This is a genomic window from Streptomyces sp. NPDC090445 (assembly GCF_044769385.1).
Classification (GTDB): Bacteria; Actinomycetota; Actinomycetes; order Streptomycetales; family Streptomycetaceae; genus Streptomyces.
The window spans coordinates 567,699-680,597 of sequence record NZ_JBIVXV010000001.1; the positions used below are offsets into that span (position 1 = coordinate 567,699).

102 protein-coding genes, 1 tRNA gene, 1 pseudogene and 1 riboswitch (2 of these 105 running past the window's edge) are annotated in these 112,899 nt (G+C 73.5%); of the genes and pseudogenes, 54 read left to right on the forward strand and 50 right to left on the reverse strand.

Translation table 11 applies throughout. The features are described from left to right. The 4 genes from ACIQUT_RS02545 to ACIQUT_RS02560 all read right to left on the reverse strand — a co-directional run. Nucleotides 1-702, reverse strand: the 5' portion of a protein-coding gene (locus tag ACIQUT_RS02545) for an MAB_1171c family putative transporter (protein ID WP_403558384.1). 507 nt of this gene lie to the left of the window's left edge; 702 of the gene's 1,209 nt are visible here — the first part of the coding sequence; the start codon lies at nt 700-702; the stop codon falls past the left edge of the window. After that, nucleotides 699-2,192: an NAD(P)/FAD-dependent oxidoreductase gene (locus ACIQUT_RS02550; RefSeq protein ID WP_403558386.1), complete on the reverse strand. Its 1,494-nt coding sequence runs from the start codon at nt 2,190-2,192 to the stop codon at nt 699-701. Before ACIQUT_RS02550 ends, ACIQUT_RS02545 begins: the two co-directional genes overlap by 4 nt. A gap of 145 nt (nt 2,193-2,337) precedes the next feature. Next, the gene (locus tag ACIQUT_RS02555; protein ID WP_403558388.1) at nt 2,338-2,901 is read right to left on the reverse strand and encodes a toxin-antitoxin system, toxin component; all 564 of its coding nucleotides are present in this window, start codon (nt 2,899-2,901) and stop codon (nt 2,338-2,340) included. Next, on the reverse strand, nt 2,898-3,974 hold the full coding sequence (locus tag ACIQUT_RS02560) for a hypothetical protein (protein ID WP_403558390.1): 1,077 nt from the start codon (nt 3,972-3,974) through the stop codon (nt 2,898-2,900). The genes ACIQUT_RS02555 and ACIQUT_RS02560 overlap by 4 nt, the downstream gene beginning before the upstream one ends. A 305-nt stretch (nt 3,975-4,279) precedes the next feature. On the opposite strand from ACIQUT_RS02560, the gene ACIQUT_RS02565 reads away from it, so the two are divergent. Beyond that, nucleotides 4,280-4,726 carry a hypothetical protein gene (locus tag ACIQUT_RS02565; protein ID WP_403558392.1) on the forward strand — a complete coding sequence of 149 codons (447 nt, stop codon included), beginning with the start codon at nt 4,280-4,282 and terminating at the stop codon, nt 4,724-4,726. Here the strand turns inward: ACIQUT_RS02565 and ACIQUT_RS02570 are convergent. Next, nucleotides 4,712-5,518, reverse strand: coding sequence for a helix-turn-helix domain-containing protein (locus ACIQUT_RS02570; protein ID WP_403558394.1), 807 nt, complete (start codon nt 5,516-5,518; stop codon nt 4,712-4,714). The two genes, ACIQUT_RS02565 and ACIQUT_RS02570, sit on opposite strands and share 15 nt — an antisense overlap. 177 nt (nt 5,519-5,695) lie before the next feature. On the opposite strand from ACIQUT_RS02570, the gene ACIQUT_RS02575 reads away from it, so the two are divergent. Continuing rightward, nucleotides 5,696-5,998: a 4a-hydroxytetrahydrobiopterin dehydratase gene (locus tag ACIQUT_RS02575; protein ID WP_403558396.1), complete on the forward strand. Its 303-nt coding sequence runs from the start codon at nt 5,696-5,698 to the stop codon at nt 5,996-5,998. A 136-nt stretch (nt 5,999-6,134) separates the two neighbouring features. Here the strand turns inward: ACIQUT_RS02575 and ACIQUT_RS02580 are convergent, their stop codons facing one another. From ACIQUT_RS02580 to ACIQUT_RS02625, 10 genes are all read right to left on the reverse strand, one after another. Beyond that, on the reverse strand, nt 6,135-6,560 hold the full coding sequence (locus tag ACIQUT_RS02580; RefSeq protein WP_403558398.1) for an RICIN domain-containing protein: 426 nt from the start codon (nt 6,558-6,560) through the stop codon (nt 6,135-6,137). Between the two features lie 12 nt (nt 6,561-6,572). Continuing rightward, the gene (locus tag ACIQUT_RS02585) at nt 6,573-7,421 is read right to left on the reverse strand and encodes an aldo/keto reductase (protein WP_403558400.1); all 849 of its coding nucleotides are present in this window, start codon (nt 7,419-7,421) and stop codon (nt 6,573-6,575) included. Nucleotides 7,422-7,461: 40 nt separating this feature from the next. Beyond that, nucleotides 7,462-9,354, reverse strand: coding sequence for an AMP-dependent synthetase/ligase (locus ACIQUT_RS02590; protein ID WP_403558402.1), 1,893 nt, complete (start codon nt 9,352-9,354; stop codon nt 7,462-7,464). A 170-nt stretch (nt 9,355-9,524) separates the two neighbouring features. Next, on the reverse strand, nt 9,525-10,538 hold the full coding sequence (sbnA, locus tag ACIQUT_RS02595) for a 2,3-diaminopropionate biosynthesis protein SbnA (protein ID WP_403558404.1): 1,014 nt from the start codon (nt 10,536-10,538) through the stop codon (nt 9,525-9,527). A gap of 104 nt (nt 10,539-10,642) precedes the next feature. Then, entirely contained in the window at nt 10,643-11,716 is a 1,074-nt protein-coding gene (sbnB, locus tag ACIQUT_RS02600) for a 2,3-diaminopropionate biosynthesis protein SbnB (RefSeq protein ID WP_403558406.1), read from the reverse strand. After that, nucleotides 11,713-12,717 carry a TauD/TfdA family dioxygenase gene (locus ACIQUT_RS02605; protein WP_403558408.1) on the reverse strand — a complete coding sequence of 335 codons (1,005 nt, stop codon included), beginning with the start codon at nt 12,715-12,717 and terminating at the stop codon, nt 11,713-11,715. The genes sbnB and ACIQUT_RS02605 overlap by 4 nt, the downstream gene beginning before the upstream one ends. Before the next feature lie 35 nt (nt 12,718-12,752). Continuing rightward, a complete protein-coding gene (locus tag ACIQUT_RS02610) occupies nt 12,753-16,121 on the reverse strand; it encodes an amino acid adenylation domain-containing protein (RefSeq protein WP_403558410.1) in 3,369 nt (1,122 codons plus the stop codon). A gap of 11 nt (nt 16,122-16,132) precedes the next feature. Continuing rightward, on the reverse strand, nt 16,133-18,676 hold the full coding sequence (locus ACIQUT_RS02615) for a Pls/PosA family non-ribosomal peptide synthetase (protein ID WP_403558412.1): 2,544 nt from the start codon (nt 18,674-18,676) through the stop codon (nt 16,133-16,135). 332 nt (nt 18,677-19,008) lie between these two features. Next, nucleotides 19,009-19,096, reverse strand: a tRNA-Leu gene (locus tag ACIQUT_RS02620). Nucleotides 19,097-19,266: 170 nt separating this feature from the next. Then, nucleotides 19,267-20,208 (reverse strand): beta-ketoacyl-ACP synthase III, encoded by a 942-nt coding sequence (locus tag ACIQUT_RS02625; RefSeq protein ID WP_403558414.1) that lies wholly within the window; start codon nt 20,206-20,208, stop codon nt 19,267-19,269. 193 nt (nt 20,209-20,401) lie between these two features. On the opposite strand from ACIQUT_RS02625, the gene fdhD reads away from it, so the two are divergent. Further along, complete coding sequence (gene fdhD / locus ACIQUT_RS02630; RefSeq protein ID WP_403558416.1) at nt 20,402-21,280, forward strand: formate dehydrogenase accessory sulfurtransferase FdhD; 879 nt, start codon at nt 20,402-20,404, stop codon at nt 21,278-21,280. On the opposite strand, the gene ACIQUT_RS02635 is transcribed toward fdhD, so the two are convergent. Further along, complete coding sequence (locus ACIQUT_RS02635) at nt 21,277-21,747, reverse strand: (2Fe-2S) ferredoxin domain-containing protein (RefSeq protein WP_403559299.1); 471 nt, start codon at nt 21,745-21,747, stop codon at nt 21,277-21,279. The genes fdhD and ACIQUT_RS02635 overlap by 4 nt on opposite strands. Before the next feature lie 18 nt (nt 21,748-21,765). After that, nucleotides 21,766-22,863, reverse strand: a complete 1,098-nt coding sequence (locus tag ACIQUT_RS02640; protein WP_403558418.1) for a bile acid:sodium symporter family protein — start codon at nt 22,861-22,863, stop codon at nt 21,766-21,768. A 183-nt stretch (nt 22,864-23,046) separates the two neighbouring features. On the opposite strand from ACIQUT_RS02640, the gene ACIQUT_RS02645 reads away from it, so the two are divergent. Then, a complete protein-coding gene (locus tag ACIQUT_RS02645; protein WP_403558420.1) occupies nt 23,047-23,898 on the forward strand; it encodes a LysR family transcriptional regulator in 852 nt (283 codons plus the stop codon). Between the two features lie 631 nt (nt 23,899-24,529). On the opposite strand, the pseudogene ACIQUT_RS02650 reads toward ACIQUT_RS02645, so the two are convergent. Both ACIQUT_RS02650 and ACIQUT_RS02655 read right to left on the reverse strand, forming a co-directional pair. Further along, a pseudogene (locus tag ACIQUT_RS02650) lies at nt 24,530-25,228 on the reverse strand (IclR family transcriptional regulator C-terminal domain-containing protein); the annotation flags it as partial. A gap of 965 nt (nt 25,229-26,193) precedes the next feature. Next, nucleotides 26,194-26,715, reverse strand: a complete 522-nt coding sequence (locus ACIQUT_RS02655; RefSeq protein ID WP_403558422.1) for an RNA polymerase sigma factor — start codon at nt 26,713-26,715, stop codon at nt 26,194-26,196. A 632-nt stretch (nt 26,716-27,347) separates the two neighbouring features. Here ACIQUT_RS02655 and metG point away from each other — a divergent pair. Then, the gene (gene metG / locus ACIQUT_RS02660; protein ID WP_403558424.1) at nt 27,348-29,063 is read left to right on the forward strand and encodes a methionine--tRNA ligase; all 1,716 of its coding nucleotides are present in this window, start codon (nt 27,348-27,350) and stop codon (nt 29,061-29,063) included. Between the two features lie 144 nt (nt 29,064-29,207). Here the strand turns inward: metG and ACIQUT_RS02665 are convergent, their stop codons facing one another. Further along, nucleotides 29,208-30,560 (reverse strand): M20/M25/M40 family metallo-hydrolase, encoded by a 1,353-nt coding sequence (locus ACIQUT_RS02665; protein ID WP_403558425.1) that lies wholly within the window; start codon nt 30,558-30,560, stop codon nt 29,208-29,210. A 176-nt stretch (nt 30,561-30,736) separates the two neighbouring features. On the opposite strand from ACIQUT_RS02665, the gene ACIQUT_RS02670 reads away from it, so the two are divergent. The 3 genes from ACIQUT_RS02670 (at nt 30,737) to ACIQUT_RS02680 (ending at nt 32,778) form a co-directional block, all read left to right on the forward strand. Then, nucleotides 30,737-31,156, forward strand: a complete 420-nt coding sequence (locus ACIQUT_RS02670; RefSeq protein WP_403558427.1) for a DoxX family protein — start codon at nt 30,737-30,739, stop codon at nt 31,154-31,156. 110 nt (nt 31,157-31,266) lie between these two features. Beyond that, nucleotides 31,267-31,965 (forward strand): hypothetical protein, encoded by a 699-nt coding sequence (locus tag ACIQUT_RS02675; protein ID WP_403558429.1) that lies wholly within the window; start codon nt 31,267-31,269, stop codon nt 31,963-31,965. A gap of 33 nt (nt 31,966-31,998) precedes the next feature. After that, the gene (locus ACIQUT_RS02680) at nt 31,999-32,778 is read left to right on the forward strand and encodes a hypothetical protein (RefSeq protein WP_403558431.1); all 780 of its coding nucleotides are present in this window, start codon (nt 31,999-32,001) and stop codon (nt 32,776-32,778) included. Between the two features lie 54 nt (nt 32,779-32,832). On the opposite strand, the gene ACIQUT_RS02685 is transcribed toward ACIQUT_RS02680, so the two are convergent. The 3 genes from ACIQUT_RS02685 to ACIQUT_RS02695 form a co-directional block, all read right to left on the reverse strand. Further along, nucleotides 32,833-34,020, reverse strand: a complete 1,188-nt coding sequence (locus ACIQUT_RS02685; protein WP_403558433.1) for an MAB_1171c family putative transporter — start codon at nt 34,018-34,020, stop codon at nt 32,833-32,835. Beyond that, nucleotides 34,017-34,574 (reverse strand): toxin-antitoxin system, toxin component, encoded by a 558-nt coding sequence (locus ACIQUT_RS02690; protein ID WP_403558435.1) that lies wholly within the window; start codon nt 34,572-34,574, stop codon nt 34,017-34,019. The genes ACIQUT_RS02685 and ACIQUT_RS02690 overlap by 4 nt, the downstream gene beginning before the upstream one ends. Before the next feature lie 84 nt (nt 34,575-34,658). Further along, nucleotides 34,659-35,330 (reverse strand): helix-turn-helix domain-containing protein, encoded by a 672-nt coding sequence (locus ACIQUT_RS02695; protein ID WP_403558437.1) that lies wholly within the window; start codon nt 35,328-35,330, stop codon nt 34,659-34,661. A 218-nt stretch (nt 35,331-35,548) separates the two neighbouring features. Here ACIQUT_RS02695 and ACIQUT_RS02700 point away from each other — a divergent pair, with 218 nt between their 5' ends. The 3 genes from ACIQUT_RS02700 (at nt 35,549) to ACIQUT_RS02710 (ending at nt 38,958) form a co-directional block, all read left to right on the forward strand. Continuing rightward, nucleotides 35,549-36,538: a helix-turn-helix domain-containing protein gene (locus ACIQUT_RS02700; RefSeq protein ID WP_403558439.1), complete on the forward strand. Its 990-nt coding sequence runs from the start codon at nt 35,549-35,551 to the stop codon at nt 36,536-36,538. Between the two features lie 95 nt (nt 36,539-36,633). Then, nucleotides 36,634-38,046 (forward strand): 6-phospho-beta-glucosidase, encoded by a 1,413-nt coding sequence (locus ACIQUT_RS02705; RefSeq protein WP_403558441.1) that lies wholly within the window; start codon nt 36,634-36,636, stop codon nt 38,044-38,046. 177 nt (nt 38,047-38,223) lie between these two features. After that, complete coding sequence (locus ACIQUT_RS02710; protein WP_403558443.1) at nt 38,224-38,958, forward strand: hypothetical protein; 735 nt, start codon at nt 38,224-38,226, stop codon at nt 38,956-38,958. Between the two features lie 6 nt (nt 38,959-38,964). On the opposite strand, the gene ACIQUT_RS02715 is transcribed toward ACIQUT_RS02710, so the two are convergent. Then, nucleotides 38,965-39,609 (reverse strand): NUDIX hydrolase, encoded by a 645-nt coding sequence (locus ACIQUT_RS02715; protein ID WP_403558445.1) that lies wholly within the window; start codon nt 39,607-39,609, stop codon nt 38,965-38,967. 156 nt (nt 39,610-39,765) lie between these two features. Between ACIQUT_RS02715 and ACIQUT_RS02720 the strand changes: the two genes are divergently transcribed. After that, nucleotides 39,766-40,761, forward strand: a complete 996-nt coding sequence (locus tag ACIQUT_RS02720) for an NAD(P)/FAD-dependent oxidoreductase (protein WP_403558447.1) — start codon at nt 39,766-39,768, stop codon at nt 40,759-40,761. A gap of 157 nt (nt 40,762-40,918) precedes the next feature. Next, on the forward strand, nt 40,919-42,322 hold the full coding sequence (locus tag ACIQUT_RS02725; RefSeq protein WP_403558448.1) for an NAD(P)/FAD-dependent oxidoreductase: 1,404 nt from the start codon (nt 40,919-40,921) through the stop codon (nt 42,320-42,322). A gap of 40 nt (nt 42,323-42,362) precedes the next feature. Here ACIQUT_RS02725 and ACIQUT_RS02730 read toward each other — a convergent pair whose 3' ends face one another. Further along, nucleotides 42,363-43,439 carry an ATP-dependent DNA ligase gene (locus ACIQUT_RS02730; protein WP_403558450.1) on the reverse strand — a complete coding sequence of 359 codons (1,077 nt, stop codon included), beginning with the start codon at nt 43,437-43,439 and terminating at the stop codon, nt 42,363-42,365. Nucleotides 43,440-43,514: 75 nt separating this feature from the next. Here ACIQUT_RS02730 and ligD point away from each other — a divergent pair, with 75 nt between their 5' ends. Then, on the forward strand, nt 43,515-44,534 hold the full coding sequence (gene ligD / locus ACIQUT_RS02735) for a non-homologous end-joining DNA ligase (RefSeq protein WP_403558452.1): 1,020 nt from the start codon (nt 43,515-43,517) through the stop codon (nt 44,532-44,534). Nucleotides 44,535-44,566: 32 nt separating this feature from the next. Here the strand turns inward: ligD and ACIQUT_RS02740 are convergent, their stop codons facing one another. Next, entirely contained in the window at nt 44,567-45,229 is a 663-nt protein-coding gene (locus ACIQUT_RS02740; RefSeq protein WP_403558454.1) for a TetR/AcrR family transcriptional regulator, read from the reverse strand. Between the two features lie 110 nt (nt 45,230-45,339). Here ACIQUT_RS02740 and ACIQUT_RS02745 point away from each other — a divergent pair, with 110 nt between their 5' ends. Then, nucleotides 45,340-46,134 carry a VOC family protein gene (locus ACIQUT_RS02745; RefSeq protein WP_403558456.1) on the forward strand — a complete coding sequence of 265 codons (795 nt, stop codon included), beginning with the start codon at nt 45,340-45,342 and terminating at the stop codon, nt 46,132-46,134. 70 nt (nt 46,135-46,204) lie between these two features. Next, nucleotides 46,205-46,498 (forward strand): WhiB family transcriptional regulator, encoded by a 294-nt coding sequence (locus ACIQUT_RS02750; RefSeq protein WP_403559302.1) that lies wholly within the window; start codon nt 46,205-46,207, stop codon nt 46,496-46,498. Between the two features lie 103 nt (nt 46,499-46,601). Here ACIQUT_RS02750 and ACIQUT_RS02755 read toward each other — a convergent pair whose 3' ends face one another. The 4 genes from ACIQUT_RS02755 to ACIQUT_RS02770 form a co-directional block, all read right to left on the reverse strand. Continuing rightward, on the reverse strand, nt 46,602-47,573 hold the full coding sequence (locus ACIQUT_RS02755) for an acyl-ACP desaturase (RefSeq protein WP_403558458.1): 972 nt from the start codon (nt 47,571-47,573) through the stop codon (nt 46,602-46,604). A 409-nt stretch (nt 47,574-47,982) separates the two neighbouring features. Next, nucleotides 47,983-49,626, reverse strand: a complete 1,644-nt coding sequence (locus ACIQUT_RS02760; RefSeq protein ID WP_403558459.1) for an ABC-F family ATP-binding cassette domain-containing protein — start codon at nt 49,624-49,626, stop codon at nt 47,983-47,985. Between the two features lie 345 nt (nt 49,627-49,971). Beyond that, a complete protein-coding gene (locus ACIQUT_RS02765) occupies nt 49,972-50,388 on the reverse strand; it encodes an SsgA family sporulation/cell division regulator (RefSeq protein ID WP_403558460.1) in 417 nt (138 codons plus the stop codon). A gap of 178 nt (nt 50,389-50,566) precedes the next feature. Further along, nucleotides 50,567-51,052, reverse strand: a complete 486-nt coding sequence (locus ACIQUT_RS02770) for a (4Fe-4S)-binding protein (RefSeq protein WP_403558462.1) — start codon at nt 51,050-51,052, stop codon at nt 50,567-50,569. A gap of 74 nt (nt 51,053-51,126) precedes the next feature. Between ACIQUT_RS02770 and ACIQUT_RS02775 the strand changes: the two genes are divergently transcribed. Further along, the gene (locus tag ACIQUT_RS02775) at nt 51,127-52,287 is read left to right on the forward strand and encodes a WD40/YVTN/BNR-like repeat-containing protein (RefSeq protein ID WP_403558464.1); all 1,161 of its coding nucleotides are present in this window, start codon (nt 51,127-51,129) and stop codon (nt 52,285-52,287) included. Between the two features lie 30 nt (nt 52,288-52,317). On the opposite strand, the gene ACIQUT_RS02780 is transcribed toward ACIQUT_RS02775, so the two are convergent. Continuing rightward, a complete protein-coding gene (locus tag ACIQUT_RS02780; protein WP_403558466.1) occupies nt 52,318-52,803 on the reverse strand; it encodes a GNAT family N-acetyltransferase in 486 nt (161 codons plus the stop codon). A gap of 1,147 nt (nt 52,804-53,950) precedes the next feature. Continuing rightward, a complete protein-coding gene (locus tag ACIQUT_RS02785) occupies nt 53,951-54,250 on the reverse strand; it encodes a YciI family protein (RefSeq protein ID WP_403558468.1) in 300 nt (99 codons plus the stop codon). Between the two features lie 26 nt (nt 54,251-54,276). Here ACIQUT_RS02785 and ACIQUT_RS02790 point away from each other — a divergent pair, with 26 nt between their 5' ends. After that, nucleotides 54,277-54,954: an endonuclease V gene (locus ACIQUT_RS02790; protein ID WP_403558470.1), complete on the forward strand. Its 678-nt coding sequence runs from the start codon at nt 54,277-54,279 to the stop codon at nt 54,952-54,954. Nucleotides 54,955-55,009: 55 nt separating this feature from the next. On the opposite strand, the gene ACIQUT_RS02795 is transcribed toward ACIQUT_RS02790, so the two are convergent. Then, a complete protein-coding gene (locus ACIQUT_RS02795) occupies nt 55,010-56,224 on the reverse strand; it encodes a saccharopine dehydrogenase family protein (RefSeq protein WP_403558472.1) in 1,215 nt (404 codons plus the stop codon). 354 nt (nt 56,225-56,578) lie between these two features. On the opposite strand from ACIQUT_RS02795, the gene ACIQUT_RS02800 reads away from it, so the two are divergent. From ACIQUT_RS02800 to ACIQUT_RS02825, 6 genes are all read left to right on the forward strand, one after another. Then, entirely contained in the window at nt 56,579-56,983 is a 405-nt protein-coding gene (locus ACIQUT_RS02800; protein WP_403558473.1) for an MmcQ/YjbR family DNA-binding protein, read from the forward strand. Nucleotides 56,984-57,076: 93 nt separating this feature from the next. Continuing rightward, nucleotides 57,077-58,321 carry a CaiB/BaiF CoA transferase family protein gene (locus ACIQUT_RS02805; RefSeq protein ID WP_403558475.1) on the forward strand — a complete coding sequence of 415 codons (1,245 nt, stop codon included), beginning with the start codon at nt 57,077-57,079 and terminating at the stop codon, nt 58,319-58,321. Then, nucleotides 58,321-59,349, forward strand: a complete 1,029-nt coding sequence (locus tag ACIQUT_RS02810) for an LLM class F420-dependent oxidoreductase (RefSeq protein ID WP_403558476.1) — start codon at nt 58,321-58,323, stop codon at nt 59,347-59,349. The genes ACIQUT_RS02805 and ACIQUT_RS02810 overlap by 1 nt, the downstream gene beginning before the upstream one ends. Nucleotides 59,350-59,358: 9 nt before the next feature. Further along, nucleotides 59,359-60,501 carry an acyl-CoA dehydrogenase family protein gene (locus tag ACIQUT_RS02815; RefSeq protein ID WP_403558478.1) on the forward strand — a complete coding sequence of 381 codons (1,143 nt, stop codon included), beginning with the start codon at nt 59,359-59,361 and terminating at the stop codon, nt 60,499-60,501. 22 nt (nt 60,502-60,523) lie between these two features. After that, complete coding sequence (locus ACIQUT_RS02820) at nt 60,524-61,738, forward strand: acetyl-CoA C-acetyltransferase (RefSeq protein WP_403558480.1); 1,215 nt, start codon at nt 60,524-60,526, stop codon at nt 61,736-61,738. A 52-nt stretch (nt 61,739-61,790) separates the two neighbouring features. Next, nucleotides 61,791-63,962, forward strand: a complete 2,172-nt coding sequence (locus ACIQUT_RS02825) for a 3-hydroxyacyl-CoA dehydrogenase NAD-binding domain-containing protein (RefSeq protein ID WP_403558482.1) — start codon at nt 61,791-61,793, stop codon at nt 63,960-63,962. Nucleotides 63,963-64,069: 107 nt separating this feature from the next. On the opposite strand, the gene ACIQUT_RS02830 is transcribed toward ACIQUT_RS02825, so the two are convergent. Further along, entirely contained in the window at nt 64,070-64,723 is a 654-nt protein-coding gene (locus ACIQUT_RS02830) for a 1,4-alpha-glucan branching protein (RefSeq protein WP_403558484.1), read from the reverse strand. Between the two features lie 54 nt (nt 64,724-64,777). Continuing rightward, nucleotides 64,778-65,503, reverse strand: coding sequence for a MerR family transcriptional regulator (locus tag ACIQUT_RS02835; RefSeq protein WP_403558486.1), 726 nt, complete (start codon nt 65,501-65,503; stop codon nt 64,778-64,780). A 100-nt stretch (nt 65,504-65,603) separates the two neighbouring features. Between ACIQUT_RS02835 and ACIQUT_RS02840 the strand changes: the two genes are divergently transcribed. Continuing rightward, entirely contained in the window at nt 65,604-67,517 is a 1,914-nt protein-coding gene (locus tag ACIQUT_RS02840; protein WP_403558488.1) for an AMP-dependent synthetase/ligase, read from the forward strand. A gap of 412 nt (nt 67,518-67,929) precedes the next feature. On the opposite strand, the gene ACIQUT_RS02845 is transcribed toward ACIQUT_RS02840, so the two are convergent. The 8 genes from ACIQUT_RS02845 to ACIQUT_RS02880 form a co-directional block, all read right to left on the reverse strand. Next, a complete protein-coding gene (locus ACIQUT_RS02845; RefSeq protein WP_403558490.1) occupies nt 67,930-68,424 on the reverse strand; it encodes a glycine-rich domain-containing protein in 495 nt (164 codons plus the stop codon). A 185-nt stretch (nt 68,425-68,609) separates the two neighbouring features. Then, nucleotides 68,610-68,819 carry a hypothetical protein gene (locus ACIQUT_RS02850; protein ID WP_403558492.1) on the reverse strand — a complete coding sequence of 70 codons (210 nt, stop codon included), beginning with the start codon at nt 68,817-68,819 and terminating at the stop codon, nt 68,610-68,612. Continuing rightward, nucleotides 68,816-69,106: a hypothetical protein gene (locus tag ACIQUT_RS02855; RefSeq protein ID WP_403558493.1), complete on the reverse strand. Its 291-nt coding sequence runs from the start codon at nt 69,104-69,106 to the stop codon at nt 68,816-68,818. The genes ACIQUT_RS02850 and ACIQUT_RS02855 overlap by 4 nt, the downstream gene beginning before the upstream one ends. A gap of 96 nt (nt 69,107-69,202) precedes the next feature. Then, nucleotides 69,203-70,060, reverse strand: coding sequence for a transcriptional regulator (locus tag ACIQUT_RS02860; protein WP_403558495.1), 858 nt, complete (start codon nt 70,058-70,060; stop codon nt 69,203-69,205). Continuing rightward, the gene (locus tag ACIQUT_RS02865) at nt 70,057-70,320 is read right to left on the reverse strand and encodes a helix-turn-helix domain-containing protein (RefSeq protein WP_403558497.1); all 264 of its coding nucleotides are present in this window, start codon (nt 70,318-70,320) and stop codon (nt 70,057-70,059) included. The genes ACIQUT_RS02860 and ACIQUT_RS02865 overlap by 4 nt, the downstream gene beginning before the upstream one ends. A gap of 79 nt (nt 70,321-70,399) precedes the next feature. Beyond that, nucleotides 70,400-71,047, reverse strand: a complete 648-nt coding sequence (locus ACIQUT_RS02870; protein WP_403558498.1) for an HAD family hydrolase — start codon at nt 71,045-71,047, stop codon at nt 70,400-70,402. Nucleotides 71,048-71,242: 195 nt separating this feature from the next. Next, nucleotides 71,243-72,244, reverse strand: coding sequence for a sphingomyelin phosphodiesterase (gene sph, locus ACIQUT_RS02875; RefSeq protein ID WP_403558500.1), 1,002 nt, complete (start codon nt 72,242-72,244; stop codon nt 71,243-71,245). 98 nt (nt 72,245-72,342) lie between these two features. Beyond that, the gene (locus tag ACIQUT_RS02880; RefSeq protein ID WP_403558502.1) at nt 72,343-73,392 is read right to left on the reverse strand and encodes an aminoglycoside phosphotransferase family protein; all 1,050 of its coding nucleotides are present in this window, start codon (nt 73,390-73,392) and stop codon (nt 72,343-72,345) included. Nucleotides 73,393-73,521: 129 nt separating this feature from the next. On the opposite strand from ACIQUT_RS02880, the gene ACIQUT_RS02885 reads away from it, so the two are divergent. After that, on the forward strand, nt 73,522-74,430 hold the full coding sequence (locus ACIQUT_RS02885) for an oxygenase MpaB family protein (RefSeq protein WP_403558504.1): 909 nt from the start codon (nt 73,522-73,524) through the stop codon (nt 74,428-74,430). 31 nt (nt 74,431-74,461) lie between these two features. On the opposite strand, the gene ACIQUT_RS02890 is transcribed toward ACIQUT_RS02885, so the two are convergent. Together ACIQUT_RS02890 and ACIQUT_RS02895 are read right to left on the reverse strand one after the other, a co-directional pair. Further along, nucleotides 74,462-76,012 (reverse strand): M1 family metallopeptidase, encoded by a 1,551-nt coding sequence (locus ACIQUT_RS02890; RefSeq protein WP_403558506.1) that lies wholly within the window; start codon nt 76,010-76,012, stop codon nt 74,462-74,464. Between the two features lie 240 nt (nt 76,013-76,252). Continuing rightward, nucleotides 76,253-76,780: an alpha/beta fold hydrolase gene (locus ACIQUT_RS02895; RefSeq protein ID WP_403558508.1), complete on the reverse strand. Its 528-nt coding sequence runs from the start codon at nt 76,778-76,780 to the stop codon at nt 76,253-76,255. On the opposite strand from ACIQUT_RS02895, the gene ACIQUT_RS02900 reads away from it, so the two are divergent. The 6 genes from ACIQUT_RS02900 (at nt 76,766) to ACIQUT_RS02925 (ending at nt 83,220) form a co-directional block, all read left to right on the forward strand. After that, nucleotides 76,766-77,020 carry a hypothetical protein gene (locus ACIQUT_RS02900; RefSeq protein WP_403558509.1) on the forward strand — a complete coding sequence of 85 codons (255 nt, stop codon included), beginning with the start codon at nt 76,766-76,768 and terminating at the stop codon, nt 77,018-77,020. The genes ACIQUT_RS02895 and ACIQUT_RS02900 overlap by 15 nt on opposite strands. Nucleotides 77,021-77,040: 20 nt before the next feature. Then, nucleotides 77,041-77,907 carry a hypothetical protein gene (locus ACIQUT_RS02905; protein ID WP_403558511.1) on the forward strand — a complete coding sequence of 289 codons (867 nt, stop codon included), beginning with the start codon at nt 77,041-77,043 and terminating at the stop codon, nt 77,905-77,907. 83 nt (nt 77,908-77,990) lie between these two features. Next, entirely contained in the window at nt 77,991-80,462 is a 2,472-nt protein-coding gene (locus tag ACIQUT_RS02910) for a Tex family protein (RefSeq protein ID WP_403558513.1), read from the forward strand. Between the two features lie 279 nt (nt 80,463-80,741). After that, complete coding sequence (locus tag ACIQUT_RS02915) at nt 80,742-81,242, forward strand: hypothetical protein (RefSeq protein WP_403558515.1); 501 nt, start codon at nt 80,742-80,744, stop codon at nt 81,240-81,242. Further along, nucleotides 81,232-82,413: an MAB_1171c family putative transporter gene (locus ACIQUT_RS02920; protein ID WP_403558517.1), complete on the forward strand. Its 1,182-nt coding sequence runs from the start codon at nt 81,232-81,234 to the stop codon at nt 82,411-82,413. Before ACIQUT_RS02915 ends, ACIQUT_RS02920 begins: the two co-directional genes overlap by 11 nt. 33 nt (nt 82,414-82,446) lie before the next feature. Then, nucleotides 82,447-83,220 (forward strand): SDR family NAD(P)-dependent oxidoreductase, encoded by a 774-nt coding sequence (locus ACIQUT_RS02925; protein ID WP_403558518.1) that lies wholly within the window; start codon nt 82,447-82,449, stop codon nt 83,218-83,220. A 95-nt stretch (nt 83,221-83,315) separates the two neighbouring features. Here the strand turns inward: ACIQUT_RS02925 and ACIQUT_RS02930 are convergent, their stop codons facing one another. Then, entirely contained in the window at nt 83,316-84,953 is a 1,638-nt protein-coding gene (locus ACIQUT_RS02930) for an ABC-F family ATP-binding cassette domain-containing protein (RefSeq protein WP_403558520.1), read from the reverse strand. Nucleotides 84,954-85,066: 113 nt separating this feature from the next. On the opposite strand from ACIQUT_RS02930, the gene ACIQUT_RS02935 reads away from it, so the two are divergent. Beyond that, a complete protein-coding gene (locus tag ACIQUT_RS02935) occupies nt 85,067-86,026 on the forward strand; it encodes a GlxA family transcriptional regulator (protein WP_403558522.1) in 960 nt (319 codons plus the stop codon). A gap of 200 nt (nt 86,027-86,226) precedes the next feature. Further along, nucleotides 86,227-86,865 carry a DJ-1/PfpI family protein gene (locus tag ACIQUT_RS02940; protein WP_403558524.1) on the forward strand — a complete coding sequence of 213 codons (639 nt, stop codon included), beginning with the start codon at nt 86,227-86,229 and terminating at the stop codon, nt 86,863-86,865. Here the strand turns inward: ACIQUT_RS02940 and ACIQUT_RS02945 are convergent. Beyond that, nucleotides 86,849-87,613, reverse strand: a complete 765-nt coding sequence (locus ACIQUT_RS02945; RefSeq protein ID WP_403558526.1) for an enoyl-CoA hydratase/isomerase family protein — start codon at nt 87,611-87,613, stop codon at nt 86,849-86,851. The genes ACIQUT_RS02940 and ACIQUT_RS02945 overlap by 17 nt on opposite strands. A gap of 78 nt (nt 87,614-87,691) precedes the next feature. On the opposite strand from ACIQUT_RS02945, the gene ACIQUT_RS02950 reads away from it, so the two are divergent. Further along, nucleotides 87,692-88,414 carry an HdeD family acid-resistance protein gene (locus tag ACIQUT_RS02950; protein ID WP_403558527.1) on the forward strand — a complete coding sequence of 241 codons (723 nt, stop codon included), beginning with the start codon at nt 87,692-87,694 and terminating at the stop codon, nt 88,412-88,414. Between the two features lie 130 nt (nt 88,415-88,544). After that, entirely contained in the window at nt 88,545-89,066 is a 522-nt protein-coding gene (locus ACIQUT_RS02955) for an ATP-binding protein (RefSeq protein ID WP_403559305.1), read from the forward strand. Nucleotides 89,067-89,130: 64 nt separating this feature from the next. Here the strand turns inward: ACIQUT_RS02955 and idi are convergent, their stop codons facing one another. Next, on the reverse strand, nt 89,131-89,730 hold the full coding sequence (gene idi / locus ACIQUT_RS02960) for an isopentenyl-diphosphate Delta-isomerase (RefSeq protein ID WP_403558529.1): 600 nt from the start codon (nt 89,728-89,730) through the stop codon (nt 89,131-89,133). 153 nt (nt 89,731-89,883) lie between these two features. Continuing rightward, the gene (locus ACIQUT_RS02965) at nt 89,884-91,203 is read right to left on the reverse strand and encodes a GNAT family N-acetyltransferase (protein WP_403558531.1); all 1,320 of its coding nucleotides are present in this window, start codon (nt 91,201-91,203) and stop codon (nt 89,884-89,886) included. A gap of 410 nt (nt 91,204-91,613) precedes the next feature. Here ACIQUT_RS02965 and ACIQUT_RS02970 point away from each other — a divergent pair, with 410 nt between their 5' ends. The 15 genes from ACIQUT_RS02970 to ACIQUT_RS03040 all read left to right on the forward strand — a co-directional run bounded on the left by ACIQUT_RS02970 (nt 91,614) and on the right by ACIQUT_RS03040 (nt 108,900). After that, complete coding sequence (locus ACIQUT_RS02970) at nt 91,614-93,398, forward strand: DUF5941 domain-containing protein (protein WP_403559307.1); 1,785 nt, start codon at nt 91,614-91,616, stop codon at nt 93,396-93,398. After that, the gene (locus ACIQUT_RS02975) at nt 93,395-94,147 is read left to right on the forward strand and encodes a sugar phosphate nucleotidyltransferase (protein WP_403558533.1); all 753 of its coding nucleotides are present in this window, start codon (nt 93,395-93,397) and stop codon (nt 94,145-94,147) included. Before ACIQUT_RS02970 ends, ACIQUT_RS02975 begins: the two co-directional genes overlap by 4 nt. Further along, complete coding sequence (locus tag ACIQUT_RS02980) at nt 94,135-95,196, forward strand: iron-containing alcohol dehydrogenase family protein (RefSeq protein ID WP_403558535.1); 1,062 nt, start codon at nt 94,135-94,137, stop codon at nt 95,194-95,196. Before ACIQUT_RS02975 ends, ACIQUT_RS02980 begins: the two co-directional genes overlap by 13 nt. After that, entirely contained in the window at nt 95,174-95,953 is a 780-nt protein-coding gene (locus ACIQUT_RS02985) for a CDP-alcohol phosphatidyltransferase family protein (RefSeq protein ID WP_360622948.1), read from the forward strand. The genes ACIQUT_RS02980 and ACIQUT_RS02985 overlap by 23 nt, the downstream gene beginning before the upstream one ends. Then, nucleotides 95,950-96,834 carry a glycosyltransferase family 2 protein gene (locus tag ACIQUT_RS02990; protein WP_403558537.1) on the forward strand — a complete coding sequence of 295 codons (885 nt, stop codon included), beginning with the start codon at nt 95,950-95,952 and terminating at the stop codon, nt 96,832-96,834. Before ACIQUT_RS02985 ends, ACIQUT_RS02990 begins: the two co-directional genes overlap by 4 nt. Nucleotides 96,835-96,930: 96 nt before the next feature. Continuing rightward, nucleotides 96,931-97,860, forward strand: a complete 930-nt coding sequence (locus ACIQUT_RS02995; RefSeq protein ID WP_403558539.1) for an ABC transporter permease — start codon at nt 96,931-96,933, stop codon at nt 97,858-97,860. After that, nucleotides 97,853-98,635, forward strand: coding sequence for an ABC transporter ATP-binding protein (locus ACIQUT_RS03000; RefSeq protein WP_403558541.1), 783 nt, complete (start codon nt 97,853-97,855; stop codon nt 98,633-98,635). The genes ACIQUT_RS02995 and ACIQUT_RS03000 overlap by 8 nt, the downstream gene beginning before the upstream one ends. 436 nt (nt 98,636-99,071) lie before the next feature. Continuing rightward, the gene (hpnC, locus tag ACIQUT_RS03005) at nt 99,072-100,010 is read left to right on the forward strand and encodes a squalene synthase HpnC (protein WP_403558543.1); all 939 of its coding nucleotides are present in this window, start codon (nt 99,072-99,074) and stop codon (nt 100,008-100,010) included. Next, nucleotides 100,007-100,966 (forward strand): presqualene diphosphate synthase HpnD, encoded by a 960-nt coding sequence (hpnD, locus tag ACIQUT_RS03010; RefSeq protein ID WP_403558545.1) that lies wholly within the window; start codon nt 100,007-100,009, stop codon nt 100,964-100,966. The genes hpnC and hpnD overlap by 4 nt, the downstream gene beginning before the upstream one ends. Further along, nucleotides 100,963-102,348, forward strand: coding sequence for a hydroxysqualene dehydroxylase HpnE (gene hpnE / locus ACIQUT_RS03015; RefSeq protein WP_403558547.1), 1,386 nt, complete (start codon nt 100,963-100,965; stop codon nt 102,346-102,348). The genes hpnD and hpnE overlap by 4 nt, the downstream gene beginning before the upstream one ends. Before the next feature lie 50 nt (nt 102,349-102,398). Beyond that, on the forward strand, nt 102,399-103,502 hold the full coding sequence (locus ACIQUT_RS03020) for a polyprenyl synthetase family protein (RefSeq protein WP_403559310.1): 1,104 nt from the start codon (nt 102,399-102,401) through the stop codon (nt 103,500-103,502). Nucleotides 103,503-103,632: 130 nt separating this feature from the next. Further along, complete coding sequence (shc, locus tag ACIQUT_RS03025; protein WP_403558549.1) at nt 103,633-105,732, forward strand: squalene--hopene cyclase; 2,100 nt, start codon at nt 103,633-103,635, stop codon at nt 105,730-105,732. Further along, on the forward strand, nt 105,732-106,472 hold the full coding sequence (locus ACIQUT_RS03030; RefSeq protein ID WP_403558550.1) for a 1-hydroxy-2-methyl-2-butenyl 4-diphosphate reductase: 741 nt from the start codon (nt 105,732-105,734) through the stop codon (nt 106,470-106,472). Before shc ends, ACIQUT_RS03030 begins: the two co-directional genes overlap by 1 nt. A 5-nt stretch (nt 106,473-106,477) precedes the next feature. Next, nucleotides 106,478-107,509: an adenosyl-hopene transferase HpnH gene (hpnH, locus tag ACIQUT_RS03035; RefSeq protein ID WP_403558552.1), complete on the forward strand. Its 1,032-nt coding sequence runs from the start codon at nt 106,478-106,480 to the stop codon at nt 107,507-107,509. Next, nucleotides 107,506-108,900 carry an aspartate aminotransferase family protein gene (locus ACIQUT_RS03040; protein WP_403558554.1) on the forward strand — a complete coding sequence of 465 codons (1,395 nt, stop codon included), beginning with the start codon at nt 107,506-107,508 and terminating at the stop codon, nt 108,898-108,900. Before hpnH ends, ACIQUT_RS03040 begins: the two co-directional genes overlap by 4 nt. Before the next feature lie 62 nt (nt 108,901-108,962). On the opposite strand, the gene ACIQUT_RS03045 is transcribed toward ACIQUT_RS03040, so the two are convergent. Beyond that, nucleotides 108,963-109,781, reverse strand: coding sequence for a tyrosine-protein phosphatase (locus ACIQUT_RS03045; RefSeq protein ID WP_403558556.1), 819 nt, complete (start codon nt 109,779-109,781; stop codon nt 108,963-108,965). 312 nt (nt 109,782-110,093) lie between these two features. Further along, nucleotides 110,094-110,305: riboswitch (cyclic di-AMP (ydaO/yuaA leader) on the forward strand. 4 nt (nt 110,306-110,309) lie between these two features. On the opposite strand from ACIQUT_RS03045, the gene ACIQUT_RS03050 reads away from it, so the two are divergent. The 3 genes from ACIQUT_RS03050 to ACIQUT_RS03060 form a co-directional block, all read left to right on the forward strand. Beyond that, nucleotides 110,310-111,278, forward strand: a complete 969-nt coding sequence (locus ACIQUT_RS03050; protein ID WP_403558557.1) for a peptidoglycan DD-metalloendopeptidase family protein — start codon at nt 110,310-110,312, stop codon at nt 111,276-111,278. A 183-nt stretch (nt 111,279-111,461) separates the two neighbouring features. Further along, nucleotides 111,462-112,250, forward strand: a complete 789-nt coding sequence (locus ACIQUT_RS03055) for an SGNH/GDSL hydrolase family protein (RefSeq protein ID WP_403559313.1) — start codon at nt 111,462-111,464, stop codon at nt 112,248-112,250. A gap of 226 nt (nt 112,251-112,476) precedes the next feature. Continuing rightward, on the forward strand, nt 112,477-112,899 hold the 5' portion of the coding sequence (locus tag ACIQUT_RS03060; RefSeq protein WP_403558559.1) for an MBL fold metallo-hydrolase. The gene runs 780 nt beyond the window's last position; only the first 423 of its 1,203 coding nucleotides appear in the window; it begins with the start codon at nt 112,477-112,479; its stop codon lies off the right edge, out of view.

Here is a 112,899-nt window from a genome sequence, read left to right on the forward strand (position 1 = left end):
CCCCACCAGCAGGGCCGACGATGCCGCCAGCGGCGGCGCCGCGTACGTGGACAGCCCGTCCCAGTCGCGGCCGGCCCACCGGGCGCCCACGGCCGCCCACTTCGCCGCCAGGTAGCCCAGGTCGGCGACCCCGCCGAGCACGATCAGCGCCAGCCCGGTGCGCAGCGGCCGCAGCGAGGGGTCCGTCCGCAGCAGCCACTTCCAGCACAGGACGGTCAGCGCCGAGCTGCCCGCCATGTGCGCCAGCAGGTAGCAGGCGATCATCTCGCGCAGCCAGGGCGTGGTGGCGTAGTACGTGTCCAGGTCCCGCAGCCGCTCGACCGGCGCGTCCCCCATCACGAACAGGAAGACGATGAGCAGGGCGACGGCGCCGAACACCGCCGACGTGAGCCGGGTCGCCCGCCGCACCACCGCGGGCGGGCCGCCGCCCCAGTGCAGCACGAGGACGACGCACGATCCCGAGAACGCCGTGAGCACCGCGTACACCAGCGGCGCCGAGAAGTTGGTGATGCCGGTCAGCCGGTTCACCGCCGCGATCGTCGGCGGCGACGCCAGGAACATCACGAGGCAGCCGACGACCAGCAGGGTGCACACCGCCCGCATCAGCGGCTGGTCCCAGTTCCGGCGCAGGGTCGGCGCCTTGATCAGCAGCGCCAGGATCAGCACCGAACCCGGCACGTAGAGGATGAGCCCGTCGTTCATCGCGCCTGGCCGACGGGGCCCACCGGATCGACGGGGCCGCCCGGCCCGGGGCCGCCCGGCCCGGGGGCGGCCGCGGGTCCGGCCCGCCCGGCGACCGGGTCGAGGCCCGCGACGGCCCGCTCGGCCGCGGTCAGCGGCGGCGCCTTCAGCGCGCCCCGGCCCGAGGCGCGCAGCACCCGCCACACCACCGACGGGCGCAGCCAGTACGTGGGCGGGCTGCTCATCGTGATGACCTGGAGGAACGCGGCCGTCAGCGCCTCCCGGGTGGTCGCGCCCGTCATCAGCCGGCTGACGTACGCGTTCAGCAGGCCGACCCCGGCCCGCGGCCGCATCCCGGTGGCCCCGGGGTAGAGGATGTCCTGGGAGGTGGCCAGCTCCCAGGCGGTGGCCACCATAGGGGCGAGCGCCCGCTGCGCCTCGCGGCCGAACGAGGGGTGGGCGAGCCCCTTGGCGCGCAGCAGGGCCCGTACGGCCAGCAGGCCCTGGGCGGCGACGGTCATGCCCTGCCCGTACAGCGGGTTGAAGGTGGCCACCGAGTCCCCGACGGCGAAGAACCCGTCGGGCAGGCCGGCCTTCTCGAAGTAGACCCGCCGGTTGGCGGTTCCCTGGGTGACGGCGACGTCGGTGAGCGGCTTGCGGCCTTCGAGGAGCTCGCCGACGATCGGGTCCCGGATGCCCGTGGCGAACGGGATGAACCGGTCGGGGTCGCCGGTGGGCTGGCCGCCGCGGGTGCCCGACAGGGTGACCTGCCACCGGCCGTTCTCGATGGGCACGATCGTCGCGGTCTGCCCGGGCACGGGGACCCGCGGGTCGGACTGCACGTTGACGATGGGGAAGCCCATCTCGTGGGCCCCGGGCGGCGCCTCGAAGATGCGGGTCGCGTACACCAGCCCGGAGTCCACCTGCGCCTGCCTGATCCCGCCCACCCCGAGCTGCTGGAGCCAGGCCCGGGCGCGGGAGCCGCGCCCGCTCGCGTCCACGACGAGGTCGGCGGTGACCAGCAGCCCCTCCTGCCCGGGGGTGTCGACGCGGACGCCGGTGACGCGGGCCGCCGTCCCCTCCAGCGCCCGCACCCGGCTCTGCTGCAGGGTGGTGACACCGCTCAGGCCCGTCACGCGGGCGCGGACCACCGCGTCGAGCAGGTCGCGGCTGCACGAGATGTTGAACTGCTTCTCCCCGCAGCGCGGGATCCAGCCCTGTGCCGTCTTGGTGACCAGGTCGGTGGGCAGGCTCCGGCGGATGGCGCCCGCCGCGATCCACGCCTCCGTGATGCCCGGCAGGATCCTCTCGATGGCGCGCGCCCCGCCCGACCACATGACGTGGACGTGCCGGGCCTGGGGGAGTCCGCGCCGCGGCGCCGGGCTGTCGGGCAGCGTGTCGGCGTCGATGATCGTGACCTTCGCGTGCTCGGCGAGCACCGCTGCCGCGAGCAGGCCGGCCATGCTGCCGCCGATGACGACGGCGTGGCGGGGCGGGGTGGGCTGGGTCATCGTGTGTGGTGGGCTCTCTGTCGGGGCCGTGCGGGGGCAGCGGCGCGTGAGGTGCGTCGGCAGGGCGGCGGTGGGCCGGTGGCCGCCGCGGCGCCGGGCTGCGCCGCAGGGGTGCGAGGTGAGCCGCAGGGGGTGCGGGGTGTGCTCAACGGCCCCAGCCGAGCGAGGTCTTGATGCGCGCGATGGCCTCGGGGAGCTGCTCCTGGCAGGGCGGCTGCAGGAAGCCCTTGAGGATCTTGCCGAGGTGCAGGCCGAAGGTATCGGCCCGGACCTCCGCCGGATCCTCCCGGTCCGCGCGGGCGGCTGCCTGCCGTACGACGCTGCCCAGGCCGTTCTCCGAGTGCAGCAGCTCCGCGAGGTCGCCGTGGCGTCCCGCGAGCCGGGCGGCCACGGCCATGCCCGGCCCGTGGCTGTCGCAGGTGCCCTCCTCCAGATGCCATAACTCGTGGCAGGCGATGACGAGTTGGTGCTCGGGACGGGTGCGTTCCTCGATGATGAGCAGGTCGCGGTCCGCGAGCTCCAGCCACAGCCCGCTGGCCGTGTCCGGCGGGAATCCGGCGAAGCGGAAGTCCACGGGCCGGCCGCCGCGCCTGCGGCCGTACGCCTCGCACAGCCTCCCGACGATCGCGGCGGCATCGGCCGGCGGCGCCAGGCGCACCTCCGCCAGCAGATCCGCGCCGAGCTTCCGCATGGCCCGTGTGGTCCTCATGGCGCTCCCCCCTCGGCGGTGTCTTCACGGCCCCGTGCCGTGCGGGCCGGGTGTTCACGGTGCGCGTCCGGGCCGCTGAGCAGGCCCTCCCGGGCCAGCAGGTCGTCCAGGTGGTCGGCGAGCGACTTCCAGCCCGCCGCGGACAGCCGGCCGGCCCGGGTGACGATGCCGCGGACGTCGTGCGCCCGCAGGACGGCGAGCATCGGGTCCTCCGCGTCCGTCTCCGCGGACCGCAGCTCGTACTCGATGCCGGCGAGCGCGGCGGCCAGGGCCTCGGTGTCGTCGGCCAGCAGGAATCCGCCCTCGACCCCGTAGAAACGCTGGATCCCCGCGGCCGCGGCGAGGTTGGGCAGCCCCTCGCCGCGGGCCAGGCGGGTCAGCGACTGGCCGGACGCGTCGAAGGACCGGGCGATGGCCGCCAGCGAGTGGGCCTGCCCGTCCGGCCGGGGGCGGGTGCGGCGCAGGTGCGTGAAACGCTGGTGGACCTGCTCCTTGAGCGGCAGCCGGGGCGGCCGGCCGTCGAGGGTCTGCGCGACGGCGTGCGGGGGCATGCCCGTCAGGTACGACAGGTGCTCCAGGTCGTCCGTGGCGCCGGATCCGGTGACCGGGGCGCCCGCAGCGGCCCTGGTGCAGGCCTCGGCCGCGGTGGCGGCCAGCGCCCGCTCCACCGCGCTCTTGCTGTCGGCGAGGAGGAAGCCCGCGTACACCCCGAAGAACCGCTGCACACCGGCGGCGTGCCCCAGCCCGGGCAGTCCGGTGCCTGCGTTGAGCGGGCCTAAGGAGGCGCCGGGCGCGTCGAACTCGTCGGCGATGGCGGCCAGCGGCCACTCCCGGCCGTGCCGGTCGTGGCGCGTGGCCCGCAGCCGCAGGAAGCGCCGGTGCACCCGCACGCACAGCGGGACCGCGGGCGCCGTCCCCGCCACCACCGCGGGGATCAGCTCCGGCTCCACCCCGCTCAGCCGGCTCAGCCGCTCCGCGTCCAGCACCTCGGCCGGGTCCTGGCCGCGCCACTCCGCCAACGCCGAGACGCGCGACCAGGTCGCGGCGAGGGCGGGCCGGGCGTCGGGTGGCACCGTGAGGTTCTCCGTATGTCGACTGGACGTTCGAGAGCTTCGGCTGCGTGCAGCCTAGCCCTCCGGGTTGCAGCAGGACATAAGAACCCCAACGTTTCTTGCGATGCGAGTCAAAGAAGGTTGGCCCGCGCCGGGCCGGACCGACCGGTATGACCTCGGAGGTAATCGACCCCGCCGCGGGCGCGCGACACAGTGGAGCCACCGGTTCACGGAAGGCCGCGGATCTCCCCGCGTCCCCTTCCGGCCGGACAGTCGCCGGCCCCTCGCCGGCCTTCGAACCCGACCCTCCCGGAGGCTGATCCGCCATGTCCGCGACCCTGATCGCCGGCCTCGCCCGCACCGCCGCCCCGCAGACCGCCCTGCGCCGCTTCCTCGCCCTCGACGCCGTCGTCACCGGCGCCAACGGCCTCGCGTACGCCGCCTTCAGCGCCCCGACCGGGCGGCTGCTCGGCATCGGCCCGGCCACCCTGTTCGAGCTCGGCCTCTTCCTCACCGCCTACGCAGCCGGCGTCGGCTGGCTCGCCTCCCGCCGCCGGCCCCCGGTCTTCGGGGTGAAGCTCGTCATCGAGGCCAACTGCGCCTGGGCCGTGCTCAGCCTGGTCTCGCTCTTCCTGTGGGACGTGCCCACCGCGGCGGGGCTGGCCTGGATCCCGGCCCAGGCCCTCACCGTCGCCGGCTTCGCGCTGCTGCAGCAGCTGTCGCTGCGCGCGGCCGGCGCCGAGCGCCCGGCCGGGGCCTCAGGGACCCAGTGAACGCAGGTACTTCACCGTCGCCGGGTCGGCCGGGAGCATCGTCTCGATGGCCAGCTCGGCGACGGTCACGTCCATCGGGGTGTTGAACGTCGCGATGGACGACACGAACGACAGCCGGTGCCCGTCGTGCTCGATGACCAGGGGCAGTGCGATGTACGGCACGGGCTCGGCAGGTGCGGCGTCGCCCGGCCGGTCGGCCACCGGGTACGCGGCGACCTCCTCGTACAGGGCGCGCAGCGGCGCGGAGCGGGCCAGCGCGATCTGCCGCTCCATCTGGGCCAGCAGGTGGCCGCGCCACTCCTTGAGGTTGTGGATCCGCGGCGCCAGCCCTTCCGGGTGCAGGGTGATCCGCATCGCGTTCAGCGGCGGAGCCAGCAGGTGCCCGGGCAGGCCGTCGAGGAGCATCGCGATGCCCCGGTTGGCGGCGACCACGTTGTACAGGGCGTCCACGACCAGCGCCGGGTACGGCTCGTAGCCCGTCAGCAGCCGCTCCAGGCCCTCGCGCAGGGTGCCCATCGCCGGGTCGTCCATCGGGGTCTGCGCGTAGTGGGGGGCGTACCCGGCGGCGAGCAGCAGCGCGTTGCGTTCGCGCACCGGCACGTCGAGGCGGTCCGCGAGCCGCAGCACCATCTCCTGGCTGGGCTTGGACCGGCCGGTCTCGATGAAGCTGATGTGGCGCGCGGAGGAGTCGGCGCGGCCCGCCAGCTCCAGCTGGCTGATGCCGCGCCGCTCGCGCCAGGACCGGAGCAGGGAGCCGACGGACCCGGTGTCCGCATGTGTCGGGGTCGCCATGCGCATGACGCTACCTCAGGAAGGCTTCCCGCAGGTCGCCGGCGGTCCGCGGAACGAGACGCCGCCACGGCGGAAAGGCCTCGGCGAACGGCCGCGCGCACCCTTTCCGACGGGCCCGGTTGTGGGAACCTTGAGCCCACGTCAGGAGTTCGTCCCGTACGGGGAAGGAGCATGCCGATGGCAGAGCCGCTTTCGCAGAAGGAGATCGAGGACCGGTTGCGGGAACTGCCCGGGTGGGCGTTCGAGGACGACCGGATCGGCCGCACCTACCGGCTGGGCTCCCATGTCGCGGCGAGCGCGCTCGTCGCCCACATCGCCGCCGTGCAGGACGAGCTGAACCACCACTCCGACCTCACCCTCGGCTACAACACCGTCCGGCTGTCGATGAACACGCACAGCGCGGGCGACTCCGTCACCGAGACGGACTTCGCCCTCGCGGAGCGCGTCGAGGCCCTCGCCCCCGCCCACGGCGCGCGCTGACCCGGCCCGCAGGCCCGGGAGCCCGCAGGCCCGGGAGCCCGCAGGCCGGGAGCCCGCAGGCCGGGAGCCCGCAGGCCCGGGAGCCCGCAGGCCCCGGAGCCGCCCCGGAGCCCGCAGGCCCCCGGGGCGGCTCCGGTCAGGCGGGTTCCAGCCGCCACCACTGCGCCGGCGAGTCGGTGTCCTCACACTGCCGGGCGGGGCCCTTCTCGTCCGCCTCCAGCGGCAGCCCGCTGATGCAGGCGACCAGGGACACGACCCCCGGATCGTCGAGGTGCTCCTCGACGATCCACTCCTGCGCGCCGAAGGCGTTCGGCCGCCACACCTGGACGCGGGCACCGCTCTCCGTCGACGCGTTCGCCACGTCCAGCCGCCTGTCGTTGTGCACGCTCACGACGTGGACGATCCCGCCGCCGCTGTGCACGGGCGAGATACGCCATTCCAGGGCGGCGGCCGGCGCCTGCGGGCCGTCGGGGCCCACCCCCACCCGGTTGCCGCTCTCCACCCGCAGCAGCAGCCCGCTCGCCACGTTCCGCACCCGGTACACCCCGTCGGGGACACCCATGCCGGCCCCCGCTCAGAGGTCGCAGACGGCCGGGTCCGGCCCGATCCGCCCCGCCTGCGGCCCGTGCGCGAGGACGTCGAGCGCGGCCATGTCGGCGGCGTCCAGCTCGAAGCCGAACACGTCCAGGTTCTCCCGGATCCGCGACGGCGTCACCGACTTCGGGATCGCGATGTTCCCCAGCTGCAGGTGCCAGCGCAGCACCACCTGGGCCGCGGTGCGGCCGTGCCGGGCGGCGACCTCGGCGACGGCGGGCAGCGTCAGCAGCCGCGGGCCCTGCCCGAGCGGCGACCAGGCCTCGGTGGCGATGCCGCGCCGGGCGTGCTCCGCACGCAGCTCGGCCTGCGGGAAGAACGGGTGCAGCTCGACCTGGTTCACGGCCGGCACCAGCGAGCTGCGCTCGCCGATCCGGTCCAGGTCCTCCGGCCGGAAGTTCGACACGCCGACGGCGCGGGCCCGGCCGTCCGCCGCGAGCTCCTCGAACGCCTCCCAGATGAAGAGGAAGTCGTCGCGCATCGGACGCGGCCAGTGGATCAGGTACAGGTCGACGTAGTCGAGGCCGAGCCGGGAGAGCGAGTCCTCGAACGCCCGCAGCACCTCCTTGCGGCGCCACTTCCGCCGCGTGCTGTTCCACAGCTTGGTGGTGACGAACAGCTCCTCGCGCGGCAGCCCGGACGCGGCGATGGCCTTGCCCGTGCCCGGCTCGTTGCGGTACACGGAGGCCGTGTCGATGCTGCGGTAGCCCGCCTCCAGTGCGGTCCCGACCGCGGCCCGGGCCTCGTCGTCGGGGATCTGCCAGACACCGAAGCCGAGCCGGGGCATCGAGGTGCCGTTGTTGAGCGTGATGGCGGGGACCTGGTTCACGTGCTGTCGTTCCCTCGGGGTCGCCGGGCGTCGCCGGATCTCATCGGATGTCGTCGGGAACCGGCCGCCGGACCTGCGTATTCCCGCCTCCCGCCGTCCGCGGCAGGGCCGAGTCCCGGTACAGGTCCGCGACCTCCTGCGCGTACCGCTTCTCGATGGCCCGCCGCTTCAGCTTCAGCGAGGGCGTCAGCAGGCCCCGCTCCTCCGTGAACGGCTCCTCCAGCACCCGGAACGCCCGGATCGCCTCGGCCTGCGAGACCAGCGTGTTCGCCGCCACCACCGCCCGCCGCACCTCCGCCGCCAGGTCCGGGTCCCGGACCAGCTGGGCCGGCGGCCGCTGCGCCAGCCCGCGCATCGACAGCCAGTGCGCGATGCCCTCCGGGTCCAGGGTGATCAGCGCGGCCACGTACGGCAGGTCGTTGCCGACGAGCACGCACTGCGCGACCAGCGGATGCGAGCGCACCCGCTCCTCCAGGGCGGCCGGCGCGACGCTCTTGCCGTTGGAGGTCACCAGGATCTCCTTCTTCCGCCCGGTGATGGTGAGGTACCCGTCCTCGTCCAGCCGGCCCAGGTCCCCGGTCGCCAGCCAGCCGCCGCTCAGCACGGCCTGCGTGGAGCGCGCGTCGTTCAGGTACCCCGAGAAGACGTGCGCCCCGTGCAGCCACACCTCCCCGTCCTCGGCGATGTGCACCGCACTGCCCGGGATCGGCCGGCCCACCGTGCCGTACTTGACCGCCCCCGGCGGGTTCGCGGTCGCCGCCGCGCAGGACTCGGTCAGCCCGTACCCCTCGAACACCGTGATCCCGGCCCCGTCGAAGAACAGCCCGAGCCGGCGCGACATCGCCGACCCGCCCGACATGGCGTGCCGCACCTGCCCGCCCAGCGCCTCGCGGACCTTCCCGTACACCAGCCGCTCGAAGAGCCGGTGCTCCACGCGCAGCGCGGCCGACGGTCCCGGCCCGAGGCCGAACGCCTGCTGCTCGCGCGCCTCCGCGTACCGCACGGCCGTCTCGACGGCCCGGTCGAAGGCGCCCGTGCGGCCCTCCGCCTCCGCCTTGCGGCGGGCCGCCGCGAAGACCTTCTCGAAGACGTGCGGGACCCCCAGCACGAACGTCGGCCGGAACGCGGCGAGGTCCGGCAGCAGCTCTGCCGCCGCCAGCACCGGCTGGTGCCCGAGCTTGACCCGGGCCCGGACCGCCGCCACCTCCACCATCCGCCCGAAGACGTGCGCGAGCGGCAGGAACAGCAGGGTGGACGGCACCTCCCCGGGCCCGGCCCGGAACACGGACTCCCAGCGGGCCACGAGCGTGTCCGCCTCGTACATGAAGTTGCCGTGCGTGAGCACGCAGCCCTTCGGGCGCCCCGTGGTCCCGGACGTGTAGATGACGGTCGCGACGGAGTCGGGCGTGACCGCGGCGCGGTGCCGGTGGACCACGCCCTCGGCGACCCCGCGGCCGTCGGCGAGGAGGGACTCCACGGCCCCGGCGTCCAGCTGCCACAGCCGGCGCAGCTGCGGCAGCCCCTCGACGACCGAGCCGACGGTCATGGCCTGGTCCTCGTTCTCCACGACGCACGCCGTGCACCCGGAGTCCGACAGGATCCACTGCACCTGCTCGGCGGAGGAGCTCGGATAGACGGGGACGGGCTGCGCGCCGACCGCCCACAGCGCGAAGTCGAACAGCGTCCACTCGTACCGGGTCCGGGACATGAGCGCGACCCGGTCCCCGAACCGGACCCCCTGCGCCAGCAGCCCGCGGGCGAGCCCGAGCACCTCGGCGGCGAACTCCCCGGAGGTCACGTCCCGCCAGCGGCCGTCCCGTTTGCGGCCCAGCACGACCCGCCCGGGATCGTCGAGCGCGTACCCGAACACACAGTCGGCGAGCCCGCCGACGGGTGCTCCCGTGACGACCGGTGGGACCGTGACCTCGCGCATGCCCCCGCTCCTCTCCCCGCAGCGCGGCGACGCTACCCCACCCCTCCGCCGCGCCGATCACCCCCGAAGGACCTCCACAAGACCTCCCCACCTGCCCGCGTCCCGAACCGGGAAGACCCCCGCGAACGCGGGGGTCTTCCCGGATTCCGTGCCGTCCGGCCGCGGGCTCCTCAGGAGCCCGCGGCCAGCCCTTGCGGGAGCTCGCCGGCGGGCCTCTCTGCCTCCTGCTCCTCCTCCAGCACGTTCTCGCCGTACAGGGCGTGCAGCCAGTTGCGCTGGTAGACGGTGTCCAGGTAGCGCTCGCCCAGGTCGGGGGCGAGCGCCACCGCGGTGAGGTCGCGCGTGTCGTGAGCGGCGAGCCACCTCGTGGCGCCGCTGACCACCGTGCCGGTGGAACCGCCGAAGAGGAAGCCCTTGCGGGCCATGCGGTGACAGGCCCGGATGGTGTCCGCCTCCTCGACCCGGATCACCTCGTCCACGAAGGACTCGTCCAGCAGCGGAGGGCGGATGCTCATGCCCAGCCCCGGGATCATCCGCCGGCCCGGCTCGCCGCCGAAGGACACCGACCCCACGGCGTCCAGGGCGACGATCCGCACCGGCCGGTGCCACTCCCGGAAGAACCGGGCGCAGCCCATGAGTGTGCCGGTGGTGCCGGCCCCGATGAACAGAACGTCCAGGGCCGGGAACCGGCGCGCTATCGCCGGCGCGGTGCGCCGGTAGTGGGCCCGCCAGTTGCCCGGGTTGGTGTACTGGCTCAGCCACACGTACCGGTCGTCGGAGGCGCACAGTGCCCGGACGTAGTCCAGCCGGGCGCCGAGGAAGCCACTGGAGTGGCCCTCCTGGGAGATGACGCGGACCTCGCTGCCCAGGGCCTCCATCATCAGCCGGGTGGGCAGGTTGCAGCGTGAGTCGGTGATGCAGAGGAACTGGTAGCCCTTGCTCGCCGCGATCATGCTGAGGGCGACGCCGAGGTTTCCCGACGAGGACTCGACGATGATCGAGTCCTCGTGCAGGAGGCCCTCCTGCTCGGCGGATTCCACCATCTCGATGGCGGCCTTCAGTTTGATCGATCCGGCGAAGTTGAATCCCTCGCACTTCAGGAAGAGCGGCTGCCCGAACATCGGCCGGAGGTCGACGTAGAGCTGCTCCTCGTTGAAGTCGTAGGGACGGGATATGACGGGCACGGTTGCCCTCCTCATCCTCGGCAGGGTTCTTCATCTCCTGAGCGGGGGACCCTGTGTCAGCGGACGTGCTGTCCTGTGCGTGGCGCCTGCGTCCTGTTGCGGGTTCATCCGTAACGGCGCAGGCCGTGGAAGAAGTCCTCGATGAAGTGCAGTTCTCCTGACCGTTCCAGTTCGTCGTAGACGAACTTGCCGACTGCGAGGTCGAGCACCCCGAGACCGAAGGGGGAGAAGATGACCGGCCGGTCGGCGGGTACCGCGACCTGCCCGGTCATCACGTCGGTCAGCGTGCCGTGCAGGAACTCGCGGTTTCCGGTGAGCTGCTCGGCCAGATGGGGCGAGGTGTCCGCCTTCAGGCAGTGCTCGACGTCGTCGACGATGTTGGTCGAGCCGAGCAGGATCTGCGGTGCGAGGTCGCGCAGCGACACGTGGAGCACCAGGGGGTTGTGCGAGAACCACGACGGGTCGTGGACGTGCGGGGTGCCGGCGACGGTGGCGAAGACCACCACGTCGCTGTAGCGGACGAGCCCCTCGGCGGTGTCGTGCACCGTGATCTGCCCGGGCGTGTCCGACTGCTCCAGGTAGCAGCGGAACCCGGCGGAGCTCTCCGGCGACAGGTCGTGGATCCCGATCTCGTCGAAGGACCAGCCGGTGGCCGCCAGGAAGGTGTGGATGTAGCGGGCGATCAGTCCGGCGCCGAAGAAGCCGACCCGGGTGGGGCGGGGCCGGCCCCGGCACAGCCTGTCCGCGGCCAGCGCCGCCGAGGCGGCGGTCCGGGTGGCGCTGATGACGGAGCTCTCCAGGCAGGCGAACGGGTAGCCGGTGGCGTGGTCGTTGAGGATCAGCACGGCCGAGGCACGGGGAATCCCGGCCGTCACGTTCTCCGGGAAACTGGAGATCCACTTCAGCCCGTCCACCGGTGCCGGCCCCCCCAGGGAGGCGGGCAGGGCGATGATGCGGGAGGAAGGCCGGTCGGGGAAGCGCAGGAACTGCGACGGAGGGTTCACCGAGTCGCCGGCGCTGTGCAGCCGGTAGGTGGCCTCGACGAGCTCCACGAGGCTCTTCTCGCGACCCCGGAGCACCTGCTCCACCTGGATGCCGGGGACCACGGCGAAGGGCGGCACGGTCAGCGCGGCCTTTGCCGGTGTCTCCGGAGCGGAGGGGGACGACGTACCGGTCATCGTGCGGTTACCTCCACGGTGGGGGAGCAGTCGGCGAGCTGGACAGGGTCGGCCAGTCCGACGAGCACCTCGCGCGGACCGTCGTAGGGCTCCCTGCTGTGCGCCGTGCGGATGTTGTCCACCAGCAGCAGGTCACCGGATTGCCACGGCTCGCGCACCGTCTCCTGCTCGTAGATCTTGTTCAGGAGCTGCACCACGTCATCGCCGATCGGGTCGCCGTTCCCGTAGCACGTGTTGAACGGCAGGCCCTCGGGGCCGTAGACGTCCACCAGGTACTCGCGCACCTCCGGGGCGAGCGTCCACTCGTTGAGGAAGGCGATCTGGTTGAACCAGCAGCGCCGGCCGCTGACGGGGTGGCGCACCACGGCGCTGCGCCGCTGCCGGGTCCGCAGCCCGCCGTCGGGCTGCCAGGCGAACTCGATGGCGTGGGCCCGGCAGTACGCCTCCACGGCGGCCCGGTCCTCGGTGCCGAAGGCCTCGGCCACCGATGCCCCGATCTCGTCGTTGTAGCTGCGGGTGAGCAGCCAGCCCTCCCGCTCGAACCGCTCGGTCAACTCGGCCGGCAGGGCGTCGAGCACGGTCGGCCCGTCGGCCACCGCGGTGGCGCCGCCGGTGGCGGGCGCCGTCGGGCAGGCGAAGAGCATCAGGCCCGGGAACTCCACCCGGTAGCTGAGCTCGTGGTGCATGCACATCGGCTGGTTCGGCGGCCACTGCGTGGCGGAGTACACCCCGCCGCCGTGGTCCTTGCGGGGCGCGAACGCCTCGCGTTCGGCCATCAGCTCCGCGGTCAGACCGCGGAACACCGCGCCGATCACGGCCGGTTCGCGCAGTCCGAGGCCGCGGACCAGCAGTGCGCCGTGCTCGGCGACGGCGGCGCGCAGCGCGTCGCGGTGCCGGGCTGTCCATTGCGGGGCCTCGTCGTCGATCTCGACCTGCAACACCGGTGGTCGGCCGGGTCGCAGCTCCGGATCGGGAAGGGACGCCGGGGACGATGACGCCATCTGACTCTCCTTTCGGTGGCGGCTCGACGAGCCGGTCATTCCGTGGCGTGCAGGACGGCCTTCGCGGTCTCCAAGGGACGTGTCCGCGGGAAGTGGTGGCCGCCGTCGGTGAGTTCGTACAGCTCCACCTGCCGGGCCAGCAGACCCCAGTCGCGGTGCCGCAGCGCGGCCCCGTCCGTGTACGGGTCGTCAGCCGCGACGACGACCGTCACCGGAGTGGCCAGCCGGTCGGCCGGCGGGGACTGGACCAGGTCGGCGAAGTAGTGGTGGGCGCTCACGCAGTCGTGCCGGTAGGCGGCGGCCACGCGTTCGGCCTGCCGGGCGCCCAGCGCGGGCGTGTCGCCGGCGCCGCCCGCGGCGATCCGGGCGGCGAGGACCGCATCACTCTGCCGCTCCAGCTCGGCTGCGGCAGAGCGTCGCTCCGTCGCGCTCCCGAGCAGCTGGGCGCCGATGAAAAGGCGCCGGGCGGGCGTGTCGGCCTCCTCCAGGAGCCGGGCCACCGCCATGGCCAGGGCCGCGCCGGACGAGTGGCCCCACAGCAGCACGCCCGACAGCCCGAGCCGGCGGATCTCGCCGGCCAGCTGCCCGGCCACCTCGGAGAGCGGCGCGAAGGGCTCCGCCCCGGCCGCCGCCGGATCGTGCCCCGGCAGCTCCACCGCGTGCACCACCGGCCCGCCACCCGGCAGCGCCTGGGCCAGCGGCAGGAAGTTGACCGCGTTTCCGCCCGCGTGCGGGATGCACACCAGGGCGCCGGTCCGGCTGTCCGCCGGGCGCGACAGCGTCTGGAGCAGCGCGCCCCCCGCGGGGTCGGCGGCCCGTGCCCCGGGCGGCCGGCCTGCGCCGGGCGGGGGGCCGGCCGCGGCCGGCGTCTGCCCGGAGTGCTCGTCCACCAGCGCGGCGAGGTCGGCGAGCACCGGGCAGCGGGTGACGTCCTTCAGGGAGACCGTCCGGTCCAGGGCGATTGCCAGCCGCACCGCGGCCAGGGACGTGCCGCCGCGGTCGAAGAAGTGGTCCAGCCGGCCGACCCGGTCCTGCGGCACGCCCAGTACCTGGGCCCAGGCTCCGGCCAGCCGGTGCTCGGTGGGCGTGGCCGGCGCGGCGTACCCCTCCCCGGCCCCGCCCGCGTCGGCGAGATCGGCGAGCTCCGCGGCCAGTGCCGTCAGCGCCTTCCGGTCGCTCTTGCCGTTGGCCGTCAGCGGCAGGCTTTCGCGCCACTGGAAGGCCGGGGGCACCATGTAGCCGGGAAGCGAGGCCCCCAGCCGCTCCCGCAGCCGCTCCGGGTCGAGCTCCTGCGGCCCGCTGTAGAAGGCCACCAGCTGCTTGCCCCGGTCGCCTCGATCGGTGACCACCACCGCCCCGTCCCGTACGCCGGGCACCCGCAGCAGGGTGTTCTCGATCTCGCCGATCTCGATCCGGAAGCCGCGGATCTTCACCTGGGTGTCCCGGCGGCCGAGGAACTCCAGCTTTCCGTCCGGCAGCCAGCGGCCGTGGTCGCCGCTGCGGTACAGCCGCCGGCCCGGCCGGTGCGGATCGTCGAGGAAGGCCGCCGCGGTCCGCTCGGGATCGTTGACGTAGCCGCGGCCCACGCACACCCCGGAGAACACGATCTCGCCGGGCGCGCCCAGGGGGACGGGGTGCAGGTCTTCGTCCACGACGTACACGTGCACGTTGGCGATCGGCCGGCCGAGCGGCACCCGCTCCTGCCCGGGCACCCCGTGCATCACCTCGTGGTTGGTGTCGTCCGAGGTCTCCGTCAGCCCGTAGGCGTTGACCAGCGGGACGTCCGGCTGGGCGGCGAACCAGCGCTCGGTGAGCTCCTTCTTCAGCGGCTCGCCGGTGACCGACACGCAGCGCAGGTCGGGCAGGGCACGCGGCCGCCGCTCCAGGCACGTCAGCACCACCTCCAGGTACGAGGGCACCACCTGGAGCACCGAGACCCGGCCCTCGACGACCCGGTCGACGAACCGCTCGGCGTCCAGGATGACGTCCTGCTCCACCAGGAGCGTCCGGCCGCCCACCAGCAGCGCCGAGACCAGCTGCCACAAGGAGATGTCGAAGCACTGCGGCGCGATCTGCGCCACCACCGCCGAGTCGGTGACCCCCAGGTCGTCGATCTTCGCCCGCAGGTGGTTGAGCATGCCGGCGTGCTCGCACATCGCGCCCTTCGGCGTGCCCGTGGAACCGGAGGTGAAGTAGATGTAGGCCAGCTGGTCGGCGGCCACCGCCACGCCCAGGTCGCGGCCGTCCGTCTGCTCGGCCAGGGCCGCGTCCAGGTACAGGACGGTGGTCCCGGGCAGCGTGGCCACCGCCGGCTCCAGGGTGGCCGTGCTGTCGGCCGTGGTCAGCACCAGCCCGCACCGTGCGCGCTCCAGCGTGGCCGCGATGCGTCCGGCCGGGAAGTGCGGCTCGATCGGCAGGTACACCCCGCCGGCCTTGAACACGGCCAGTACCGCGGTCAGCCACTCCGGGGTGCGCTCCGTGACGACCGCCACCGGGTCCTCGCTCCGCAGCCCGCGGGCGAGCAGGGCCCGGCCCAGCCGGTTGGCCCGCTCATTGACCTCCCGGTACGTCCAGCTGCGCGCGCCGTGCACCACGGCCACCGCCTGCGGATGCATCCGGACCCGCTCCTCGAACAGCTCGTGCGCCCGGCGGTCCGGCAGGTCACGCCGGGGGCCGGCCAGCTCCTCCAGCTGGAAGCGCTGTTCCTCCGCCGAGAGCAGGCTCTGCGGGTGGTGCGCGGCGTCCGGGTCGGCGGCCAGCAGGGCGAGCGCGGTGCGGTGGTAGCCGGCGATCCGGCGGGCGGATTCGGCGTCCAGCGCCTCGGTGCGGTAGCGCAGCCGCAGGACGAGCCGGTCCGGGGCGTGCGTGGCGCCGACCACCAGCACCGCCTGCTCCGCGGGCTCCGGCCCGGGCGCGGACCGGGTGGCGGCCGGTGCCGTGCCGGTGCCGTCCACACCACTGGGGTCGAACACGGTCTCGTACGACGGTCCGGGCAGGCCGGTCTCGCGGCGCAGCGCCTCCACCGGGTACGCGCGGTGCGCCCGCAGCGCGGACTCGGCCGCGTGGACCTCCGCCACGAGCTCCCGCCACGACTCCGGCGCGGTGTCCAGCCGGCAGGGCAGTACGGGCTCGCCGGGCCCCGCCGGATATCCGGCGGTGACTTCGCGTTCACCCGAGAGCGCGGCCAGTACCCGGGCGTGCGCGGCCAGGAGGAGCGTCGTCAGCGGCACCGCCAGCTCCGACGCCCGGCGGCGCAGACCGGCGGAGACATCCTCGGGGACCGGCTCCTCGTGGGTGGCGGCGCCCGCCGCCGGACCGTGCGTCCACCGCGGCAGCGCGGTGGATCCGCCGGAGAGGAGTACGCGGTGCCAGAAGTCCCGGCCGTCCTCCAGGTGCACTGCCATGATGCCTCCGCTCACCTTTGCCGGGCCGCGGGGCGGCCGGCCTCGGGCCGATGGGGGTTCTCGCGTGTCTCGGTGGCCGGGTTGCCGCCCCACCGGGCGCCCGCCGGGACGTCCTCGCCCTTCATCAGGAAGGAGTCGGCGGCGAGGAAGGACCCCTCGCCCATCGTCACGCCGTAGTGCACGTGGGACTGGACGCCCAGCGTGCAGCCGGGGCCCACGGTGCTGTAGTCGGACTTGAAGGTGCCGTCCTCCTGGGAGTGGCACTGGATCTTGCTCTGCAGGTTGAGGGTGCAGTCGTCGCCGACGGTCGCCAGCGTCCGCTCGGTCACCGTGAACCCGTCGTCGAAGACCCGGCGCCCCATCCGGACCCCGAGCAGCCGCCACACCATCGGCTTGAACGGGGTGCCGTTGAAGACCAGCAGGTGCTGGTCGGGCACCTTCCACAGCCGCTCCTGGCGCCAGAACACGGGGTCGTAGATGGAGCACAGCTGCGGGCGCAGCGGGCGCCAGGCGGTGAAGCAACGCTCCACCGCGATGTAGTAAAGGGTGGTGACGATCAGGCTGATCGGCAGCATGGCGGCGACCGCGACCCCACCGAGCACTTCGTACAGGTCCGCCGTGAGCAGGCTGATGAGGGAGAACAGGAAGACGTGCAGCCAGCGCACGCCCAGGAACAGGGCCATGCTGTGCCGGTTGTAGCGGTTCTTCGCGCGCAGGTTCTGCTCCAGCTCCTGTGCGCTGCGCAGGTGGTCGAAGCGGGTGTCGCGCTCCACCGTGCGCGGGATCTCGAAGCACGGCGAGCCGAGCAGGCCCACGCCCTCGCGGATCTCGCCGTCGAGCGGGATCATCACCTTCGTGGCGAGCAGGCAGTTCTCGCCGGTGCGCCCACCGGCGGGGTAGGCGATGTTGTTGCCGAGGAAGCTGCGCGCGCCGATCTGTACCGGGCTGACCCGGAAGGACGAGCCGGAGAACTCCGCGTTGAGCACCGACAGGCCGTCGGCGACCATCGTGCCCCTGCCCACCTTGATCAGGAACGGGGTCTCGTGCTGCACCTCGGTGCCGAAGTTCGACCCGGTCTGCTCGGCCTTGGACAGGTCGTATCCCAGGCCCTGCAGGTACGGGACGATGTACGAGCTGTCACCGCACAGCCAGCGGAAGAACCTGATGTTGGTCATCCGGGCGATCAGCCGGTGGATCCCGTAGTGGAATCCGTACAGCGGGTACACCCGGTCCGGCCTGATCAGCCGGTTCAGCAGCCGGGGCACCGTGTAGTGCACGCCCAGGCTGAATACCGCACCGCCGAGGAAGAGCACCGTGGCGAGGACGAAGGCGTCCACGTAGAGCGGCGCAGAGGAGATGTCCAGGGTGCCCGGGACCAGCGCCCGGTCCAGTGCGGGCACCTCCCGCAGCACCATGTACAGCCCGCCGACGGTCAGCGGCACGTACAGCAGCAGCAGCTGGAGCAGGGTCGACAGCCCGTAGCAGGCGCGGCGCAGCGAGCTGCACGCGTGCGGCGGCACCCGGATGTAGTCCACGTCCGTGGGCTGGGCGGGGGTGCCGTGCCAGCGGGCCCCGGCCGGGACGGACTGCCCGGGGAACAGCGCGGAGGTGTGGCCGAGCTGGGACCCGTCGCCCATGGCGGTGTCGATGTCGAGGACGGTCTTCTCGCCGACGAACACGTCCCGGCCCAGGGTGACCCGGCCGGTCTGGATCCGGCCCGAGTGCGCCCGGTAGCACAGGAAGGTCGACTCCTTGCGGATCACCGTCCCGGCGCCGATCGTGAGGAGGTCCGTACAGACCGGGATCGTCCGGGTCAGGATCGTCACCCCGGGGCCGATCCGGGCCCCCAGGGCCCGCAGGTACAGCACGTGCAGGGGGTTGCCGACCAGCAGTGCCATCGGCGAGGCCTGGATCAGCACGCGTACGGTCCACAGGCGGAGGTAGGCCGGGCTCCAGACCGGGAACTCCCGGGGTTTCCAGCGGCCGACGAGGATCCACTTCGCCGCGATGGGCAGGACGCACAGCGCGGCGAACAGGGAGCCGCCGAAGAGCAGCGAGCGCAGGTAGACGGACGTCAGGTCCGGCGCCTTGGAGACCCATTCGTAGCCGCGGGTCGCCAGCGTGCCGGCGACCAGGCAGTAGCCCAGGAACACCAGGCACTGCACCACGCCGCACATCGCGTAGCGGGCCGTGGTGGTCCGCGTCGGCGCCTCGTGCGGGAGTGGCGGCGGCTCCGCGGGGGACGCAGCCGTCTCGCGGGCCACCGAGGCGGCCAGGCCGCGGACCGTGGGCTCGCGGTAGATGTCCTTGATGGAGATCGAGGGCAGATCCGGCCGCTTCCTGATCCGGGCGCAGAATTGCGCCATGACCAGGGAATTGGCGCCGAGATCGTCGAAGAAGTGGCTGTCCGCGGGTACCCGGTCGACTCCGATGACGTCGGCCAGCACCTCGGCGAAAATTCGTTCGATGTCCTCCGCCGGTTCGGTGTTACTGCACTCTCTGAGGGCAGATGGCTCCGGTCCGGGCGTCAGGACCTCGACCGATTCTTCTTCCATGCGGGCTCCTTGAGGAAATTCCTCCCTTGAGGAGATGACACCCCCGGCCCCGTACGGCCGCACCCGGTATACGGGCAAAACCCGAGCTCATCGGCTCGGTCCGGCCGTTGTGCCCTTTGAGTCTTACTCCGTCGGCGCCCGATTGCCACCCGGAACGGATCACTCGCCACCGGGGCGACACGCCGACACCGGTGCAAACACTGAGTGATTCCGGGGTTCGTGACCCAGGCCGTTCCGTCAGGTCACTGGTCCGAACGGGTCTCTTGGCCGCACGGCTGGTCACGGCAGTGCCCGGAAACGCGAAAGACCCCTGATGAACAGGGGTCTTTCGTTGGTGTCCGAGGGGGGACTTGAACCCCCACGCCCGATAAAGGGCACTAGCACCTCAAGCTAGCGCGTCTGCCATTCCGCCACCCGGACCAGGTGATCCGCCCCGGTTTCCCGCGGCGACATGGACAACAATAGCAGCAGTTCGGCGTGGCTCCGACCAGGTATTCGCACCGGGGTGCGCGCTGACCTGCGGGCATGCCGCCGGGGGCCTGGCGAGACGACCCGTCTCGCCCCTGTCCGCGCCCCCGGCCCCGCCGCGGCTACGGGCAGTGGATGACCTGGCCGGCGTACGACAGGTTCCCGCCGAAGCCGAACAGGAGCACCGGGGCGCCCGAGGGGATCTCGCCGCGCTCGACGAGCTTCGACAGCGCCATCGGGATGCTCGCCGCCGAGGTGTTGCCGGAGTCGACGACATCGCGGGCGACGACCGCGTTCACGGCACCGAGCCGCTTGGCCAGCGGCTCGATGATCCGCAGGTTCGCCTGGTGCAGGACCACACCGGCCAGGTCCTCCGGCGTGAGCCCCGCCTTCTCGCACACCTGGCGGGCCAGCGCCGGCAGCCGGCTCGTCGTCCAGCGGTACACGGACTGGCCCTCCTGGGCGAAGACCGGCGGCGTGCCCTCGATCCGGACCGCGTTCCCCATCTCCGGGACCGACCCCCACAGCACCGGCCCGATCCCGGGCTCCGCGCAGGCCTCGACGACGGCCGCGCCCGCCCCGTCGCCGGTCAGGACGCAGGTGGTGCGGTCCGTCCAGTCGGTCACCTCGGTCATCTTGTCCGCGCCGATGACCAGCGCGCGCCGCGCGGAGCCGGCCCGGATGGCGTGGTCGGCCGTGGCCAGGGCGTGCGTGAAGCCCGAGCACACCACGTTGAGGTCCATGACCGCCGGACCGGCGCCCATGCCCAGCTTCGCGGCGACCCGCGCGGCCATGTTGGGGGAGCGGTCGATCGCCGTGGACGTGGCCACCAGCACGAGGTCGATGTCGTCCGGGACCAGCCCGGCGCCCGCCAGCGCCTTGCCCGCGGCCTGGTAGGCCAGCTCGTCCACCGGCTCGTCGGGACCGGCTATGTGCCGCGTCCGGATGCCGACGCGCGAGCGGATCCACTCGTCGCTGGTGTCGACCCTGGCGGCGAGGTCCTCGTTGGTGAGGACTCTCGCGGGCTGGTAGTGCCCCAGAGCCACCACGCGCGAACCGGTCATGGGCGGGAACCCCCCTCGTACGACTGCAGGACCATCCAGCCTGACCGGCTACCGGTGGGTACGGGGGCGTGTGACCCGACAGGTTCCGGTTACGGAATTTGGAGATTCCGCAGCATCCTCCTCGTCCGGGACAATGGGCACCTCAGGTGCACGACGACGTGCGCCGCGGGAAAAGAACGGGCGGTCTGATCACATGGGACGGGTCACCGAGCGCCGTCGCGTCATACGGGTGCGGAACGGGACGACCGGGGTCCGCCCGGACACGCTGGTCGCCGAGGAACCGCTGGAAGTGCGGCTGGACGGCAAGCCCCTCGCGATCACCATGCGCACTCCCGGCGACGACTTCGCGCTCGCCGTGGGCTTCCTGGTGAGCGAAGGCGTACTGGCCTCCGCCGCGGACGTCCAGGCCGTGACCTACTGCGAAGGGGCCGCGGAGGACGGCACGAACACGTACAACGTCGTCAACGTCCGACTCGCCCCCGGGGTTCCGCTTCCCGACGTCACCCTGGAGCGGAACGTCTACACCACCTCCTCCTGCGGCCTGTGCGGCAAGGCCAGCCTCGACGCCGTCCGCACGGCCACCCGGTTCCCCCTCCCGCCGGCCGCAGGCGACGGCGCACGGATCCCCGTGGAGCTCCTGGGCCGGCTGCCGGACCGGCTGCGGGAAGCGCAGAAGGTCTTCGACCGCACCGGCGGCCTGCACGCGGCCGGCCTGTTCACCCGCGACGGCGAGCTCCTCGACATCCGCGAGGACGTCGGCCGGCACAACGCCGTCGACAAGATCGTCGGACGGGCCCTCCGGGCCGGGCGGCTGCCCCTCTCGGACACCGTGCTGCTGGTGTCCGGCCGGGCGTCCTTCGAGCTCGTCCAGAAGGCCGCCATGGCGGGCATCCCCGTCCTGGCCGCCGTCTCGGCCCCGTCCTCGCTGGCCGTCGACCTGGCCCTGGAATCGGGGATGACCCTGGTCGGCTTCCTGCGCGGCGGCAACATGAACATCTACGCCGGCGAGGACCGCCTCGACCTCGGCGCCGAGGAAGACCCCGCCGCCGCAGAGCCCGCCCGCGCGGGCTAGCGGCCCCGGCGGCCTCCGCCCCGGCGGCCCGTCCGGCCCTTCGCCTTCCCGCCCCCGCCTCCGTCCCCGCCGGCACCGGCGGAACCCGCCGGTGCCGGCGGGTCGATGCGGTGCAGGTCCAGCGTCGCCGGGAGCGGGGCGATGCCCGGCCCGCCCGCCTCGGCCCAGGCGATGACCTCGTCCGTCGCGGTGTCGTCCAGCGCCCAGCCGAACCAGGCCGCGCGGGCGCCCCGCCGACGCGCCTCGGTCGTCGGCTGCACCACGATCACATTGGCCTGCGCGCACGGGCCGAGGCAGTCGCTCGTACGCACCGCCAGACGGCCCCCGGAAGCGGCGGCGGCCTCGCGCAGCCGGGCCAGCTGGCCGGCGTGGTCGGTGCCGGGGTTCTTGCGGGGGTCGCCGCAGCAGCAGCCGCGGCAGACCACGAGGGTGCAGGGGCGTTCGGCGCGGGCGTCGAGCGGGCGTATCCAGGTCACCGCCGCACGTTACCGGGCGTGCGGCGCGGGGTGTTGGGGCCCGGGCGAGACCTCCGCCACACGCCCGGCGGGGAGTTCGGCCCCGGCGTCCGCCGCCGCCCCTGTGTCCGCGTCCGCCGCCCCTGTGTCCGCGTCCGCCCCCGCGTCCCCGGCGTGCCGCCGCGCCAGCACCGCACACACCATCAGCTGCATCTGGTGAAAGAGCATCAGCGGCAGCACCGCCAGGCTCGCCTGGGCCCCGAACAGCACACTGGCCATGGGGAGTCCGGCCGCGAGGCTCTTCTTCGCCCCGGCGAACTGGATCGCGATCCGGTCCTCCCGGCCGAACCCGAGCCGCTGCGCCCCGTACCAGGTCACCAGCAGCATGACGGCCAGCAGCACGGCCTCCACCGCCAGCAGCGCGCCCAGCCGCACGGCGCTGACCCGGTGCCAGATGCCCGCGGCCATGCCCGCGCTGAACGCGGTGTACACGACGAGCAGGATCGAGCCGCGGTCCACGTACCCCAGGACCGCCTTGCGCCGGACCAGGAAGCCGCCGATGCGCGGCCGCAGCGCCTGCCCGAGGAGGAACGGCAGCAGGAGCTGAAGGGCGATCTTCAGCACGGAGCCGGAGGAGAACCCGCCGATGCCGCCGCCGAGCAGCCCGGCCGCGAGCAGCGGCGTGAGGAGGATCCCGGCGAGGCTGGAGAAGGAGCCGGCGCAGATGGCGGCGGGCACGTTGCCGCGGGCGATCGAGGTGAAGGCGATGGAGGACTGGACGGTGGACGGGACCAGGCAGAGGAAGAGCAGCCCGCTGTGGAGCGGAGGCGTCAGCACGGTCGGGACCAGGGCGCGGGCGGCGAGGCCGAGGACCGGGAAGAGGACGAAGGTGCAGATCAGCACGGTGACGTGGAGCCGCCAGTGGCGCAGCCCGTCCAGCGCCTCGCGGGTGGAGAGGCGGGCCCCGTAGAGGAAGAACAGCAGCGCCACGGCCGCGGTGGCGGCGCCCCCGGCGGCGGTGGCGCCCGCGCCGCGGGCCGGGAACAGGGCGGCGAGGCCGACGGTGCCGAGGAGGGCCGGTACGTACGGGTCCAGGGGCAGCCGGGAGGGCAGGTGCGGGCGGCGCATGTACGGGCTCACTTGCTGTCGGCGGCGGAACGGGTGCGGGGGAGCGGGGTGCGGGGATCCGCCGGGAGTCGTGTGGCGTGCGGTGCTTCGTCCCTCATGGTCGGGCGAGGTCCGGTCATCGGGAAACCCGTACACCGCTCTGACTGCCATCGTGTCCCGTGATGACCGTGGGACGATGGGGCCATGTACGACCCGGTCCAGCTGCGTACGTTCCTCACGGTCGCCCAGACGCTCAGCTTCACCCAGGCCGCCGGGCGGCTCGGCGTACGCCAGTCCACGGTCAGCCAGCACGTCCGCCGGCTGGAGGAGGCGACGGGCCGACCGCTCTTCCTGCGGGACACCCACAGCGTGGACCTGACGGAGGACGGCGAGGCGCTCCTCGGCTTCGCCCGGACCATCCTGGAGGCCCACGAACGGGCGGCGGCCTACTTCACCGGCACCCGGCTGCGGGGCCGGCTGCGGTTCGGGGCGTCGGAGGACTTCGTGCTGACCCGGCTGCCGGAGATCCTGGAGGGCTTCCGCCACGAGCACCCGGAGGTCGACCTGGAGCTGTCGGTCGAGCTCTCCGGGACCCTGCACGAGCGGCTCGACGCGGGCCGGCTGGACCTCGTCCTCGCGAAGCGGCGCGGGCAGGGGGACGAGCGGGGCCGGCTGGTGTGGCGGGACCGGATGGTGTGGATCGGGGCGGAGGGCCTGCGCGTGGACCCGGACCGGCCGGTTCCGCTGATTGTCTTCCCGCCGCCGGGGATCACCCGGGCCCGCGCGCTGGAGGTCCTGGAACGGGACGGGCGGGAGTGGCGGATCGCCTGTACGAGCGGCAGCCTGAACGGCCTGATCGCCGCGGCCCGGGCGGGACTGGGCGTGATGGCGCACACCCGGGGGCTGATCCCGCCGGGGCTGGCCCGCGTGCCGGGGCTGCCGGACCTGGGCTCGGTGGACTTCGCCCTGCTCCGCGGGGAGCGGGTGTCGGCGCCCGCGGAGGCGCTGGCGGCGGCGATCCTCTCGGGCGCGGACCGCCTCAGCCGCGCCGGCTGACCCGGCAGCGCCCCGAAGGGGCGCGGGGAACTGCGCGATCGGCCACAAGCGGGCCGCAGGCGATCGCCGGACCAAGCCGGACCAAGCCGGACCAAGCCGGACCGTCGCGGCACGCCCCGCGGAGCGCTCAGGTGCCGAGGACCACCAGGCCGTCGTGGGCCCGGAGGCTGCCCGGGGTGAGGGGGGCGAGGGTCTGGGGCAGGGCGAGGCGGGGCGGGCCCGGGGCGTCGGGGGCGGCGTCGAAGAGGTACGCCGCCTCCGACGCGCTGTCGCTGACCAGGTGCGGGCCCGCCGCGGAGGCCGTGGACCGGGACAGCGGGGTCCGGAACAGGCTGCGCAGGTGGCGCAGGGTCTCCGTGGTGACGGCGGTGACCGCCGTGATCGCGGCGACCCCGGCGGGCCCGCAGCCCCCGGAGGCGGCCGGGACGGCGGCCGCCCCGGCCCCGGGGGCCGCGGGCGGCAAGCCGCCGGGCCCGGTCCCCGCGGACCGCCCGGAGGCCCCTGTCCCCGAGGGGGCCCCGGGCGCCGCCGCGGCACGGGCCGCGGCACCGGCCCCGGCGGACACGTCGGCCGGAACCGCCGGGTCCGCCGGAGCCGGGGCTTCGGGCGCGTCCGGCGGGATGGCGCCCGCCAGGAGCAGGGCGAGCAGCACCGGAACGGCCTTGCGGCGCAGGGTCTCGGTCGCTCCCCGCAGCCGGTGGGCGTGGGCCGCGGGCAGGGACAGCGCGAGGCTGCCGACGGCGCCGCCCGTGGCGATGGGGACGGCGGAGCACACCACGCCGGGGGAGTACTCGCGCAGGTCGAACACCGGCCCGCCCGGAGCCACCGCGTCCAGGGCGGAGAACAGCACCCGGCTGTCGGTGATCGTCCGGGCCGTGAACCGCGCGGGCCGGTGCCGGGCGACGTGGTCGCGCCGCACGTCGGGGGCGAGCTGGGTCAGCAGGCACTTGCCGACCGCGCTGGCGTGCGCGGCGTCCCGGAAGTCCACCCACTCCCGCACGGGCGGGGTCCCGGGCCCGTCGGCCATCTGCGTGATCCGGACCTCGCCGTCGGCGTACCGGCTCAGGTAGACGGCGGCCCCGGCACTGTCCCGCGCCAGCGCCAGCGTCCGCTGGAGCTGCCCGGCCAGCCCCCGGCCGCCGGGGGCGGCGAGCCGGTCGAGGGCGGGCCCCCGCGCGTACACGCCCGCGCCGGGCCGGTAGGCGTACTCCTCCTCGCACAGCATGGCCAGCAGCGGCCGCAGCTCCTCCTCGGCGAGCGCGGACTCCCGGGCCAGCTGGCCGGCCCGCACGCCCAGCGGGTGCTTCTCCAGGACCCGTACGACGGCCAGCGCGCGGCGGGCCTCCGCGAGGGCCCCGCCGGAGCCGCCCGCCGGGGCCCGGGCGGTGCGGCCGCCGAGGCTGCCGGGGCTGCCGGGGCTGCCGTTCGTGCTCCCGAGGTCCGGCCGCCGCTGATCGGGAACCCGGGCCGGCTGCCCGGCGTCCGGCGCCTCCGGGCCGTCGGGTCCCGCCTCCGGCTCCGCCGGCCGCCCCGGCTCCGGGGCGCTCACCGGGCCGGGGCCGGCACCGCCCGCTCCCGCGGGCTGCGGGGCCCGGAACCCGGCCAGCACCGCCGGCAGCCCCGGCTTCGGCAGCGGCACCGCGCCCAGGTCGGGGTCGTCGCGCTGGTCGACGTACCGCAGGACGGCGGCCTGCACGCACAGCCGCACCTCGCGCAGGTCGCGGCGCCCGCCCGGGCGGTAGCCGCGCGCGCCGAGCTCCCGCGCCCAGAGCCGGGCGTCGTGGTGTTCGCCGCGCCGGGAGTGGTCGAGGAAGAGGCAGTAGGCGGCGGGCGCGGTCCGGGCGCGCCCGGAGCCGGCGGCGAACTGCCACCAGAACCGGGCCCCCTCGCGCAGCCCCGCCAGGTGCAGCAGGCAGCCGAAGACGAAGGCCCCGGCCAGGTCGGTGTGCGCGCTGGCCAGGAACGCGGCGAGCTGCGCCTCGGCCCCGGGCGCGCAGACCGCGGCCAGGCAGACGGCCTTCAGGTCCCGCCGGGCCCGTTCGGAGTCGAGGGGGCTGTCCCGGGCGGGGTCGCTCCACAGGTAGGCCCGCCGCCGGGCCGTGGCCGTGGCCGTTCCCGGGGCCGGTGCGCCGCTGCGGCGGGCGGTGCGCAGCAGCCGCGCCTCGGCCGCGCCGAGGTCGTAGTGCGGGTACCGGTCGCGGACGCCCGCCCGGGCCAGGAACTCGGCCAGGGTGCGGGGGGCGGCGGCCTCGCGGCCGGGTTCCTCGCTGCCCTCGCGGCTGTCCTCGCGCCACCTCATGATTCGGCGGAGGTGTCGAGCAGGCGGGCGAGCCGCCGGTGCGCCTGGCCGAGCTGGGAGCGGACGGTGGCCTCGTCGACGCCCATCACGGAGGCGGCCTCCCCGGGGGTGCACTGGAGTCCGTAGCGCAGCAGCACGGCGTCGCGCTGCCGCTCGGCGAGCCGGGACACGGCGGAGTAGAAGCGGATGGTGTCCGTGAGGACCTCGTACCGGTCGGCGGCGGCCTCTTTGAGGGCGGCCTCGAAGGCGCTGATGTCCATGGGGTCGGGCCAGGTGCCGCGCTGCCCCTGCCGGTCGACCAGCCGCTGCTTGAGGATGGTCCAGGCGTAGGCGTCGAGCCGGTCCATGTGGAGCATGCGCAGCCACTCGTTCATGATCGAGTCGAAGGCTGCGTCCACCGCGTCCTCGGCCGCCGAGTCGGAGCCCAGCTGCAGATACGCGAAGCGCATGTACGAGGGCCTCCGGTTGGCGTGGAAGGCCCAGTAGGACAGGCGTGCCGTCGGGTTCCACTGGCTCATGGGCGTCGGCCGTCGCCGTCGGCTGGGCAGCCCCACCGCCCCACCGGACTCCTCAGGTCCGCCATCGCTCACCGCTCCACCTCACCTCATCCCCTGTGCGCGGCAAGACTGACAGCGCGGGCGCGTACGCGGGGCGCAGAAGGAGGAAGGTGGAGGATTACGTTCGGTGATGATCAGTCGCTGACAGACTTCGACCACGCGCCGCCGCAGCCGGTACGTACGCATATGCCCCGGCCATAGGCTCCACCAGGGCCGGGGCAGAAGTACGCCAGGCCGCGCCAGGGTCACGCCACACCCGCGCCAGGCCCGCGCCGACACCGCGGCCCGGCGGCGGGAAGGCCGGGCCGGAACCGCGGGAGCGCCGCGCCCGGACCGGGGCGAGAGCCGGGCCGGAGGCGGCGGCGGGCCGGGTCGGAGCAGGTGGCGGGCCTGGTCCGAGCCGATCGCGTCCCGGCTGTAGCATGACCCCATGGCGAGGGCCGTGACGCAGAGGTCACAACCCTCGCTTTTGCGTTACGTCCACCCAGCGAAATGCGGGCGCGTGGCCTGACGACGGTTCGATACGATGACCTCATCACAATCCGTCACGGCCCGAACGCTGCAACCGCATACACGAAATGGAGCATCCGAGGATGGCTCGTCACCTGATCACCAGCGCGCTTCCGTACATCAACGGGATCAAGCACCTGGGCAACATGGTCGGGTCGATGCTTCCGGCGGATGTGTACTCCCGGTACCTCCGCCAGCGCGGCCACGACGTCCTCTACATCTGCGCCACCGACGAGCACGGCACCCCCGCCGAGCTCGCCGCCAAGGAAGCCGGCCTGTCCGTCGCCGACTTCTGCGCGCAGGCCCACGACGCCCAGAAGGCGGTCTACGACGGCTTCGAGCTGTCCTTCGACTACTTCGGCCGCAGCTCCTCGGAGCAGAACCGCGAGATCACCCAGCACTTCGCGCGCCGGCTGCAGGAGAACGGCTTCATCGAGGAGCGCGCGATCCGGCAGGTCTACTCGCCGGTCGACGGCCGCTTCCTGCCGGACCGCTACGTCGAGGGCACCTGCCCGCACTGCGGCTACGACAAGGCCCGCGGCGACCAGTGCGAGAACTGCACCCGCGTCCTCGACCCGACCGACCTGATCGACCCGCGCTCGGCGATCTCCGGCTCCACCGAGCTGGAGGTCCGCGAGACCAAGCACCTCTTCCTCCTGCAGTCCAAGCTGCAGCACGAGGTGGAGGCCTGGGTCGCGCAGCACGAGGCGGAGTGGCCGCAGCTGGCGTCCTCCATCGCCCGCAAGTGGCTGACCGAGGGCCTGCACGACCGCGCGATCACCCGCGACCTCGACTGGGGCGTCCCGGTCCCGGCCGACACCTGGCCCGACCTGGCCGCCGAGGGCAAGGTCTTCTACGTCTGGTTCGACGCGCCCGTGGAGTACATCGGCGCGACGAAGGAGTGGTCGGACCTCGACCCGGCCGCCCGCGACTGGAAGTCCTGGTGGTTCGAGGCCGAGGACGTCCGGTACACGCAGTTCATGGCCAAGGACAACGTCCCGTTCCACACGGTGATGTTCCCCGCCACCGAGCTCGGCGTGCGCGAGCCCTGGAAGATGGTCGACTACGTCAAGGCCTTCAACTGGCTGACGTACTACGGCGGCAAGTTCTCCACCTCGCAGAAGCGCGGCGTCTTCACCGACCAGGCGCTGGAGATCCTCCCGGCCGACTACTGGCGCTACTTCCTCATCGCCAACGCGCCCGAGTCCGACGACTCGTCCTTCACGTGGGAGCACTTCACCGCCACGGTCAACAAGGACCTCGCCGACACCCTCGGCAACTTCGTCAACCGCGTGCTCTCCTTCTCCCGCAAGCGCTTCGGCGACGACGTTCCGGCGGGCAAGGCGGCCGGCGAGGCCGAGGCCCGGCTCGGCGAGCAGATCGCGGAGCTCCTCGCGGAGTACGAGGGCCACATGGACACCCTCCAGTTCCGCAAGGCCGCGGCCGCGCTGCGCGCCCTGTGGTCGGCCGGCAACTCCTACCTGGAGGAGAAGGCCCCCTGGCTGGAGATCAAGACCGACCCGGAGGGCGCGGCGCTCACCCTGCGCACCGCGATGAACCTCATCCACCTCTACTCGGTGGTCTCCGAGCCGTTCATCCCGGCCTCGGCGCGCGCCATGCGCTCGGCGTTCCAGCTGGCCGACGACACGGCCGCCTGGGTCTCCCCGGAGCAGGCCAAGGCCCTGGACGCGGTCCCGGCGGGCACGCCGTTCACCGTGCCGCCGGTGCTCTTCGCGAAGATCAGCGAGGAGGACCTGGAGTCCTACCGCGAGCGCTTCGGCGGCTCCGAAGCGGGCTGACGGCCGACTGCTGCCGGCCGACGGCTGAAGGCCCGGCTGCTGCGGCCGGCAGGAACAGGAGCAGGACAAGGCGAGGGGCGCGATCCGCGAACGGGTCGCGCCCCTCGCGCATGCCGGGACCGCGAGGCCCTCACCGGGGCGCCGTCACCGGGGCGCCGCCGCGCGGTAGTCCGCCGCGTACTCCCGGACGAAGGCGGCCATCGCCACCACCGTGTTGCGCAGCTCCGACAGCAGCACCCGCTCGTTGGGGGCGTGCAGGTTGCACATGCTGTCCATTGCCCCGAACAGCAGCACCTCCGCCCGCGGCGCGGCCCGGGCGAGGCCGTTCACCAGCGGGATCGAGGCGCCCGAGGCCACGAACGAGACCGGCATGCCCCAGGCCTCCTTGAGCGCGGTCATCGCCGCCCGGTACGCGGGCCCGCCCGTCCGCGCCTCGAAGCCGGGGCCGGTGTCGCCGGGGGTGACCGTGAGCGGCACGCCGAACGGCCGCTGCGCGAGCAGGTGCCGGGTGACGGCGTCCAGGGCGCCGTGCGGGTCCTGGAGCGGGTGGAAGCGCAGGTTCAGCCTGGCCCTGGCGTACGGGACCACGGCCGACGCGGCGTGGTCCACGGAGGGCGCGTCCAGCCCGATGACGGTGATCGCGGGGCCGCTCCACAGCCGCTCGCCGAGCGGGCCGCTGCCGAGCAGCGGCACGTCGTCGTGGACCGCGGCCAGATCACGGAACTCCCCCTCGGTGAACCCGGTCCCCTCCCACGGATCGCGGCGCAGGCCGGGCACGGCCACATCGCCGGCGGCGTCGTGCAGGGTCGCGAGCGCGTGCAGCAGCACCAGCAGGGCGTCGGGGGCCGCACCGCCGAACTCCCCGCTGTGCCGCGGCTCGGCGAGGGTGCGCACCTCCACCGTGACCTCGGCGGTCCCGCGCAGGCCCGTGGTCAGGGTCGGGGTGCCGGGCCGCAGGTTGCCGAGGTCGGCGATGACCATCGCGTCGCAGGCGAACCGCTCCGGGTCGGCCGGCGGGTACGCGTCGAACGCGCTGCCGTACTCCTCCTGCCCCTCGATCACCACCTTGAGGCCGACCGGGGGCCGGCCCCCGTACAGGCGGATCATGCCCAGCTGGGCGATCACGTTCGACTTGTCGTCGGCGATGCCCCGCGCCCGCAGGCCGCCGGGGACGGGGGTGGGTTCGAACGGCGGCGAGAGCCACAGGGCGGGGTCCCCGGCGGGCTGCACGTCGTAGTGGCCGTACAGCAGCACGGTCGGGGCGTCGGGCTCCGGCGGCGGAATCTCGCCCCGGACGGCGGGCGCGGTGTCCGGGAGGTCGATGCGCTCCACCACGGGGACGCCCGCGTCGCGCAGGAGCGAGGCGACGAGGTCGTGCGCTTCGAGCACGGGCTCCTGCGGATGGCCGGGGAAGGCGACGGACGGGATCGCCGCGAGCCGTTCCAGATCGGCCCGCAGACCGTCCATCAGGGCGTCGGCCTTCGCTTCGAGGTCCACCCGCGACCGTCCCTTCCCGCCGGATCCCCCGCGTCGGCCGCGGGCGCGCTCCTCCCGAGCATGGGGCGCGGCGGCGGAGGGCGGCGGCCGGTGCTGCGCCGGACGGGTGAACCGGGCCGGAAGGGGCAGGCGCCGGGGGTGACAGGGGGTTGCTCGTGTGCTTTCGGGAGGTCGCCATGGACGCCCTCGTCCTGATCGGACGCATTCTGTTCGTCCTGCTCTTCGCCGTCTCCGGCGTCGGCCATCTGACCCAGACCAAGGCGATGGCCGGGTATGCCGCCTCGCGCGGGGTGCCGCAGCCGGTGGCCGCGGTGGCCGGGAGCGGCGTGGTCCTGCTGGTCGGTGCCGTGAGCGTGGCCGTCGGCCTGTGGGCGGACCTCGGGGCGCTGCTCCTCGCCGCGTTCTGCTTCGTCACGGCCCTGCTGATGCACGGGTTCTGGCGGGAGCGGGAGCCGCAGGCCCGGCAGATGGAGCAGGTGCAGTTCCTGAAGGACCTCGCGCTGGGCGGCGCGGCCCTGGTGATGTGCGCCTTCTTCGCCTACGCGGGCGGTGATCTCGGGCTCGTGGTCACCGGCCCGGCGCTCTCGATGGGCTGAATCCGGTCCCCCGCAAAGGACCGTGTCGGGGCTGCGGCGTGTCGTAGCGGTGCCGTGATCGTTTCTTCAGCCGGAACCCTCACTTCTGCTGCGGAACGAGAGGACGCGCGGTGGCCGCTTGGCAGTACTTCGCGGGTGCGGGCCTGGTGGCGGTGTGCTGCCCGCTGCACGGCCAGGCGGCGGTCGCCGCCGCCGGCGTCGGCGACCTCCGCGTCGGCGACCGCCATGCGGCCCGGGCGGAGGCCCGGGCCGCGGCCCGGGGCGACGTGTGTGTGCCCGAGGGGCCGCCGCGGGGCCCCGCCGTCCGGCCGCCTGTCGTGCGGCCGTCGGAGGGCCGGGCCCCGGCGGTCCGGCCGCCTGCCGTCCGGCCGCCTGCGGTACGGCCTTCGGGGGTGGTGCCGGGGCTGCCCGGCCTGCCCGGCCTGGGCCGGCCGACCGTGCACCACCCCGGGGTGGGCCCGGTGCAGGCCGTCGCGGCTCCTGAGCCGCCGGTGGTCGTGGCGCCGGCCGGAGCCGTGGCCGGACCGCCGGCGGCGAAGGCCCCGGCCGCGGCTGCGGAGCCCCCGGCAGCCGCGCCGGAGCCCGCGGCGGCTGCCGGGCCGCCGGCTGCCGCAGCCGGGGCTCCGCCCGCGCGCGGAGCCGGGGTCGCGCGCGTCACCGCCTTCCACGTCCGTCCGTACCGCTCCCGGGCCCTGGACCGGCGGGAGCCGGGCGGCCTGTCCACCGTGATGATCATGGCCGTGGTCACCACCCCGGCCGTGCTCGCCGCGGCGGCACTGCGCCCGCGGTCGAAGAGCCGCAGCAGCTGACCCCCTGACCGATCCACCCTTGGGAGATCCCTCGTGTCCGAATGGCTGATCCTGGCCATTGCCATGGTGCTCGTCTGCGCCTTCGTCTTCGCCTGCACGGTCATCCGGCACCGCCGGGTCGCCCCCGACGAGGACACCAGCGAGACCCCCGACGTCATCGAGTACATGACGATGATGGTGGGGGTGGTCTACGCGATCGTGCTGGGCCTCGCGATCGCCGGCGTCTGGGAGGCCCGCGGCTCCGCCGAGGACAGCGTGCGGCGCGAGGCGCAGGCGCTGTACGAGGTCGGCCAGCGCGCCGACGTCTACCCGGCCGCTGTCCGCGACCGGATCCGCGGCGAGGTGGACGCGTACGTCACCCACACCGTCGCCGTGGACTGGCCGCGGCTGACGTCGGGCGAGCCGGCCAGCCCGGAGGGCGCCGTGCTGCTCGCGAAGCTGCGCAGCGACGTCACCCACCAGAGCCCGGCCACCGAGCTCCAGGCGCAGGCCTACCAGCCGCTGCTGGACCACGTCGCGGCCGCGGACGACGCCCGCCACTCGCGCGTCCAGAGCGACGAGTCGACCCTGCCGAGCGTGGTCTGGTTCGGGCTGCTGACCGGCGGTGTGGTGACGGTCGGCCTCATCTTCACGCTCCAGATCCGCCGCTCCGGCCGCGAGCTGCTGTTGGCGGGCCTGTTCAGCGCGCTGATCGTGTTCCTGCTGTTCATGGTCTGGAGCTTCGACGCGCCCTTCGGCCGCGACGGGATCGATTCCGCGGGCCCGTTCCAGGACCTGTTCCCGAAGGCGGCCCTGGCGGCGGCCGCCCGCTGACGCGGCCCGCCGCCCCCGGCTGACGCGGCCCCGCCGCTCCCGCCTCCCGGTCGGTCAGCAGACCGCCCCGGCCGTGCCCTGCTGCCGCAGGCAGGCGACCACCGGCGAATCCCGCAGGGCCCGGGAGACGCGGACGAGGTCCCGCGGGCCGGGCGTGGCCCGGGCGGCGCCGTCCGCGCCCTCCTCGCCGTCGATGGCGGCCCCGTCCGGGTCGGCGGCGCGGGCCCGGACGGCGGCGGCGACCATGGCCGCCTCGCCGACGGCGCGGGCCGTCTCCTCGTCCGATCCGCCGGCCAGGGCGAGCCCGTACGCCCGCTCCCGCTGCCGTTCGTCGAAGTACGGGCCCAGGTGCAGGAACGCGTCGTGGATGTCCGACTCGCGCTGGATCATGCGCAGCTCGGGCGGCGCCCACCACGACATCTTCACGCAGGGGGTGCCGGTGGGCGCGCACTGCTGCACCTCGTCCCACAGCGGCCCGAGCCGCCGGTACGTCGTCCAGGTCTGCCAGTGGTCGGACAGCCGCTGGCAGACCAGGGGGAGGACGAAGCCGATGGCGCTGATCAGCGCGCCGAGGGAGGCGAGCGGCGGGGCGGCGTACGTGCTCAGGTCGTCGAGGTTGTGGCCCGTCCAGCGGGCGATGACCGCGGCGATCTTGGTGGCGTCGTAGCTGAGGTTGAGGACGTACCCCGCCACGATGATCATCAGGCCGGTCCGCAGCCAGCCGCGGACCTGGAGGGACCAGCGCCAGCACATGGCCACCATCACGACGGCCGCCACCAGGTGCGCCGTCAGGTAGAGGGCGATCATCTCCCGGATGTAGGGCTCGTTCGCGTAGTACGTGTCGAAGTCGCGCAGCCGCTCGACGGGCGCCTCGCCCAGCGCGAAGAGCACGACGAGCACCACCACGACGCCGCAGTAGCCGCCGATCCACCGGCGCGAGACGCGCCGGGTCGCCTCGGCGGGCCCGCCGCGCCAGTTCACGATCAGCACCAGGCAGGCGGCGCTGAACAGGGTGATCAGGCAGTACACGAGCGGGGCGGAGACGTTGGTGACGCCGGTCAGGCCGTTGACCGCCACGATGGTGGGTGGGGCGGCGAAGGCGAAGACCGAACCGGCCAGGACCAGCAGGGAGCACACGGCGCGCAGCAGGGGGTCGCGCCAGTTGCTGCGCAGCGTCGGCAGTTTGAAGGCGAGTGCGATGCCCAGCGCGGTTGCCGGGATGTAGTAGTCCTGGCCGTTCAACGGTCGTTCCTGTGCCCCCGGTATCCGAGCGAGGCCTCGATGCGCCCCGCCAACTGGTCTCGCTGTGCGGGCGCGCGGTGGCTCGCCGACCCGGCGAGCCAGGTCCGGCACCGACTGCCCAGCAGCAAGCCGAAGGTCTCGGCCTCGGTCTCCTCGCGGATGTCGGCGCGGGTGCGCGCCGCCACGCGCCGTACGGTCTCGCCGAGGTCGGCCTCGTCGGACAGCAGGCGGGCCGCGACGGCGGCTCCGTCGACGTGGTGGCTGCAGTGGCCCGCCTTCATGTGCCACAGTTCGTGGCCGAGGATCACCAGCTGGTGGTCCGGGGCCGTGCGCTCCTCGATGACCACCAGGTCCCGGTCGGCCATGTCGAGCCACAGGCCGCTCGCCGTCCCGGGCGGGAACGCGGCCATCCGGAAGTCCACCCGGCGGCCGCGGATCCTGCTCATGCCCGCGCAGAGGGCGGTGTACAGGTCCACGGGTTCCACGGGCGCGGTCAGCTGGAGGCCGGCCACCAGCTCGCCGCACAACCGGCGCTGCTCTCTGCCTATGCTCACCGTTCTCCCCGTCGGCGTGGATCCGGATCAGGACTCAAGGATCGGACAGACCCAGACTCAGACTGAGTGTCGACTGGGCCGGGATCAGGAATCGGTCGGTTTGACGCTTTCGAGGAGCATGTCCAGCCACTCGGCGACCTTGTCGCGGTGCTTGTCGCTGGGCAGCTGCGCGGCCCGCCAGGCGATGCCCCGCACCCCGTGGTCCTGGAGGAGTCTCGCCAGGGGGTCGCCGGCCGGGGAGACCGGGGCGGCGGGCACGGGCTCCCGGGTGCGGCCCGCGTAGTCCTGGAGCAGCTGCTGCTCGGTGCGCAGCAGCGCGTCGGTGAGGGCGTCCGCGTCGTGCGCCGTGAGGAATCCCGCGTGGACGCCGAAGAAGCGCTGGATCGCGTCGCAGTGCTCCATCGTGGGCCGCCGGTCGCCGTTGATCAGCGCGCCGGCCTGCTGCCGGGACATCCCGGCGCCGTCGGCGATCTCCTGCTGGGTGTAGCGGCGTCCGTTGGGTTTCAGCCTCGTACGGCGGAGCAGGTCGAGCCGCTGGAGGAAGCGGGTCTGCAGGCAGGGTTCGCCGGCCGGCCTGCCGTCCAGCAGGCTCCGCACCACGTCCATGGGCACGCCGGAGGCCTCGGAGAGGCGGCGCAGGTCGAAGACCTTGTTCGGGTCGCGGCCCATTTTGCCCGCGAGTTCTGCGACGCGCGTGACGGTGGCTGCCAGGGACGGGTTGGCCACCGCGACGGGAGCCGGGAAGCCGTCTGTCACCAGTGGTTCTCCTAGATCGCGGCGAGTCGGTTCGGGCACATGGTCGGCTTTTGGAATCTATCCGTTCTCCCGCCGCAGGGCCAGAAGTTGCCACAGCTGTGGCGGGAATGAGCTGTCAAGAGGCTGGAATTGCCACGATAGTTGACACTCGAATGACGTCGGTAGCAGGATCGCCAGAGGAAATTGAAGATCCAGACCGTGAGGAGGGGGAGCTCTCGGTGCTACATCTCGCAGCGGTGGGCCCGTCCGATGGCCTCGCCCATGCCGGTGAGGAGCGCCTGGCGGGCGAGGAGTCCGCGCGCGGCGCAGTGCGGTCGGAGCGACGCAAGGAGATTTTGCGCCAGCGCCGCGAGGAACTGGGCCTGAGCCAGGAAGATCTCGCCGCACGGCTGCGCATCAGCGTTCGCGCGTACGGAAACTGGGAACGCGGACTGGTCAAGGAATGGACCGACCGCAAACTGCTCGCCTTGGCAGAGGCCCTGGAAATGAGCGAGCGGCAGTGTTTCTGGCTCTTCCGCATCATGGTCGACCGGGATCCGCCGCCGACCTGGCGGGCGGCCGAGGAGAACCGGTTGCCCGACGACCCGGCGCAGCGCGACTACCTGTGCGACTACGCGGCCCTGATGGAGGCCGTGCCCCATCCCAGCTTCCTCGTGGACCACCGCTGGGACGTCGCGCTCACCAACTCGGCGTTCGACAGGCTCTTCCAGTCGGTGCGCCCCCACCCGACCGCCCTCCCGGACGACAACTTCCTGCGCTTCGTGCTGTTCCACCCGGACGCGGCCGCCGTCCTGGAGGACCACGAGCCGGCCTGGTGCGTGCCGCTGCTGGCCCAGTTCGCGGCGGCGCTGGAGGCCGCCCCGGAGGACGAGGGGCTGCGCAGCATCCGCCAGGAGGTGGCCCGCGACCCCTTCATGGAGGCGGCCTACCGGTACGGCGTGCCGCACTGGCTCGCCACCCACGGGGCCGGGGCCGCCGAGCGCGACGGCGCGGTGCGGACCGTGCGCCACTGGGACCCGCAGACCGGTCCCGTACGGTGCCGGCTCGTGGCCGAATCGAGCCGCATGCTCGACGCCATGGGGCTCACCCGGATCACCATGATCCTCTCGGCGCCCCAGGGCGCCGCGGCCGGACCCGCCCGCCGCGGCGGCGCCGCACCGCACGGCAAGGGCCCGCGGCTGCGCGCCGTGCCGGCGCTGGAGGACTGACCGGCAGGGGACACTGGAGCCCTCATTCGTGTGCCGCCGCCCGAATGTCGCGGATCGTGGCATCCTCGGCGGCACTGGCTGAAGGGCGGTACGGCGTGCGGCTGACGATCCTCGGCGGGGGCGGGTTCCGGGTACCGCTCGTGTACGGCGCACTGCTCGGCGACCGGGCCGAAGGCCGGGTGTCCCACGTGACCCTGTACGACGAGGATCCGGCGCGGCTCACCGCCGTGTCCCGGGTCCTCGCCGACCAGGCGGCCGCAGCGGCAGCCGCAGCGCCGGCGGCAGCGGCAGCGCGCCGTGCCGAGGCCGGCCCGGGCGCGGTCCCGGCCCCCTCGGTGTCGACCACCACCGACCTGGACGAGGCCCTGCGCGGGGCCGACTTCGTCTTCTCCGCCATCCGCGTCGGCGGCCTCGACGGGCGCGCCGCGGACGAGCGGGTCGCCCTGGCCGAGGGCGTGCTCGGCCAGGAGACGGTCGGCGCCGGCGGGATCGCGTACGGCCTGCGGACCGTGCCGGTGGCACGGCAGATCGCCCGCGCCGTCGCCCGGCTCGCCCCCGAGGCCTGGGTCATCAACTTCACCAATCCGGCCGGGCTGGTCACCGAGGCCATGGCCGAGGTGCTCGGCGACCGGGTGATCGGCATCTGCGACTCCCCGGTGGGGCTCGGCCGGCGCGTCGCCCGCGCGCTCGGCGCCCGCCCGCAGGACGCCTGGATCGACTACATCGGCCTCAACCACCTCGGCTGGCTGCGCGGCCTGCGCATCGGCGGCCGCGACGAACTGCCCCGGCTGCTCGGCGACCCGGAGGCGCTCCGGACCTTCGAGGAAGGGCGGCTCTTCGGGGCCGACTGGCTGCGCTCGCTCGGCGCGGTCCCCAACGAGTACCTGCACTACTACTACTTCAACCGCGACACCGTACGGGCGTACCAGGAGGCGAAGCAGACACGCGGCGCCTTCCTGCGCGACCAGCAGCGCGGCTTCTACGCCGAGGCCGGCCGCGACGCGCTGCCGCCCGGGGCGGCGCTGGCCGCCTGGGACCGGACCCGGGCCGAGCGCGAGGCCACGTACATGGCCGAGAACCGCGAGGCGGCCGGCGCCGGCGCCCGCGACGACAGCGACGCGGAATCCGGCTCCGGCGGCTACGAGGAGGTCGCGCTCGCCCTGATGCGGGCCATCGCCCGCGACGAGCGGACCACCCTCATCCTGAACGTGCGCAACCGCTCGACGCTGTCCGTCCTCGACGGGGAGGCGGTCATCGAGGTCCCCTGCCTGGTCGACGCCAACGGCGCCCACCCGGTGGCCGTGGACCCGCTGCCGCTCCACGCGGTCGGGCTCGTCACCTCCGTGAAGGCGGTCGAACGCACCGTCCTCACGGCCGCGGCCGGCGGCTGCCGGGCCGAGGCGGTCAAGGCCTTCGCCCTGCACCCGCTGGTCGACTCGGTGGGCGTGGCCCGGCGGCTCCTCGACGGGTACGCGGCCGCCCACCCCGGCCTCGGCTACCTGCGCTGATCGTCGGCCGCCGGGTCGCCGCGCTCCTGGCCATGGGTACCGGCCGACCTCGGCAGCGCCACATCTGGTGTCACGTTCTTCCGCACGCGCGGCAGTTCCTTCGGCAGCCGCGGCTGCGGCGCCTCTGTCGGCTGCCGGGGCCGGGCGCTGTCGGTGGGGTGCCGTAACGTCGAAGGCATGATCTCCGAGCCGACGGGCCGGGCCGCAGGCCCCTACGATGCCGCCTTCCTGCCCCGGCTGCGCATGTCCTTCCGGGCCGTGCCCGAGCCGGTCACGGAACCGGTGGCGAAGTTCGGCGGGCAGCCGGTCTGGCTGGACGGACCGGCCTGGCCGGTGCATCCGCGTACGGGCGAGCCGCTGGTGTTCATCGGCCAGTTCCGGGTGCCGGGGGACGAGGTACGCCTCGCGTACCTGTTCCTGCACGAGGAGGGCATGGTCATGGGCGGCGACACACCGGAGGACGGCGAGGCCGTCGTTCTGGTTCAGCCGGGTGGGCGGATACCGTCCTTCGCGTCGATCGGGCCCCCCGGCACACAGGGGCGAACCCTGTGGCGGTGGGGCCCGGACCACGCGGAGGTTCCCGTCGAATGGCTGACGGACCTGACTCCGATGCCGCCGGAACTCGACGAGGCAGCGAACCGGGCCGCCGCCTTCTCCCGTTGGCTGCGGGGCGGGGGCCCGAAGGCCGATTTCCCCGAGGGGGAAGAGCCCAGGGAGTTCCTGGGTGGCGAAGCCGTCTACCCCAACGACCAGGCCTTCGGCATCGACGCCTCGTGGCGGTTCCTCTGCCAGTTCGAGGACCGCGGCGCACGGGAGGAGGACCCGTTCTTCCTCAACTTCGGCTACGGAAGCGGCTTCGTCTTCGTCAGCCAGGACCACCTCGAAGGCCGGTTCATGTGGGACTGCAGCTAGACGCGGTCAGCCGGATGACCCGGAGGAAACGCCCGGCTGGGCCTGTTCCCCGGGTTTCCGCGGCCCCTCGGTCCCCGCGGTCGCCGTCGGGTAGTCGTACGGGGACACCGGCGGCAGGGCCGGGGCCAGTTCGGGGTGCCAGGTGTGGAGGACCCCTGCCGAGGGTGCGTACAGGGCGTGCGGGATCTCGGCCGGCGTGAACCACTCCCAGCGGACGATCTTGTGGGGCTCGGTGACCGCGGGCGTCCCCTCGGCGGAGGTGGTGACGGCCGCCGCGGTCAGCCGGGTGACCCCGGACTTCGCATCGATCCGGACCGAGAGGATCCGGATGTCCTCGGGGGCCACCCGCAGGCTCGTCTCCTCGGCCAGCTCCCGGGCCGCGGCCTGCTCGAAGCCCTCCCCGGGGTCGACCTTGCCGCCCGGCAGCTCCCAGCGGCCGTCGTGCGCCTGGCCGAGGAGGACCCGGCCCGCGGAGTCGGCCACGACGAGCCCGACGCCGACGACGCCGTTGGCCCGGGGGACGGCCCGCTCGGGGCGCTCCGCGGCCGGCCCCGGGGCGGCGGCCGGCACGGGAGGGTCGGCGGGCGTGAGCGGCGCGGGCGGCACGGGCGGCACCGGCGGCTCGGGTGGCGTGGGCGGCTTGGGTGTCATCCGGCGGTTCCTCGTCCTTCTTCGCACGGCGTGGGCGGCCGGTGGATCCGGCGCTCGTGCATCATCTTGCCCGTTGGGCAACGGGATGTGCCGTGCCACCGCGTGCGGCCCCCGTGCTCGTCCCACCCACCCCTGCACGACCGTGAGGACGACGCCATGAGCACTACCGCCGAAGCGGAACGCACCTTCGACGTGGTCGTCGTGGGCGGCGGCGCCGCCGGACTCGCCGGGGCGCTGACCCTCGCCAGGGCCCGCCGCTCCGTGCTGGTCCTCGACTCCGGCAGCCCCCGCAACGCCCCCGCTGCCCACCTGCACGGCTACCTCGGGCGGGACGGCGCGTCCCCGGCGGAGCTGCTGGCCGTGGGGCGGGCGGAGGTGGCGGCGTACGGCGGCGGGATCCGGTCCGGAGCGGCCGGCACGGCCGTCGCCGCGGACCGGGCGGCGGACGGCGGGTTCCTGGTGCGGTGCGGCGACGGCTCCGCGGTCCGGGCCGGGCGGCTGCTCCTTGCCACCGGGCTGGTCGACGAGCTGCCGGAGCTGCCGGGGCTGCGGGAGCGCTGGGGGAGGGACGTGCTGCACTGCCCGTACTGCCACGGCTGGGAGGTCCGGGACAGGCCCGTCGCCGTACTGGCCACCGGCCCGCACGCCGTCCACCAGGCGCAGACGTGGCGGAACTGGACCGGCCGGGTCACGCTGCTCGCCCACACCTGGCGGCCGGCCGCCGAGGACCGGGAGCTCCTCGCCGCCCTGGGCGTCGCGGTGGCGGAGGGCGAGGCGACCGGCCTGACCGTCGACGGGGACGAGCTGGCCGGGGTGACCCTGGCCGGCGGCGGATCAGTGGCGTGCCGGGCCCTGGTGGTCGCACCGCGCTTCACCGCCCGCGCCGGTGTCGCGGCGGCCCTGGGGCTGCCGGTGGCCGCCGTCGAACGGGACGGGGTGGTGGTCGGCAGCTGCCTGGAGGCCGACCCGGCCACCGGGGCCACCGCGCTGCGGGGCGTGTGGGCGGCCGGGAACCTCACCAGCCCGCTGGACCAGCTCGCGGAGGCGGCCGCGGCCGGGGTGCGCGCGGCGGTGGCCGTGAACGCCGACCTGATCGAGGAGGAGACCCGGCTGGCCCTGGAGGCGTACCGGAGCAGCCGCGGCCGGGCGTGACGCTTCGGACTGGTGTGCGGGTTTCGGTCAGGGCCCTTCCGCGCAGGCTTCCGTGCAGGCTCTGTCCGGTCCGATGGGCATGCGGAACGCATGGTCGGGGTGGTGCGGTGCCGGGCGGGGCAGGGCGGGGCGGGGTACGGGGATCAGGGGGCGCGCAATGGCACACGTGGCGGTCATCGGCGGGGGAGTCGGCGGGCTGGCGACGGCACTGCTCACCGCACGGCACGGACACACCGTCGAACTCTTCGAACGCGACACCCGAGCCCCCGGCACCGCCCTCGACCGGGACTTCTTCGGCTGGCACCGGCCCACCGTCCCGCAGGCCACCCAGCCGCACGTCCTCCTCGGCGCGGCGCGCACGCTCCTGCGCGACGAACTCCCCGACGTGTACGCGGAGATGCTGCGGCTCGGCGCCCGCGAGCGCCACGAGCTTGACTGGTTCGACGTACGGCCGCCCGCGCGCCCCGGCGACGAGGACCTGGTCATGCTCCAGGCCCGCCGCATCCTGCTGGAAAGCGCGCTGCTCACGGCCCTGCGCGCCGAGGAGGGAGCCGTCCTGCGGCACGGGGAGCCGGTGACCGGGCTGACGGCGGAGCCGGGGGCGCAGGCGGAGGCAGGCCCGGTCCGGGTCACCGGAGTGGCCACGAAGGCCGGGCCGTACGCGGCGGACCTCGTCGTGGACGCGGCCGGCCGGCGCGGCGGCACCGAGCGCTGGCTGGCCGAGGCGGGCTGCCGGCCGCCGGTCGTGGAACGGCACCGCACCGGCCTCGCGTACTTCTGCCGCTGGTACCGGCTGCCCGACGGGATGCAGGAGGGCCCGCGCTGCCCGTGGGCGGTGACCGGCGGGCCGTTCGCCGGGTGCGCGGTGTTCCCGGCCGACAACCGCGTCTTCGCCGTGACCCTGATCGTCCACACCCGGGACAGCACCCGCTCGGCACTGCGCGATCCCGCCCTCTTCGAAAGCGCCGCCCGCGCCTTCCCGCCCGGGGAGGCCTGGCTGGGCCTGGGCGCCGAGCCGCTGTCCGACGTGCTGGCCACGGCGAGCCTGGACAACCGGTGGAGCGCGCTCGTCGACGAGCAGGGGCCGGTGGTGGCCGGGCTGGTGCCGATCGGCGACGCGATCACCCACACCAACCCGACCCTGGGCCAGGGCACCTCGCTGGCCCTGTGGGCCGCGCTCCGGGTGGCCCGGACGGCCGGCCGGGAGCCGGGGTCGGCCCGGTACGCCGCCGAGCACCACGCATGGGCCGTGCGCACGCTGAAGCCGTGGTTCGACTTCCAGGTCGTCGCCGACGCGGCCATCGGGGAGCGGTTCGCGACACGGGCCGTCAGGACGGGAGCGGCACGGGAGACGGCCGCGCTGTTCGACTGTGCCCTGGAGGATCCGGAGGTGATGCGGGCCCGGGCGCGGGTCCGGCATCTGGCCGAGCCGCCGGAGCGGGCGTACGCGGATCCGGAGATCCGGGCCCGGGTGGCGCGCTGGCTGGCGGCACGGCCGGGGTACGTGCCGAACGCGGTGGGCCCGGAGCGGGCGGAGTGGGAGAAGCTGACGGCAGGCTGAGCCGACCCCGGCGCGGGGCGGTGTGGGGGCTGTGCCGGGATCAGCCGGGGCCGGGGCCCGGTCCCAGCACCTCGGCGAGGTCGTAGCCGACGACCTCCTCCAGCTGGGCGTACGTACAGCTCTCCGGCGTCCGGTCGGGCCGCCAGCGGCGGAACTGGGCGGTGTGCCGGAAGCGGTCGCCCTCCATGTGGTCGTAGGCGACCTCGCAGACGCGTTCGGGGCGGAGCGGCACCCAGGAGAGGTCCTTCTTGCCGGTCCAGCGGCTCTGTGCGCCGGGCAGGCGGGCGCTCTCGTGGGCGGACTCCTCGGCCCACGCTGCCCAGGGGTGTCCGGCGGCGTCGGCCATCCGCAGCGGCGCGAGCTCCTCCACCAGTTCGGCGCGGCGCTTCATCGGGAAGGCGGCGCACACGCCCACGTGCTGCAGGGCGCCGCGGTCGTCGTGCAGGCCCAGCAGCAGCGATCCGACAATCGGACCGCTCTTGTGGAAACGGAATCCCGCGACGACGACGTCCGCCGTACGCTCGTGCTTGATCTTGAACATGAGGCGGGCATCGGGCCGGTAGGGCAGATCGAGGGGTTTGGCGATCACCCCGTCGAGCCCGGCGCCCTCGAACCGCTCGAACCACTCCTGCGCGAGCGCGGGGTCGGTGGTCGCGGGCGCGAGATGGACGGGGGGCCGAGCAGTGGACAGGGCGTCGGAGAGGGCGGTGCGGCGGTCGGCGAGCGGGGTGTCGAGGAGCGACGCGTCGCCGAGCGCGAGCAGGTCGAAGGCGACGAAGCTGGCGGGGGTCGTCCGGGCGAGGAGGGCGACGCGGGACGGCGCGGGGTGGATCCGCTCGGTCAGCCGGTCGAAGTCGAGCCGCCCGCCGTGGACGATGACGATCTCGCCGTCGACCACGCAGCGGGCGGGCAGGTTCTCCTGCAGAGCGGTCACCAGCTCGGGAAAGTACCGGGTCAGCGTCTTGCCGGTGCGGCTGCCGATCTCCACCTCGTCGCCGTCGCGGTGCACGATGGCGCGGAAGCCGTCCCATTTGGCCTCGTACTGCATACCCGGCGGGATCCGGGACACCGACTTGGCGAGCATCGGCTTCAGGGGCGGCATCACGGGCAGATCCATGCCAACGATTCTGCGGTGATATGCACCGGCCCGCCCGGTATGCGGGTCGGGCCGGGCCCGCCTACCGTGGCGCACATGGGTGCATCCGGAAATGCGATCGAGCTGGACGCGGGCGGGCGGACGGTGCGGCTGTCCAACCCGGACAAGGTGTATTTCCCGGAGCGGGGCCTGACGAAGCTGGACGTGGCGCAGTACTACCTGGCCGTCGCCGACGGCATCACGCGGGCCCTGCGCGACCGGCCCACGACCCTGGAGCGCTACCCGGACGGGGTGGAGGGCGAGTCCTTCTTCCAGAAGCGCGCGCCGAAGACCATGCCGGACTGGATCCCGACCGCCCACATCTCGTTCCCCAGCGGGCGGTCGGCCGACGAGATGTGCCCCACCGAGCCGGCCGCCGTGCTGTGGGCCGCCAACCTGGGCTGCCTGACCTTCCACCCCTGGCCGGTGCGCCGCACGGACACCGACCGGCCCGACGAACTGCGCATCGACCTCGACCCCCAGCCGGGCACCGACTACCACCACGCGGTGATCGCCGCGCACGAGCTGCGGGACGTCCTGGAGGACCTGGGGCTGCGCGGCTGGCCGAAGACCTCGGGCGGGCGCGGCCTGCACGTCTTCGTGCCGATCGCGCCGAACTGGACCTTCACCGAGGTCCGGCGGTGCGCGATCGCCATCGGCCGGGAGCTGGAGCAGCGGATGCCGGGCAGGGTCACCACCGCCTGGTGGAAGGAGGAGCGCGGCGAGCGGATCTTCGTCGACTACAACCAGACCGCCCGCGACCGCACGATCGCCTCCGCCTACTCCGTGCGCCCCCGCCCGCAGGCCCCGGTCTCGGCCCCGCTGCGCTGGGACGAGCTCGATTCCGCCGAGCCCCGCGATTTCGACATCACCACCATGCCCGCCCGCTACGCCGAGCTCGGCGACCTGCACGCGGACATGGACGACCACGCCTTCACCCTGGACGCGGCACTGGAACTCGCCGACCGCCACGAGCACGACCACGGCCTGGGCGACATGCCGTACCCGCCGGACTACCCGAAGATGCCGGGCGAACCGAAGCGGGTCCAGCCGAGCCGCGCCAAACGCGAGGACTGACCGTACCGCCCGCACCGGCCGGGGCGGCGTCGTCAGCCGGGCAGGGGTGCGGCCGGGGGCTGCTCCGGGAGGCCGTCCGGGGCGGCCGCCAGCGCGCGCAGCCGGCCCAGGATGCCCCGGCCGGCCCGCTCGTACGGCGCCGGGTCGTCGTGCAGCACGGACGCGGAGTTGGCCAGCTCCATCATCGCGATGATCTCGAACGCCAGCTGCGGCACGTCCAGCGGCCCGGCGTCCTCCCGGAACCCGCCCGCCCGTTCGGCCTCGCGCAGCTGCTGCTCCACGTACTGCGTCCACTCGGCGCGGGCCGCGGCGATCCGGTCGCGTACGGGGCCGGGGCGCGAGTCGAACTCCGCGGCGGCCGAGTGGAAGAAGCACCCGCCGGGGAAGACCCGTCGCGCCGAGTACGCGATCCACAGCTCGCACAGCCGCCACACCTTGCCGACCCCGGCGGGCTCCTCGTGCACGGGCTGCACGACGTGCGCGGCGAACACGGCCGCAGCGGCGCGGACGGTGGCGATCTGCAGCTCCTCCTTGGAGCCGAAGAGGGCGAAGACGCCGCTCTTGCTCAGCCCCAGATCCCCCGCGACCCTGCCGAGCGAGAGCCCCTCCAGGCCTTCCGCCGAGGCGAGGTCCACCGTCCGCGCGAGAACGGTCCGCCGGGTCTGGTTGCCGCGCTCCACGCGTCCGTCAGCCATCCGCCCATCCTAGGCGAACGCACGGTCGTTCAGTCTGTGCCGACGGCGCCGCCGGGCCGCTGTCAGTGCCGGATGCCATGCTCGAAGTGAGGACGGAAGGAGTACCGGCCATGCTCACCACGGACTACAAGGACGGCACCCCGAACTGGGTGGACCTCGGCACGCCCGACACCGAGGGCGCCGCGGGGTTCTACGCCGGGCTGTTCGGCTGGGACTACGAACCGGGCGGCGAGGAGGTCGGCGGATACGGCATGTTCCACCTCGGCGGCAAGACCGTCGCGGGCGGCTTGGCCGTCACGGCGGAGCAGGGCCCACCCGCCTGGACGGTGTACTTCCAGAGCTCCGACGCGGACGCCACCGCGGCCGCCGTGACCAAGGCGGGCGGCACGGTGCTCTCCCCGCCGACGGGCGTCCTGGACTACGGCCGGATGGCCGTCTTCGCCGACCCGGAGGGAGTGGCCTTCGCGACCTGGCAGCCCCACGGGCACACCGGCCTGGGCCTGGTCCAGGAGGCCGGCAGCCTGTGCTGGGCCGAGCTGTACACGTCCGACGTGGCCGCGGCGCGGGACTTCTACTGCTCCGTCTTCGGCTGGGAGATCGCCGAGATGGCCTTCGAGGGCGGCTCGTACAAGATGGCCAAGCCGCCGGGCACCGCCGACAAGGAGGCCTTCGGCGGGCTCGTACCCATCGCCGGAGACCCGGTCGAGGACGCCGAACACCCCTACTGGACCCCGTACTTCGAGGTCGCCGACTGCGACGCCACGGCGGCCGGGGCGGAGGAGACGGGCGGCAAGGTCCGGCTGGCCCCGGTCTCCATGGAGGGAGTCGGCCGCTTCGCGAAGCTGGCGGACCCGTACGGGGCCCGGTTCGCGGTCATCACCAGCGCCCCGCCGCCCCAGGGGTGAACGGTGAACGGGTGTTGATCAGTCGTTGATCGGACGTCCATCGGGGGCCGTAAGGATCTCCGGCATGCCGATGAACACCGTCACCACCACCACGTCCGCCACCGCCGTGTCCGCCCCCGGCACGTCCGCCGCCACCGCGACCGCCCCCGGCACGGCCTGGTACGAGGTCGCCCTGTGCGCCCAGACCGGCCCGGAGTTCTTCTTCCCGGAGCCGGGCTCCTCGCTGCGGGACGCGAAGCGCCTGTGCGCCGCGTGCGAGGGGCGGGCGGGCTGCCTGGAATACGCCCTCGCCAACGACGAGCGCTTCGGCGTCTGGGGCGGCCTCTCCGAGTCCGAGCGCCACGCCCTGCGCCAGCGCGGCTGACCCCGGCCCGCACGAGCGGGCCGAGGCCAACCCAGGCGAGGCCGGCCATTCGACGGGACATGGCGGTCGACGGGACGCGCCCGTCAACGGGTCGGGTCGGGGGTCAGCCCTTGCGGGCGGCCAGGCGGGCCGCGCGGGCGGCCAGGCGCTCGTCGAACTTGCGCGCCTCAGAGTCCAGGCCGTCCATGAACATGCCCAGCTCGTCCTGGGCCTTCTGGCCCTCCGGGCCGAGGCCGTCGATGCTCATGATCTTCAGGAAGCGGATGACGGGGCTCAGCACGTCGTCGTGATGGATCCGCAGGTTGTAGACCCCGCCGATCGCCATCTGGGCGGCCATCCGCTCGAAGCCGGGCATGCCGTGTCCGGGCATCCGGAAGTTCACCACGACATCGCGCACGGCCTGCATCGTCAGGTCCGGGGCGATCTCGAAGGCGGCACCCAGCAGGTTCCGGTAGAAGATCATGTGCAGGTTCTCGTCCTGCGCGATACGGGCCAGCATGCGGTCGCAGACCGGGTCGCCGGACTGGTGGCCGGTGTTGCGGTGCGAGATCCGGGTCGCCAGCTCCTGGAAGGCGACGTACGCCACCGAGTGCAGCATCGAGTGCCGGTTGTCGGATTCGAAGCCCTCCGACATGTGCTGCATGCGGAAGTTCTCCAGCTTGTCCGGGTCCACCGCGCGCGAGGCCAGCAGGTAGTCGCGCATCACGATGCCGTGGCGGCCCTCCTCGGCGGTCCAGCGGTGCACCCAGGTGCCCCAGGCGCCGTTGCGGCCGAACAGCGTGGCGATCTCGTGGTGGTAGCTGGGCAGGTTGTCCTCGGTCAGCAGGTTCACCACCAGCGCGATCTTGCCGACGTCGGTGACCTTGGACTGCTGCGGGTCCCAGGCCTCGCCGTCCTCGAAGAACGCCGGGAAGTTCCGGCCGTCGCTCCACGGGACGTACTCGTGGGGCATCCAGTCCTTGGTGACCTTCAGGTGGCGGTTGAGCTCCTTCTCCACCACCTCTTCCAGCGCGTACAGCAGCTTGGCGTCGGTCCACGCCTGCGAGCTGCCGAGGTGGGGAGAGGTGATCGTCACTGGTGCTCCTGGGGACAAAGCGAATTACCTACGGTTCCGTAGCCTACGACGCCGTAGGTTAAGCGGACCGTGAAGGTGAGCCAAGCCCCAGGCGTTCATATGACTGGTTACGTCCGGTTATCTGTGCAGTTGGTGAGCGTGTGCGCGGCCGAGTGCGGGGCGAATGTCACGCCGGCAGGTGGTCCCGCGACATCGCCTTGACGCCGACATCACCTCGATCCCGACATCACCTCGATCCTGATACCGCCCCGCCGCCGGCGGCGGGAGCCGAAGCCGAGCCGGCCCCGGCCCCCGGCGTCGAAGCCGGGAGCCGGGGCCGGCTCGGGGGTGTGGCGGGTGGTGTGCGGCGGGTGGTGCTCGGTGCGTGGCGGGTGCGGTGCGTGACGGGTGGGTGGGGTGGTCCGCCGGGTCAGGCGGTCCAGAGCGTCTCCCGGACCTCCTCGGCCGTGGTCGGCCGGATCGTGCCGTCGAGCAGCAGCCAGCGGGTGATCCCGATCGACTCCAGGAACGGCACGTCGTGGCTGGCGACCAGCAGCGCGCCCTCGTACGCGTCCAGCGCCCCCGCCAGCTGCCGTACGCTCGCCAGGTCCAGGTTGTTCGTCGGCTCGTCCAGCATCAGCAGCTGCGGAGCCGGATCCGCCAGCAGCAGCGCCGCCAGCGCCGCCCGGAACCGCTCGCCGCCCGACAGCGTGCCCGCCGCCCGGTCCGCGCGGGCGCCGCGGAACAGGAAGTGCGCGAGCCTCGCCCGGATCAGGTTGTTCGAGGCGTGCGGGGCGAACCGGGCCACGTTCGCCGCGACCGACAGGCTCTCGTCGAGCACGTCAAGCCGCTGCGGCAGGAACCCCACCGGAACGTGTGTCTCCACCTCCCCGGACAGCGGGTCGAGCAGCCCCGCTACCGTGCGGAGCAGGGTCGTCTTGCCGGAGCCGTTGCCGCCCACCAGGGCGATCCGCTCCGGGCCGCGCACCTCCCACTCGCCCGGCACCCCGGCGCCGTGAGCCGGCTGCACTCCGCTCAGGGTGAGCACCCGGCGCCCCGGCGGCACCTGGGTCGCCGGCAGCTCGATCCGGATGTCGGCCTCGTCCCGGACGGCCTCCGCCGCCTGGTCCAGACGCTCCTTCGCCTGCGCCAGCCGCTCGGTGTGCAGCGTGCGCTGCTTGCCCGCGGACTCCTGGGCCGTGCTCTTGTTGCCGTTCGCGACGATCTTGGACGCACGCTTGGTGTCGTACATCTTCTGCCCGTACTGCCTGCGCCGCGCCAATTTGAGGTGCGCCTCGGCCAACTCCCGCTTCTGCCGCACCACATCGGCCTCGGCGGTACGGACCAGCCGCTCGGCCGCCTCCTGCTCCGCGGCGAGCTGCGCCTCGTAGTCCGAGAAGTTCCCGCCGTACCAGTGCACTTCGCTGTCGTGCAGGTCGGCGATCTGGTCGACCCGCTCCAGCAGCTCCCGGTCGTGGCTGGCCAGCAGCATCACCCCGGACCAGGACTCGACCGCCGCGTACAGCCGGCGCCGGGCCCGCAGGTCCAGGTTGTTCGTCGGCTCGTCCAGCAGCAGCACGTCGGGGCGGGCCAGCAGCAGGGCGGCGAGCCGCAGCAACACTCCCTGGCCTCCGGAGAGTTCGCCGACCGTGCGGTCGAGGCCGATCCCGGCGAGGCCGAGCTGGTCGAGGGCGGCCAGGGCGCGCTCCTCGACGTCCCAGTCGTCGCCGACGGCAGTGAAGTTCTCCTCGGTCGCCTCGCCCGCCTCGATGGCGTGCAGGGCGGCGCGGGCGGCACGGATGCCGAGCGCCTCGTCGACGCGGAGGGAGGTGTCGAGGGTGACGTTCTGCGGCAGGTACCCCAGGCTGCCGGAGACGGCCGACTGGCCGCCGGACGGGCGCAGTTCGCCCGCGACGAGCTTCAGCAGGGTGGACTTCCCGCTGCCGTTGCGGCCGATCAGGCCGGTGCGGCCGGGGCCGACGGCCAGCTGGAGCCCGTCGAAGACGGCGGTGCCGTCGGGCCATTCGAAGGAGAGGGCGGAGCAGGTGATGAAAGCGGCGGACGTCGTACTCATGGAGGCCTCCGGGTTGCGTGAAGGTGCGTGCAACGGGGGAGACGGCCGAGGACGGACCCGGTGGCGAGGTCCCGCGGGCGGCGCAGCGGCGCGACGTGCGCACCGGTACGACGTCTGGTCGTAGGGCGGTGCGGCGATGCGGCGGCGCGGTGGCGGGTTCGGCTGCGTGACCGGGGTGCGGGTGTCGGTCGGCGTCTCTGCCTCAGAAGAGCAACGTCCTGCTCCGTTCGACGGGGAAGGGGCAACGACGAAGCTACGGGCGGCCGGAGCCGCCCGCAAACGATTTACGGGCGGGGCCGGGACGGATTCGGCTGCGCAGGGGTGATCCGGGTCGGGGCGCCGGGCTCAGTGGGGGCCGCGCATGAGCTCGGCCAGGCTGTGGTCCATGTCGAGGTACAGGTGCTCCAGCCCCGGCGGGACGATCTCCGCAACCCGCTCCAGGAACCGGTGCAGCTCGGCCGTGGCCATCAGCACGATCGCCACACCCTCGGGGGCGTGGAACTCGATCGTGGTCCGGTCGACGTCGTACGGCCGCACCCGCACGTCGCCGTAGCCCGTCGGCCGGTCCAGGCCCGACTCCAGGAGCTCGCGCCCGAAGGTCCACGACACCTCGACGCCCTCCAGCGTCGCGGGGGCGGGGAAGGCCATCCGCACGGCGAACGGATCCGCGCGGTCGTAGCAGAGAGTGACGGGTACGGTCTCGACCTTCGGCGCGGTGGCCACCAGACGTGCCTGCACAGCCTGCTCGATAACAGTGATCAAGGCTCGCTCCCTTGCGGCGGAATTCCTGCCGGGCGTGGGTGGAACCCGGCATCCGGATAGACGCCGCAATCGGCAAATCCGTGCACGGCAGATGACGTGAGCTGTGTCACCGCTTGGCTGGAACGCATCCGTTTGATCGCACAGAGTGACCGGGTTGGCGGTTGCGCCCGAAGGGCGGTCACTCCTTGCCGCAGGGTCCGGAGAGGTCGCAGAAAGGCTGGTTCCCGCTCACTCCACAGGCGCAAAGCATCACCCTGGTCTCACTGCGGACGGTTCCGTCCGCAGTCGTCACGCGCAGCTCCCCGCGGATCACGAGCCGGCCGGACGGCGCCCGTACGACCGTCGTCGGCCGGTCCGGCTCCTCGGGCGGCCCCTCGGCGAGCCGGTACTGCAGCGCGCCCGACGGGCACCGCCGGATCACCTCGGCGACCCGCTCGGGACCGGCGCCGTCCGGCTGCACCCAGGGCCGCTGCCCCGTGTCGAACACCTCGGGCAGGCCGCGCACGCACTCGGCTGCGTGCAGGCACCGGCCCGTCTCGTACGTGACGGTGATCTGCTTGCCCGGATAGGCCTTGGGCTGGGTGGGCTGGGTGTGCCGGTTGGACTGGGTGTGGTGGGTGGGCTCCTTGCGCTGCGTGGGCTGATCAGGCTGCTTGGAGGGCATGTAGCCACGGTAGGAAGGCGGGGGCGGGGACGCACCCTGGACGGCGAATCCGGGGTGCATTAGCTTCCGGCGCCATGAGACTTCTGGGAGTTGGCATGCTCGCGGCGGCTTTGACGGTGGGGCCCGTGGTGGCTCCGGCACAGGCGGACAGCGGCGGGACGCGGGGCGTTCGTGGGGTGCAGGATGCCTCCGGGACTGGAGAGTCTGCGGAGTCCGGGGAGTCCGGGGAGTCCAGGGAGTTAAGGGATCTTCGCAGTGCAGGCTGGGCGCTGAAGCAGACCGGCAAGGACTCCCGGTTCCGCGGACTGGCCGCGGTCAGCCGCACCACGGCCTGGGTGGCCGGCTCCAAGGGCACGGTGCTGCGCACCGTCGACGGAGGCCGCAACTGGCAGGACGTCTCGCCGCCGGCCGCGGCGGCCGAGGGGCTGGAGCTGCGCGACATCGAAGCCTTCGACGCGCGTCGTGCCGTCGCCCTCTCGATCGGCGAGGGGGAGGCCTCGCGGGTGCTGCGCACCGAGGACGGCGGCAAGACATGGACGGAGACCTTCCGGAACACCGATCCGCGCGCCTTCTACGACTGCCTGACCTTCTTCGACTCCCGGCACGGCCTGGCCGTCAGCGACCCGGTGGACGGCAGGTTCCGTGTGCTGTCGACGGACGACGGCGGGCGGAGCTGGGCGGTACTGCCGGGCACGGGCATGCCGGACGCACTGCCGGGCGAGGCCGGCTTCGCGGCGAGCGGGCAGTGCCTGGTGAGCGCCGGCTCCCGGGACGTGTGGCTGGCCACGGGCGGCGGCCCGGTCGCCCGGATCCTGCACTCGGCGGACCGCGGCCGCACCTGGCGGGCCGCCGAGTCCGGCATCCCGGCCGGCGACCCCGCCAAGGGGGTCTTCGCCCTGGCCTTCCGCGACCGCACGACAGGCCTCGCCGTCGGCGGTGACTACCGCACCGGCCAGGCATCCCCGCAGGCTGCCGCCGTCTCTGCCGACGCGGGCCGCAACTGGAGCCCGTCCGGGACCCCGCCGCCCGCCTACCGGTCGGGCGCGGCCTGGCTCCCGCACACCCGCGGCGCGGCCCTCGCGGTGGGGCCGACCGGTACGGACGTGACCACGGACGGGGGCCGCAGCTGGCGGGCGCTGGAGCCGGGCTCGTTCGACACCGTCGACTGCGCAGCCGACGGCACCTGCTGGGCGGCGGGGGAGAAGGGACGGGTGGGACGGCTGGAACGCCGGTGAGTGAAGCGCCGGTGATCAGAGTGCCGGTGATCAGTCGGTCGGCTTTGTGAACAGGTCCATGCTGCCGAAGTGGCTGGGCACGAAGCCGGCTGCCTTGTAGACGGGCTCGCCGGCAGCGCTGGCGTGCAGCTGGATGTAGCGGATCCCGATGCCGTTCAGCCATTCGACGAGCCCGTCGACGATCCGCCGGGCGTGGCCCTGCCCGCGGAAGGCGTCGTCGGTGACGATGCCGTCGAGGTAGCCGCGACGCCCGTCGGTGTACCGGGGCCTGGGCAGGTGGTACGTCACCCAGGCCATCCCGGTGGCCGCGAGGGGCTCGCCGGGTGCTCCGCCGACGACGAGGCAGTGCACGTCGGACCGGTCGCTGATCCGCTCGAGGAACCACCCGGGGGCGACATCCCGCCAGGCGGCATCGGCGGGCCCGGGCTCGACGCCGAGCGCGGCGAGCGCGACGGCCCGCAGCCGTATGAGCTCGGGAATGTCGGCGGGGGTGGCCGGACGGGGGCGCGGGTGCATGGGGGCTCCTGTGGGTGGTGGGTTGGTTGGTGGGTGGTGGGTGGTTTGACGTTGGTCGGCGGTGGTGGTCGGGGAATTGAGCGGGCCGGCGCGTTGGGCCGCTGAAGCCGGGGAAGCGGGGGCGGTAGGCGGGCCGGACACGGGCGGGCCGGGCGGGGGCTGCGGCGGGCGGACGCACCCGGGCGGCACCGGTCCGCCGGAGGCGGCCGCGGCGAGCGGGATACACGCACCCGGCGTCGGAGGAGCATGCGGGGGCGTCCCGGGCGCCTTTGTCGCTCGTACCAGCCCTGCAGACACCTGAAGAAACCTTCCTCCCGATTGATTTCCGCCTTCCCGTGGCCCCTCAGCCCCTGACGCCTGCCAGCCGCCGAGCCTGCCGCAGTGCCGGCGACCGTGTAGCGATCTGTTGCGTCCATCGGCTCCTGACGGCCGCTGGCCGCCGAGAAGTGAGGAGCGTGTAGCGATCTGTCGCGCTCCCCGGCCCCAGACGGCCGTCAGTCGCCGAGAAGTGAGGAGCGTGTAGCGATCTGCCGCTCCTCCCGACCCCAGACGGCGGCCAGTCGCCGAGAAACGAAGAGCACGTGGCGATCTGTCGCGCTCCCCGGCCACAGACGGCCGCTGGCCGCCGAGAATGAGGAGCGCGTAGCGATCTGGGGCGTCTGACCGGCCCTGATGACGCTCTGGTCAACCTTTCGTGCAGGTTGGGGGCTCGTTGCTCCCGAGCGGGCCCTGATTGCGGCCTTGGTGGCCGTCTTTCGTGCCCGCGCCCCGGCGCCGGGCCGGCAGTGGTGGTCCTGGGGCATGGTGGCGCCGCGAGGTGGAGCGCCGGCCCTGCGTCGCTGATGGGGCCGGTAGGGAACGGTCCCCCCTGGCCATCCTTCGGGGCTTCCCGGCTGTCTGTTGGCATTCCGGGGCGGGTCGGTCTGTCGGTGGCCGAAGGCCATCGCTTCAGCGACGCGACGACGAAGGAGGAGCGCCCTTTACAGGCCGGCCCGCCCCGGAAGGACAATGGGCGGCCGGGACGCCCCCGGATGCTCCTCCGACCCCGGTCGGCCGGGATGCCGCCCCCCGTGCCGCGGGCGCGCAATGCGCTTCCGCCCGCCCGCCGGCCCGCTCGCCTGGCGGCGCCCGCCGCCGCCCGCCCGCCCTACGTCGCCAGGTGTTCGCGGACCGGGGCGAGGTCTGCCGACGTCTTCGTGGCGATGAACTCCGTGATGCGGTACTCGCAGACGCCGGCCGCCGTGAAGGGGTCCTCCTCCGCGATCCGCTCGACCTCCGCGCGGGAGACTCCCGCCGCCAGGATGATGCCGCCGTCCCGCGGGACCTTGCGGCCCGAGGCGAGGAAGACGCCCGAGGCGTAGTAGCCGTCGAGCCAGGCGATGTGGGCGTCCAGTTCCTCTTCGACGGCTTCGATGGGCGCTGTGTACGTGAGCTCCATGACGAACATGATCGTCAGGTTACTCTCGCACCATCATGACGAGTGTGAAGACCCCCGCCAACGAGGCCGAGGCCCGGGCGATACAGGATGAACTGCGCAATCTGGTCGTGCTCGGCGAGCCCGGGCCGCTGCCCGGGCGCGGGCTCGTCGCCGGGGTGGACGTCGCGTACGACGACGAGCGGGACCTGGTCGCGGCCGCGGCCGTCGTCCTCGACGCCGCCACCCTCGACGTCGTCGAGGAGAGGACGGCCGTCGGGCACGTCAGCTTCCCCTACGTGCCGGGGCTCCTCGCCTTCCGGGAGCTGCCGACCGTCCTGGCCGCCCTCGACGCCCTGACCGCCGCCCCGGATCTCGTGGTCTGCGACGGCTACGGGCTCGCCCACCCCCGCGGCTTCGGTCTGGCGTGCCACCTCGGGGTGGTGACCGGGCTGCCGAGCATGGGTGTGGCGAAGAACCCGTTCACCTTCACCTATGAGGAGCCCGGGGCCCGGCGCGGGGACGCCGCCGCGCTGCTCGCCGCCGACGGGGCCGTCGTCGGGCGGGCCCTGCGGACCCAGGACGCGATCAAGCCGGTGTACGTCTCCGTGGGCCACCGGATCTCGCTCGACAACGCCTGCGCCCACGCGCTCGCGCTGAGCCCCCGCTTCCGGATCCCGGAGACGACGAGGCACGCCGACTCCCTGTGCCGCCGGGCCCTGCGCGAAGCCTCTTGAGGCCTGACGTCTCCTCAACCCCGAGGCCCCCTGAGCTCCTCAGCTCCTCAGCCCCTCAGTTCACCGCCGCCACCCGGAACCGGATCCCCGTCTTCTGGAGCCGGTCCAGGAGGGCGTCGCCCATCGCCACCGCCGTGGTGAGCTGGCCCGCGCGCTGCGGCAGGGCGTCGTACGCGAGGCACAGGGCCGACTCGGCCAGCATCTTGGCGGTCTCGTCGTAGCCCGGGTCGCCGCCCGACACCTCGGTGAACACGCGGCGCCCGCCGCCCTCGCCGACGAAGCGGACCGTGAACCAGCTGCGTGCCCGCCGCTCGGCGTCCGGGCCCTCGCCCGGCCCCCAGTGGCCCGACATCCAGCGGCGGGCCGACGGCAGCTGGGCCAGGGCCGCCGTCGCGCCGACCGCCACCGCGCCGCCCACGGCGACCGGGAGGTGCTTGACCGAGGCGTAGTGCCGGTAGCGGAAGTCCGGCCCGTACCGCTCCAGCGCGGCCGCCGACCGGGTCACGACCCGCGGGTCCAGGGAGGGCAGCGGCATCGCCCAGGTGCCGGTCTCCCGGCTGAACCGCGGTACGCCCAGCGGCCCCCGCACGCGCCGCCCCGGCAGCCGGGGCTCGTGCAGCCGGCGGGCGCGCGCCGCGGCCATGGCCTGCGGGCCGCGGCCCATCGCGGTGAGGGCGGAGGCCAGGGTGCCGCCCGAGAAGAGGGCGTTGGACCGCACGAACGCGTCGACCTGCAGCGCGGCGCCCTCCGGCAGCTGCTGCACGGTGAAGTAGGTGCCCAGGTCGGCGGGGATGCAGTCGAAGCCGCAGGCGTGGACCAGGCGCGCCCCGGTCTCGCGGGCGCGGGCGTCGTGCTCGACGTAGACGCGGTCCACGAACTCCGGCTCGCCGGTGAGGTCCACGTAGTCGGTGCCCTCTTCGGCGCATGCGGCGACCAGCTCCGTGCCGTACAGGACGTACGGTCCGACCGTCGTGGCGAGGACGCGGGTGGCGGCGGCCAGCTCCCGTACGGCGGCCGGGTCGGAGGCGTCCGCGCGCAGCAGCGGCACGTCGGCGCATCCGGGGTGCAGGGCGGCGAGCCGTTCGCGCAGCCGCTCCAGCTTGCCGGGGTCGCGGCCGGCGAGGGCCCAGCGGCAGCCGGCGGGGGCGTGCCGGGCGAGGTACTCGGCGGTGAGCGCCCCCACGAACCCGGTCGCGCCGAAGAGTACGACGTCGTAGGCCCGGTCGCGCCCCGGTCCCGTCCGCTCGGTCTGCCGAACCTCTTCGTCCATCACGGCTCCTCCCAGCTCGTACCGGTGGCCGAGGCTAGCGTGCGGCGGGCGGGTGGCGGCCGGCGCCCCGCCAGTCGGCCCGGAGGGCCGCCGGCGGGGCGCCGGGTGTGGACGTCCCCTGCGTGTGCGGATGTTCCGGTGTGAGGTGGTTCGGCTGCCGGGGCAGTTGTTCTCGTGCGTGCATGCGTTGGCGCCGGTGCCGGCCGGGGAGGCCTGCAGGGCTGCCTCGGCGTCGGCTGCGGCGGCCGGAGGGCAAATGCCGGAGCAGTACGGTCCGGTTGCCCGGCCCGCGGCGGTGGACGGGGCTAGCGTGAGCCCGGGCCCGCCCGCGCGGGCGCGTGCGAACGGCGGTGAATGGAGGTGCGCGTGAAGGCTGCGCTGCGCAAGTGGGAGGCGGTGCGGGAGTTCGCCCTGGGGCTTCCCGAGGCGGTGGAGGAGTTCCCCTGGGGCCCCGAGGACTGCGTCGTGAAGGTCAACAAGAAGATTTTCGTCTTCCTGGGCAGCACCGACGGCCCGCAGCCGGTCGGCCTCTCCGTCAAGCTGAAGGACGAGGCGCTGCACGGCCACGCCATGTCCGCCCCCGGGGCGGAGCCGACCGGCTACGGCCTGGGCCGGTCCGGCTGGGTCTCGGTGCCGTTGGAGGAGCAGGGCGCGCCCTCCGCCCAGGTGCTGTGCGAATGGGTGGAGGAGAGCTATCGGACGGTGGCGCTGAAGCGGCAGGTCAAGGAGTTGGACGTGCGGATCGCGGCAAACGGCTAAGCGCTTGCTCTTGTGCTGAGTGGAACACGTTCCTAGCATCACTGGTGTTACATCAGTTGTGTCACACTCGCAGACCAGGACGCTGGGGGCTCGATGGCAGTGACAGGTGCCGGGCACGAGCACGGGCACGAGCACGGGCGCGGGCACGACGCACACCGGGACGGGCAGGACCAAGCCCAAGCCCAAGCCCACGGCCGGGGCCGGACGCACGCCGTCCGCGGCCCCCTCTCCGGCGTGCGCGTCGTCGAGCTGGCGGGCATCGGCCCCGGCCCGTTCGCCGCCATGCTCCTCGCCGACCTCGGGGCCGATGTCGTACGGGTGGACCGCCCCGGCGGCGCCGGCCTGGGGATCGACCCCGCGTACGACATCACCAACCGCAACAAACGCTCCGTCCTGGTCGACCTGAAGTCCCCGCAGGGCCCCGCGCAGGTCCTGGACCTGGTCGAGCGGGCCGACGTCCTCATCGAGGGCATGCGCCCCGGGGTCGCCGAGCGGCTCGGCGTCGGCCCGGCCGACTGCCACGCCCGCAATCCGAGGCTCGTGTACGGCCGGATGACCGGCTGGGGCCAGGACGGCCCCCTCGCGCACGCCGCCGGCCACGACATCGCCTACATCGCCGTCACCGGCGCCCTCGGCATGATCGGCACACCGGACGGGCCCCCGGCCGTCCCCGCGAACCTCCTCGGGGACTACGCGGGCGGCTCGCTCTACCTCGTCATCGGCGTCCTCGCCGCCCTCCGGCACGCCCGGACCCCGGACGGCACCGGCCAGGTCGTGGACGCGGCCATCGTCGACGGCACCGCCCACCTCACCGCGATGATCCACGGGATGATGGCGGCCGGCGGCTGGCAGGACCGGCGCGGCGCCAACCTCCTCGACGGCGGCTGCCCCTTCTACGGCACCTACGAGACCGCCGACGGCGGCCACATGGCGGTCGGCGCCCTGGAGCAGCAGTTCTACGACCGCTTCACCGAGCTCCTCGGCCTCGCCGACCTGTCGTCCGCCCGCAAGGACCCGGCCCGCTGGGGCGAGCTCCGCGAGGCCGTCGCCGCGCGCTTCAAGTCCCGTACGCGCGAGGAGTGGACGGCGGTCTTCGAGGGGACGGACGCCTGCGTGGCCCCCGTCCTGTCGCTGCGCGAGGCCCCGCACCACCCGCACCTCGCCGCCCGCGGCACCTTCACCGACTTCGGCGGGATCACCCAGCCCGCCCCCGCCCCCCGGTTCTCCGCGACCCCGGCCGTGATGGCCGGCGGGCCCGCGCAGCCGGGGGCGGACACCGCATCCGTGGCCCGCGACTGGGACGTGCCGGGCCTGACCGGAGAGGGCGGGGACGCCTGATGGAGCTGTCGATGATGCTCGACTACGCCGGCGACCCGCGCCGGGCCGCCGACGAGGCCGCCGCCCTGGAGTCGGCCGGCCTCGACGCGGTGTGGGTGGCCGAGGCCTGGGGCTTCGACGCGCCGACGATCATGGGCTATCTCGCGGCCCGCACCGAACGCATGAAGATCGGCTCGGCCATCGTCAACGTCTACTCCCGGACCCCCGCCCTCATCGCCCAGACGGCGGCCGGGCTGGACGCCCTCTCCGACGGCCGCGCCCTGCTGGGCCTGGGCGCCTCCGGACCGCAGGTCGTCGAGGGCTGGCACGGGAAGCCGTACGACCGGCCGCTCGGCCGGACCCGCGAGACCGTCGACCTGTGCCGCCGGATCTGGCGCCGCGAGACCATCGACCACCACGGCATCACCGACATGCCGCTGCCGGAGGAGAAGGGCGGCCGGCACGGCAAGCCCCTGAAGATCCTCACCCGGCCCGTGCGCCCCTCCATCCCCGTCTACATCGCCTCCCTCGGCCCGGCGAACGTCCGCATGACAGCCGAGATCGCCGACGGCTGGCTGCCCACCCTGTTCATCCCGGAGAAGGCGCACGCCGTGTGGGGCGGCCCGCTCGCCGAGGGCGCCGCGCGGCGCGACCCCGCGCTCGGCCCGCTGCAGACCGTCGCGGGCGGGCTGCTCGCCATCGGCGAGGACGCGGCCGCCGCCCGGGACCTCGCGCGCCCCCAGATCGCGCTGTACGTCGGGGGGATGGGCGCGGTCGGCAAGAACTTCTACAACGACCTCGCCGTCGCCTACGGCTACGAGGAGGAGGCCCGGAAGATCCAGGAGCTCTACCTCGCAGGCCGCAAGCGCGACGCCGCGGCTGCCGTGCCGGACGAGTTCTGCGAGCTCATGACCCTGTGCGGGCCCGCGGGCTACGTACGCGAGCGGGTCGAGGCCTTCCGCGAGGCCGGGGTCACCATGCTCAACGTGACGCCCGTCGGCCCCGAGCCCGCCCGGCTGATCGAAACCGTCAAGAGCTGGCTCCAGTAGGGGGATCCGATGCAACGCCGCATCTTCGACGCCGACCACGAGGCGTTCCGCGAGACCGTCCGCACCTTCCTCACCAAGGAGGTGCTGCCGCACTACGAGCAGTGGGAGAAGGACGGCATCGTCAGCCGCGAGGTCTGGCGGGCCGCCGGCCGGCAGGGGCTGCTGGGCCTCGCCGTCCCGGAGGAGTACGGCGGCGGCGGGAACACCGACTTCCGCTACGCCGCCGTGATCGCCGAGGAGTTCACCCGGGCCGGCACCCCGGGCCTGGCCATCGGCCTGCACAACGACATCATCGGCCCGTACCTGACCAACCTGGCCACCGAGGAGCAGAAGCGCCGCTGGCTGCCCGGGTTCTGCTCCGGCGAGACGGTCACCGCGATCGCGATGACCGAGCCGGGCGCCGGCTCCGACCTCCAGGGCATCCGCACGAGCGCCGAGGACCGCGGCGACCACTGGCTGCTCAACGGCTCCAAGACCTTCATCTCCAACGGCATCCTCGCCGACCTGGTGATCGTGGTCGCCAGGACCACCCCGGAGGGCGGGGCGCACGGCCTGTCGCTGCTCGTCGTCGAGCGCGGCGCCGAGGGCTTCGAGCGCGGCCGCAACCTCGACAAGATCGGCCAGAAGGCGCAGGACACCGCCGAGCTGTTCTTCAACGACGTACGCGTCCCCAAGGAGAACCTCCTCGGCGAGCTGAACGGCGCCTTCGTCCACCTGATGAACCACCTCGCGCAGGAGCGGATGGGCATCGCGATGGCCGCCATCGCCGGCGCCGAGCACCTGCTGGAGACCACCACCCGGTACGTCAAGGAGCGCGAGGCCTTCGGGCGGCCGCTGTCCAAGCTCCAGCACGTCCGGTTCGAGATAGCGGAGATGGCCACCGAGTGCGCCGTCACCCGCACCTTCGTGGACCGCTGCATCACCGACCACTCCGCGGGCGAACTCGACCACGTCCACGCCTCCATGGCGAAGTGGTGGGCGACCGAGCTCCAGAAGCGGGTCGCCGACCGCTGCCTGCAACTGCACGGCGGCTACGGCTACATGACCGAATACCCGGTCGCGCGGGCGTTCACCGACGGCCGCATCCAGACCATCTACGGCGGCACGACCGAGATCATGAAGGAGATCATCGGTCGTTCCCTGCTCGGCTAACCTCCCTCGAAAGGCTTGACCAGTGAGCACCGAAGCGTACGTGTACGACGCGATCCGCACGCCGCGCGGCCGCGGCAAGGCCAGCGGCTCCCTGCACGGGACCAAGCCGATCGACCTGGTCGTCGGCCTCATCCACGCCCTGCGCGAGCGCAACCCCGGCCTGGACCCGGCCGCGATCGACGACATCGTCCTCGGCGTCGTCGGCCCGGTCGGCGACCAGGGCTCCGACATCGCCCGGGTCGCGGCCGTCGCCGCGGGACTGCCGGACACGGTGGCCGGCGTACAGGAGAACCGCTTCTGCGCCTCCGGCCTGGAGGCCGTCAACATGGCCGCCGCCAAGGTCCGCTCCGGCTGGGAGGACCTGGTCCTCGCGGGCGGCGTGGAGTCGATGTCCCGGGTCCCGATGGCCTCGGACGGCGGCGCCTGGTTCAACGACCCGATGACGAACTGGGACGTCAACTTCGTCCCCCAGGGCATCGGCGCCGACCTGATCGCCACCATCGAGGGCTTCTCCCGCCGCGACGTCGACGAGTACGCGGCCCTCTCCCAGGAGCGCGCCGCGACCGCCGTCAAGGAGGACCGCTTCGCCCGGTCCGTCGTCCCGGTCACCGACCGCAACGGCCTCGTCGTCCTCGACCACGACGAGTTCATCCGCCCCGGCACCACCGCCGACACCCTGGCCAAGCTCAAGCCGTCCTTCGCGGACATCGGCGAGCTCGGCGGCTTCGACGCCGTCGCCCTGCAGAAGTACCACTGGGTCGAGAAGATCGACCACGTCCACCACGCGGGCAACTCCTCCGGCATCGTCGACGGCGCCTCGCTCGTCGCGATCGGCTCCCGCGAGGCGGGCGAGCGCGCCGGCCTCACCCCGCGCGCCCGGATCGTCTCCGCGGCCGTCTCCGGCTCCGAGCCCACCATCATGCTGACCGGCCCGGCCCCGGCCACCCGCAAGGCCCTCGCCAAGGCCGGCCTGACCATCGACGACATCGACCTCATCGAGATCAACGAGGCCTTCGCCGGCGTCGTCCTGCGCTTCGTCAAGGACATGGGCGTCTCCCTCGACAAGGTCAACGTCAACGGCGGCGCCATCGCCCTCGGCCACCCCCTCGGCGCCACCGGCGCGATGATCCTCGGCACCGTCATCGACGAACTGGAGCGCCAGGACAAGCGCTACGGCCTCGTCACCCTCTGCGTCGGCGGCGGCATGGGCATCGCGACCGTCGTCGAGCGCCTCTGACCGTCCTGCACCCCCTGATCCCCCCGACACGGCCGACACGGAAGTAGCGAACATGAGCGAGTCCACCACGATCCGCTGGGAGCAGGACGAGACCGGCGTCGTCACCCTCGTCCTCGACGATCCCGACCAGTCCGCCAACACCATGAACCAGGCCTTCAAGGACTCCATCGCGGCCATCGCGGACCGCGCCGAGGCCGAGAAGGACTCCATCCGCGGCATCATCTACACCTCCGCCAAGAAGACCTTCTTCGCCGGCGGCGACCTCAAGGACATGATCCGGCTGCGCCCCGAGGACGCCCGGCTGGCCTTCGACACCGGCACCGAGATCAAGCGCTCCCTGCGCCGCATCGAGACCCTCGGCAAGCCCGTCGTCGCCGCGATCAACGGGGCAGCCCTCGGCGGCGGTTACGAGATCTGCCTCGCCTCCCACCACCGGATCGCCCTCGACGCGCCCGGCTCGAAGATCGGCCTGCCCGAGGTCACCCTCGGCCTGCTCCCGGCCGGCGGCGGCGTCACCCGTACCGTCCGCCTCATGGGCATCACCGACGCGTTGCTGAAGGTCCTGCTCCAGGGCACCCAGTACACCCCGCAGCGGGCCCTCGACAACGGGCTCGTCCACGAACTGGCCGCCACCCGCGAGGAGATGCTCGCCAAGGCGCGCGCCTTCATCGACGCCCACCCCGAGTCGCGGCAGCCCTGGGACGTCCCCGGCTACAAGATCCCCGGCGGGACGCCGTCGAACCCGCGGTTCGCCGCCAACCTCCCGGCGTTCCCCGCGAACCTCAAGAAGCAGCTGAACGGGGCCCCGTACCCGGCCCCGCGCAACATCATGGCCTGCGCCGTCGAGGGCGCCCAGGTGGACTTCGAGACGGCGCTGACCATCGAGGCCCGCTACTTCACCGAGCTGGTCACCGGCCAGACCGCGAAGAACATGATCCAGGCGTTCTTCTTCGACCTCCAGGCCGTCAACGCGGGCCGCAGCCGCCCCCAGGGCATCGAGGCGCGCCCCGTCCGCAAGGTCGCCGTCCTCGGCGCCGGCATGATGGGCGCGGGCATCGCGTACTCCTGCGCCCGCGCCGGTATCGAGGTGGTCCTCAAGGACGTCACCGCGGTGGCCGCGGCGAAGGGCAAGGCGTACTCGGAGAAGCTCCTCGACAAGGCCCTCGCCAAGGGCCGCACCACCGAGGCCAAGCGGGCCGCGCTGCTGGCCCGGATCACCCCGACCGCCGACGCCGCCGACCTGGCGGGCTGCGACGCCGTCATCGAGGCCGTCTTCGAGGACACCGCCCTCAAGCACCGCGTGTTCCAGGAGATCCAGGACGTCGTCGCGCCCGACGCGCTGCTGTGCTCCAACACCTCCACCCTGCCCATCACCGGGCTGGCCGAGGGCGTCGACCGGCCCGGCGACTTCATCGGGCTGCACTTCTTCTCGCCCGTCGACAAGATGCCCCTCGTGGAGATCATCAAGGGGGAGCGCACCGGCGACGAGGCCATCGCCCGCGCCTTCGACCTCGTCCGCCAGATCAACAAGACCCCGATCGTGGTGAACGACTCCCGCGGCTTCTTCACCTCGCGGGTCATCGGCCAGTTCATCAACGAGGGCGTCGCGATGGTCGGCGAGGGCATCGAGCCCGCCTCCATCGAGCAGGCCGCGGCCCAGGCCGGCTACCCGGCCAAGGTGCTCTCCCTGATGGACGAGCTCACCCTCACCCTCCCGCGCAAGATCCGCAACGAGTCGCGCAAGGCCGTCGAGGCCGAGGGCGGCTCGTGGACCCCGCACCCGGCGGACCTGGTCATCGACCGGATGGTCGACGACTTCGACCGCCCCGGGCGCAGCGGCGGCGCCGGCTTCTACGAGTACGACGAGGCGGGCAAGCGGGTCCGGATCTGGCCGGGGCTGCGCGAGCACTTCGCCAAGCCGGACGCGGAGATCCCCTTCGAGGACATGAAGGAGCGGATGCTCTTCTCCGAGGCGCTGGACACCGTCCGCTGCCTCGACGAGGGCGTGCTGACCTCGATCGCCGACGCCAACATCGGCTCCATCATGGGCATCGGCTTCCCGGCCTGGACCGGCGGCGTCATCCAGTACGTCAACGGCTACGAGGGCGGCCTGCCCGGCTTCGTGGCCCGCGCGCGGGAACTGGCCGCCCAGTACGGCGAGCGGTTCACCCCGCCCGCCTCGCTGGTCGCCAAGGCCGAGCGCGGCGAGACGTACGCCGACTGACGCGGGCGGCAGGCGGAATGCGGCCGCTCCCGGAACCGCGGGGTCCCGGGAGCGGCCGCGGCGTGCGGCGCTCGCCGGTCGATGTCAGGCCGGTGTTCGGGCCGGTGTCAGGCCGTGCCGGGCGGCAGGGCGGCGAACACCCCGCGCTGCTCCGTTCCGTCGGGCAGGGTCCAGCCGGCGACGACCGCGGTTGCGCCGCCGGCCGGCGCACCCGGCCGCAGGACGCGCGGCACGGACAGGACGGCGGGCAGCCCGTCCACCCGGATCTCGGTGCCCTGCGGCCCGTGGGCGGCCCGCGGGGCCGCATCCGGGGCCGGGCCCGGCAGCGCGGCGGCCGGGTTCACTGCGGCGACGCTCGGGTCGGGGGTGTCGGAGACGCTCTGCGCCTGCGGTTCGGCCTCGCCCCGCAGCAGGGCCAGCAGCCGTTCCACGGCCACCGGGTCGTGCGTGGCGTCGTAGATCCAGCGCTTGCCGAGCACGCCGTGCTCCGAGGTGCCCAGCAGGCCCGCCTCGGCGCCGTCGAGCGGGGCGCCCCGGTACGTCAGCGGCACGTGGTAGGCGACCGGCGGCTCGGCGGAGGCGTCGGCCACGACCATGAAGTCGATGCCCACCTCGCCCTCCGGGTCGTCGAGGCGGAACCCGCCGGCCCTGACCGGCTCCGGGGCGCCGCCCGTGGCCGCGTACCAGGGCTGCCCGGGGAGCCAGGCGGCGAGGAGCTCCAGCTTGGTGGGGGTCATCGTGGTTCTGTGGATCACTGCCATACGGCCGAACCTACCTTCCCCGCAGCGGAGTTGGGCGTTCCGTGCGGGGCGGGGTCAATCGCCCGTGGCGAACGCCGCCTTCAGCTCCTCCCGCAGCGACCGCTGGAACGCGGTCACCAGGGCCTGCACCATCATCGGCTGCATGTGCGCCGACAGGGCCTTCATGGACTCCACCCGCTCCGGATCGTCCTCGCCCTCGGTGAACGGCCCCCACACCTCGTCGCGGAAGAGGCGGGTCAGCTCCTGCGCCGTCGCCCGGGCGTGCTCCAGCATCACCCGGCGCGCCGCCAGGATCGTCTCGTGGGAGATCGGCACGTCGAGCAGCGCCACCCCGAGCCGCAGCAGCGACAGGTCCACCCGGAACCCGCCGCCGCTCTCCGCGATCACGTCCATCGCGGCGAGGCGGCGCAGGTCCTCCTCCGGCAGCGGCCGCCCGGCCCGCTTCTCCAGCTCCTCCCGGGACACCTCCTCGGCCGAGTCCGGCGCCCAGGACGCCACCAGCGCCCGGTGGACGGCCAGGTCGTGCGCGCTCAGGTCGTCGGGCAGGGCGTCGAGGTAGCGCTCGATGGCGGACAGCGTCATGCCCTGGTGCTGGAGCTCCTCGATCAGCGCCAGCCGCGACAGGTGTTCGGGCCCGTACTGCCCCACGCGACGGGGTCCGATCACGGGAGGGGGCAAAAGGCCGCGCGTGCTGTAGAACCGTACGGTGCGGACGGTGACCCCCGCCCGGGAGGCCAGCTCGTCGACGGTGAGCGTGGGCTCGGTTGCCCGGGTGGTCATGGTCTCTCGCCCCGCTCTCTGCTCAGCACGTCCCGTTCCAGTACCGCGGTTCAACAGTATTGCTGTCGCACCAACGATGTGAAACGGCCAGGAGCTGCCCATGACCACGAAACTGCGACTGCCCGGACGTCCCGAAGAGCTCACCCTCCCCGCCCTGCTGGCCCGCAACGCCGCCGAGTACGGCGACCTCCCCGCCCTCTCGTGGCGCACCAACACCGCCGGCTCCACCGACCCCGACCCCGACCCCGACCCCGGCCCCGGCTCCGGCCCCGGCTCCGGCCCCGGCTCCTCCGGCTGGACCACCCTCGGCTGGGCCGAGGTCCGGCACCGGGTCGCCGTCCTCGCCGCCGGGTACGCCGCCCTCGGCGTCGAGCGCGGCGACCACGTCCTGATCATGATGGGGAACCGGCCCGAGCACTGGCTCAGCGACCTCGCCCTCGTCCACCTCGGCGCCGTCCCCGTCACCGTGTACGGAACCTCCGCGCCCGGGCAGATCGCCCACATCGCCCGCCACAGCCGGGCCCGCCTCGCCCTCGTCGAAGGCGCCCGCGAGCTCGCCCGGTGGGAGCCGCTGCTCGCCGACCCCGCCGTCCCCCTGCAGCGGCTGGTCGTGGCCGACGCCGAGGCCGCGGCCGCCGCCGGGCACGGCACGTACGGCTCCCTGTACGCGAGCGGGGCCCGGCTGCACTGCGCCGACGCCTTCGAGAAGGCCTGGCAGGAGACCCGGCCCGAGGACCCGCTGACCGTCGTCTACACCTCGGGCACCACCGGCGACCCCAAGGGCGTCCGGCTGACCCACCGCAACATCCTCCTCCAGTCCGTCCGCCTGGACCGGCGCGTCGACCTCCCCGAGCACGCCGAGCACATCTGCTACCTGCCCTTCGCGCACATCGCCGAGCGCATCCTCGGGATCTACCTGCCGCTGCTGCGGGCGGCGCACGTCCGCATGGTCGCCGACCCGGCCGCCGTCGCGCCGGCCGTCCGCGAACTGCGGCCGGTGCAGTTCTTCGGCGTGCCCCGGGTGTGGGAGAAGCTCGCCGCGTCCGTACGGGCGGTGCTCGCACAGCTGCCGGCCGGGCAGCGGGAGGCCATCGAGGCGGCCAACGGCCTCGCCCGCACCCGGGCCGGGCACCGCGAGCGCGGCGAGACCGTCCCGGCCGCGCTCGAAGCCTCGTACGCCCGGGCCAAGGAGCAGGTCCTCGACCCGCTGCTCGGCCTGGCAGGCCTGGACCGCCTGCTGTGGACGGCCAGCGCCACCGCGCCGATGCCGACCGACGTGGTCCGCTTCTGGGCCGGCTGGGGGATCACGATCATGGACGCGTGGGGCCTGACCGAGACCTCGGGCGTCTGCACCGTGAACAGCCCCGACGCCTTCCGCCTCGGCTCCGTCGGCCGCCCGATCGACGGCCTGGAGCTGCGGCTGGCCGAGGACGGGGAGATCCTCGCCCGCGGCGAGACCGTCTTCGGCGGCTACCTGCGGCCCGACGGCTCACTGGAGCCGGCGCACGACGCCGACGGCTGGTTCCCGACCGGGGACGTCGGCCGGCTCGACGACGACGGCTTCCTGTGGCTGACGGACCGCAAGAAGGAACTCATCGTCACCTCGACCGGCAAGAACGTCTCGCCCACCCTGGTCGAGAACACCGTCAAGGAGCACCCCCTGATCGGCCAGGCCGTGGTCCACGGCGACGGCCACTCCTACCTCGTCGCCCTGCTCGTCCTGGACGCGGAGCTGGCCCCGGCCTGGGCCGCGGCCCGCGGCATCGAAGCCGCCTCGCTCACAGAACTCGCCCGCCACCCGGCGGTCCGCGAGGAGGTCGCCCGCGCCGTCGAGGCGGCCAACGCCCGCCTCAACCGCACCGAACAGATCAAGCGCTACCGGCTGCTGACCGAGGAATGGGGCCCGGAGACGGGGGAGCTGACGCCCTCGCTCAAGCTCCGCCGCCGGGTGGTCCGCGAGAAGTACGCGGCCCTCATCGAGGCCCTGTACACGGAGCCGCACGAAACCCCGTAGCGCGGCTCGGCCCGCCCGCCCTCGGCCACCGGGCCGTGGGCGGGCGGTCGGCGGCCGGGCAACCCGCTGCGCGGGCCTATCGGTCGATCACCGAATAGCGGTCGGATGGGCGTTTTCGCCGTGCTCAGGCTTCGGACAGGCAGTCTCCGCACTGGACATTCCTCGGAATGCGGGTTTCCGGGTCGACCATGAGAGTCACCCCCACCCCGTGCGGGCAGATCCGGCGGGGCCGCTTCCCGGGTCGTCGCTCGACCCGGGTCGTATCCCAGCTCGCCACTACGTCGCGGAACCGAGGGTCAGCCCACCGTCCTCGCTCGTCGGCTTCTTCGCTCACAGTAACTCCCTCCGCGCGGAATGCCATCGACTGTAGCCGTGCGCGAGCGGCCTGACGTCCGGTTCGCCCCTCGCTGGGTCAGGCGGGTGGGGCGGCGCACGCCGACCCGCCCTCCGTGCACTCGCTGTGCATGCAGTCGCCGGCCTGGATTTCCGTGTCCGCCAGCGGCCCCCACAGATACGCGTCCGGCTCGTAGCCAGCTTCGCGGATCGCCTCCATGGTGCGGCCGAGAGTGTCGGCGTCGCGGCGCAGTGTCTCGGGGCCCTCCGGCCGGTGGTCGACGAAGCGGCCCAGGGCGCTGCACAGTTCCCGGTACATTGCCGTGTGGAGGATGAGCGCATGCCAGCTCATGTCCACGGTCTTGGAGGGCCGCAGGTGCCGACCGGTGGACCGGCCGGCGGCAGCGACGAACTTGAGCGCCTCGTCGACGATCCGCGTGGCCATCGCGTCCTCGACGCCGTCGTTGTCACGCTGCACCAGGTGCACCACGCGGGTGAACCCCGTGGTGGACAGGAGGTGCCGGGCGGAGGGAACCAGGGTGGGAGCTGCCATCTCGATGTTCCTTTCGGTCATGGAGTGAGTGGTGGGCCCGTCCCGCAAGGGACGGGGTTGTGTCCCGCCCGCACTGGATGGAACCAGCGGGGGGGGGGGTGGGGCAGACGCCAGGTGCGCGCTATGCCGACGAGGAGGGCGGCGAGCGTGCGTCTCGAAGTCTCGGCCGAGCGGGCGGTGACAGCGCGCGCAGCAGCGGCCCGCGGTCACTGTCTGGCATCCGGCCCGCAGGTCCACACGTTCGCGTCGAGGAGGTACCCGCCGTCGTAGCCCATCACGACGCCGCGATAGACCCGACCGACCCCGAGGGGCTTGCCGCAGGCGACGCACGCGTAGCCGCGGGCCTGCTCGATGGTGAGTTCCTCAAAGGCCTTCGGGAGGGGCGCCTTCGCGCAGACCGGAGTGTCGGCGGTCACTGCGCATCCTCGATGGGCATGCGGTCGCGCTGCTCACGACACGTTTCGCACGCGAACGTACGAATGCCGGGGCCGGAGTTCGCGGCCGCGACAACGACGCGGAGGGCACTGGTGGCCGGGCCGGAATGCCAGCTGCACCAGCCGGTGACGTGGTCGCCGCACTTGCGGATCGGCCAGACCCTTCCCGAGTCCGGGTGTGTGACCTCACCAGCCGGGATCAGATCGCCCAGCACGGCACCGCAGTCATAGCATGCTTCGCCGTGAAGTCTCGCGATGCTGACGCTCATTGCTCCTCCTCTCTACCCGATTGGTGCGGGCAGATAGAGGATCGGCTGCGGCAACGGTTGCAAGGGATACAGCCTGTATCCCTCCGACAAGGTTTCTCAGACGGCGCCGATCCACTCCGCGAACGAGGACAGGGAGTCGACGTCAGCGCGCTTGATCCGGCGGATGGTCTCGATGTCCTCCCGGGCCCACGGGTGCTCGCGCACGTGTTGGGGCGCCAGCCGCCGCGCCACCTTCAGCGACTCGAACGCGGCGTCCGGCTGGCCGGACCACAGCTGCGCTCGCCCGAGCTCCACGTAGAAGCCAGACCGGCGCTCCTCGGGGATCTCCCTCCCTGGCTGCCACTCGCGCGCCACTTCCAGGGCTCGGCCGATGTGATCCCGGCCCAGGCTGACGGCGACAGCCACCTCGTGGATCCGAACGTTCGACAGCCCAAACGCGGTACCCAGGTAAACCCCTTCGGGCAGACCCTCGGCGAGCTGCTCGGCTGCATGGAGATGGGCGTGAGCAGCCTCGGCGTCCTCCCCGCGCGCGGCAACCACCGCCGCGCGCATGTGGAGGGCCCCGCGGACTGCTGCCGCGCGCGCCGTGCCCGTGCCCGGGCCAGCATCCAAGGCGCGCTCCAACGCGGCCTGCCCAGCGCGATGGGCGCGGGCAGCGAGGAAGGTTTCGGCCCGGACGTACTCCGACGTCGCCACGATGTCCGGGTCATCGGTCTGAGCGGCTGCCCACCGCATCAGGTCAATCAGCCTGGCGGAGAGGTCGTGCGCGCCGAACTTGTAGGCTACGGCGTCTGCCGCCCGTGCCGCGGTGACGACAAGGCGGGCGGCTCCGGCAAGGCTTGTCGAGCTGCGCGCGGCATGTAGATGGGCGAGCGAGTCGGTGAGCAGCCCGGGTGCCGCGTCGGCGATCTGCCCATACTGGGCAGCGAGCCTCCACCCTGTCGTGGTGGTCACCGCTTCTGTGAGCTCAGCAGACGCGAGGGTGGGGCGAGAGGGAGGTCGTATGCCGCAATGGCCGCGGAGATCGCGGGCAGGGCGGCGTGCACGCGGTGGTGCGTGCCAGCGAACGCGGGGTCGAGCCGGGAGGCGTCCACACCCAGCGCGGATGCAAGCGCCTCCAGGAGAACCGGACTCGGCGTCCGGACGCCCCGCTCGATGCTCTTCACCATGACAAGGGAGACATGCGACGCGCGGGCCAGATCGGCTTGGGTCATGCGTCTGGCTCTGCGCCGCGCTGCCCGATGTGGTCGGCCATGCACGCACCGTATCGCCCCCTGGAGCGGGGTGCTGCGCCTAGCAATAGGCCTTGACGATGGTGACGAGGTCGGCCAGGGAATTGATCGACCAGTCGGCGGCCGCCCGGACCGCTGGATCGTCAGCCCACCAGTGGCCCCAGGGGCCGCGGCGAAGATGCGCGGTCCGCAGTCCGGCGTTGTGTGCCGGCAAGATGTCGTTGGCCGGATGGTCGCCGACGTACAGCGTCTCGGCCCCGGGGGCCCCCGACACCTCCAGCACCCGCGCGAAGAACCGCGGGTCTGGCTTGGCCACGCCCCACTCGGCAGAGGTGACCACCAGGTCCGCGGGCAGATCGAGCGCGCGCAGCAACTCACCGGCGCGCGCGCTCTGGTTCCCTGCGACGACGACCCGGACCCCGACAGCGCGGAGGGCTGTGAGGGCGGGCCGGACGTCGTCGTACAGGTCGGTCTCGTCGAGCTGTTCGCCGCGCCCGGCAGCGTCACGGGCGGCGTACTCCGCGGCGATGTCCACCCCAGGCCTCAGGAGGCGGATTGCGTCCGCGTTGTCCCGGCCATCGACGACGACCGCGCCGACCAGCGCGGACAGGGTGTGTCTGGGCACGCCGAGCCAGTCGGCCCATGCGGCCCAATAGCGGTCATCGCGGGTCAGGGTTTCGCCGACGTCCAACACCACGGTACAGATCACCCGGCCAGCCTACGGGCGGCCCCGGACGCACGAAAACGCCACCTCCCGGCCCGAAGGCCGAGAGGTGGCTGAGTCATCCGATCCGCGTCAGCCGTAGCCAGGATCCGGTACCGCCCGGTGGCGGGCTCGACGCCCTCCACGGTGGTCAGCACAAGCGCCCGGCTGACGACACATCCAAATGATCTGCTCGGATGGTTACTGCGTCGCGTACCCCACAACCGGGTAGTGGTCGGAGAGGTTGGTGTACGTGTAGGACGTGCCCCAGCTGGAGACCGTCCACGGGGCGGACTCCTCCTTGACCACGTTGTTCTCCCAGCCGGCCGGGCGGGCGTTGCCCTTGCGGTACAGGACGTAGTCCAGGTCCTCGCGCGGGTCCGTGGGATAGCGGTAGTTCGCGATCGAGTTGAGGGCGGTGTCGAAGGAGTACGGGTGCCCCGTGCGCGAGTCGGTGCCCGCCAGATCGGCGTTGGCGAGCATGGACGCGTACTCCGGGGTGCGCGAGTCCACGTTCATGTCGCCGGCGACGATGACCTGCTCGTTCGCCGGGATGTTCTTGGCGTCGAGGAAGGCGTCGATCGCCTGGAACTGGCGGGCGCGCATCTGCGCCGCCTCGCCCGCGCCGCAGCCCGGGTCGGTGGACTGCGCGTGCGTGCCGACCACGTGCACCTTCGCGCCGCCCACGTTCAGCACGACGTAGGCGAAGCCCTTGTTGGACCACCAGTCGGCGCCGCAGGCGTCCTTGTAGACGAACTGCTCCTGGCGGACGATCGGCCACTTGCTCAGGATCGTGACGCCGCCGTCCTCCGGGGTGGTCGTGGAGTAGGCGCCGCCCGTCGCGTCCCAGCCGGTCTTGCTGCGGCCGACGACCGGGGTCTGGTACGGGTACTGCGCCGCCGAGTTGGCCTTCAGCGCGTCCGAGGAGCTGTTGTCGAAGGCCTCCTGGAGCACGACCACGTCGTGGCCCTGGTAGAAGGAGGTCCGCGGTATCTGCGCGGCCCGGTGGTCCTGGCCCCAGTTGGGGTAAAGGTTCTTGCTCATCAGGAACACGTTGTACGTCAGGACGCTGAGCCGGGGGGCCGCGGCGCTCTCGGCGGCGCCGGCGGCCGGAGCGGTGGCGGCGGTCAGCGCGCCGGCGGCGACCGCGGCGGCGGCGGCAACGGCGGCGCGGCGGCGACGGGTGTGCTGGACGGGAGGCATGAACTCTCCAGGAATCCGTGGGGGAGACCGACTCCGTCATCCAAGCAGCCGCGGTTACCTCCGGGTAACAGCCGTGACACGGGTTTCTGACGCCAGCCTTACAGTGCGGGCTCGGCGAGCAGTTCCAGGAGCCAACGGGCGCTGTCGGAGTGGCCGTTCGCGCCGTTTGTGCCGTTCGCCGCGCCTGTTCCGGCCGCCTCCGGGAAGACGCGGCCCCACGACGCGGCACGGCCGATCGCCCCGAGCCGCCACGCCAGGGACACCGCGCGGCGCAGCTCCCCGGCCGTGGCCCCGTTGCCCGTCCACGGCTCCAGGTAGGCGTCCCGCAGCCGCGGCAGCACCTCGGCCCCGTACCGCGCGCGGGCCGCCCGGGCCGGGACGAGCAGGCTGCAGAACGGGTGCGTCACGGCGGCGTCGCCCCAGTCGAAGAAGGTGAACCGGCCCGGCCGCGGGGCGAACAGCTGGCTCTCGTGCAGATCGGAGTGGTCGAGCGTGTCGGCGATGCCCAGGCCCGCGAGCTCGGCGCACCAGTCCGAGAGCCGGGGCCGCAGCGCGTGCAGCGCGGCCCGCTGCGCCGGCTCCAGCGCGGTGTTCTCCCCGACGAGCCGGTCGAACACCTCCGGCAGTGCGGCCGTGCGCGCCGACGGCACGCCCAGCGCCTCGATCTCCGACGCGTACCGGGTCAGGGTCCGCTGCAGAGCCGCGTACCGGCGCAGCGGCTCCTCCCAGGCGCCCGCGTCGGCGGGGCCGCGGTCCAGCACGTCCCGGAACAGGGGCCCGCCGTCGGGCAGCAGCGCCCAGCCCCGGTCGGCGGCGACCGCGAGCGGCGCGAGCACGTGCTCGGGCACCCAGCGGGCCAGGGCCCCGGCCAGCCCGGCCTCGAACGCGCCGGCCGGCGGGTTGGCCTTGAAGCACACCGGTGTGTCCACCCCGACCGCCTCGGCGGCCGTTCCCTCGACGGACAGGCGTACCAGGACCGACCACGGCCGCAGCCGCACCTCGCGACGGCCCGACTCGCGCAGCCCGCGGGCGGCCAGCTCCCGCTCCACCCAGGCGGACACCGCCGCCCGCCACGGCTCCTCGTCCCAGGGCGTCACCGCCTCCGGGTAGCCGCCTCGGTCCACCCTCGCCGGAATGTCGTTGCGCATGCGCCCCATGACACCACCGGGTACGGGTCCGCCTCCACCGGCTTTCCCCCGCCGTCCCCGCCGACCTGGGGAAACGGGTGACCCGTTGGCGATACTGGACGTACGGAACACCGAACCAGGGGGACGCACATGACCACCGCACAGCAGCCCGCCGCACCGAGCCCCGGCCCGCGCCCGGCCGGCGCCCGCCGGGCCGACCCGGAGCCGCCGGCCCCCGGAGGGGTGCTGTGGACCATCTCGGGGGACATCCGGGCGCTGCTGATGCTGCCCGCCGCCTTCACCCTGCAGGTCGCCCACCCCGCCATCGGCGCCGGCGTCGACGAGCACTCGGTCTTCCGCACCGACCCCTGGGGGCGCGGCGAGCGCTCGCTGCGCTCCGTCCAGCTGTGGGTGTACGGCGGGGAGCAGGCCGCCGAGGAGGGCCGCCGGGTGCGCCGCCTGCACAAGGAGATCCAGGGCATCGACACCCGGGGCCGGCGCTACCACTCCCTCGACCCCGCCTGCTACGCGTGGGTGCACGCCACCGGGTTCCCGATCTACCTGTACGCCGGGCGCTACCTGCTGCGCCGCTTCACCCCGGCGCAGGAGCGCCAGCTGTACCGGGAGTGGCTCCAGGTGGGGCGGATCCTCGGCCTGCACGACCGGGACATGCCCCAGACCATCGAGGAGTACTGGCCGTACTACCGCCGGATGCTGGCCGAGGAGATCGAGCCGACCAAGGTCGCCCGGGAGCTCGTCGCCACCGACGTGCCCCTGCCGCGCCCGACGGGCGGTTCGCTGCCCGTGCGGCTGCTGCTGCGGGTCTTCTGGCCCGTGCTGCGGGCGGCGTTCCTGCGCTTCCGGGCCTTCGTCACCGTCGGGTACATGCCGCCCGACGCCCGGGCCGCGATCGGGCTGGAGTGGACCGCCGCCCAGGAGCGCAGGCTCCGGCGGTTCAGCACGGCCGTACGGCTGCTGGTCCCGCTGCTGCCGGAGCGGGTGCGGTACCTGCCCATCGCCTACCGGGCGCGGGCGGAGTGGCGCGCCGGCGCCCGCTGAGGGACGCCGGCGCGCGCCGGTCCGTACGGGGTCAGCGGCCGCGGCCGTGGCTGCTGCCGTGGCCACGGCTGTGGTCGCGGTCGTGGACGGTGTCCGTCGCGGCGATCTTCTTCCACGACTTCGGCTCCACCGGCTCCGCGGCGGCCGGGGCCCGCAGCGAGCGGGAGTCCTTCGACGCGGCGGCCGGCGGGGCGAACGCCGGCTTGCCCGGGGTGTACAGCCAGGTCTCGAACAGCTGGGCGAGCGGCTTGCCCGACACCTTCTCGGCGTACCGGACGAAGTCGCCGACCTTGGCGTTGCCGTAGGCCCGCTCGGTCGGCCAGCCCTTGAGGACCGCGAAGAACTTCTCGTCGCCGATCTCGTTGCGCAGCGCCTGCACGGCGATCGCCCCGCGGTCGTAGACGGCCCCGTGGAACTGGTTCTCCGGGCCCGGGTCGCCCGGCTTGACCTGCCAGAACGGGTCGTCCGCGGCGCGCAGCCCGTACGCCCACTCGGCCAGCTCCTGCGCGGTGCCCTCGCCCTCCTTCTCCGACCACAGCCACTGGCTGTAGCGGGCGAAGCCCTCGTTGATCCAGATGTCCTTCCAGCCGTCGACGGAGACGCTGTCGCCGTACCACTGGTGGGCCAGCTCGTGCACCACGACCTGCAGGTTGGCGCCGTTCGCGAACTGGCGGGGGCTGTAGAACGGGCGGGTCTGGGTCTCCAGCGCGAAGCCGGTCGGCACGTTGGGCACGTAGCCGCCCAGCGCGTTGAAGGGGTACGGGCCGAAGACCCCCTCCAGCCATTCGGCGACCTCGGCGGTCCGCTCCACGCTGGCGCGCGCCGCGCCCGCGTTGTCACCGAGGTCCTTGCTGTAGGCGTTGAGGACGGGCAGGCCGCTCGCCGTCTTGTCGGTGGTGATGTCGAACTTGCCGACGGCGAGGGTGGCCAGGTACGTGGCCTGCGGCTTGTTCGAACGCCAGTTGTAGCGGGTCCAGCCGAGCCGGGAACTCTGTGACTGCAGGACGCCGTTGCTGATGGCCTGCGTGCCGTCGGGGACGTTCACCGAGATGTCGAAGGTGGCCTTGTCGAGCGGGTGGTCGTTGCTCGGGAACCACCAGGCGGCCGAGTCCGGCTCCTGCGCGGCGACCCCGCCGTCCGGGGTGCGCTGCCAGGCGGACCAGCCGTCGACCTTGAACTCCGAGGGCTTGCCCGCGTACTTGACGACGACGGTCGCCTGCCCGCCCTTCCGCAGGGCCCGGGCGGGGGTGACCTCCAGCTCGTGCGCACCGGAGGCGGCGAACGCGGCCTTGGCGCCGTTGACGCGGACCTCGCTGACCTTGAGTCCGAAGTCGAGGTTGAAACGGGACAGGTCCTGGGTGGCGGTGGCCAGGAGGGTGGCCGTGCCCTCCAGGAGGTCCGTCTTCGGCTCGTACTTCAGGCGCAGGTCGTAGTGGGACACGTCGTATCCGCCGTTGCCGCTGGCCGGGTAGTAGGGGTCGCCGATGCCCGGGGTGCCCGCGGCGGAACCCGCGGCCGATGCCGGGACCACCAGCAGCAGCGAGGCGGCGAGCACGCTCGGGGCGATGACTTTGCGGTGCACGAGGGCTCCAAGTGGTGAGGGGGGTGGCTTTGTTCGACCGTATTCACGCTGTGCCGCCCGCGTCGTGTCCATGACCCCTGCTGTCACACGATCGCCATTCGGCCGTCACACGCCGGATGGCAAAACCGCGTTCGAGCGGCGCCACGGAAGCGGCAGCTGCGCCGATGCCCCGCCCGCCCGGGACCGGACGGCCGCGCAAGACGGCCGGAAACGATCCCGGGCGGGGCCGCGTCACCCCCGTCAGTGCTCCACGGAGCGGAGGAATCCGGACAGCAGGGAGTGGAGCGTGTCCGGGCGTTCGAGGTGGACGTCGCGGCCGGTCCCGGGGACGCTGACGGCCGTCGTGCCGGGCCGCGGCGCGCGCATGTCGGCGACCTCCCGGGCCGGGAGGAGGATCCCGTTCTGCCCCAGGACCAGCAGGGTGGGGCAGCTGGCCTTCCGCCAGTCGTCGAGGTGGGACCGCTGCGCGATCCCGGCGAGCGAGCCGACCGTCACGTCCCGGTCGAAGCGGGGCCACCGGCCGCCGTCCCGCTCCTCCGGCCCGTCCGCCCGGCCGGCGCCCACCCGGTCGTTGCCGCCGCCGAGGAACCGGACCGCGGCCTCCCGCGGCGGGAAGGGGGCCGGCCGGGAGTCCGGCCGGCCGCCGATCCGCTCCTGCACGCCCGGGACGGGTCCGCCCGCGCCGGCCTCGACCGGGACCGGCCCGGAGGAGAGCCCGGGGTGCCGGGCTCCGCGCAGCCCGGCCTGCCGGACGTGCTCCGCCGGCACGCCGACGAGAGCCTCGCCGCCGCGATCCCGCTGCACAGCCGGCTGGACCTGTTCCGCACGGCGCTCGCCTCCGTCCACGACGGCGACACCCCGACGCCGACCGCGGTGGCCCGGCGCACGGCCGTCAGCCCCCGCACCCTGCAGCGCCGCCTCGACGAACACGCCACCACCTGGAGCGACGAGGCCGAACACCTGCGCCGGGAGCGGTCCTGCCGGGGGCCCGGCGGACCGGCATACTGAGCAGTCGGTAACCTGCTCCCATGACGCTTCCCGAGCACGCCGCACGTCGCGCCTGGCACGGCGCGATCAACCCGCTCCACGCGACCATCTACTTCTCGCCCGACCTGACCGCCGAGTTCGCCGCCCTCGGCGTCGACGACCACACCCGGGCCGCCCTGTCCTCCCGGGCCGCCGCGATGGGCGCCGTCGGCACCGGCACCGTCGCCGCCACCTTCTACAACTACCGCTACGACCACCTCGCCCGGCACCTGCCCGCCGTGTGGGACACGATCACCCCCGAGCAGGCCGTCGCAGCCCGCCTGCGCGCCGCCGACCGCACCCTGCGCCGCCTGCTCGGGGACGACACCGTCGCCTCCCCGGCCATGGCCGAGGCCGCGGACCTGGCCCTGCGCGCCACCGAGGCCTGCACCCGGCACGCCCGCCCCCTCTACGCCGCCCACGCCGACCTCCCCGTCCCCGAGGAACCGCACCTGCGGCTGTGGCACGCCACCACCCTGCTGCGCGAGCACCGCGGCGACGGACACGTCGCCGCGCTGCTCCTCGCCGGCCTGGACCCGCTCGAAGCCCTGGTCACCCACAGCGCGACCGGCCGCGGCATGAACGCCAAATGGATCAAGGCGGTCCGCGGCTGGGAGCAGGAGGACATCGACGACGCCGCCGCCCGGCTGCGCGCCCGCGGGCTCCTCGACACCGAGGGCGACCTCACCGCCGAGGGCACGGCCGTCCGCGAGCGCCTGGAGGACGAGACCGACCGCCTCGACGCCGCCCCGTACGAGCACCTGGGCGCCGAAGGCCTGGCCCGCCTCACCGAACTCGGCGGCGGTTTCGTCGCGAAGGCCGTCAGCGCCGGAGCCTTCCCCTCCAACGCCTTCGGCAAGGCCGCCTGACGCGGGGCTCCCGCCCGCCGCCACCGCCACCTGCCACAATGGGCAGCCGTCCAACGCACAACGAAGGCAGGCGGGACCCGATCGTGACGACGTCCATCGAAGGCAGGATCGCCGAAGAGCTCGGCGTACGGGAACGGCAGGTCAAGGCCGCCGTCGAGCTGCTCGACGGCGGCTCCACCGTGCCGTTCATCGCGCGCTACCGCAAGGAAGCGACCGAGATGCTCGACGACGCCCAGCTGCGCACCCTGGAGGAGCGGCTGCGCTATCTGCGGGAGCTGGAGGACCGGCGGGCGGCGATCCTGGACTCCGTCCGGGAGCAGGGCAAGCTCGACGCCGAGCTGGAGGCCCGGATCAACGCGGCCGACACCAAGGCCCGGCTGGAGGACATCTACCTCCCGTTCAAGCCGAAGCGGCGGACCAAGGCCCAGATCGCGCGCGAGGCGGGCCTGGAGCCGCTCGCCGACGGCCTGCTCGCCGACCCGTCGGTGGAACCGGCCGCCGCCGCGGCCGCGTTCGTCGACGCCGACAAGGGCGTCGCCGACCCGGCCGCCGCCCTGGAGGGCGCCCGCGCCATCCTCACCGAGCGGTTCGCCGAGGACGCCGACCTCATCGGCGAGCTGCGCGAGCGCATGTGGGGCCGCGGCCGGCTCGCCGCGAAGGTCCGCGAGGGCAAGGAGGAGGCGGGGGCGAAGTTCGCCGACTACTTCGACTTCGCCGAGCCGTTCACCGCGCTGCCCTCGCACCGCGTCCTGGCCATGCTGCGCGGCGAGAAGGAGGACGTCCTCGACCTCGTCCTGGAGCCGGAGGACCGCGACACCGCAGCGGTCCCCGGCCCGTCCTCGTACGAGGGCACGATCGCCCGCCGCTTCGGCGTGGGCGACCGCGGCCGCCCCGGCGACAAGTGGCTCGGCGACACGGTCCGCTGGGCCTGGCGCACGAAGATCCAGGTGCACCTCGGCATCGACCTGCGGATGCGGCTGCGCTCCGCCGCCGAGGACGAGGCCGTCCGCGTCTTCGCCGCCAACCTGCGCGACCTGCTCCTCGCGGCCCCCGCCGGCACCCGGGCCACCCTCGGCCTCGACCCGGGCTTCCGCACCGGCGTGAAGGTCGCCGTCGTGGACGCCACCGGCAAGGTCGTCGCCACCGACGTGATCCACCCGCACGTCCCCGCCAACCGCTGGGACGAGGCCCTGGCCAAGCTCGCCCGCCTCGCCGGGCAGTACGACGTCGACCTGATCGCCATCGGCAACGGCACCGCCTCCCGCGAGACGGACCGCCTGGCCGCCGACCTCATCTCCCGCCACCCCGAGCTGAAGCTGACCAAGGTGATGGTCTCCGAGGCGGGCGCCTCCGTGTACTCGGCCTCCGCCTTCGCCTCGCAGGAGCTCCCGGACATGGACGTGTCCCTGCGCGGCGCGGTGTCCATCGCCCGCCGCCTGCAGGACCCGCTCGCCGAGCTCGTCAAGATCGACCCCAAGTCCATCGGCGTCGGCCAGTACCAGCACGACCTGTCCGAGGTGAAGCTGTCCCGCTCCCTCGACGCGGTCGTCGAGGACTGCGTCAACGGCGTCGGCGTGGACGTCAACACGGCCTCCGCACCGCTGCTCGCCCGCGTGTCGGGCATCAGCGGCGGACTCGCCGAGAACATCGTGGCCCACCGCGACGCCAACGGCCCCTTCCGCAGCCGCAAGGCCCTCAAGGACGTGCCCCGGCTCGGCCCGAAGGCGTACGAGCAGTGCGCGGGCTTCCTGCGGATCCGCGGCGGCGACGACCCGCTGGACTTCTCCAGCGTGCACCCCGAGGCGTACCCGGTCGTCCGGGCCATGGCGAAGACCGCCGGCAGCGAGGTGGCCGCCCTGATCGGCAACACGTCGGTGCTGCGCTCGCTGAAGCCCGAGCAGTACGTCACCGAGGCCTTCGGCCTGCCGACCGTCACCGACATCCTCGGCGAGCTGGAGAAGCCGGGCCGCGACCCGCGCCCGGCGTTCCGCACGGCCGCCTTCAAGGAGGGCGTCGAGAAGATCGGCGACCTGGCCCCCGGCATGGTCCTGGAGGGCGTCGTCACCAACGTGGCCGCGTTCGGCGCCTTCATCGACATCGGCGTCCACCAGGACGGCCTGGCCCATGTCTCGGCCCTGTCGAAGAACTTCGTCAAGGACCCCCGCGACGTGGTCAAGCCGGGCGACATCGTCCGCGTGAAGGTCCTCGACGTGGACATCCCGCGCAAGCGGATCTCGCTCACCCTCCGGCTCGACGACGAGGCCGGCTCCGCCGCGGGCGCGCCCCGCCAGCGCGAGGACCGCCGACGCGAGGACCGGCAGGAGCGGCAGGACCGGCAGGACCGGCGCGGCGGCGGCCGTCCCCCGCAGCAGCGCAGCGGCCAGGACGGCCGGCGCGGCGGCGGCCGGTCCGGCGGCGGCGGCGAGGGTCGGCGGCAGGGCGGCCAGGGCGGCCAGGGCGGCGGCGCCCCGGCCCCCGCGAACAGTGCCATGGCCGACGCGCTGCGCCGGGCCGGGCTCGCGGGCCCCGGCTCCGACGACCGCCGCAGGCGGTAGCGGCCGCACGCGTCGCCGGAGCGTACGGGAGGCGGCGCGGAGACGGCGCGGAGACGGCGCGGAGGTGGCCGAAACGGAACCCCGCGGAGGGACCCGTCTTGCGAACTCCCGCACGTGATCTGTAGGGATGGTGGAACGCCCGTTCGTCGTCAGGCGGACGGGCGTTCCGTTTCCCTCAGGACCGCACTCCCCGAGGCCCCCTTGACGGCACAGGACGCCATGCCCATGCCTGCCCATGCCTACCGACGCTGCCCGCGAAAGGGTCCGAAGAGGGATCACATGTCCCACTCTCAACTCGGCCTCCGCAAACGGTGCGAGAAGATTCTCGGCCATTTGGATCTGCCGCACCCGTTCTCGCTGGAGGGGCTGTGCGGGCGGATAGCCGAGCAGCGGGGCCGCCCCATCCGCCTCCACCCGCTCCCCGAGGAGGCGGCGCAGTCCGGCGTCTGCGGGCTGTGGGTGGGCACCGCCCGCGTCGACTACGTCTTCTACGAGGAGAAGACCACCCCCCTGCACCGCGAGCACATCGTCCTCCACGAGCTCGGCCACATCCTCTTCGGCCACCACTCCCTGGAGGGCGAGGAGCACGACGGCCGGGCCCCGGTCGTCCTCGGCCGCGCCGACTACACCACCCGCCAGGAGCAGGAGGCGGAGATGCTCGCCAGCATGATCCGCATCCGCACCGCCGTCCCCTGCCCGCAGCCGGCCGCCGAACTCCGCGGCACCCTCGCCCGGCTGGAGTCCGCCATGGGATACGAGCGGCGCCGCCGTGGCCACTGAGCTCACCGCGCTCGGCGACTGGCTCGCCGTGCCCAGCGTGGCCTGCCTGTGGATCGCGGTCCTGCTGCGCGCCCCCGCCGCCCTGCGCTCCCCGCAGCAGCGCGGCCTGTGGCTCGCCGTAGCCACCGCCGCCGCCGCGATGACGCTGAACCTCCCCGACGTCGTCGCGTACGCCACGCGCGACCCCGGCTACGCCCACGCCGTCGGGCTCGTCCGCAACCTCACCGGCGTGCTGTCCGCCGGCGCCGTCCTCTACTTCGTGGCGTCCACCACCCGCGGCCGCATCCTCCAACACGCCGCCTGGGCGGGCACGGTGGCCTGGCTGAGCCTCCTCGTCGTCCTCGACACGGCCGCGCCCGGACACGGCGTGCACACCATCCCGCCGCGGGGCGGCCCCGTGCCCTCCCTCGCGTACTGGCTGATCCTCATCGCCGCGCACCTGCTCGCCAACACCACCTGTGTCGCGCTGTGCTGGCGCTACAGCTGCCGCACCGAGAGCAGGGGACTGGCGCTCGGGCTGCGCCTGTTCGGCCTGGGCACCGCCCTCGCCGGCGTCTTCTGGTTCTGCTACCTCCTCAAGGCCCTGTTCGGCACCGTCTGGGCGATGCCCGCCCTGCCGCTGATGATGAACCTGCACGGGCTGCTGCGCGCCGCCGCCATCCTCGTGCCGACCGTGTTCATCCTGCGCCGCACCGCCGCCGACACCGCCACCGCCTGGCGGCTGTGGCCGCTGTGGCACGACCTCGTGCACGCCGTTCCGCACGTCGTGCTCACCAGGCCGCGGGCGGGCCGGCTCCTGGAGCTGCTGTGGCCGCCCGTCCCGCGCAACATGCTCGTGTACCGCAAGGTCATCGAGACCCGCGACGCGATCCTCATCCTCGGCGAGTACGTCGCCCCCGGCATCCCGGAGCTCGCCCGCAGCCACGTCACGCTCCGCGGGGTCCCCGAGCCGCGGCGCACGGCGGCCGCGCTGGCCTGTGTCCTGAAGGAGGCGCGCGGCGCGAAACTCGCCGGAGAGCCCGGGAAGCCCTGGCAGGCCGCTTACTGGGTGCTCCCGGCCGTCATGCAGCACTCCGCCGGCAGCGAGGCCGGCCTGGAGGACGAGGCGCGCTTCCTCGTCGACGTGGCCGAGGCCTACGGCTCTCCCGCCACCGCCGAGTTCGCGCCCTGAACCACCCGTACGACAGCAGGAAGTGACGCCGTCTTGACCACCGTAGTGATCACCGGGGCCAGTGCCGGGCTCGGTGCCGCCTTCGCCCGCGGCTTCGCCGCCAAGGGCTGCGACCTCGTCCTCGTCGCCCGCGACGAGGACCGCCTGCACGCCGTCGCCCGCGAACTCGGCCGCGAGTTCGGCACGAAGTGCGAGGTGCTGCCCGCCGACCTGCTGGACGGCGCCGGCTGCGCGGCCGTCGCCGAACGGCTCGCCGACCCGGCCCGGCCCGTCGACATCCTGGTCAACAACGCCGGGTTCGGGCTGGCCGCCCCCTTCCCGTACAGCCCCGTCGAGGACGAGGAGCGGATGCTCGACCTGCTCGTGAAGGTCCCGCTGCGGCTCACCCACGCCGTGCTGCCCGGGCTCCGCGAGCGCCGCCGCGGAGCCGTGCTGAACGTGTCCTCGGTGGCCGGACTGCTGCCGACCGGCACGTACGGGGCCGCCAAGGCCTGGGTGACCGCGTTCAGCGAGTCCCTGCGGGTCGACATGGAGCCGTACGGGGTCCGGGTGCTGGCCGTGGTCCCCGGGTTCACCCGCACCGAGTTCCAGGCGCGCGCCGGCATGGACGTGAGCTCCCTGCGCGAGGCGGTCTGGCTGGAACCGGAGGCCGTGGTGGCCAAGGCCCTGCGGGACCTCGCCCTGCGGCGGCCGGTCAGCATCACCGGCCGCCGCTACCGGGCGTACGCGCTGGCCGCCCGGCACCTCCCGCGCGGCTTCGTGGCCCGCAGGATGGCCCGCACCCGCCGCCCGCCCGCGGCCCGGTAGCGCCCCGAAGGGGCGCGGGGAACCGCGCGATCACCCACAACGGGGCCGCAGACGATCGCCGGCCTGTCGCGGCGCCTCCCGCGGAGCGCTCAGGCTCAGAGCTCGACGACCTTGCCGTCCGCGACCTGGAGGCGGCGCGTGACGCGCACCGCGTCCAGCATCCGCCGGTCGTGCGTGACGAGCAGCAGCGTGCCCTCGTACGCCTCCAGCGCCGACTCCAGCTGCTCGATCGCCGGCAGGTCCAGGTGGTTCGTCGGCTCGTCCAGCACCAGCAGGTTCACCCCGCGGCCCTGGAGCAGCGCCAGGGCCGCCCGGGTCCGCTCGCCGGGGGACAGCGTCGACGCCGGGCGCAGCACGTGCGCCGCCTTCAGCCCGAACTTGGCCAGCAGGGTCCGCACCTCGGCCGGCTCGGTGTCCGGGACCGCCGCGCAGAACGCCTCCAGCAGCGACTCCTCGCCGAGGAACAGGCCGCGCGCCTGGTCCACCTCGCCGGTCAGCACGCCCGAGCCGAGCGAGGCCGCACCGGAATCCGGGGCCAGCCGGCCCAGCAGCACCGCCAGCAGCGTCGACTTGCCCGCACCGTTCGCACCGGTGATCGCCACCCGGTCCGCCCAGTCGAGCTGGAGGCTGGCCGGGCCGAAGGAGAAGTCCCCGCGCTGCACGGCCGCCTCGCGCAGGGTCGCGACCACCGACCCGGAGCGCGGGGCCGCCGCGATCTCCATGCGCAGCTCCCACTCCTTGCGCGGCTCCTCGACCACCTCCAGCCGCTCGATGGCGCGCTGCGTCTGCCGGGCCTTGGCGGCCTGCTTCTCGCTCGCCTCGCCGCGCAGCTTCCGGCCGATCTTGTCGTTGTCCGTGGCCTTGCGGCGGGCGTTGCGGACGCCCTTGTCCATCCAGTTGCGCTGCATCAGGGCCCGGCCCTCCAGCGCAGCGCGCTTGTCGGCGTACTCGTCGTACTCCTCGCGTGCGTGCGTGCGGGCCCGGGCCCGCTCCTCCAGGTAGGCGTCGTAGCCGCCGCCGTAGAGGTTGATCTGCTGCTGGGCCAGGTCGAGTTCGAGGACCTTGGTGACGGTCCGGGTCAGGAACTCGCGGTCGTGGCTGATGACGACCGTGCCGGCGCGCAGGCCCGTGACGAACCGTTCCAGCCGCTCCAGGCCCTCCAGGTCGAGGTCGTTGGTCGGCTCGTCGAGCAGGAACACGTCGTAGCGGGACAGCAGCAGCGAGGCCAGGCCCGCGCGGGCCGCCTGCCCGCCGGACAGGGCGGTCATCGGCAGGTCCAGGCTCACGGCGAGGCCGAGCTCGTCGGCGGTCTCCTGCGCCCGCTCGTCGAGGTCCGCGCCGCCGAGGTTCAGCCACCGGTCCAGCGCCGTCGCGTACGCGTCGTCCGCGCCGGGCGCCCCCTCCACCAGGCCCTGCGTCGCCGCGTCCAGCTCCGCCTGGGCGGCGGCGACACCGGTGCGCCGGGTCAGGAACTCGCGTACGGACTCCCCGGCGCGGCGCTCCGGCTCCTGCGGGAGGTGGCCCACGGCGGCGGTGGGCGGGGACAGCCGCAGCTCGCCGGACTCGGGGGCGTCCAGGCCGGCGAGCAGCCGCAACAGGGTCGACTTCCCCGCGCCGTTGACGCCGACGAGGCCGATGACGTCGCCGGGCGCGACGACGAGGTCGAGTCCGGCGAAGAGCGTGCGCTCACCGTGTGCGGCGCTGAGGTTCTTGGCGACGAGAGTTGCAGTCATGGTCCCCCGATCCTATCCGCGTCCGGCCGGCTGCCGGGGCGGCCGGAGGGGTGGCCGGATAGGTGGGATGTCCGTCATTGCGGCCATCGCCGCCGGTCTCACACCATGGGGTCATGACGTCGCACACCGTGCTCGTCCTCCTCTACGACGGGCTGCAGAGCCTGGACGTGAGCGGTCCGGTGGAGGTCTTCGCCGGCGTCGCCCACTTCCCCGGGGAGGTCGGCTACACGATCCGGACCGCCTCCGTCGGCGGGCTCCCGGTACGGACCGGCAGCGGGCTCACGCTGGTGCCGGACGGGGACCTGGCGAACGAGCGGCCGGGCCCGGGCACCACGCTGCTGGTGCCCGGCGGCCGGTACTCGGGGGACTTCGACGCACGGCTCACCGACTGGCTGCGCGCCCACGGGGGTGGAGCGCAGCGGCTGGTGTCCGTGTGCACGGGCGGGCTGCTCCTCGCGGAGGCCGGACTGCTGGACGGCCGGCGGGCCACCACGCACTGGTCCGTGTGCGACCAGATGGCACGCGACTATCCGCGGGTGGCGGTCGAGCCGGACCCGATCTACGTACGGGACGGGCAGGTCGCCACCTCGGCCGGGGTCACGGCCGGCATCGACCTGGCCCTGGCCCTGGTGGAGGAGGACCACGGGCGGGACATCGCCCTGCAGATCGCCCGCCAGCTGGTGGTCTTCCTGCGCCGGCCGGGCAACCAGGCACAGTTCAGCGCCCAGCTGGCCGCCCAGACGGCCCACCGGGAGCCGCTGCGCGAGGTCCAGCACTGGATCACCGAGCACCCGTCCGAGGACCTGAGCGTGCCGGCCCTCGCAGCCCGCGCCCGGCTCTCGCCCCGGCACTTCGCCCGGGCCTTCCAGGCGGAGACCGGGGTGACACCGGGGCGGTACGTGGAGCGGGTCCGCGTGGAGCACGCCCGGCGACTGCTGGAGGACGGCGGTAAGGGCGTCGCCCAGATCGCCCGGGCCTGCGGCTACGGCACCCCGGAGGCCCTCCGCCGCGCCTTCGTCAAAACCCTCGGCCAACCCCCCGCCGAATACCGCCGCCGCTTCGGCCACCCCTGACTCCACGCCCACCCCCGGCAACGCCCCCGCCAGGGGCGCGGGGAACTGCGCGCTCAGCCCAAGCAGACCCGCACCCGACCGGGCACCGGCACGACCCCCCACCCAGGGGCGCGGGGAACGGCGCACTCAACCCCGGCCGACACAGGCGGCACAACCCACCCCCACCACCCACAACCCCACCGCACACCTCCGGAGGAGACATGCAAATAGCCGTCCTGCTCTACAACGGCTTCACCGCCCTCGACGCCATCGGCCCGTACGAAACCCTCGTCCAGCTCCCCGACACCGAGACCGTGTTCGTCGCGGAGCGCCCCGGCCCCGTCCGCTGCGACAGCGGCCGCCTCTCCCTCGTCGCCGAGAAGGGCCTCGACGAGGTGACCCGCCCCGACATCGTCGTCGTACCGGGCGGGCCCCACCCGGAGACGCAGATGGACAACCCCGCGGTCGTCGACTGGCTCCGCTCGGTCGACGCGACCACCACCTGGACCACGTCCGTCTGCACCGGCTCGCTCCTCCTGGCGGCGGCCGGCCTGCTCGAAGGCCGCCGCGCCACGGGCCACTGGCTGTACCTGGACCGGCTGCCCGCCTTCGGCGCCCGGCCCACCGGCGAGCGCGTGGTCTTCGACGGCAAGTACGTGACCGCCGCCGGGGTGTCCTCCGGCATCGACATGGGGCTGACGCTGCTGGGCCGTATCGCGGGCGACGAGTTCGCCCAGACCGTGCAGCTGATGATCGAGTACGACCCTCAGCCGCCGTACGACGCCGGTTCCCCGGAGAAGGCCCCGGCCGGGCTGGTGGCGCGGCTGCGCGAGTTCAACCCGCTCACGCAGTCCAGCTGAACTTGGGCGTACGGCGCTCCAGGAACGCGGCGACCCCCTCGGCGGGGTCGCCGCTTCCGGCCTGCTGTCCGGCCCAGTGGCCGTCCCGGTCCGTCCGCCCGTCGGCGAACTCCTTCGCGGCGGCCTGCGTCAGCTGCGACCGGCTCGTCAGGACGCGGGCGAACTCCGCGATCCGCTCGTCCAGCCGGCCGGCGGGCAGGAGCTCGTTGAGGAAGCCCGCGCGCAGGGCGTGCTCCGCGTCGATCAGCTCGGCGGAGAAGAGCAGGTACTTGGCGGTGGACGGGCCGACGAGGCCGGCGAGCCGGCGCGTGGAGGAGGCGGGGTAGACGAGGCCCAGCCGTGCCGGGGTCACCCCGAAGGAGGCCCCTTCCTCCGCGAAGCGCAGGTCGCAGGCGGCGGCCAGCTGGCTGCCCCCGCCGACGCAGAATCCGCGGATGGCGGCGATCGTCGGCTTGGGGAACGCGGCCAGCGCCTCCTCGGCGGCGACGGACAGCGCCTGCAGGTCCTCGTTGCCGGTGAGGGAGGAGATGTCGGCGCCGGCGCAGAAGGTGGGCCCGGCCCCGGTCAGGACGAGGACCCGTACGTCCGGGGCGGCGGCGAGACCGGCCAGCAGCCCGGGCAGGGCCCGCCACATTCCGGCGGTCATGGCGTTGCGCTTGGCGGGGTGTGCGATGACGATCGTGGCGACCCCGTCGGCGACGGTGTGCAGCAGGGCCGCTTCGCTTGCTGCTTCCTGGGCTGCGTCCATGCGCCGGATGCTATCCCGGGCCGCCGATCCTATGATCAAGGGAGTCCGTACGGGGGGCTGCGGAAAGGTGCGACCCCCATGGGCGCAGACCGGACAGACCGATCAGGCGGACCGGCACACGCGGACGGCCCCGACCGGGCGGACAGCGCGGACCGTGCCGGGGCCGGGGAAGCCGGGCGGCTGCGCCGCCGCTTCGCCTGGCTGGCCGTGCTCGGCGCGGTGCTGGTGCTGGCCGGCCTGCTGGGCCTCGTGTACGCCAATGTGGCCGCCCTCACCTCGATGTTCCTGTTCGGCTGGCTGCTGCTGATCGGCGGGGCGGTGGGGCTGCTGCACGCCGTGGAGTCCCGCAAGACCGACTACTTCTGGCTCGCGGTCGTCGTCGCCGCGATCAACATCGCCGCCGGTTTCGTGATCCTGCGCCGCCCCGAGGCGAGCGCCGAGGCGCTGACGATGTTCGCCGCGCTGCTGTTCCTCACCGCCGGGGTGTTCCGGCTGGTCGGAGCGCTGGTGGTACGCGGCACGCAGTTCGGTCTGATGCTGGTGCAGGGCGCGTTCGGGATCCTGCTGGGGCTGCTGATCCTGGCGAACTGGCCGGGCAACAGCGTCTACGTGATCGGAACCTTCTTCTCCGTCGCCCTGTTGTTCGACGGGCTGAGTCTGCTGGCCCTGGGTCTGGGAGGCCGCCGCATTCTGGGGGTGGTCAGGCAGGACGAGGCGCCCGGAGCGGGGGACGCGGCGGGCGGGACGCGTGGTGCGGCCGGAAAGCGTCCCACGGAAGAGCAGGAAGAGTCGGACAGCTGACACCGCCACAAGCCTGCGGTCAAAAAGTGCCCGATAGGCGCTGACTTGTTGTCAGCGGTCCGGTCCGGACCAGTCGGGTCCCCACCCTGGACGCGTGGAGACGATCGAGTGCGAAGGACGGGGCCGGAAGATGGATCTCAGCGGGAGTGTCCCGCCGGCCGAGGTGGGTGAGCCGGAGCCCCCGGCCGGCCCACTCGCGTACGAAGGTGTGTGGCGGTTCACCGTACCCGCTGTTGAAGAATCCGTTCCGCAGGCCCGTCGGGCCGTCCGCGACCTGCTGGGCCGCCAGGGCGTACCCGCGGACCGGGACCTGGTGTACACCCTGCTGCTGATCGTCTCCGAGCTGGTGACGAACTCGGTCCGGCACGCGGCCCTGCTCTCGCCGGAGGTCGCGGTCGAGGTCGCGATCGGCCGGGCGTGGGTGCGGGTGGCCGTCGAGGACAACCACCCGTACCGGCCCAAGGCGCTGGAGGCCGATTTCGGCCAGACCGGCGGCCGGGGCCTGCTCCTGGTGCGCGAGATGACGCGGGAGGCCGGCGGGGTGTGCGATGTCGAGCACACCTCGACCGGCGGCAAGGTCATCTGGGCGGCCCTGCCGATCACTGCCCCGGCCGCCGGCCCGGACCGGCCCTTCCCGCGTCCGGCGCGCTGACGGGCGTACCGGCGTGCCGACGGGCCTGTGTACCGGTGGGCCTGTGTACCGGCGGGCGTGCGGCCTACCAGCCGGCCGCGTCGCCCGTCAGCTCGCGGATCGCGGGCCGGGCCGCGTCCAGGACGGTCATGAACCAGGCCGAGAACGGCACTGCCGCATGCCGCTTGGCCAGCTCCTCGGGCGTGACGAAGGCGGTGTCGGCCACCTCGTCCGGGTCCGGCTGCACTGCGGCCTGCGCGAGTCCCACGAACAGATGGTTGTACTCCTGCTCCACCAAGCCCGACGCGGGGTCCGGGTGGTTGTAGCGCACGGTCCCCGCCTCCGCGAGCAGCGAGGGCGACAGGCCCAGCTCCTCGTGGGTCCGCCGGGCCGCCGCCGCGAACGGCGACTCGCCGGGGTACGGGTGGCCGCAGCAGGTGTTCGACCAGACGCCGGGGGAGTGGTACTTCCCGAGCGCCCGCTGCTGGAGCAGCAGGCGGCCCTGCTCGTCGAAGAGGAACACGGAGAAGGCCCGGTGCAGCAGGCCGGGCGCCTGGTGGGCGGAGAGCTTCTCTGCCGTGCCGATGGTGTTGCCGGACTCGTCGACCAGTTCGAGCATGATCGGTTCTTGAGTGCCGGTGCCGTGGGACGCGCTGTTCGCGGCGGTGGCTGGTGTGGTCGGCATACCCATCCTTCGCTTCGGACTCTGGCCCTCAGTCTGCCGTACAAGGGAGTCTTGTCCCCACTTCGGCGATCCGCGCATGTCTGCCCCCCGACGCGTGATAAGCGCCGGGGGGCGGCGGCCCGCGTGCGACGCACACGCGGGCCACCTGCGGAATCAGACCCCGAAGGGGGCCGGATACGTGATCGTTCCTCGCGGTACGGGGACGGAATCGTCGAGCACCAGTGCCATCAGTGCCTCGTCCGGGACCTCGAAGGGCGCCCGGATCCCGAACCGGGAGGCCGGCACGAAGCCGAACCGCGGGTAATACGCCGGGTGCCCGAGGACGAGGACCAGCGCCTCCCCCTGCTCCTTCGCGGCCGCCAGCAGTGCCCGTACGACGGAGCTGCCCGCGCCCGAGCGCTGGACCGCCGGATCGGCGGCCACCGGGGCGAGCGCGAGCGCCGGTGCCCCGTCGACCTCGCAGCGGGTCAGCAGGGCGTGCGCGGCCACCGACCCGTCGGGGGCCTCGGCCACGAACGACAGGCCCGGCAGCCAGGCGGGGTCGGTGCGCAGCGCGTCCACGAGGTCCGCTTCGAGCGGTGTGCCGAACGCCGCGAGGTTCACGGCCCGCACGGCGGCCCGGTCGGCGGCGGTCTCCGGCCGGGCCGGCCAGGCACCGCCGTCCCCGGCTGTCACCGGGCGCAGGACGTAGCCGGTGTACCCGTACTCGTGGCCGTGCCGGGCCCGTACGGCGATCTCCTCGCGGGCGCCGGCCAGCGCGGCGGCCGTCGCCGGATCCGGGGCCGACCCGGCCGCGGCCCCGGCCTCGACCTCGTCGGCCCGAGCGCCGAGCGGGCCGTAGTACGCGTCCCAGTCGGAGTCGGGCAGGCGGTGGATGCTCAGCACCCGGTAGCCGGCCGCCTGGGCGGCGGCGATGTTGCGGGCGGTGGAGGGCAGGCCGCCGTGCGGGTCCCAGAAGGCGCGGGCTCCGGCCGACGGCTCGTCGACGGTCCACTCGCACTCGGTGAGCACGAGGGTGCCGCCCGGCGCGAGCAGCCGCTTCCACCGGGCGAGGGCGGTGTCGAAACCGATGAGGTACGCGGAGCCCTCCGCCCAGACGAGGTCGAAGGACCCGCCGGGGTGGGGGAGGGCGCCCATGTCGGCGCGGACGGGGTGGACGCGGCCGTCGAGCCCGCGGTCCGCGGCCGCGGACCGCAGCTCGTCGAGGAAGTCCCCGTGCAGGTCGACCGCGGTCACCTCGGCGCCGTGCGCGCCGGCCTCCGCGGCCAGCAGCAGGGCACTGCGGCCGGGACCGCAGCCGAGGTCGAGGGCGCGCGGCCGTTCGGGCAGCGGCCCGCACAGGGAGAGCAGGTGCCGGGTGGTTGCGTCGGAGCCGGGGGCCTGCCGGGGCAGCCCGCGGTGCAGGGCGAAGAACGCGGAGGTGAGATCGGAAGAGGAGACGGAACCGGAAGTGGAACCGGTGTGGTCGGTCACTGCGAACCCTTGGTGAGAGGGCACCGGCCGACGGGCCGGATCGTGGTGATCAGGCCCGGCCGGCAGCCCGGAGGAAGGTGGGGACGAACCGGAGTGCGCTGCGCTCGGCAGCGGCCGCTGCGACGGTCATCAACCCACCTCCTGTCACTCAGATCACTCGTGCCGCTCGTATCACACGCATTCTGCGTGAGCCGTCCCACTTTAACAGCCGGACGGTTTGTCGGACCTCGACGCGATCACGGATGATGATGATCCCACCGGCCCGGACCCCGGGTTATTCGGCTGGTCGGGGAGCAAACGGGTGGTGAACCCCGGCTTCCGTTCATCCGATAGCCTCTGCCGACGTGCCGAGGCCCCCGCGGGCGGCGCCCGCCGCCCGCCGCCGTGTTCGCTGCAAGGAGTGAGTTCGTCTGTCGACCGTCATCCTCACCGGCCTGCCGGTCCCCGGATCACCACTCACGGACGATCTGCGCTCCCTCGGCTTCGACGTCCGCCCCGCCGCCGCGCCCGAGGACGCCGCCGCGGTGCTGGCCGGCGTACCGGCGGGACAGCGGGTGGCCGTGGTGGACAGCGCCTTCGTCGGGCACGTCCACGCGCTGCGGCTCGCGCTGACCGACCCCCGCTTCGACGCCTGTGCCGTGACCGGCGCCTTCACCGTCCAGCCCGCCGCCCGCGCGGCCCTGGACGAGGCCGCCGCCCTCCCGGTGAACGGCAGCGGCCCGTACGCCGACCGGCTCGCCGCCGCCGTCGAGGCCGGCGGGACCGCCGTCCAGCGGCCCGAGCTCGGCAGCCTGGTCGCCGCCGTCCCCGCCGACGGGTCCGAGCGCGAGGCGGCCGCCGCCGCGGTCGACGCGGTGGACGACGAGGCCGTGCGGCTGCGCTCCGCCGTGAAGTCCCGCGACGGGTTCTTCACCACCTTCTTCATCAGCCCGTACTCGCGCTACATCGCCCGCTGGTGCGCGCGCCGCGGCCTGACCCCGAACCAGGTCACCACCGCCTCGCTGGTCACCGCGCTCGTCGCGGCCGGCTGCGCCGCCACCGGCGAGCGCTGGGGCTACGTCACCGCGGGCGTGCTGCTGCTGCTCTCCTTCGTCCTGGACTGCACCGACGGGCAGCTCGCCCGCTACTCCCTGCAGTACTCGACCATGGGCGCCTGGCTCGACGCGACCTTCGACCGGGCGAAGGAGTACTCCTTCTACGCGGGCCTCGCGCTCGGCGCCGCCCGGACCGGGGACGACGTCTGGGCCCTCGCCCTCGGCGCCATGATCCTCATGACCTGCCGGCACGTGGTGGACTTCTCCTTCAACGAGGCCAACCACGACGCCACGGCCAACACGAGCCCCACCGCCGCCCTCTCCGACCGGCTCGACAGCGTCGGCTGGACGGTCTGGGCCCGGCGCATGATCATCCTCCCGATCGGCGAGCGCTGGGCGATGATCGCGGTGCTGACCGCGTTCACCACCCCGCGGATCGTGTTCTACGCCCTGCTCGTCGGCTGCGCCTTCGGCGCGCTGTACACCACCGCGGGCCGGGTCCTGCGCTCGCTGACCCGCAAGGCGCAGCGCACCGACCGGGCTGCCCGCGCCCTCGCCGACCTGGCCGACACCGGGCCGCTGGGCGGGCTCGTCGCCGCCGGGGCGGGCCGCATCACCCGCCGCTCCGCCCCCGCGCTGATGACGGCGGGCCTGGGGTCGGTCCTGTACCTGCTCGGCGCCGCGTGGCTGCTGCCGTACGGGGATCCGCTGCTGTTCGTGGCCGTCGCCCTGTACGTGCTCACCAGTGGTGCGGCCGTGTCCCACCCGCTCAAGGCGCCCCTCGACTGGCTGCTGCCGCCGCTGTTCCGGGCCGCCGAGTACACCACGATCCTGGTGCTCGCCGTCAAGGCGGACGTCCCCGGGGCCCTTCCGGCCGCATTCGGACTGGTCGCGGCGGTCGCCTACCATCACTACGACACGGTCTACCGCATCCGCGGAGGCTCCGGCGCGCCCCCGCGGTGGCTGGTGTGGACCATCGGCGGCCATGACGGCCGGGTCCTGCTGACCGTGGTCCTGGCCGCATTCCTCGCCCGGGACGCGTTCCCCGTCGCGCTCACGGTGCTCGCCGTGTTCGTGGCACTCGTGGTGCTCGTGGAGAGCATCCGCTTCTGGGTCTCCTCCGGGGCACCCGCCGTACATGACGAAGGAGAACCAGCATGATCGGCCTTGTCCTCGCTGCCGGTGCCGGACGCCGCCTGCGTCCCTACACCGACACCCTGCCCAAGGCCCTCGTGCCCGTCGGTCCCGAAGGCGACGAGGAGAGCCTGACGGTCCTCGACCTGACCCTCGGCAACTTCGCCGCGGTCGGCCTGACCGAGGTCGCGATCGTCGTCGGCTACCGCAAGGAGGCCGTCTACGCCCGCCAGGCCGCGCTGGAGGCCAAGTACGGGCTCAAGATCACGCTGATCGACAACGACAAGGCCGAGGAGTGGAACAACGCCTACTCCCTGTGGTGCGCCCGTGAGGTCCTGAAGCAGGGCGTGATCCTCGCCAACGGCGACACCGTCCACCCGGTCTCCGTCGAGCAGACCCTGCTCGCCGCCCGCGGCAACGGCCAGAAGATCATCCTCGCCCTCGACGCGGTCAAGCAGCTGGCCGACGAGGAGATGAAGGTCATCACGGCCGACGGCCAGGGCGTCCGCAAGATCACCAAGCTGATGGACCCGGCCACCGCGACCGGCGAGTACATCGGCGTCACCCTGATCGAGGCCGAGGCCGCCGAGGAGCTGGCGGACGCCCTCAAGGCGACCTTCGAGCGCGACCCCGACCTCTACTACGAGGACGGCTACCAGGAGCTGGTCAACCGCGGCTTCACCGTCGACGTGGCCCCCATCGGCGACGTCAAGTGGGTCGAGATCGACAACCACGACGACCTCGCCAAGGGCCGGACGATCGCATGCCAGTACTGACGAGGCTCATTCCCTCCCCGGTCGTCGTCGACATCAGCAACGGGGCGATGGACAAGCTGGACGGCATCCTCGCCGACCAGCGGATCTCCGCCTCCGGCAAGCTGGCGATCGCGATCAGCGGCGGCTCCGGCCGGGCCCTGCGCGCCCGGCTGGCGCCGGCCCTGCCGTACGCCGACTGGTTCCCGGTCACGGACGGCACCATCGACTCGGCGGTCAAGCTCGCCGACGACATAAAGGGCCGCCGCTACGACGCCGTGGTGGGGCTGGGCGGCGGCAAGATCATCGACGTGGCGAAGTACGCCGCGGCGCGGGTCGGGCTGCCGATGGTGGCGATCGCCACCAACCTCTCGCACGACGGGATCTGCTCGCCCGTCGCGACCCTCGACAACGACAACGGCCGCGGCTCCTACGGGGTGCCCACGCCGATCGCGATGGTCATCGACCTCGACGTGATCCGGGACGCCCCGGTGCGGTTCGTCCGCGCGGGCATCGGCGACGCGATCTCCAACATCTCGGCGATCGCCGACTGGGAGCTTTCGCACAAGACCACCGGCGAACACGTCGACGGCCTGGCCGCCGCCATGGCCCGGACCGCCGGAGAGTCGGTCCTGCGCCACCCCGGCGGCTGCGGGGACGACGAGTTCCTCACCGTGCTCGCCGAGGCCCTCGTCCTCACCGGCATCGCCATGTCGATCAGCGGGGACACCCGGCCCGCCTCCGGCGCCTGCCACGAGATCAGCCACGCCTTCGACCTGCTCCACCCCGGGCGCTCCGCGCTCCACGGCGAGCAGGTGGGCCTCGGCGCCGCCTTCGCGATGCACCTGCGGGGGGCGGCCGAGCAGTCCGGGCTGTTCGTCGAGGTGCTGCGCCGCCACGGGATGCCCGTGCTGCCCGCGGAGATCGGGTTCAGCGTGGACGAGTTCGTCGCCGCCGTCGAGTACGCCCCCCAGACCCGCCCGGGACGCTTCACGATCCTGGAGCACCTCAACCTGTCCGCCACCGATATCAGGGACGCGTACGCCGACTATGCCAAGACCATCCGTAGCTGAACTCCGGCCCGTCGTTCACCCGGAGGGCGTGAAGGACCGGCGCAGCGGTGAGCACTGGGGCGGCCGCCTGTACATGCGCGAGGTCTCCCTGCGCATCACCCGCCTGCTGGCGGACACCAAGGTCACGCCCAACCAGCTGACCTACCTGATGACCCTGTGCGGCGTGCTCGCGGCCCCGGCCCTGCTGGTCCCCGGGATCTGGGGAGCCGTCCTCGGCGTGGTCTTCGTCCAGCTCTACCTGCTGCTCGACTGCGTCGACGGTGAGCTCGCCCGCTGGAAGAAGCAGTACTCGCTCTCGGGCGTCTACCTGGACCGCGTCGGCGCCTACCTGTGCGACGCGGCCGTGCTCGTCGGCCTCGGCCTGCGCGCCGCCGACCTGTGGGGCGGCGGCCGCACCGACTGGCTGTGGGCCTTCCTCGGCACCCTCGCGGCGCTCGGCGCGATCCTGATCAAGGCCGAGACCGACCTGGTCGGCGTCGCCCGCCACCAGGCCGGCATGGCCCCCGTCAAGGAGGCCGCGGCCGAGCCCCGCTCGTCCGGCATGGCGCTCGCCCGCCGGGCCGCGTCCGCGCTGAAGTTCCACCGGCTGATCCTCGGCATCGAGGCGTCGCTGCTCGTCCTGGTGCTGGCCGTCGTGGACCAGATGCGGGGCGACCTGTTCTTCACCCGGCTCGGTGTGGCCGTCCTGGCCGGCATCGCGCTGCTCCAGACGGTGCTGCACCTGGTGTCCGTCCTCGTCTCCAGCAGGCTGCGGTGAGCGCCCCGCTGCGCGTCGGCGCGGTCGTCATCACCATGGGCAACCGCCCCGACGAGCTGAAGGCGCTGATCGACTCCGTGGCCCGCCAGCAGGGCGACCCCGTCGAGGTCGTCGTCGTGGGCCAGGGCGTCGAGGTCACCGGACTTCCCGCGGGTGTGCGTTCCGTCACCCTGCCCGAGAACCTGGGCATCCCCGGCGGCCGCAACGTCGGCATCGAGGCCTTCGGCCCCGGCGGCCGCGACGTCGACATCCTGCTCTTCCTCGACGACGACGGGCTGCTGGAGCGCACCGACACCGCCGAGCTGTGCCGGCAGGCCTTCACCGAGGACCCCCGGCTCGGGATCATCAGCTTCCGGATCGCCGACCCGGAGACCGGTGAGACCCAGCGCCGGCACGTGCCCCGGCTGCGCGCCTCGGACCCGATGCGCTCCTCCCGCGTGACGACCTTCCTGGGCGGCGCCAACGCCGTGCGCACCCCGGTTCTCGCGCAGGTCGGGGCCCTGCCCGCGGAGTTCTTCTACGCGCACGAGGAGACCGACCTGGCCTGGCGGGCCCTCGACGCAGGGTGGTCGATCGACTACCGGGCGGACATGGTGCTGCTGCACCCGAAAACCGCCCCCTCCCGGCACGCGGTCTACCACCGTATGGTGGCCCGTAACCGGGTGTGGCTCGCCCGCCGCAACCTGCCCGCGCCGCTGGTGCCGGTCTACGTGGGCGTCTGGCTGCTGCTGACGCTCCTGCGCAGGCCCTCGGTCCCGGCCCTCAAGGCCTGGTTCGGCGGTTTCAAGGAGGGATGGACCACCCCCTGCGGTCCCCGGCGCCCCATGAGGTGGCGTACGGTCTGGCGGCTGACCCGGCTGGGGCGACCGCCTGTCATCTGACGCGTCGGCGTCTGAGAACATGGCGCGGTCACGGTCCGTGCGCCCCACGCCCGATGCCACCTACTGCCGCATCTTGAAGACGGAAAGTTTCAACTTGTGAGTGACACAACCCAGGATGGCGCCCTCGCCACGAGCAAGCCGCCGTCCGAAGACGCGGGGCTGTCCCCCGCCGAGCTCGCCAGGAAGTACGGCCTGTCCGTCAGCGGCGCCCGGCCCAGCCTCGCCGGATACGTACGGCAGCTGTGGGACCGGCGCCACTTCATCCTGGCGTTCTCCCGGGCCAAGCTGGTCGCTCAGTACAGCCAGGCCAAGCTCGGCCAGATCTGGCAGGTGGCGACGCCGCTGCTCAACGCGGCGGTCTACTACCTGATCTTCGGCCTGATCATGGATGCGGGCCGCGGGATGGGGAAGGACGTCTACATCCCCTTCCTGGTGATCGGCATCTTCGTCTTCACCTTCACCCAGAGCTCGCTGATGGCCGGCGTGCGCGCCATCCCGTCCAACCTCGGACTGGTCCGCGCCCTGCACTTCCCGCGCGCCTCCCTGCCGATCTCCTTCTCGATGCAGCAGCTCCAGCAGCTGCTGTACTCGATGATCGTGGTGTTCGTCACTGTGGTGGCGTTCGGCAACTACCCGCAGCTCTCCTGGCTGCTGGTCCTGCCGGTACTGGTGCTGCAGTTCGTCTTCAACACCGGCCTCGCCCTGATCTTCGCGCGCATGGGGGCCAAGACCCCGGACCTCGCGCAGCTGATGCCGTTCCTGACGCGTACCTGGATGTACGCCTCCGGCGTCATGTTCTCGATCAACGAGATGCTCAAGGAGAAGTCCCCGTGGATGGCGGACGTGCTCCAGTGGAACCCGGCGGCGATCTACATGGACCTGATCCGCTTCGCCCTGATCGACGGCTACGGCGGCGAGAACCTGCCGCCGCACGTCTGGGCCTTCGCGGTCGGCTGGGCCGTCGTGATCGGCCTCGGCGGATTCGTGTACTTCTGGAAGGCTGAGGAGCGTTACGGCCGTGGCTGAGAACAACAGGGACCGCGTCCCCACCGTCATCGCCGACGACGTCCACATCGTCTACCGCGTCAACACCGGCAGCTCCGGCAAGGGCAGCGCCACGGCGGCGCTGAGCAAGATACTCCGCAGGGGCAAGGGCGATGCGCCGGGCGTCCGGCGGGTCCACGCCGTGCGCGGCGTCTCGTTCACCGCCTACCGCGGCGAGGCCATCGGCCTGATCGGCTCCAACGGCTCCGGCAAGTCCACCCTGCTGCGCGCCATCGCGGGCCTGCTGCCCTGCGAGGCGGGCAAGGTCTACACCGACGGCCAGCCCTCGCTGCTGGGTGTCAACGCGGCGCTGATGAACGACCTCACCGGCGAGCGCAACGTGGTCCTCGGCGGTCTGGCCATGGGCATGAGCCGTGAGCAGATCCACGAGCGCTACCAGGACATCGTCGACTTCTCGGGCATCAACGAGAAGGGCGACTTCATCTCCCTGCCGATGCGCACGTACTCCTCCGGCATGGCCGCGCGCCTGCGCTTCTCGATCGCCGCAGCCAAGGACCACGACGTGCTGATGATCGACGAGGCGCTGGCCACCGGTGACCGCAAGTTCCAGGTGCGCTCCGAGGACCGCATCCGCGAGCTGCGCAAGCAGGCGGGCACCGTCTTCCTGGTGAGCCACAACAACAAGTCCATCCGCGACACCTGCAGCCGCGTCCTGTGGCTGGAGAAGGGCGAGCTGCTGATGGACGGGCCGACCGAAGAGGTCGTCTCGGCCTACGAGAAGGCATCCGGTCACTGACCGGCGGCACCGCAGGCCCCCGTCGCCCCGTGCGGCGGGGGCCTCGGTGTGCCCCCGCGCGTGCCGGGTGTGCCCCCGCGCGTGCCGGGTGTGCCCCGGCGCGTCCCGGGTGCGCCCCCGGCTTGTTCCCGGCGTGTCCCCGGCGTGTCTTCCGGGGAGCGTCCGGGGCAATTCGGGCCGACATTCGGCAGCGGTGCGAATACCCCGGAAGGTTCCGCGGGGTTGTGCAGCGTAAGCTGGACCGGTCCTGATCCGCGGCAGGAGGGGACGATTCACCGCAGGTGAACGGCCTGGGACAGCATGGAGAAAGTCCGGCGGCGTGTCCGAAATAGGATGTATTGCGTCGGCAGTGTAGAACGGGAGATGTGACGGCAATGGCTACGGGAATTCTCCGGCCCCCAGGCATTACGGCCGTCCGCGCCGCGGGCGGCGGGCGGTGACCCCGGCGCACGGCATCCGTCCCCGGCAGACCCCGGCCCCCGACGCCCACGCGCGCGCCACCCTCGGCAAGGCCCGGACGGAGAACTTCCCCGTCGCCCCCGCCTTCCTGCCCCGCGCCTGGCGCGAGGGGCTGATGGCGGTGTACGGCTACGCCCGCCTCGTCGACGACATCGGTGACGGCGACCTCGCCCCCGGCGGCCGCGACGCCGTCCTCCTCGGCCTCGGCCCCGAAGCCGCCGACGACCGGCTCGCCCTGCTCGACGCCCTCGAAGCCGACCTCGGGCGCGTCTTCGGCACCGCCGGCGGCGGCCCCCGCCACCCCCTCCTCCAGGCCCTCCGGCCGGTGGTCCGGGCCCACGGCCTCACCCCCGAGCCGTTCCTCGGCCTCATCGCCGCCAACCGCCAGGACCAGCACGTCAGCCGCTACGAGACGTACGGCGACCTGCTCGCCTACTGCGAGCTCTCCGCGAACCCCGTGGGCCGCCTCGTCCTCGCCCTCACCGGCACCGCCACCCCCGAGCGGATCCGCCGCTCCGACGCCGTCTGCACCGCCCTGCAGATCGTCGAGCACGTCCAGGACGTCGCCGAGGACCTCGGCCGGGACCGGATCTACCTCCCCGCCGAGGACCTGCGCCGCTTCGGCGTGACCGAAGCCGACCTCAAGGCCCCCACCGCAGGCGCCTCCGTACGCTCCCTCATCGCCTACGAGGCCGCCCGCGCCCGGGACCTCCTGGACGAGGGCACCCCCCTCGTGGGCAGCGTCCACGGCCGGCTCCGGCTGCTGCTCGCCGGCTTCACCGGCGGCGGCCGCGCCGCCCTGCGCGCCGTCTCCCACGCCGGCTTCGACGTACTCCCCGGCCCGCCGCGGCCCACCCGGAGCGGCCTGCTCCGCGAGGTGGCCGCCGTCCTGCGCACCGCGCCGAGAAAGGGGTGAGCCCGACCGTGGAGGGTTCCGCACACACCACCGCGCCGTCCGCGCCGGTCCTGGCGGCCTACAGCTACTGCGAGGCCGTCACCGGGGCGCAGGCCCGCAACTTCGCGTACGGCATCCGGCTGCTGCCCGCCGACAAGCGGCAGGCCATGTCCGCCCTGTACGCCTTCTCCCGGCGCGTCGACGACATCGGCGACGGCACGCTCCCCGCCGACGCCAAGCTCGCCCGCCTGGAGGAGACCCGGGCCCTGCTCGGCCGGATCCGCGACGGCCGGGTCGACGAGGACGACACCGACCCCGTCGCCGTCGCCCTCACCCACGCCGCGCGCCGCTTCCCCATCCCGCTCGGCGGCCTCGACGAGCTCATCGACGGCGTGCTGATGGACGTCCGCGGCGAGACCTACGAGACCTGGGAGGACCTGGAGGTCTACTGCCGCTGCGTCGCCGGGGCCATCGGACGGCTCTCCCTCGGCGTGTTCGGCACCGCGGCCGGCGCGGCCGACGCCGAGCGCGCGAGCGAGTACGCCGACACCCTCGGCCTCGCCCTCCAGCTCACCAACATCCTGCGCGACGTCCGCGAGGACGCCGGCAACGGACGCACCTACCTGCCCGCCGAGGACCTCGCCAAGTTCGGCTGCGACGAGGGCTTCGCCGCCGGCCGGCTCCCCGCCGGAGCCGACTTCGCCGGCCTCGTCCACCACGAAGTCCGGCGCGCCCGGGCCCTGTTCGCCGACGGCTACCGGCTGCTGCCCATGCTCGACCGGCGCAGCGGCGCCTGCGTCGCGGCCATGGCCGGCATCTACCGCCGCCTCCTCGACCGCATCGAACGCGAACCCGAGGCCGTGCTCCGCGGCCGGGTCTCCCTGCCCCCGCACGAGAAGGCGTACGTCGCCGTCCGCGGCCTGTCCGGCCTCGACGCGCGGACCGTCTCGCGCCGGCGCACCGGGAGGACCGCGTGACCGCCGCCGCACACCCACACCACGCGGTGGTCGTCGGCGGCGGCCTCGCCGGCGTCACCACCGCGCTGGAACTCGCCGACGCCGGACTGCGCGTCACCCTCCTGGAAGGACGCCCCCGGCTCGGCGGCCTCGCGTTCTCCTTCAAGCGCGGCGACCTCACCGTCGACAACGGCCAGCACGTCTACCTGCGCTGCTGCACCGCCTACCGGTGGTTCCTCGACCGCATCGACGGCGCCGCCCTCGCCCCGCTGCAGGACCGGCTCGACGTCCCCGTACTCGACGTCGGCCACCCCCGCGGGCCGCGCCTGGGCCGGCTGCGCCGCAGCGCCCTGCCCGTCCCCCTGCACCTCGCCGGATCGCTGGCCCGCTACCCGCACCTGTCGCTCGCCGAGCGGGCCGCCGTCGGACGCGCCGCCCTCGCCCTGCGCGCCCTGGACCCCGCCGACCCGGCCCTCGACGGGCTCGACTTCGCGACCTGGCTCGGCCGCCACGGCCAGAGCCCGCGCACCGTCGAAGCCCTGTGGGACCTCGTCGGCATCGCCACGCTCAACGCCACCGCCGAGCAGTCCTCCCTCGGACTGGCCGCCATGGTCTTCAAGACCGGCCTGCTCTCCGAGAACGGCGCCGCCGACATCGGCTGGGCCCGGGTCCCCCTCGGCGACCTCCACGACACCCTCGCCCGCACGGCGCTCGACGCCGCCGGCGTACGGACCGCCCTGCGCACCCGGGTCACCTCCGTCTCCCGCACACAGGACGGGAACTGGCAGGTCACCACCGAGTCCGAGACCCTCGACGCCGACACCGTCGTGCTCGCCGTCCCGCAGCGCGAGGCCCACGGGCTGCTCCCGCCCGGCGCGCTCGCCGACCCCGACAAGCTCCTGGACATCGGCACCGCGCCGATCCTCAACGTCCACGTCGTCTACGACCGCAAGGTGCTGCGCCGCCCGTTCTTCGCCGCGCTCGGCACCCCCGTCCAGTGGGTCTTCGACCGCACCGAGTCCTCCGGGCTGCCCGACGGCGGCCAGTACCTGGCCCTGTCCCAGTCCGTCGCGCACCACGACATCGACGAGCCCGTGACCGTCCTGCGCCGCAAGTACCTGCCCGAACTGGAGCGGCTGCTGCCCGCCGCGCGCGGCGCCAAGGTGCGCGACTTCTTCGTCACCCGGGAGCGCACCGCCACGTTCGCCCCCACCCCCGGCGTCGGCCGGCTGCGCCCCGGGGCGTGCACCGACACGCCGGGTCTCTATCTCGCCGGTGCGTGGACCGCCACCGGCTGGCCCGCGACCATGGAGAGTGCCGTCCGGAGCGGCCTGAGCGCGGCACACGCCGCGCTCGCCGCGCTCGGCCGCCACCGGGCCCATCCCTTGCAGGAGGCGGCATGACGATCACCAACACCACCGGCACAGCACACACGGAGAACAGAGGAGAGCCAGTGAACCCGGGGAACCCGGCCGTCGAGAACAGCGAAGCCGGTAACAGAGCGGCGGAAGCGGCGCAGACGGAGGTCGCGGACACCCTCGCCCTCCTGGACCGCGGCCGCACCCTGTCCACTCCCGCACTGCGCGCCGCGGTGGAACGGCTCGCCGCGCCCATGGACACCGTCGCCGCCTACCACTTCGGCTGGATCGACGCCCAGGGCAACCCCGCGGACGGCGACGGCGGCAAGGCCGTCCGCCCCGCCCTCGCACTGCTGTCCGCCGAGGCCGCCGGGGCCCCCGCCGAGGTGGGCATCCCCGGCGCGGTCGCCGTCGAGCTCGTCCACAACTTCTCGCTGCTGCACGACGACCTGATGGACGGCGACGAGCAGCGCCGCCACCGCGACACCGTGTGGAAGGTCCACGGCCCCGCCCAGGCCATCCTCGTCGGCGACGCGCTCTTCGCCCTCGCCAACGAGGTGCTCCTCGAACTCGGCACCGTCGAGGCGGGCCGCGCCACCCGCCGCCTCACCACCGCCAGCCGCAAGCTCATCGACGGCCAGGCCCAGGACATCTCCTACGAGCACCGCGAGCGCGTCAGCGTCGAGGAGTGCCTGGAGATGGAGGGCAACAAGACCGGCGCCCTGCTCGCCTGCGCGATCTCCATCGGCGCCGTCCTCGGCGGCGCGGACGACCGCACGGCCGACAAGCTGGAGGAGTACGGCTACCACCTCGGCCTCGCCTTCCAGGCCGTCGACGACCTCCTCGGCATCTGGGGCGACCCGGAGTCCACCGGCAAGCAGACCTGGAGCGACCTGCGCCAGCGCAAGAAGTCCCTGCCGGTCGTCGCCGCCCTCGCGGCGGGCGGCCCCGCCGCCGAGAAGCTCGGCACGCTGCTCGCCGCCGACGCCAAGAGCAACGACTTCGAGAACTTCTCGGAGGAGGAGTTCGCGGCCCGCGCCGCCCTCATCGAGGAAGCGGGCGGCCGGGAGTGGACCGCCGAGGAGGCGCGCCGCCAGCACGCCATCGCCATCCGCGCCCTCGACGACATCGACATGCCCCGGCGGGTGCGCGAACAGCTCGTCGCCCTCGCCGACTTCGTCGTCGTACGCAAGAGGTGATCCCCGCCTTCGTCACCCGGGTACGGATATGACGCGCGAGTCGCCGGCCGGCGCCACCAGCCCGTAGCGCCGGCCGACGGCAGACCCCAGCACAGCAGAAGCACAGGCCACTGCACGTTAAGGGGAAGCCATGACAGCGACGACCGACGGCGCCGGCCCCCGGGGCGCCGATCCGGATGACACCACCGCCCCCGCGGACGGTGCCGCGGCCCTCGCGGTCGCCGCAGCAGGCGCGGTCGCCGCAGCAGCCGCGGCCGCGAACCCGGGGGCGACCGCGCCCGCCGTCGCGGCCGCGGCACCGCCCGGGGTCCGCGAGGCCGTCGAGCGCGCCACCCGGCACCTGCTCCGGCAGCAGGACCCGGCCGGCTGGTGGAAGGGCGACCTGGAGACCAACGTCACCATGGACGCCGAGGACCTGCTGCTGCGCCAGTTCCTCGGCATCCGCGACGAGGCCACCACCCGGGCCGCGGCCCGGCACATCCGCCGCGAACAGCGCGCCGACGGCACCTGGGCCACCTTCCACGGCGGACCCCCCGAACTCTCCGCCACCGTCGAGGCGTACGTCGCCCTGCGCCTGGCCGGCGACACCCCCGACGCCCCGCACATGGCCCGCGCCTCGGCCTGGATCCGCGCCCACGGCGGGATCGCCCGGGCCCGCGTCTTCACCCGGATCTGGCTCGCCCTCTTCGGCTGGTGGAGCTGGGACCACCTCCCCGAACTCCCGCCCGAACTGGTCTTCCTGCCGCCCTGGGTACCGCTGAACATCTACGACTTCGGCTGCTGGGCCCGCCAGACCATCGTCCCGCTGACCGTGGTCTCCGCGCACCGCCCCGTCCGTCCCGCCCCCTTCGCCCTGGACGAGCTGCACACCGACGCCCGCCGCCCCGCGCCCGCCGCCCGGCTCGCCCCGCTCGGCACCTGGAACGGGCTCTTCCAGCGCATGGACAAGGTCCTGCACGTCTACCGCCGGTTCGCCCCCCGCCCGCTGCGCGCCGCGGCCATGGCCACCGCCGCCCGCTGGATCATCGAGCGGCAGGAGAACGACGGCTGCTGGGGCGGGATCCAGCCGCCCGCCGTGTACTCCCTCATCGCCCTCCACCTGCTCGGCTACGACCTGGGGCACCCCGTGATGCGGGCCGGCCTGGAATCCCTGGACCGCTTCGCCGTCTGGCGCGAGGACACCGCCCCCGGCCCCGAAGGCCGGCCGGGCGGCGCCGGGCCCGTCCGCATGGTCGAGGCCTGCCAGTCCCCGGTCTGGGACACCTGCCTCGTCGCCATCGCCCTGGCCGACGCGGGGCTGCCGCCCGACCACCCGGCCCTCGTCAAGGCGGCCGACTGGATGCTGGACGAGGAGATCACCCGCAGCGGCGACTGGGCGGTGCGCCGGCCCGGACTCGCCCCCGGCGGCTGGGCGTTCGAGTTCCACAACGACACCTACCCCGACATCGACGACACCGCCGAGGTCGTCCTCGCCCTGCGCCGGATCAGGCACTCCGACCCGGCCCGGGCCGAGGCCGCCATCGCCCGGGCCGTCTCCTGGATCCTCGGCATGCAGTCGAGGAACGGCGCCTGGGCCGCCTTCGACGCCGACAACACCAGCCCCCTGCCCAACCGGCTGCCCTTCTGCGACTTCGGCGAGGTCGTCGACCCGCCCTCGGCCGACGTCACCGCCCACGTGGTGGAGATGCTCGCCGTCGAGGGCCGGGCCGCCGACCCGCGGACCCGGCGCGGCACCGCCTGGCTCCTCGCCGAACAGGAGCCGAACGGAAGCTGGTTCGGCCGCTGGGGCACCAACTACGTGTACGGGACCGGGTCGGTGGTGCCGGCCTTGGTCGCGGCGGGCATCGCCCCCGCCCACCCGGCGGTCCGGCGGGCCGTGGCCTGGCTGGAATCCGTACAGAACGCAGACGGGGGCTGGGGCGAGGACCAGCGCTCCTACCGGGATCCGGCCGCCTGGGCGGGCCGCGGCGACTCCACCGCCTCGCAGACCGCATGGGCGCTGATGGCCCTCCTCGCGGCGGGGGAGCGCGACGGAATGGCCGTCGAACGGGGCGTCTCCTACCTGACCGGGACCCAGCTGGCGGACGGCTCCTGGGACGAACCGCACTTCACGGGCACCGGCTTCCCCTGGGACTTCTCCATCAACTACCACCTGTACCGGCAGGTGTTCCCGCTCACCGCGCTCGGCCGCTACCTGCACGGGGAACCCTTCGCGCCCGGGACGCCCTGATGGCCGCCGCCCGGCCCGCCGGCCCCGGGCCCCGGCCGCTGCTGGTCGCCTGCGCCCTGCGCATCGAGCAGGCGGCCCTGTGCAGCGGCGGCGACCGCGGCGCCCCCCTCGGGTACACGGTCCTGCGCACCGGCATGGGTCCGCGCGCCGCCGAGCGGGCCGTCACCCGCGCCCTCGCCGCACCGGGCCTGGCGGGCGCCGCCGTCCTCGCCACCGGGTTCTGCGCCGGACTCGTACCCGGCATGCACCCCGGAGACCTGGTCGTCGCCGAGGAGACCCGGGACCCCCGCGGCACCGTCACCTGTGCGGGAACGTCCCTGCTCGCCGAGGCGCTGGCCCGCGCCGCCCCCGGCCGGACCGTGCACACCGGCGCACTCACCGGCTCCGACCGGGTCGTACGGGGCCAGGAGCGCGCGCGGCTGCGCGCCACCGGAGCCATCGCCGTCGACATGGAATCGGCGGCCACCCTGTGGACCGCTGCCCGAACCGCCGCCGGCGCCACTGCCCGAACCGCCGCCGGAACCGCCGCCGGAACCGCCGCCGGAACCGCCGCCGGAGCGGCCGCCCCGGCCGTCGAGCCCCGCCCGGTTGCCGCCGTCCGGGTGGTCGTGGACGCCCCGGAGCACGAGCTCGTCCGCATCGGCACGGTCCGCGGTGGAATATCGGCCTTCCGCGTACTGCGTGCCGTATTGCCCGCGTTCTATGACTGGCACCGTTCTTTGCCGCTCCCCAGGAGGTGAGCCAGATGGCCATGCCGCTGCGACAGTCCATCAGGGTCGGGACCTATCTGCTCGAACAGAAGCTCCGCAAGCGTGAGAAGTTCCCCCTGATCGTGGAGCTGGAGCCGCTCTACGCCTGCAACCTGGCCTGTGAGGGCTGCGGGAAGATCCAGCACCCCGCCGGGGTGCTCAAGCAGCGCATGCCGGTGGCCCAGGCGGTCGGCGCCGTCCTGGAGTCCGGCGCACCCATGGTGTCCATCGCGGGCGGCGAGCCCCTGATGCACCCGCAGATCGACGAGATCGTGCGCCAGCTGGTCGCCAGGCGGAAGTACGTGTTCCTGTGCACCAACGCCCTGCTGCTGCGCAAGAAGATCGGGAAGTTCACCCCCTCGCCCTATTTCGCCTTCGCCGTGCACATCGACGGACTGCGCCGACGCCACGACGAATCCGTGGCCAAGGAAGGCGTCTTCGACGAGGCGGTCGCCGCCATCAAGGAGGCGAAGGAGCGCGGATTCCGGGTGACCACGAACTCCACGTTCTTCAACACCGACACCCCGCAGACCGTCATCGAGGTGCTCAACTACCTCAATGACGACCTGAAGGTCGACGAAATGATGATCTCGCCCGCCTACGCCTACGAAAAGGCACCCGACCAGGAACACTTCCTCGGCGTCGAACAGACCCGGGAACTCTTCCGGAAGGCCTTCGCGGGCGGCAACCGGCGCCGCTGGCGGCTCAACCACTCCCCGCTCTTCCTGGACTTCCTGGAAGGCAAGGCCGATTTCCCGTGCACCGCCTGGGCCATTCCGAATTACTCCCTCTTCGGCTGGCAGCGCCCCTGCTACCTGATGAGCGACGGGTACGTGACGACGTACCGCGAACTCATCGAGGAGACCGACTGGAGCAGGTACGGCCGCGGCAAGGACCCGCGCTGCGCGAACTGCATGGCGCACTGCGGCTACGAGCCCACCGCCGTCCTCGCCACCATGGGCTCCCTCAAGGAATCCCTGCGCGCGGCCCGCGACACGGTCTCCGGCAACCTGGGCGGCTCGGCATGACCACCGCGTCCGGAGGCTTCGACCTCAAGGCGCTGCTGGCCGAGCGCGGCGCGGAGCGGTACGAGCTGCACACCCGGCACCTGAACCCGCAACTGCCCCGCATGCTGCACACCATCGGCTTCGACAAGGTCTACGAGCGGGCCGAGGGCGCCCACTTCTGGGACGCCGAGGGCAACGACTACCTGGACATGCTGTCCGGGTTCGGGGTGATGGGTCTCGGCCGGCACCACCCGGTCGTCCGCCGGGCCCTGCACGACGTGCTCGACGCACAGCTCGCCGACCTGACCCGCTTCGACTGCCAGCCGCTGCCCGGGCTGCTGGCCGAGAAGCTGCTGGCGTACAGCCCGCACCTGGACCGGGTCTTCTTCGGCAACAGCGGCACCGAGGCCGTGGAGACCGCCCTGAAGTTCGCCCGGTACGCCACCGGGCGGCCCAGGATCCTCTACTGCGACCACGCCTTCCACGGGCTGACCACCGGCTCGCTCTCGGTGAACGGGGAGGCCGGCTTCCGGGACGGCTTCGCGCCGCTGCTGCCCGACACCGGGATCGCGCTCGGCGACCTGGCCGCCTTGGAGCGGGAGCTGAAGCGCGGTGACGTCGCCGGGTTCGTCGTCGAGCCGATCCAGGGCAAGGGCGTGCACGCGGCCCCGCCCGGCTTCCTGCCCGCCGCGCAGGAGCTGCTGCGCCGGCACGGGGCGCTGCTGATCGCCGACGAGGTGCAGACCGGCCTCGGACGGACCGGCGAATTCTACGCGTACCGGCACGAGCCGGGCGTGGAGCCGGACCTGGTGTGCGTGGCGAAGGCGCTGTCGGGCGGCTACGTCCCGGTCGGCGCCACCCTCGGCCGTGACTGGATCTTCAAGAAGGTCTACTCGTCCATGGACCGGGTCCTGGTGCACTCCGCCAGCTTCGGGTCCAACGCCCAGGCGATGGCGGCCGGGCTGGCGGTGCTCTCCGTCATGGAGGACGAGTCGGTCGTCGCGAACGCCCGCGCGATGGGCGACCTGCTGCGCGGGCGCCTCGCCGCGCTGGTGGACGCGTACGATCTGCTGCACGAGGTCCGGGGCCGGGGCCTGATGATCGGCATCGAGTTCGGCCGGCCGTCCTCGCTGCGGCTGCGCAGCCGGTGGACCGTGCTCCAGGCGGCCCGCAAGGGGCTGTTCGCGCAGATGGTGGTGGTGCCGCTGCTGCAGCGGCACCGGATCCTGACGCAGGTCTCCGGGGACCACCTGGAGGTGATCAAGCTGATCCCGCCGCTGATCGTGGACGAGGCGGACGTCGACCGGTTCGTCGGCGCCTTCCGGGCGGTCATGGACGAGGCGCACGCCGGCGGCGGGCTCCTGTGGGACTTCGGGCGGACGCTGGTCAGGCAGGCCGTCGCGGGCGGCTGACGGCCGGCCGCAACGGGCCCGCAGGTGATCGCCGGCCCGTCACGGCACCTCCCGCGGTGCGCTCAGTCGAGCAGTCGCCCGCGCAGCCGGCCGAGGGTCCCGGCGGTCAGGCCGAGGCCCTCGGCGAGGTAGCGGTCGACGCCGCCCCAGTGCTCGTCGATGGTGTCGAAGGCCGCGGTCAGGTAGGCGGCGCGGGCGTCGAAGAGCGGGGCGAGCAGCTCCATCACCTCGGGGGAGCGGGCCTCGGGTGCGTCGCTGCCGCGGCGGACCCGGTAGCGGCGGTGCGGGGCGTTGGACTCCAGGTAGTCCGCGACGATGGCCTCGCGCTCCACGTCCAGCGCGAGCAGGGTGACGGCGACCGACAGGCCGGCCCGGTCCTTGCCGGCGGCGCAGTGCATGAGCGCCGGGAGGCTGTCCTCGGCGAGGGCGTGCAGGACCCGGCTGTGCTCGGCGGTGCGGTCCACGACCATCGAGCGGTACGAGTCCACCATCCGGGCGGAGCCCTTTCCGCCGCCGAGGATTCCGCGGAGCTGATCCAGGTTTCCATTGCGGACCATGGTCCAGAATTCCTTGCCGGCGGCCGGATCGGACAGCGGAATGTTGACGTTGCGCACCCCGGGGAGCTCGACGTCGGGACCTTCGAGGGCCTGGTCGGCCGCATTGCGGAAGTCGAAGACGGTGTGCAGGCCGAGCGATGCGAGGAATTCTGCATCGGTTTCGGTGGCATGTGCGAGATGTCCGCTTCGGTAGAGTCGTCCCGCCTTGACCCTCCGCCCGTCCGTGGTCGGCAGGCCGCCCACGTCGCGGAAATTGCGCACACCGGACAGATCGGACTCCGGAAGCGGGACATTCGGCGAAGAGGGCGGTATCTGCTGGGTCACGAGGGAATCCTCCACATCGTCATCGAGTGTCCGAATTGCTCTGCTTGGGACCAACTTGCCGGTGCCGGAGGCGAGATCGGGCACAGCCCCGTGAGCCAGATCATACGGTGACGTTGAGTGCCTGATCGCCAAAGGCGAATGGCCCGGGCGGAACGGCTGTTGGCGGCGGGGAATGGACGCAGGGTGACCGGAATTCCGCCGGACTCCCGCCCCTGTGAATCCGTCAGGAAATTCGCGGCTTGTTCCGTGCGGTCCCGCTGGATTACCTTCGCGACCGATCCGGATGGACCGCCTAATCCTGCCGCCGTCCGGAAACAGCACTCGACCGAACTCGCGCGGCAGGAGCGGGGGAACCAGGTAAGCCGCTGCGCCGGAGTTCCGCTCCGGAGCAGCCAGGGGTGAAGCCGTACGTGTTCCGTTCACTTCACGCGCACGTCCGTGTTGCGCGTGGACGTGCAACACGGACGGCCGGACATCTCCCATCCGAACCCGACAGCTCACCTCGCAGGCGCCGGAGAGGAATGCGCCATGCCGGCAAAGGGTAAGCACCGCCGCCCGAAGTACCGTTTCACAGCCCGCGGTTTCGCCGCCGTCGCCGGCACCGGCGGAGCGGCCCTGGCCCTGCCGCTGATGGGCGCCGCCGGCGCCCACGCGTCCGCCGCCCCGGCCGCCGCCGAGACCGCCGCCCAGGCCGCCGCCACCGCGCTCCCGGCCGCGGCCCCGCAGGCCCCTGCGGCCGCCCGGGCCGAGGCGGCCGTCTACACGGTCCGGACGGGCGACTGCCTCTCCGTCATCGCGGCCGACCGCGACCTCCCGGGCGGCTGGCAGCGGCTCTACGCCGACAACCGCGAGGCCGTCGGCGACAACCCCTCCCTGATCCACCCCGGGCTGAAGCTGACCCTCGGCGCCCCGGGCGCGCCGGCTCCCGAGCAGGCTCCGGCCGAGCAGCCCGCCCCCGCGCCGAAGCCGAAGAAGAAGGCCCCGGCCACCACCGGTTCCCCGCTCGCCGCGGTCCCCGCGCCTGCGTCCGCGCCCGTGCCCGTGCCTGCCAAGAAGAGCGCGGCCGCTGCCGCCGGTGGTGCGGTCACCGCGGCCGGCTTCACCGCCCCCGTCCCCGGCGGCGTCTCCACCCAGTACCGGACCGCCGGCGCCATGTGGTCCAGCGGCTACCACACCGGCGTCGACTTCATCGCGAGCTCCGGCACCACCGTCAAGGCGGTCGGCGCGGGCACCGTCGTCTCCGCCGGCTGGGCCGGCGCGTACGGCAACGAGGTCATCATCCGGCACACGGACGGCAAGTACTCCCAGTACGGCCACCTCTCCCAGCTCTCCGTCTCGGTCGGCCAGAGCGTGAGCGGCGGCCAGACCATCGGCCTCTCCGGTTCCACCGGCAACTCCACCGGCCCGCACCTGCACTTCGAGATCCGCACCGGTCCCTCGTACGGCTCGGACATGGACCCGATCGGCTACCTGCGCTCCAAGGGCGTGACCATCTGACGGCTCGCGCCGCCGCCGCGGGCGGCAGACCCGCGTGAGGCCGGGGCCCGAGGGGGGTCCCGGCCTCACGCGCTGTTATTCCGCACCGACCGGGTGGTATAGATCACGGTCCGTCAACCCCTTCCTACGGTGGCGTAGGTCACGTCCCGCGGTGAAGGATATGGTCCCGTGGCAGCGACGACGATGACAGAGACGACAGAACAGGCGTACCGGATTATCGGCTCGTACGCGGCACTCGGGGACAGCTTCACGGAGGGTGTGGGGGACCCGGGGCCCGGCGGGCTCTTTCTCGGCTGGGCGGACCGGCTGGCCGTGCTCCTGGCCGACCAGCGCCCCGAGGGCGACTTCCGGTACGCCAACCTCGCGGTGCGCGGACGGCTGCTCGACCAGATCGTGGCCGAGCAGGTTCCCCGGGCCAGGGAGCTCGCCCCCGACCTGGTGAGCTTCTGCGCCGGCGGCAACGACATCATCCGGCCCGGCAGCGACCCGGACGACGTCGCCGAGCGGTTCGAGGCCGCCGTCGCCGACCTCACCGCCGCCTGTGGCCAGGTCATGATCACCACCGGCTTCGACACCCGCGGCGTGCCCGTCCTCAAGCACCTGCGGGGCAAGGTCGCCACGTACAGCGCGCACGTGCGCGCCATCGCCGACCGGTACGACTGCCCCGTCCTCGACCTCTGGTCGCTGAAGTCCGTACAGGACCGCCGAGCTTGGGACGACGACCGGCTGCACCTCTCGCCCGAGGGACACACCCGGGTCGCGCTGCGCGCCGCCCAGGTGCTCGGGCTGGAGGTGCCGGCCGACCCCGACCAGCCGTGGCCGCCGCAGCAGCCGCGCGGCTCGGTGGACGTGACCCGCGACAACATCCAGTGGGCCCGCGAGTACCTCGTGCCGTGGATCGGCCGGCGGCTGCGCGGGGAGTCCTCCGGCGACCACGTCGAGGCGAAGCGACCGGACCTGCTGCCCCTGTAGTGCCCCGAAGGGGCGCGGGGAACTGCGCGATCGGCCACCACCGGCCCGCAGACGATCGCCGGTCCTTACCAGCACCCCCGCGGAGCACTGAGGCTGCTGCGAGGGGTGGTGCGGGCGCGCCCCCGGAATCCTCCGGGGCCGCCCCGCGTTGGTGGTGGTAGACCAGTAGGAAGCAGACTGCCGGCCACGGCCTGCGACCGCCCGCCCCACCCTCCCAGGAGGCGCCTTGACCGGCTCCCAACCCCTGCGTCCCCGGCTGCGCGCCCTGCGCCCCGAAGCCTTCGGCGCGGATCCGTCCGGCGCACGGCTGGAGCGGATCCGGCGCTCGCCGAACTTCGCCGACGGCTCCTTCCGGAACCCGGTAGGCGCCCGGACCAGGCCCTCCGCCTCGATGCTGGAATTCGCCAAGGTCTACTTCCACAAGGAGCAGCGGATCCGGCGCAGCCCCGCCGCGTCGATCCCCGTCCACCCGACGACCCTCGCCGACCTGGCAAAGCCGCCGGTCAGCGGGCTGCGCCTGACCTGGATGGGGCATTCGAGCGTCCTCGCCGAGATCGACGGGCGCCGGATCCTCTTCGACCCGGTGTGGGGCGAGCGCTGCTCTCCCTTCCCCTTCGCCGGGCCCAGGCGGCTGCACCCCGTGCCGGTG

Excerpts from the sequence above, each read along its gene's own strand:
- ACIQUT_RS02750 (WP_403559302.1), top strand. The coding sequence starts at position 46,205 with ATGAACACCGTCACCACCACCACGTCCGCCACCGCCGTGTCCGCCCCC.
- ACIQUT_RS02720 (WP_403558447.1), top strand. The coding sequence starts at position 39,766 with ATGAGCACTACCGCCGAAGCGGAACGCACCTTCGACGTGGTCGTCGTG.
- ACIQUT_RS02640 (WP_403558418.1), bottom strand. The coding sequence starts at position 22,863 with ATGCGCCGCCCGCACCTGCCCTCCCGGCTGCCCCTGGACCCGTACGTA.
- ACIQUT_RS02800 (WP_403558473.1), top strand. The coding sequence starts at position 56,579 with ATGGAGGTGCGCGTGAAGGCTGCGCTGCGCAAGTGGGAGGCGGTGCGG.
- ACIQUT_RS02745 (WP_403558456.1), top strand. The coding sequence starts at position 45,340 with ATGCTCACCACGGACTACAAGGACGGCACCCCGAACTGGGTGGACCTC.
- ACIQUT_RS02550 (WP_403558386.1), bottom strand. The coding sequence starts at position 2,192 with ATGACCCAGCCCACCCCGCCCCGCCACGCCGTCGTCATCGGCGGCAGC.
- ACIQUT_RS02730 (WP_403558450.1), bottom strand. The coding sequence starts at position 43,439 with ATGGATCTGCCCGTGATGCCGCCCCTGAAGCCGATGCTCGCCAAGTCG.
- hpnH (WP_403558552.1), top strand. The coding sequence starts at position 106,478 with ATGGCCATGCCGCTGCGACAGTCCATCAGGGTCGGGACCTATCTGCTC.
- ACIQUT_RS02610 (WP_403558410.1), bottom strand. The coding sequence starts at position 16,121 with ATGGCAGTGCACCTGGAGGACGGCCGGGACTTCTGGCACCGCGTACTC.
- ACIQUT_RS02885 (WP_403558504.1), top strand. The coding sequence starts at position 73,522 with ATGACCACCGCACAGCAGCCCGCCGCACCGAGCCCCGGCCCGCGCCCG.
- ACIQUT_RS02615 (WP_403558412.1), bottom strand. The coding sequence starts at position 18,676 with ATGGAAGAAGAATCGGTCGAGGTCCTGACGCCCGGACCGGAGCCATCT.
- ACIQUT_RS02780 (WP_403558466.1), bottom strand. The coding sequence starts at position 52,803 with ATGCACCCGCGCCCCCGTCCGGCCACCCCCGCCGACATTCCCGAGCTC.
- ACIQUT_RS02740 (WP_403558454.1), bottom strand. The coding sequence starts at position 45,229 with ATGGCTGACGGACGCGTGGAGCGCGGCAACCAGACCCGGCGGACCGTT.
- ACIQUT_RS02670 (WP_403558427.1), top strand. The coding sequence starts at position 30,737 with ATGGACGCCCTCGTCCTGATCGGACGCATTCTGTTCGTCCTGCTCTTC.
- idi (WP_403558529.1), bottom strand. The coding sequence starts at position 89,730 with ATGCCGACCACACCAGCCACCGCCGCGAACAGCGCGTCCCACGGCACC.
- ACIQUT_RS02880 (WP_403558502.1), bottom strand. The coding sequence starts at position 73,392 with ATGCGCAACGACATTCCGGCGAGGGTGGACCGAGGCGGCTACCCGGAG.
- ACIQUT_RS02930 (WP_403558520.1), bottom strand. The coding sequence starts at position 84,953 with ATGACTGCAACTCTCGTCGCCAAGAACCTCAGCGCCGCACACGGTGAG.
- ACIQUT_RS02555 (WP_403558388.1), bottom strand. The coding sequence starts at position 2,901 with ATGAGGACCACACGGGCCATGCGGAAGCTCGGCGCGGATCTGCTGGCG.
- ACIQUT_RS02940 (WP_403558524.1), top strand. The coding sequence starts at position 86,227 with ATGCAAATAGCCGTCCTGCTCTACAACGGCTTCACCGCCCTCGACGCC.
- fdhD (WP_403558416.1), top strand. The coding sequence starts at position 20,402 with ATGGGACGGGTCACCGAGCGCCGTCGCGTCATACGGGTGCGGAACGGG.
- ACIQUT_RS02845 (WP_403558490.1), bottom strand. The coding sequence starts at position 68,424 with ATGACCGAAAGGAACATCGAGATGGCAGCTCCCACCCTGGTTCCCTCC.
- ACIQUT_RS02575 (WP_403558396.1), top strand. The coding sequence starts at position 5,696 with ATGGCAGAGCCGCTTTCGCAGAAGGAGATCGAGGACCGGTTGCGGGAA.
- ACIQUT_RS02905 (WP_403558511.1), top strand. The coding sequence starts at position 77,041 with ATGACGCTTCCCGAGCACGCCGCACGTCGCGCCTGGCACGGCGCGATC.
- ACIQUT_RS02725 (WP_403558448.1), top strand. The coding sequence starts at position 40,919 with ATGGCACACGTGGCGGTCATCGGCGGGGGAGTCGGCGGGCTGGCGACG.
- ACIQUT_RS02570 (WP_403558394.1), bottom strand. The coding sequence starts at position 5,518 with ATGGCGACCCCGACACATGCGGACACCGGGTCCGTCGGCTCCCTGCTC.
- ACIQUT_RS02565 (WP_403558392.1), top strand. The coding sequence starts at position 4,280 with ATGTCCGCGACCCTGATCGCCGGCCTCGCCCGCACCGCCGCCCCGCAG.
- shc (WP_403558549.1), top strand. The coding sequence starts at position 103,633 with ATGACAGCGACGACCGACGGCGCCGGCCCCCGGGGCGCCGATCCGGAT.
- ACIQUT_RS02715 (WP_403558445.1), bottom strand. The coding sequence starts at position 39,609 with ATGACACCCAAGCCGCCCACGCCACCCGAGCCGCCGGTGCCGCCCGTG.
- ACIQUT_RS02655 (WP_403558422.1), bottom strand. The coding sequence starts at position 26,715 with ATGAGCCAGTGGAACCCGACGGCACGCCTGTCCTACTGGGCCTTCCAC.
- ligD (WP_403558452.1), top strand. The coding sequence starts at position 43,515 with ATGGGTGCATCCGGAAATGCGATCGAGCTGGACGCGGGCGGGCGGACG.
- ACIQUT_RS02790 (WP_403558470.1), top strand. The coding sequence starts at position 54,277 with ATGACGAGTGTGAAGACCCCCGCCAACGAGGCCGAGGCCCGGGCGATA.
- ACIQUT_RS02775 (WP_403558464.1), top strand. The coding sequence starts at position 51,127 with ATGAGACTTCTGGGAGTTGGCATGCTCGCGGCGGCTTTGACGGTGGGG.
- ACIQUT_RS03055 (WP_403559313.1), top strand. The coding sequence starts at position 111,462 with ATGACAGAGACGACAGAACAGGCGTACCGGATTATCGGCTCGTACGCG.
- ACIQUT_RS02835 (WP_403558486.1), bottom strand. The coding sequence starts at position 65,503 with ATGACCACCCGGGCAACCGAGCCCACGCTCACCGTCGACGAGCTGGCC.
- ACIQUT_RS02710 (WP_403558443.1), top strand. The coding sequence starts at position 38,224 with ATGATCTCCGAGCCGACGGGCCGGGCCGCAGGCCCCTACGATGCCGCC.
- ACIQUT_RS02625 (WP_403558414.1), bottom strand. The coding sequence starts at position 20,208 with ATGACCGGTTCGCGCGTGGTGGCTCTGGGGCACTACCAGCCCGCGAGA.
- ACIQUT_RS03050 (WP_403558557.1), top strand. The coding sequence starts at position 110,310 with ATGCCGGCAAAGGGTAAGCACCGCCGCCCGAAGTACCGTTTCACAGCC.
- ACIQUT_RS02580 (WP_403558398.1), bottom strand. The coding sequence starts at position 6,560 with ATGGGTGTCCCCGACGGGGTGTACCGGGTGCGGAACGTGGCGAGCGGG.
- ACIQUT_RS02805 (WP_403558475.1), top strand. The coding sequence starts at position 57,077 with ATGGCAGTGACAGGTGCCGGGCACGAGCACGGGCACGAGCACGGGCGC.
- ACIQUT_RS02605 (WP_403558408.1), bottom strand. The coding sequence starts at position 12,717 with ATGGCGTCATCGTCCCCGGCGTCCCTTCCCGATCCGGAGCTGCGACCC.
- ACIQUT_RS02810 (WP_403558476.1), top strand. The coding sequence starts at position 58,321 with ATGGAGCTGTCGATGATGCTCGACTACGCCGGCGACCCGCGCCGGGCC.
- ACIQUT_RS02785 (WP_403558468.1), bottom strand. The coding sequence starts at position 54,250 with ATGTTCGTCATGGAGCTCACGTACACAGCGCCCATCGAAGCCGTCGAA.
- ACIQUT_RS03040 (WP_403558554.1), top strand. The coding sequence starts at position 107,506 with ATGACCACCGCGTCCGGAGGCTTCGACCTCAAGGCGCTGCTGGCCGAG.
- ACIQUT_RS02950 (WP_403558527.1), top strand. The coding sequence starts at position 87,692 with ATGGGCGCAGACCGGACAGACCGATCAGGCGGACCGGCACACGCGGAC.
- ACIQUT_RS02985 (WP_360622948.1), top strand. The coding sequence starts at position 95,174 with ATGCCAAGACCATCCGTAGCTGAACTCCGGCCCGTCGTTCACCCGGAG.
- ACIQUT_RS02915 (WP_403558515.1), top strand. The coding sequence starts at position 80,742 with ATGTCCCACTCTCAACTCGGCCTCCGCAAACGGTGCGAGAAGATTCTC.
- ACIQUT_RS02980 (WP_403558535.1), top strand. The coding sequence starts at position 94,135 with ATGCCAGTACTGACGAGGCTCATTCCCTCCCCGGTCGTCGTCGACATC.
- ACIQUT_RS02825 (WP_403558482.1), top strand. The coding sequence starts at position 61,791 with ATGAGCGAGTCCACCACGATCCGCTGGGAGCAGGACGAGACCGGCGTC.
- ACIQUT_RS02770 (WP_403558462.1), bottom strand. The coding sequence starts at position 51,052 with ATGCCCTCCAAGCAGCCTGATCAGCCCACGCAGCGCAAGGAGCCCACC.
- sbnB (WP_403558406.1), bottom strand. The coding sequence starts at position 11,716 with ATGACCGGTACGTCGTCCCCCTCCGCTCCGGAGACACCGGCAAAGGCC.
- ACIQUT_RS02955 (WP_403559305.1), top strand. The coding sequence starts at position 88,545 with ATGGATCTCAGCGGGAGTGTCCCGCCGGCCGAGGTGGGTGAGCCGGAG.
- ACIQUT_RS02865 (WP_403558497.1), bottom strand. The coding sequence starts at position 70,320 with ATGACCCAAGCCGATCTGGCCCGCGCGTCGCATGTCTCCCTTGTCATG.
- ACIQUT_RS02590 (WP_403558402.1), bottom strand. The coding sequence starts at position 9,354 with ATGCGCGAGGTCACGGTCCCACCGGTCGTCACGGGAGCACCCGTCGGC.
- ACIQUT_RS02975 (WP_403558533.1), top strand. The coding sequence starts at position 93,395 with ATGATCGGCCTTGTCCTCGCTGCCGGTGCCGGACGCCGCCTGCGTCCC.
- ACIQUT_RS02795 (WP_403558472.1), bottom strand. The coding sequence starts at position 56,224 with ATGGACGAAGAGGTTCGGCAGACCGAGCGGACGGGACCGGGGCGCGAC.
- ACIQUT_RS02840 (WP_403558488.1), top strand. The coding sequence starts at position 65,604 with ATGACCACGAAACTGCGACTGCCCGGACGTCCCGAAGAGCTCACCCTC.
- ACIQUT_RS03030 (WP_403558550.1), top strand. The coding sequence starts at position 105,732 with ATGGCCGCCGCCCGGCCCGCCGGCCCCGGGCCCCGGCCGCTGCTGGTC.
- ACIQUT_RS02855 (WP_403558493.1), bottom strand. The coding sequence starts at position 69,106 with ATGAGCGTCAGCATCGCGAGACTTCACGGCGAAGCATGCTATGACTGC.
- ACIQUT_RS02945 (WP_403558526.1), bottom strand. The coding sequence starts at position 87,613 with ATGGACGCAGCCCAGGAAGCAGCAAGCGAAGCGGCCCTGCTGCACACC.
- ACIQUT_RS02645 (WP_403558420.1), top strand. The coding sequence starts at position 23,047 with ATGTACGACCCGGTCCAGCTGCGTACGTTCCTCACGGTCGCCCAGACG.
- ACIQUT_RS02830 (WP_403558484.1), bottom strand. The coding sequence starts at position 64,723 with ATGGCAGTGATCCACAGAACCACGATGACCCCCACCAAGCTGGAGCTC.
- sph (WP_403558500.1), bottom strand. The coding sequence starts at position 72,244 with ATGCCTCCCGTCCAGCACACCCGTCGCCGCCGCGCCGCCGTTGCCGCC.
- ACIQUT_RS02935 (WP_403558522.1), top strand. The coding sequence starts at position 85,067 with ATGACGTCGCACACCGTGCTCGTCCTCCTCTACGACGGGCTGCAGAGC.
- metG (WP_403558424.1), top strand. The coding sequence starts at position 27,348 with ATGGCTCGTCACCTGATCACCAGCGCGCTTCCGTACATCAACGGGATC.
- ACIQUT_RS02760 (WP_403558459.1), bottom strand. The coding sequence starts at position 49,626 with ATGAGTACGACGTCCGCCGCTTTCATCACCTGCTCCGCCCTCTCCTTC.
- ACIQUT_RS02815 (WP_403558478.1), top strand. The coding sequence starts at position 59,359 with ATGCAACGCCGCATCTTCGACGCCGACCACGAGGCGTTCCGCGAGACC.